The 113,979-nt window shown below is 62.5% G+C and carries 110 protein-coding genes, 1 tRNA gene and 1 pseudogene (2 of these 112 running past the window's edge); 41 read left to right on the top strand and 71 right to left on the bottom strand.

Features of this window, described 5'->3' with window-relative positions; all coding sequences use genetic code 11:
* The 5 genes from O7B34_RS08170 to O7B34_RS08150 form a co-directional block, all read right to left on the bottom strand.
* Positions 1–556 carry the 5' portion of an amidase gene (locus tag O7B34_RS08170; protein ID WP_337145572.1) on the bottom strand. It extends 1,010 nt beyond the left edge of the window, so the window shows 556 of its 1,566 coding nt (coding positions 1–556); its start codon is at positions 554–556; the stop codon falls past the left edge of the window.
* Positions 556–1,008 (bottom strand): GNAT family N-acetyltransferase, encoded by a 453-nt coding sequence (locus O7B34_RS08165; protein ID WP_337145571.1) that lies wholly within the window; start codon positions 1,006–1,008, stop codon positions 556–558. Before O7B34_RS08165 ends, O7B34_RS08170 begins: the two co-directional genes overlap by 1 nt.
* Positions 1,009–1,015: 7 nt before the next feature.
* Complete coding sequence (gatC, locus tag O7B34_RS08160; protein WP_015317757.1) at positions 1,016–1,303, bottom strand: Asp-tRNA(Asn)/Glu-tRNA(Gln) amidotransferase subunit GatC; 288 nt, start codon at positions 1,301–1,303, stop codon at positions 1,016–1,018.
* Between the two features lie 88 nt (positions 1,304–1,391).
* Positions 1,392–1,778, bottom strand: a complete 387-nt coding sequence (locus tag O7B34_RS08155) for a hypothetical protein (protein ID WP_442920955.1) — start codon at positions 1,776–1,778, stop codon at positions 1,392–1,394.
* A 54-nt stretch (positions 1,779–1,832) separates the two neighbouring features.
* The gene (locus O7B34_RS08150; RefSeq protein WP_337145569.1) at positions 1,833–2,540 is read right to left on the bottom strand and encodes a metal-dependent hydrolase; all 708 of its coding nucleotides are present in this window, start codon (positions 2,538–2,540) and stop codon (positions 1,833–1,835) included.
* A gap of 124 nt (positions 2,541–2,664) precedes the next feature.
* Between O7B34_RS08150 and ruvX the strand changes: the two genes are divergently transcribed.
* Positions 2,665–3,171 carry a Holliday junction resolvase RuvX gene (gene ruvX / locus O7B34_RS08145; RefSeq protein ID WP_140505515.1) on the top strand — a complete coding sequence of 169 codons (507 nt, stop codon included), beginning with the start codon at positions 2,665–2,667 and terminating at the stop codon, positions 3,169–3,171.
* On the opposite strand, the gene O7B34_RS08140 is transcribed toward ruvX, so the two are convergent.
* The 3 genes from O7B34_RS08140 to O7B34_RS08130 form a co-directional block, all read right to left on the bottom strand.
* The gene (locus tag O7B34_RS08140; RefSeq protein ID WP_337145568.1) at positions 3,089–3,430 is read right to left on the bottom strand and encodes a DUF6105 family protein; all 342 of its coding nucleotides are present in this window, start codon (positions 3,428–3,430) and stop codon (positions 3,089–3,091) included. The two genes, ruvX and O7B34_RS08140, sit on opposite strands and share 83 nt — an antisense overlap.
* On the bottom strand, positions 3,430–3,978 hold the full coding sequence (locus tag O7B34_RS08135) for a hypothetical protein (protein WP_337145567.1): 549 nt from the start codon (positions 3,976–3,978) through the stop codon (positions 3,430–3,432). The genes O7B34_RS08140 and O7B34_RS08135 overlap by 1 nt, the downstream gene beginning before the upstream one ends.
* A gap of 138 nt (positions 3,979–4,116) precedes the next feature.
* On the bottom strand, positions 4,117–5,799 hold the full coding sequence (locus O7B34_RS08130; protein WP_442920950.1) for a DNA alkylation response protein: 1,683 nt from the start codon (positions 5,797–5,799) through the stop codon (positions 4,117–4,119).
* A gap of 117 nt (positions 5,800–5,916) precedes the next feature.
* Between O7B34_RS08130 and O7B34_RS08125 the strand changes: the two genes are divergently transcribed.
* Genes O7B34_RS08125 through dprA form a run of 4 tightly spaced genes read left to right on the top strand, consistent with a single transcriptional unit; the run spans position 5,917 to position 9,952 of the window.
* Positions 5,917–6,897, top strand: coding sequence for an aspartate carbamoyltransferase catalytic subunit (locus tag O7B34_RS08125; RefSeq protein ID WP_337145565.1), 981 nt, complete (start codon positions 5,917–5,919; stop codon positions 6,895–6,897).
* Complete coding sequence (locus O7B34_RS08120; protein ID WP_337145564.1) at positions 6,894–8,180, top strand: dihydroorotase; 1,287 nt, start codon at positions 6,894–6,896, stop codon at positions 8,178–8,180. Before O7B34_RS08125 ends, O7B34_RS08120 begins: the two co-directional genes overlap by 4 nt.
* Before the next feature lie 54 nt (positions 8,181–8,234).
* Positions 8,235–8,822, top strand: a complete 588-nt coding sequence (plsY, locus tag O7B34_RS08115) for a glycerol-3-phosphate 1-O-acyltransferase PlsY (RefSeq protein WP_337140377.1) — start codon at positions 8,235–8,237, stop codon at positions 8,820–8,822.
* On the top strand, positions 8,819–9,952 hold the full coding sequence (gene dprA, locus O7B34_RS08110; protein WP_337145563.1) for a DNA-processing protein DprA: 1,134 nt from the start codon (positions 8,819–8,821) through the stop codon (positions 9,950–9,952). Before plsY ends, dprA begins: the two co-directional genes overlap by 4 nt.
* Before the next feature lie 6 nt (positions 9,953–9,958).
* Here dprA and O7B34_RS08105 read toward each other — a convergent pair whose 3' ends face one another.
* From O7B34_RS08105 to O7B34_RS08085, 5 genes are all read right to left on the bottom strand, one after another.
* Positions 9,959–10,171 (bottom strand): hypothetical protein, encoded by a 213-nt coding sequence (locus tag O7B34_RS08105; protein ID WP_337140379.1) that lies wholly within the window; start codon positions 10,169–10,171, stop codon positions 9,959–9,961.
* Positions 10,171–10,971, bottom strand: coding sequence for a trehalose-phosphatase (gene otsB, locus O7B34_RS08100; protein WP_337145562.1), 801 nt, complete (start codon positions 10,969–10,971; stop codon positions 10,171–10,173). The genes O7B34_RS08105 and otsB overlap by 1 nt, the downstream gene beginning before the upstream one ends.
* A complete protein-coding gene (locus tag O7B34_RS08095) occupies positions 10,971–12,791 on the bottom strand; it encodes an alpha,alpha-trehalose-phosphate synthase (UDP-forming) (RefSeq protein WP_337145644.1) in 1,821 nt (606 codons plus the stop codon). The genes otsB and O7B34_RS08095 overlap by 1 nt, the downstream gene beginning before the upstream one ends.
* 106 nt (positions 12,792–12,897) lie before the next feature.
* Positions 12,898–15,060 carry an amylo-alpha-1,6-glucosidase gene (locus O7B34_RS08090; protein ID WP_027142579.1) on the bottom strand — a complete coding sequence of 721 codons (2,163 nt, stop codon included), beginning with the start codon at positions 15,058–15,060 and terminating at the stop codon, positions 12,898–12,900.
* 45 nt (positions 15,061–15,105) lie between these two features.
* Complete coding sequence (locus tag O7B34_RS08085; RefSeq protein ID WP_337145561.1) at positions 15,106–16,167, bottom strand: glycosyltransferase family 4 protein; 1,062 nt, start codon at positions 16,165–16,167, stop codon at positions 15,106–15,108.
* A gap of 178 nt (positions 16,168–16,345) precedes the next feature.
* Here O7B34_RS08085 and O7B34_RS08080 point away from each other — a divergent pair, with 178 nt between their 5' ends.
* The gene (locus O7B34_RS08080) at positions 16,346–16,831 is read left to right on the top strand and encodes a hypothetical protein (RefSeq protein ID WP_337145560.1); all 486 of its coding nucleotides are present in this window, start codon (positions 16,346–16,348) and stop codon (positions 16,829–16,831) included.
* Between the two features lie 181 nt (positions 16,832–17,012).
* On the opposite strand, the gene O7B34_RS08075 is transcribed toward O7B34_RS08080, so the two are convergent.
* The gene (locus tag O7B34_RS08075) at positions 17,013–17,186 is read right to left on the bottom strand and encodes a hypothetical protein (protein ID WP_337145559.1); all 174 of its coding nucleotides are present in this window, start codon (positions 17,184–17,186) and stop codon (positions 17,013–17,015) included.
* A gap of 194 nt (positions 17,187–17,380) precedes the next feature.
* Here O7B34_RS08075 and O7B34_RS08070 point away from each other — a divergent pair, with 194 nt between their 5' ends.
* On the top strand, positions 17,381–17,833 hold the full coding sequence (locus tag O7B34_RS08070) for a YybH family protein (RefSeq protein ID WP_337140386.1): 453 nt from the start codon (positions 17,381–17,383) through the stop codon (positions 17,831–17,833).
* 319 nt (positions 17,834–18,152) lie between these two features.
* Here O7B34_RS08070 and O7B34_RS08065 read toward each other — a convergent pair.
* Positions 18,153–18,228: transfer RNA gene (locus O7B34_RS08065), tRNA-Lys, on the bottom strand.
* 256 nt (positions 18,229–18,484) lie between these two features.
* Here O7B34_RS08065 and O7B34_RS08060 point away from each other — a divergent pair.
* The gene (locus O7B34_RS08060) at positions 18,485–18,946 is read left to right on the top strand and encodes a BA14K family protein (protein WP_337145558.1); all 462 of its coding nucleotides are present in this window, start codon (positions 18,485–18,487) and stop codon (positions 18,944–18,946) included.
* Positions 18,947–19,017: 71 nt separating this feature from the next.
* On the opposite strand, the gene glpK is transcribed toward O7B34_RS08060, so the two are convergent.
* From glpK to O7B34_RS07980, 16 genes are all read right to left on the bottom strand, one after another.
* Positions 19,018–20,508 carry a glycerol kinase GlpK gene (glpK, locus tag O7B34_RS08055; protein ID WP_337145557.1) on the bottom strand — a complete coding sequence of 497 codons (1,491 nt, stop codon included), beginning with the start codon at positions 20,506–20,508 and terminating at the stop codon, positions 19,018–19,020.
* Between the two features lie 93 nt (positions 20,509–20,601).
* A complete protein-coding gene (locus tag O7B34_RS08050) occupies positions 20,602–22,329 on the bottom strand; it encodes an ABC transporter substrate-binding protein (protein ID WP_337140389.1) in 1,728 nt (575 codons plus the stop codon).
* Between the two features lie 79 nt (positions 22,330–22,408).
* The gene (locus O7B34_RS08045; protein ID WP_337140390.1) at positions 22,409–22,696 is read right to left on the bottom strand and encodes a DUF2160 domain-containing protein; all 288 of its coding nucleotides are present in this window, start codon (positions 22,694–22,696) and stop codon (positions 22,409–22,411) included.
* A 3-nt stretch (positions 22,697–22,699) separates the two neighbouring features.
* Positions 22,700–23,620, bottom strand: a complete 921-nt coding sequence (locus tag O7B34_RS08040; protein ID WP_442920949.1) for a carbohydrate ABC transporter permease — start codon at positions 23,618–23,620, stop codon at positions 22,700–22,702.
* Between the two features lies 1 nt (position 23,621).
* A complete protein-coding gene (locus tag O7B34_RS08035) occupies positions 23,622–24,488 on the bottom strand; it encodes a carbohydrate ABC transporter permease (RefSeq protein ID WP_337145556.1) in 867 nt (288 codons plus the stop codon).
* Positions 24,489–25,556, bottom strand: coding sequence for an ABC transporter ATP-binding protein (locus tag O7B34_RS08030; protein ID WP_337145555.1), 1,068 nt, complete (start codon positions 25,554–25,556; stop codon positions 24,489–24,491).
* Between the two features lie 9 nt (positions 25,557–25,565).
* A complete protein-coding gene (locus O7B34_RS08025) occupies positions 25,566–26,645 on the bottom strand; it encodes an ABC transporter ATP-binding protein (RefSeq protein ID WP_027144966.1) in 1,080 nt (359 codons plus the stop codon).
* 42 nt (positions 26,646–26,687) lie between these two features.
* Entirely contained in the window at positions 26,688–28,214 is a 1,527-nt protein-coding gene (gene glpD / locus O7B34_RS08020; RefSeq protein WP_337145554.1) for a glycerol-3-phosphate dehydrogenase, read from the bottom strand.
* 126 nt (positions 28,215–28,340) lie between these two features.
* Positions 28,341–29,108, bottom strand: coding sequence for a DeoR/GlpR family DNA-binding transcription regulator (locus O7B34_RS08015; RefSeq protein WP_027144964.1), 768 nt, complete (start codon positions 29,106–29,108; stop codon positions 28,341–28,343).
* 126 nt (positions 29,109–29,234) lie between these two features.
* Positions 29,235–30,647 carry a pyridoxal phosphate-dependent decarboxylase family protein gene (locus O7B34_RS08010; protein ID WP_337145553.1) on the bottom strand — a complete coding sequence of 471 codons (1,413 nt, stop codon included), beginning with the start codon at positions 30,645–30,647 and terminating at the stop codon, positions 29,235–29,237.
* Between the two features lie 69 nt (positions 30,648–30,716).
* Positions 30,717–31,448, bottom strand: a complete 732-nt coding sequence (locus O7B34_RS08005) for a peptidase (RefSeq protein WP_027144963.1) — start codon at positions 31,446–31,448, stop codon at positions 30,717–30,719.
* A gap of 31 nt (positions 31,449–31,479) precedes the next feature.
* On the bottom strand, positions 31,480–32,274 hold the full coding sequence (locus O7B34_RS08000) for a transglutaminase family protein (protein WP_027144962.1): 795 nt from the start codon (positions 32,272–32,274) through the stop codon (positions 31,480–31,482).
* 86 nt (positions 32,275–32,360) lie between these two features.
* Positions 32,361–33,302: an alpha-E domain-containing protein gene (locus O7B34_RS07995; protein WP_140503757.1), complete on the bottom strand. Its 942-nt coding sequence runs from the start codon at positions 33,300–33,302 to the stop codon at positions 32,361–32,363.
* Between the two features lie 60 nt (positions 33,303–33,362).
* A complete protein-coding gene (locus tag O7B34_RS07990; protein WP_337145642.1) occupies positions 33,363–33,722 on the bottom strand; it encodes a four helix bundle protein in 360 nt (119 codons plus the stop codon).
* Positions 33,723–33,782: 60 nt separating this feature from the next.
* On the bottom strand, positions 33,783–35,195 hold the full coding sequence (locus O7B34_RS07985) for a circularly permuted type 2 ATP-grasp protein (protein ID WP_337145552.1): 1,413 nt from the start codon (positions 35,193–35,195) through the stop codon (positions 33,783–33,785).
* 171 nt (positions 35,196–35,366) lie between these two features.
* Complete coding sequence (locus O7B34_RS07980) at positions 35,367–35,603, bottom strand: Lrp/AsnC family transcriptional regulator (RefSeq protein WP_010909609.1); 237 nt, start codon at positions 35,601–35,603, stop codon at positions 35,367–35,369.
* A gap of 301 nt (positions 35,604–35,904) precedes the next feature.
* Here O7B34_RS07980 and O7B34_RS07975 point away from each other — a divergent pair, with 301 nt between their 5' ends.
* On the top strand, positions 35,905–36,324 hold the full coding sequence (locus O7B34_RS07975) for a DUF4864 domain-containing protein (RefSeq protein WP_337140397.1): 420 nt from the start codon (positions 35,905–35,907) through the stop codon (positions 36,322–36,324).
* Positions 36,325–36,343: 19 nt separating this feature from the next.
* Here the strand turns inward: O7B34_RS07975 and tgt are convergent, their stop codons facing one another.
* From tgt to coaD, 7 genes are read right to left on the bottom strand one after another with little or no spacing between them, the layout of a single operon-like run.
* The gene (gene tgt, locus O7B34_RS07970) at positions 36,344–37,474 is read right to left on the bottom strand and encodes a tRNA guanosine(34) transglycosylase Tgt (RefSeq protein WP_337145551.1); all 1,131 of its coding nucleotides are present in this window, start codon (positions 37,472–37,474) and stop codon (positions 36,344–36,346) included.
* Positions 37,467–37,736 (bottom strand): hypothetical protein, encoded by a 270-nt coding sequence (locus O7B34_RS07965; RefSeq protein WP_337145550.1) that lies wholly within the window; start codon positions 37,734–37,736, stop codon positions 37,467–37,469. Before O7B34_RS07965 ends, tgt begins: the two co-directional genes overlap by 8 nt.
* Complete coding sequence (gene queA, locus O7B34_RS07960; protein ID WP_337145549.1) at positions 37,726–38,814, bottom strand: tRNA preQ1(34) S-adenosylmethionine ribosyltransferase-isomerase QueA; 1,089 nt, start codon at positions 38,812–38,814, stop codon at positions 37,726–37,728. The genes O7B34_RS07965 and queA overlap by 11 nt, the downstream gene beginning before the upstream one ends.
* On the bottom strand, positions 38,814–39,263 hold the full coding sequence (locus O7B34_RS07955) for a DMT family transporter (protein WP_337145548.1): 450 nt from the start codon (positions 39,261–39,263) through the stop codon (positions 38,814–38,816). The genes queA and O7B34_RS07955 overlap by 1 nt, the downstream gene beginning before the upstream one ends.
* A gap of 12 nt (positions 39,264–39,275) precedes the next feature.
* Positions 39,276–39,788, bottom strand: a complete 513-nt coding sequence (locus tag O7B34_RS07950) for a peptidylprolyl isomerase (RefSeq protein ID WP_015317720.1) — start codon at positions 39,786–39,788, stop codon at positions 39,276–39,278.
* Between the two features lie 26 nt (positions 39,789–39,814).
* Complete coding sequence (locus O7B34_RS07945; protein ID WP_337145547.1) at positions 39,815–40,402, bottom strand: peptidylprolyl isomerase; 588 nt, start codon at positions 40,400–40,402, stop codon at positions 39,815–39,817.
* Between the two features lie 17 nt (positions 40,403–40,419).
* The gene (gene coaD, locus O7B34_RS07940) at positions 40,420–40,920 is read right to left on the bottom strand and encodes a pantetheine-phosphate adenylyltransferase (RefSeq protein WP_337145546.1); all 501 of its coding nucleotides are present in this window, start codon (positions 40,918–40,920) and stop codon (positions 40,420–40,422) included.
* A gap of 195 nt (positions 40,921–41,115) precedes the next feature.
* Between coaD and O7B34_RS07935 the strand changes: the two genes are divergently transcribed.
* Positions 41,116–41,268 (top strand): hypothetical protein, encoded by a 153-nt coding sequence (locus O7B34_RS07935; RefSeq protein WP_084636784.1) that lies wholly within the window; start codon positions 41,116–41,118, stop codon positions 41,266–41,268.
* 62 nt (positions 41,269–41,330) lie between these two features.
* On the opposite strand, the gene gyrA is transcribed toward O7B34_RS07935, so the two are convergent.
* Complete coding sequence (gene gyrA, locus O7B34_RS07930) at positions 41,331–44,132, bottom strand: DNA gyrase subunit A (protein WP_337140406.1); 2,802 nt, start codon at positions 44,130–44,132, stop codon at positions 41,331–41,333.
* A 210-nt stretch (positions 44,133–44,342) separates the two neighbouring features.
* Between gyrA and O7B34_RS07925 the strand changes: the two genes are divergently transcribed.
* Entirely contained in the window at positions 44,343–46,037 is a 1,695-nt protein-coding gene (locus O7B34_RS07925) for a SulP family inorganic anion transporter (RefSeq protein ID WP_337145641.1), read from the top strand.
* Positions 46,034–46,654, top strand: coding sequence for a ParB-like protein (locus O7B34_RS07920; protein WP_337145545.1), 621 nt, complete (start codon positions 46,034–46,036; stop codon positions 46,652–46,654). Before O7B34_RS07925 ends, O7B34_RS07920 begins: the two co-directional genes overlap by 4 nt.
* A 24-nt stretch (positions 46,655–46,678) precedes the next feature.
* On the opposite strand, the gene O7B34_RS07915 is transcribed toward O7B34_RS07920, so the two are convergent.
* The gene (locus tag O7B34_RS07915) at positions 46,679–47,509 is read right to left on the bottom strand and encodes a helix-turn-helix transcriptional regulator (RefSeq protein ID WP_337145544.1); all 831 of its coding nucleotides are present in this window, start codon (positions 47,507–47,509) and stop codon (positions 46,679–46,681) included.
* A gap of 85 nt (positions 47,510–47,594) precedes the next feature.
* On the opposite strand from O7B34_RS07915, the gene O7B34_RS07910 reads away from it, so the two are divergent.
* The 3 genes from O7B34_RS07910 to O7B34_RS07900 all read left to right on the top strand — a co-directional run bounded on the left by O7B34_RS07910 (position 47,595) and on the right by O7B34_RS07900 (position 49,494).
* Positions 47,595–48,131: a hypothetical protein gene (locus O7B34_RS07910; protein ID WP_337140409.1), complete on the top strand. Its 537-nt coding sequence runs from the start codon at positions 47,595–47,597 to the stop codon at positions 48,129–48,131.
* A gap of 32 nt (positions 48,132–48,163) precedes the next feature.
* Positions 48,164–48,748, top strand: a complete 585-nt coding sequence (locus tag O7B34_RS07905) for a hypothetical protein (protein WP_337145543.1) — start codon at positions 48,164–48,166, stop codon at positions 48,746–48,748.
* A 116-nt stretch (positions 48,749–48,864) separates the two neighbouring features.
* The gene (locus tag O7B34_RS07900; RefSeq protein ID WP_337145542.1) at positions 48,865–49,494 is read left to right on the top strand and encodes a MarC family protein; all 630 of its coding nucleotides are present in this window, start codon (positions 48,865–48,867) and stop codon (positions 49,492–49,494) included.
* Between the two features lie 17 nt (positions 49,495–49,511).
* Here the strand turns inward: O7B34_RS07900 and O7B34_RS07895 are convergent, their stop codons facing one another.
* Both O7B34_RS07895 and O7B34_RS07890 read right to left on the bottom strand, forming a co-directional pair.
* Complete coding sequence (locus O7B34_RS07895; protein WP_337129207.1) at positions 49,512–49,937, bottom strand: OsmC family protein; 426 nt, start codon at positions 49,935–49,937, stop codon at positions 49,512–49,514.
* A gap of 131 nt (positions 49,938–50,068) precedes the next feature.
* Positions 50,069–50,593 carry a single-stranded DNA-binding protein gene (locus O7B34_RS07890; RefSeq protein ID WP_027144945.1) on the bottom strand — a complete coding sequence of 175 codons (525 nt, stop codon included), beginning with the start codon at positions 50,591–50,593 and terminating at the stop codon, positions 50,069–50,071.
* Positions 50,594–50,819: 226 nt separating this feature from the next.
* Between O7B34_RS07890 and O7B34_RS07885 the strand changes: the two genes are divergently transcribed.
* The 10 genes and pseudogenes from O7B34_RS07885 (at position 50,820) to O7B34_RS07840 (ending at position 59,614) form a co-directional block, all read left to right on the top strand.
* On the top strand, positions 50,820–51,134 hold the full coding sequence (locus O7B34_RS07885) for an ArsR/SmtB family transcription factor (protein WP_337106795.1): 315 nt from the start codon (positions 50,820–50,822) through the stop codon (positions 51,132–51,134).
* Entirely contained in the window at positions 51,131–51,616 is a 486-nt protein-coding gene (locus O7B34_RS07880) for an SRPBCC family protein (RefSeq protein WP_442920948.1), read from the top strand. Before O7B34_RS07885 ends, O7B34_RS07880 begins: the two co-directional genes overlap by 4 nt.
* A gap of 23 nt (positions 51,617–51,639) precedes the next feature.
* Positions 51,640–52,244, top strand: a pseudogene (locus O7B34_RS07875) (ATP-dependent Clp protease proteolytic subunit).
* Positions 52,241–52,630, top strand: a complete 390-nt coding sequence (locus O7B34_RS07870; protein ID WP_337145540.1) for a hypothetical protein — start codon at positions 52,241–52,243, stop codon at positions 52,628–52,630. Before O7B34_RS07875 ends, O7B34_RS07870 begins: the two are co-directional and overlap by 4 nt.
* Before the next feature lie 700 nt (positions 52,631–53,330).
* A complete protein-coding gene (uvrA, locus tag O7B34_RS07865; RefSeq protein ID WP_337145539.1) occupies positions 53,331–56,252 on the top strand; it encodes an excinuclease ABC subunit UvrA in 2,922 nt (973 codons plus the stop codon).
* Positions 56,252–56,662, top strand: coding sequence for a DUF302 domain-containing protein (locus O7B34_RS07860; protein WP_337145538.1), 411 nt, complete (start codon positions 56,252–56,254; stop codon positions 56,660–56,662). Before uvrA ends, O7B34_RS07860 begins: the two co-directional genes overlap by 1 nt.
* Positions 56,659–57,123: a GNAT family N-acetyltransferase gene (locus O7B34_RS07855; protein ID WP_337145537.1), complete on the top strand. Its 465-nt coding sequence runs from the start codon at positions 56,659–56,661 to the stop codon at positions 57,121–57,123. Before O7B34_RS07860 ends, O7B34_RS07855 begins: the two co-directional genes overlap by 4 nt.
* Positions 57,124–57,151: 28 nt before the next feature.
* Entirely contained in the window at positions 57,152–57,958 is an 807-nt protein-coding gene (locus O7B34_RS07850) for a DUF72 domain-containing protein (RefSeq protein ID WP_337145536.1), read from the top strand.
* 156 nt (positions 57,959–58,114) lie between these two features.
* Positions 58,115–58,348 (top strand): hypothetical protein, encoded by a 234-nt coding sequence (locus tag O7B34_RS07845; RefSeq protein WP_337140421.1) that lies wholly within the window; start codon positions 58,115–58,117, stop codon positions 58,346–58,348.
* 117 nt (positions 58,349–58,465) lie between these two features.
* On the top strand, positions 58,466–59,614 hold the full coding sequence (locus O7B34_RS07840) for a GGDEF domain-containing protein (RefSeq protein ID WP_337145535.1): 1,149 nt from the start codon (positions 58,466–58,468) through the stop codon (positions 59,612–59,614).
* A 49-nt stretch (positions 59,615–59,663) separates the two neighbouring features.
* Here O7B34_RS07840 and O7B34_RS07835 read toward each other — a convergent pair whose 3' ends face one another.
* The 6 genes from O7B34_RS07835 to urtA all read right to left on the bottom strand — a co-directional run bounded on the left by O7B34_RS07835 (position 59,664) and on the right by urtA (position 65,864).
* Entirely contained in the window at positions 59,664–59,840 is a 177-nt protein-coding gene (locus O7B34_RS07835; RefSeq protein WP_084636783.1) for a hypothetical protein, read from the bottom strand.
* Positions 59,841–60,101: 261 nt separating this feature from the next.
* Positions 60,102–60,797 carry an urea ABC transporter ATP-binding subunit UrtE gene (gene urtE / locus O7B34_RS07830; protein ID WP_140750158.1) on the bottom strand — a complete coding sequence of 232 codons (696 nt, stop codon included), beginning with the start codon at positions 60,795–60,797 and terminating at the stop codon, positions 60,102–60,104.
* Positions 60,798–60,866: 69 nt separating this feature from the next.
* Positions 60,867–61,613, bottom strand: coding sequence for an urea ABC transporter ATP-binding protein UrtD (gene urtD, locus O7B34_RS07825; RefSeq protein ID WP_027144934.1), 747 nt, complete (start codon positions 61,611–61,613; stop codon positions 60,867–60,869).
* A gap of 6 nt (positions 61,614–61,619) precedes the next feature.
* A complete protein-coding gene (gene urtC, locus O7B34_RS07820; protein ID WP_337145534.1) occupies positions 61,620–62,855 on the bottom strand; it encodes an urea ABC transporter permease subunit UrtC in 1,236 nt (411 codons plus the stop codon).
* Complete coding sequence (gene urtB / locus O7B34_RS07815) at positions 62,852–64,468, bottom strand: urea ABC transporter permease subunit UrtB (protein WP_337145533.1); 1,617 nt, start codon at positions 64,466–64,468, stop codon at positions 62,852–62,854. Before urtB ends, urtC begins: the two co-directional genes overlap by 4 nt.
* Before the next feature lie 118 nt (positions 64,469–64,586).
* Positions 64,587–65,864 carry an urea ABC transporter substrate-binding protein gene (urtA, locus tag O7B34_RS07810; protein WP_245262238.1) on the bottom strand — a complete coding sequence of 426 codons (1,278 nt, stop codon included), beginning with the start codon at positions 65,862–65,864 and terminating at the stop codon, positions 64,587–64,589.
* 344 nt (positions 65,865–66,208) lie between these two features.
* On the opposite strand from urtA, the gene O7B34_RS07805 reads away from it, so the two are divergent.
* Complete coding sequence (locus O7B34_RS07805; RefSeq protein WP_337140426.1) at positions 66,209–66,616, top strand: hypothetical protein; 408 nt, start codon at positions 66,209–66,211, stop codon at positions 66,614–66,616.
* Positions 66,617–66,703: 87 nt separating this feature from the next.
* On the opposite strand, the gene O7B34_RS07800 is transcribed toward O7B34_RS07805, so the two are convergent.
* Both O7B34_RS07800 and cckA read right to left on the bottom strand, forming a co-directional pair.
* A complete protein-coding gene (locus O7B34_RS07800; RefSeq protein WP_337145532.1) occupies positions 66,704–67,417 on the bottom strand; it encodes a DeoD-type purine-nucleoside phosphorylase in 714 nt (237 codons plus the stop codon).
* An 86-nt stretch (positions 67,418–67,503) separates the two neighbouring features.
* Positions 67,504–70,080, bottom strand: coding sequence for a cell cycle histidine kinase CckA (cckA, locus tag O7B34_RS07795; protein ID WP_337140429.1), 2,577 nt, complete (start codon positions 70,078–70,080; stop codon positions 67,504–67,506).
* A 329-nt stretch (positions 70,081–70,409) separates the two neighbouring features.
* Here cckA and O7B34_RS07790 point away from each other — a divergent pair, with 329 nt between their 5' ends.
* Positions 70,410–71,153, top strand: coding sequence for a hypothetical protein (locus O7B34_RS07790; RefSeq protein ID WP_337145531.1), 744 nt, complete (start codon positions 70,410–70,412; stop codon positions 71,151–71,153).
* A 136-nt stretch (positions 71,154–71,289) separates the two neighbouring features.
* Here the strand turns inward: O7B34_RS07790 and dksA are convergent, their stop codons facing one another.
* On the bottom strand, positions 71,290–71,706 hold the full coding sequence (dksA, locus tag O7B34_RS07785) for an RNA polymerase-binding protein DksA (RefSeq protein WP_006202025.1): 417 nt from the start codon (positions 71,704–71,706) through the stop codon (positions 71,290–71,292).
* Between the two features lie 277 nt (positions 71,707–71,983).
* On the opposite strand from dksA, the gene O7B34_RS07780 reads away from it, so the two are divergent.
* From O7B34_RS07780 to O7B34_RS07765, 4 genes are all read left to right on the top strand, one after another.
* A complete protein-coding gene (locus tag O7B34_RS07780) occupies positions 71,984–72,487 on the top strand; it encodes a SixA phosphatase family protein (RefSeq protein WP_027144925.1) in 504 nt (167 codons plus the stop codon).
* 76 nt (positions 72,488–72,563) lie between these two features.
* On the top strand, positions 72,564–74,042 hold the full coding sequence (locus O7B34_RS07775; protein WP_337145530.1) for a YcjX family protein: 1,479 nt from the start codon (positions 72,564–72,566) through the stop codon (positions 74,040–74,042).
* Positions 74,039–75,124 (top strand): YcjF family protein, encoded by a 1,086-nt coding sequence (locus O7B34_RS07770; protein ID WP_337145529.1) that lies wholly within the window; start codon positions 74,039–74,041, stop codon positions 75,122–75,124. Before O7B34_RS07775 ends, O7B34_RS07770 begins: the two co-directional genes overlap by 4 nt.
* A gap of 123 nt (positions 75,125–75,247) precedes the next feature.
* Entirely contained in the window at positions 75,248–75,799 is a 552-nt protein-coding gene (locus O7B34_RS07765; protein ID WP_337145528.1) for a hypothetical protein, read from the top strand.
* Between the two features lie 104 nt (positions 75,800–75,903).
* Here the strand turns inward: O7B34_RS07765 and O7B34_RS07760 are convergent, their stop codons facing one another.
* The 3 genes from O7B34_RS07760 to O7B34_RS07750 all read right to left on the bottom strand — a co-directional run bounded on the left by O7B34_RS07760 (position 75,904) and on the right by O7B34_RS07750 (position 78,607).
* A complete protein-coding gene (locus tag O7B34_RS07760; RefSeq protein WP_337145527.1) occupies positions 75,904–76,170 on the bottom strand; it encodes a hypothetical protein in 267 nt (88 codons plus the stop codon).
* A gap of 179 nt (positions 76,171–76,349) precedes the next feature.
* Positions 76,350–77,558 carry an MFS transporter gene (locus O7B34_RS07755; RefSeq protein WP_337145526.1) on the bottom strand — a complete coding sequence of 403 codons (1,209 nt, stop codon included), beginning with the start codon at positions 77,556–77,558 and terminating at the stop codon, positions 76,350–76,352.
* A 59-nt stretch (positions 77,559–77,617) separates the two neighbouring features.
* Entirely contained in the window at positions 77,618–78,607 is a 990-nt protein-coding gene (locus O7B34_RS07750; RefSeq protein WP_337145525.1) for an AraC family transcriptional regulator, read from the bottom strand.
* Positions 78,608–78,766: 159 nt separating this feature from the next.
* Here O7B34_RS07750 and O7B34_RS07745 point away from each other — a divergent pair, with 159 nt between their 5' ends.
* Complete coding sequence (locus O7B34_RS07745; protein WP_337145524.1) at positions 78,767–80,602, top strand: monovalent cation:proton antiporter-2 (CPA2) family protein; 1,836 nt, start codon at positions 78,767–78,769, stop codon at positions 80,600–80,602.
* Positions 80,603–80,618: 16 nt separating this feature from the next.
* Complete coding sequence (locus tag O7B34_RS07740; RefSeq protein WP_337145523.1) at positions 80,619–81,164, top strand: DUF924 family protein; 546 nt, start codon at positions 80,619–80,621, stop codon at positions 81,162–81,164.
* A 10-nt stretch (positions 81,165–81,174) separates the two neighbouring features.
* On the opposite strand, the gene folK is transcribed toward O7B34_RS07740, so the two are convergent.
* Genes folK through folP form a run of 3 tightly spaced genes read right to left on the bottom strand, consistent with a single transcriptional unit; the run spans position 81,175 to position 82,882 of the window.
* Entirely contained in the window at positions 81,175–81,687 is a 513-nt protein-coding gene (folK, locus tag O7B34_RS07735) for a 2-amino-4-hydroxy-6-hydroxymethyldihydropteridine diphosphokinase (protein WP_337145522.1), read from the bottom strand.
* The gene (gene folB, locus O7B34_RS07730) at positions 81,671–82,030 is read right to left on the bottom strand and encodes a dihydroneopterin aldolase (RefSeq protein ID WP_337145521.1); all 360 of its coding nucleotides are present in this window, start codon (positions 82,028–82,030) and stop codon (positions 81,671–81,673) included. Before folB ends, folK begins: the two co-directional genes overlap by 17 nt.
* Positions 82,031–82,033: 3 nt before the next feature.
* Positions 82,034–82,882, bottom strand: a complete 849-nt coding sequence (folP, locus tag O7B34_RS07725) for a dihydropteroate synthase (protein WP_337145520.1) — start codon at positions 82,880–82,882, stop codon at positions 82,034–82,036.
* 114 nt (positions 82,883–82,996) lie between these two features.
* Between folP and O7B34_RS07720 the strand changes: the two genes are divergently transcribed.
* Together O7B34_RS07720 and O7B34_RS07715 are read left to right on the top strand one after the other, a co-directional pair.
* Positions 82,997–83,617 carry a DUF922 domain-containing Zn-dependent protease gene (locus O7B34_RS07720; protein WP_337145519.1) on the top strand — a complete coding sequence of 207 codons (621 nt, stop codon included), beginning with the start codon at positions 82,997–82,999 and terminating at the stop codon, positions 83,615–83,617.
* Between the two features lie 221 nt (positions 83,618–83,838).
* Complete coding sequence (locus O7B34_RS07715; protein WP_337145518.1) at positions 83,839–85,320, top strand: MDR family MFS transporter; 1,482 nt, start codon at positions 83,839–83,841, stop codon at positions 85,318–85,320.
* On the opposite strand, the gene O7B34_RS07710 is transcribed toward O7B34_RS07715, so the two are convergent.
* The 3 genes from O7B34_RS07710 to O7B34_RS07700 all read right to left on the bottom strand — a co-directional run bounded on the left by O7B34_RS07710 (position 85,321) and on the right by O7B34_RS07700 (position 87,275).
* Positions 85,321–86,352 (bottom strand): NAD(P)/FAD-dependent oxidoreductase, encoded by a 1,032-nt coding sequence (locus tag O7B34_RS07710; RefSeq protein ID WP_337145517.1) that lies wholly within the window; start codon positions 86,350–86,352, stop codon positions 85,321–85,323.
* Positions 86,353–86,441: 89 nt separating this feature from the next.
* Complete coding sequence (locus O7B34_RS07705; protein WP_337140444.1) at positions 86,442–86,762, bottom strand: 2Fe-2S iron-sulfur cluster-binding protein; 321 nt, start codon at positions 86,760–86,762, stop codon at positions 86,442–86,444.
* A 144-nt stretch (positions 86,763–86,906) separates the two neighbouring features.
* Positions 86,907–87,275: an Hpt domain-containing protein gene (locus O7B34_RS07700; protein ID WP_140503663.1), complete on the bottom strand. Its 369-nt coding sequence runs from the start codon at positions 87,273–87,275 to the stop codon at positions 86,907–86,909.
* Between the two features lie 273 nt (positions 87,276–87,548).
* On the opposite strand from O7B34_RS07700, the gene O7B34_RS07695 reads away from it, so the two are divergent.
* Positions 87,549–93,818, top strand: a complete 6,270-nt coding sequence (locus tag O7B34_RS07695; RefSeq protein ID WP_337145516.1) for a kinesin — start codon at positions 87,549–87,551, stop codon at positions 93,816–93,818.
* A 123-nt stretch (positions 93,819–93,941) separates the two neighbouring features.
* Positions 93,942–94,556 carry a 3'-5' exonuclease gene (locus O7B34_RS07690; RefSeq protein ID WP_337145515.1) on the top strand — a complete coding sequence of 205 codons (615 nt, stop codon included), beginning with the start codon at positions 93,942–93,944 and terminating at the stop codon, positions 94,554–94,556.
* A gap of 36 nt (positions 94,557–94,592) precedes the next feature.
* On the opposite strand, the gene O7B34_RS07685 is transcribed toward O7B34_RS07690, so the two are convergent.
* Genes O7B34_RS07685 through O7B34_RS07670 form a run of 4 tightly spaced genes read right to left on the bottom strand, consistent with a single transcriptional unit; the run spans position 94,593 to position 98,670 of the window.
* The gene (locus O7B34_RS07685; RefSeq protein ID WP_337145514.1) at positions 94,593–95,243 is read right to left on the bottom strand and encodes an ABC-type transport auxiliary lipoprotein family protein; all 651 of its coding nucleotides are present in this window, start codon (positions 95,241–95,243) and stop codon (positions 94,593–94,595) included.
* Positions 95,244–95,280: 37 nt separating this feature from the next.
* Positions 95,281–96,654, bottom strand: a complete 1,374-nt coding sequence (locus tag O7B34_RS07680) for an MlaD family protein (protein ID WP_337145513.1) — start codon at positions 96,652–96,654, stop codon at positions 95,281–95,283.
* A gap of 14 nt (positions 96,655–96,668) precedes the next feature.
* Positions 96,669–97,478, bottom strand: a complete 810-nt coding sequence (locus O7B34_RS07675) for an ABC transporter ATP-binding protein (RefSeq protein ID WP_140503653.1) — start codon at positions 97,476–97,478, stop codon at positions 96,669–96,671.
* Between the two features lie 4 nt (positions 97,479–97,482).
* Entirely contained in the window at positions 97,483–98,670 is a 1,188-nt protein-coding gene (locus O7B34_RS07670) for an ABC transporter permease (protein ID WP_337130390.1), read from the bottom strand.
* 77 nt (positions 98,671–98,747) lie between these two features.
* On the opposite strand from O7B34_RS07670, the gene dgcA reads away from it, so the two are divergent.
* Complete coding sequence (gene dgcA, locus O7B34_RS07665; protein WP_337145512.1) at positions 98,748–99,731, top strand: N-acetyl-D-Glu racemase DgcA; 984 nt, start codon at positions 98,748–98,750, stop codon at positions 99,729–99,731.
* Here the strand turns inward: dgcA and O7B34_RS07660 are convergent.
* Positions 99,702–100,916, bottom strand: coding sequence for an MFS transporter (locus O7B34_RS07660; RefSeq protein WP_337145511.1), 1,215 nt, complete (start codon positions 100,914–100,916; stop codon positions 99,702–99,704). The genes dgcA and O7B34_RS07660 overlap by 30 nt on opposite strands.
* 130 nt (positions 100,917–101,046) lie before the next feature.
* Complete coding sequence (locus O7B34_RS07655) at positions 101,047–101,829, bottom strand: UDP-2,3-diacylglucosamine diphosphatase (protein WP_337145640.1); 783 nt, start codon at positions 101,827–101,829, stop codon at positions 101,047–101,049.
* A 152-nt stretch (positions 101,830–101,981) separates the two neighbouring features.
* On the opposite strand from O7B34_RS07655, the gene O7B34_RS07650 reads away from it, so the two are divergent.
* The 3 genes from O7B34_RS07650 (at position 101,982) to O7B34_RS07640 (ending at position 106,523) form a co-directional block, all read left to right on the top strand.
* Entirely contained in the window at positions 101,982–102,761 is a 780-nt protein-coding gene (locus O7B34_RS07650) for an SDR family oxidoreductase (protein WP_337145510.1), read from the top strand.
* A gap of 168 nt (positions 102,762–102,929) precedes the next feature.
* Positions 102,930–105,254 carry an NADP-dependent malic enzyme gene (locus O7B34_RS07645; protein ID WP_337145509.1) on the top strand — a complete coding sequence of 775 codons (2,325 nt, stop codon included), beginning with the start codon at positions 102,930–102,932 and terminating at the stop codon, positions 105,252–105,254.
* 69 nt (positions 105,255–105,323) lie between these two features.
* A complete protein-coding gene (locus O7B34_RS07640; protein WP_337145508.1) occupies positions 105,324–106,523 on the top strand; it encodes a DUF2865 domain-containing protein in 1,200 nt (399 codons plus the stop codon).
* Here O7B34_RS07640 and O7B34_RS07635 read toward each other — a convergent pair.
* The 5 genes from O7B34_RS07635 to O7B34_RS07615 all read right to left on the bottom strand — a co-directional run.
* Complete coding sequence (locus O7B34_RS07635) at positions 106,441–107,814, bottom strand: glutamate--tRNA ligase (RefSeq protein WP_337145507.1); 1,374 nt, start codon at positions 107,812–107,814, stop codon at positions 106,441–106,443. The genes O7B34_RS07640 and O7B34_RS07635 overlap by 83 nt on opposite strands.
* Positions 107,815–108,012: 198 nt before the next feature.
* The gene (locus O7B34_RS07630; RefSeq protein WP_337145506.1) at positions 108,013–109,194 is read right to left on the bottom strand and encodes a hypothetical protein; all 1,182 of its coding nucleotides are present in this window, start codon (positions 109,192–109,194) and stop codon (positions 108,013–108,015) included.
* A 193-nt stretch (positions 109,195–109,387) separates the two neighbouring features.
* Positions 109,388–111,193 (bottom strand): ABC transporter ATP-binding protein, encoded by a 1,806-nt coding sequence (locus O7B34_RS07625; RefSeq protein WP_337145505.1) that lies wholly within the window; start codon positions 111,191–111,193, stop codon positions 109,388–109,390.
* A gap of 498 nt (positions 111,194–111,691) precedes the next feature.
* Positions 111,692–113,368, bottom strand: a complete 1,677-nt coding sequence (locus O7B34_RS07620; protein ID WP_337130382.1) for an NAD+ synthase — start codon at positions 113,366–113,368, stop codon at positions 111,692–111,694.
* 63 nt (positions 113,369–113,431) lie between these two features.
* On the bottom strand, positions 113,432–113,979 hold the 3' portion of the coding sequence (locus O7B34_RS07615) for a DNA-3-methyladenine glycosylase I (protein WP_337145504.1). Its footprint extends 169 nt past the window's final position; only the last 548 of its 717 coding nucleotides appear in the window; its start codon lies beyond the right edge, outside the window; it ends in the stop codon at positions 113,432–113,434.

Genomic DNA, 113,979 nt, shown 5'->3' with positions numbered 1-113,979 from the left:
CGCCCGGCACCAGTTGCGCATTGTCGAGGCTGCGCTGGGTTTTCGTGCCACCGGCCGAAACGAAGCCGCCATCACCCTGATGTGTCGTCGGCATCACCACCGTATCGAGGCGCGAACGCCGCCACGGGTTGATGACCGGGCCGTAGTAGGAGGTCTCGTTGGACGAGCCCATGGCGAATTCGTCCATGTTGAGCTTGCCCAGCATGACCGCGCCGTCGGCCCACAGATTGGATGTGACAGTCGATTCATAGCGCGGCTTGAAGCCGTCGAGCACATGGCTGCAAGCCTGGGTATGGACGCCTTCGGTGCCAAACAGGTCCTTGATCCCGAGCGGAATGCCTTCCAGCGCACCGCCCTCGCCCTTGAGCAGCCTGGCGTCCGACGTCTTGGCCATGTCGCGCGCCTTATCGCCGGTCACCGCGACGTAAGCATTGAGCGCCGGATTGGCGCGATCGATCGCCAAGAGATAAGCCTCGGTGATCTCGGTCGCGGTGATCTCCTTGGCGCGCAGCTTGGCGCGGGCCTGCGAAATCGTCAGATGGGTCAGGTCGCTCATCAAAGGCTCTTTTCGTAAAACACCGACCACTCGGAATCGGGATAATCCAGCACCGGGCCGCAGCGCGAGAAGCCGGCACGTTCATAGACGGTCCAGGCGGCGGGGTGGCGATCGCCGGTCTCCAGCACCAGCCGCTTCAGCCCTTCATCGCGCGCCAAGGCTTCAACGCGTTCCAAAATACTGGTACCGATCCGCTGGCCGCGATGCGACGGCCTGATATACATGCGCTTGACCTCGCCAATGGCGTCATGCCGCTTCAGGGCGCCACACCCAATGGCGGTGCCGTTGTCGCGGGCGATGAAAACCGTTGTGTCCTGGCCCGCCATCTGCTCGACCGTCAGATGGTAGCAATGCTCCGGCGGCGTCAATTCGAGCAAGGTTTCGTTGAGTTCCCTGACCAGGCCGCGCACGTCATCCTGCAGCGGCGTCTCGATGGCGATCTCGATTGCCATTGGCGCCTTACTCCACGACCTTCGGCACGAGGAAGAAATTCTCGTCGGTCGCCGGTGCATTGGCGACGATGTCGGCCGCCTTGTTGCCGTCGGTGACGACATCACCGCGCTTCTTCATCTCCATCGGCGTTACCGAGGTCATTGGTTCGACGCCGGAAACATCGACCTCGTTCAACTGCTCGACGAAGCCCAGTATGGCGTTCAACTCGCCGGTCATGCGCTCGGCATCTTCCTCGCTCACTGCGATGCGGGCGAGATGCGCGACGCGCTTCACTGTCTTGACATCAACGGACATGTATTCGCCTCGGGAAAAACCAGTCCGCGCTATAGCGGCGCGGCGCGCGGCGCGCAACATGCGCCGGCCGACAATCGGGCAAACAGCTTCATGGCAGGGCAACGCCCTCGCACAGATAATAGCTGCCGCTGTTACCGCTCGCCTCGCTTTCATCGTCGATGGGCCGGACCGAGACGAGATCGAGCTGCGTCGGGCTGATCCGCGTTACCGACAGGACATCGGGAAAGACATAGCCCGGTTCCTGGCAGATCGCCGTCACCGCCCAGCTCGGCGAGCGCGTCGCCTCGCTGACCTGCACGAACTCGCAATTGTATTCCACGCCTTGCAGGCCATTCTTAGAAAGCACGATGTTGCCGGCATCGACAAGCGTCTGCAGCGTGTCCTTTTTGGCCTGCGCGCAAAGCTCCTCGGATTGGAGATAAATGCCTTCGATGAAATCATCCGCGGCGAGCGCGGGTGACGCCGCGACAAACATCGACACGCAAAGAGATCGCCCCAACACCATGGATTTGTTCCACTTTGGTTGTTTCTAGATGGTAATCGTTTCCCCGATCTTCGGCAATGCGACCTTGACGCCGGATCCTTCCATGCCGGCTTCGAACTTCTCAGGCGTCGGATCGATCATCGGAAACGTGCCGAAATGGCAAGGGATAACCGTGTCGAACTTGAAGAAGCGGCGGCAGGCAAGGGCCGCCACCGCGCCGCCCATGGTGAAGCGGTCGCCGATCGGAACTATACCGATCTTCGGCCCGTGCAGCTCGTTGATCAGCGCCATGTCGGAAAAGATGTCGGTATCGCCCATGTGGTAGAGCGTCTTGTCTTCCGGGAAATGCAGAACCAGCCCACCCGGATTGCCGAGATAGACGTTCTTGCCACCCTCTTCGCCAAACGAGGAAGAGTGCAGCGCCTGGACGAAGGTGGTGGTGAAGCCGCCGCAATCGACCGTGCCGCCGATATTGCCGGGATTGATCTTCTTGTCGCTGACGCCCTTGCCGACCAGGTACATGCAGATCTCGAAATTGGCGACCAGTTGGGCGCCGCTCTTGCCGAGCACTTCCAGCGCGCCGCTGATGTGGTCGCTATGCCCGTGTGTCAAAAGAACATGCGTGATCCCTTCGGCCGGCCCTTCCCAATCGTTTGTCCAGGATGGGTTGCCGATCAGATAAGGGTCGATCAGGATTTTCGCGGCACCGGTTTCGATGCGGAAGGCCGAGTGGCCGTACCAGGTCAGTTTCATGAATGCATTTCCTCGATTTTTGCCGAGCCAGACGATAGAACGCCGATAGCCCAGATATCAAAGTGTATAGTGTCCGCCGCGCATCCGAAAAGACGCGTGGCGCTGAAAAGACGAGGGAAAGCCGTTGGCTGTCATCACGATTGAGCAATTGCCGGCACGGCTCGCCCATGGCAAGACCCTGGCGGGGCTCGATCTCGGCGACAAGACGATCGGCGTCGCGGTTTCCGACCGGGGTTTCTCCTTCGCTCATCCCCGCCCGGTCATCCTCAGAAAGAAATTCTCGCTCGATGCCGCCGTCCTTTTGGCGTTGCTGGAGAAGGAGAATGTCGGTGCGGTGGCGATCGGACTGCCGATCAACATGGACGGGTCGGAAGGCCCGCGCGCACAGAAATCGCGCGCCTTCGTGCGCAACATGGCGCAGCTGAGTGACCTGCCCTTCGTGTTCTGGGATGAGCGGTTGTCGACGGTCGCGGCCGAACGGACGCTGATCGAAATGGACTTCTCGCGCGCCAAACGCGCCGGCAAGATCGATTCGGCGGCAGCCGCCTTTATTCTGCAGGGAGTTTTGGACCGGCTTCAGTCGCTCGATGCAGCCGATCGAAGGGAACCTGAACCACCCACCTCTGCCTGATCCAGCCGATGATCTCACCGCGGCGGCGAAACGCCCACAGCGCCATAAGCAGAAAACCGTCGAAGATGCAGGTCTTGGCCACCATACCGGGGATGATCGCTGGATCGATACCGAGTATCTGCCCATAGAGCTGGAAGAAGAAGTCGTGCATCTGCCGGCTGAGCATGACGTAGCCGAAATTCATGTCGTTGGCCGACAGATAGAACCAGCCCCAGAACAGCGCCATCGGGCCCGCCCACAATGCGAAGATGTAGCGCATCAGCGACGTCCCTTGCCGTTCGAGCCGGTCCGGCCCGATATCAGGGAAAGGAGTGAATTATGCGCCGCGGCCTTCGCCATGCTGTGCGCCGTGGCGTGGAATTCGTCCTCATCCGACGCAGCTACCGAACGCCGTTCGGCGAGCATCGCGACATAGGAAGCCAGAAGTGCGGCCAGTTGCACGGCCACCACCATGAACAGACCGTTGATGCCTTGGGCCGCGCCGCCGATCAGGATCATCGACATCACGCCGGAAGCTGAAATGAAGGCGATGCGAATGACGCTGTCGGCGCCCGGGCTGGACGCGTCGTTGATCAGCGTATCGACAAAGGCCCAGAAGAACAGCACCGCCACGACCAGCAACGCGGTCGCCAGCGGAGCGACCACGACGATATTCTCCAGATTGATCAATCGGGCGCTCTCGACGGCCACCCCGAGTACCCCAAGAGCCGCCGCCACACCTCGATTTCCATCGATACAGATCAGCGCGAGCAGGCCGAAAACGATCGCCCAGTGCACCGACAGAAAGGAGGCCAATACGTGTCGCATCGTGATTCCTGCTTCGACAGGAATGACAGTGGGCTTTGCGGTCCGCCGCCGCAATGGAAACCATTTGTTAAGGTTAACGGCGACGGCCGGGCCGGTGAAGATTGCGGCAACGCCCTCGGATGATGAGTGGCATCGCCGTCAATTCACCGGCGGATAGAGCGTATCGATGATCATGCGCGCATCGTGGCGCGAATCAAGCATACCGTAGGTGTTGCGCCATTGGCCCGCGAGCCGCGTCTCGACGAAAGCGTCGGCGATCCGCCCTGCCCCCAGCCGGCGCAACTCGGCCGCCGCCGCCGACAGCGCAAGCTGTTCCGTCAGCAGCCGGGCCGAGCCCTCGTCGGTCGAAGCGACCTGCATGGCCGCCTTCAGAACACCGACCGTGCCGCGTCCCCCGGCACCGAGGTCGCGGTCGATGCCGCCCAGCACCTCTTCGAAAAGGCTCGGGGCGCGGCCAAGCACGCGCAGCACATCGAGCGCCATGACATTGCCCGATCCTTCCCAGATCGCGTTGACAGGTGCTTCGCGGTAATAGCGGGCGAGCGGAGCTTCCTCGACATAGCCATTGCCGCCAAGGCACTCCATCGCCTCATAAAGCAGCGGCGGTGCGATCTTGCAGACCCAGTATTTGACGACCGGTGTCATGGCGCGGGCGAACGCTGCCTCGCCGCGATCGCTCGCCGCCTCGTCGAAGGAACGCGCCAACCGGAACGAGAGCGCGGTCGCCGCGGCGACATCGAGCGCCATGTCGGCCAGCACCCGCTGCATAAGCGGTTGCTCGATCAGGTTGGTCCCGAACACCTGGCGATGACGAGCATGATGGATCGCTTCGGCCAGCCCCGCCCGCATGATCGCCGAAGACGCCACCGCGCAGTCGAGCCGGGTCAGCGTCACCATGTCCATGATCGTCTTGACGCCGGCGCCGGGCTCGCCGACCATCTCGCCGATGGCGTTGACGAACTCGACCTCGGAAGACGCGTTGGAGCGGTTGCCGAGCTTGTCCTTCAGCCGCTGGAAGCGAAAGCCATTGCCCGACCCGTCGCCGAGCACGCGCGGCACCAGGAAGCACGACAACCCCTCCGGCGCCTGCGCCAGCACCAGGAAGGCATCCGACATCGGCGCCGACATGAACCATTTGTGTCCCGTCAGTCGGTAGAACCCACTTCCGACGCGTTCCGCCCTGGTCACATTGGCCCGCACATCCGTGCCGCCCTGCTTCTCGGTCATGCCCATGCCGAGCGTCAGGCCGGTCTTCTCGACCGGCGGCTTCTGGCTCTGGTCGTATTTGCGCGTCGTTACGCGCGGCGCCCATTCGCGAAACAGTTTTGGACTGGCCATCAGCGCCGCCAGCGAGGCGCTGGTCATGGTGATGGGGCAGAGGTGTCCGGTCTCGAGCTCGGCGGTCAGGTAGAAACGGGCGGCCCGCACCTGATGGCGGCGGCCAATCTCGGCGTCGCCATTTTCCCAGACTGAAGAGTGCAGGCCGTTGGCCACCGAACGGCGCATCAAGGCGTGGTAGGCGGGATGGAATTCGACCAGGTCGATGCGCCGTCCCTGGCGATCGTGGGTCCTGAGTTTCGGTGTCTCGACATTGGCGAGGCGCGCCAATTCCTGGGCTTCTTGCGTGAGCACGAAACGGCCAATCCCATCGAGATCCTTGCGCACCGGATCCGAAAAGCGTTCGGCAAGCTGGATCAGCAACGGATCGCCTCGCCAGGCGTTGCCGCCGGTCAGCGGCGGCGGCTGGTTCATCACGTCGTCGGTCACGCCCAATCCTTCTAGAAAGGCCCTGTCGTCGGAAAGCCTCGAATCCGAGGCCATCGGCTAGATATAGCCCAAGCGTTGCCGCGCGCGCGACGAAAATACCGGGGAGAACGGCGTCAATCCAAAGCGGGTGCTTGCGGGCGCGAAATCCGCACCCTATAGCAGCCCCTTGAGATGACCGACGCTTCGTCCCTGCCATTCTATCCTCACCGCCATCTTCTGGGCATCAGCGATCTTTCGCCCGCCGATATCGAGTTGTTGCTCGACAGGGCGGATCGGGCGGTCGCGATCTCGCGGCAGTCCGAGAAAAAGACCTCGACGCTGCGCGGCCGCACCCAGATCAACCTCTTCTACGAAGCCTCGACCCGCACGCAGTCGTCCTTCGAACTGGCCGGAAAACGGCTCGGCGCCGACGTCATGAACATGTCGGTGGCGAGCTCTTCCGTGAAAAAGGGCGAAACGCTCATCGACACCGCGATGACACTGAACGCCATGCGGCCCGATATATTGATCATCCGCCATCAGTCGGCGGGCGCGGCGGCCCTTCTGGCGCAGAAGGTCGGCTGCTCGGTGGTCAATGCCGGTGATGGCGCGCATGAACACCCGACACAGGCGCTGCTCGACGCGCTCACCATCCGCCGCGCCAAGGGTCCGCTGTCGAAGCTGATCGTGGCGATCTGCGGCGACATCCTGCATTCGCGCGTGGCGCGCTCCAACATCATGCTGCTCAACGCACTCGGCGCACAGGTCCGCGTGGTGGCGCCCTCGACGCTGTTGCCCTCGGGCATCGACAGGATGGGCGTCATCGTCTGCCGCTCGATGGCGGAAGGCCTCAAGGACGCGGATGTGGTGATAATGTTGCGCTTGCAGCGCGAGCGCATGGAGGGCGCCTTCGTGCCGTCGGTGCGCGAATATTTCCGCTATTTCGGCCTGGATGCCGAGAAGCTGAAGGCAGCCAAGGACGACGCGCTGGTCATGCATCCCGGCCCGATGAACCGAGGTGTCGAGATCGCCTCCGAAATCGCCGACGGCCCGCAAAGCGTCATCCACGAGCAGGTGGAAATGGGTGTCGCCGTGCGCATGGCGGTGATGGAAGCGCTGCTCGATCCCCGCCGTAATCAAGAGGGCCGCAATCAAGGGGGCCGCGGCGCATGAGCATCACGGTCTTTGAACGTGCCCGCATCGTCGACCCTTCGCGCGGCATCGACGAAGTCGGCTCGGTCATAATCGATGGCAAGAAAATCGTTGCCGCTGGCAAGGCAGCGCTGAACCAGGGCGTCCCCGACGGCGCCACGGCAATCGACTGCGCAGGCAAGGCGATCATGCCAGGTTTGATCGATGGCCGCGTCTTCATCGGAGAGCCGGGCGGCGAGCATCGCGAAACCATCGCTTCGGCGAGTGTCGCCGCTGCCGCGGGCGGGGTGACGTCGATCGTCATGATGCCCGATACCGACCCGGTGATCGACAATGTGGCCCTGGTCGAATTCGTGCTGCGCACCGCCAAGGATACGGCCGTCGTCAACATCTTTCCGGCCGCCGCCATCACCAAGGGCCTTCACGGGCGCGAGATGACGGAGTTCGGCCTGCTGCGCGAGGCGGGTGCGGTCGCCTTCACCGATGGGCGGCATACGATATCGAGCGCGCTGGTGATGCGCCGCGCGCTGACATACGCGCGCGATTTCGGCGCCACCATCGTTCATGAAACGCAGGATGCCGATCTTGGGTCATCGGGCGTCATGAATGAAGGCCTTTATGCCAGTTGGCTTGGCCTGTCCGGCATTCCGCGTGAGGCCGAATCCATCCCGCTCGAGCGTGACCTTGCGCTGGCGCGGCTGACGCGCGGTTCGTACCATGCGGCAAAGATATCGACGGCAATGGCGGCAAGCGCCGTGGCGCGGGCGAAAGCTGACGGCGCGGCCGTGACATCGGGCGTATCGATCCACAATCTGTCGCTCAATGAAAACGACGTCGGCGAGTACCGCACCTTCTTCCGCCTGACGCCGCCGCTGCGCGCCGAGGAAGACCGGCTGGCTGTGATCGAGGCGGTGAAGGACGGAACGATCGATGTCATCGTCTCTTCGCATGATCCGCAGGATGTCGACACCAAGCGGCTGCCCTTCGCCGATGCAGCAGCCGGTGCCATCGGCCTCGAAACCCTGCTTGGGGCGGCCTTGCGGCTCTACCACAATGGCGACGTGCCTTTGCTCAGGCTGATCGAAACCTTGTCCACCGCGCCGGCGAGGCTGTTTGGATTGCCCGGCGGCACACTGAAGCCGGGCGCGGTAGCCGATCTCGCGCTCGTCGATCTGGATGAACCCTGGATCGTCAGTGAAAGCGGCATCCGCTCGCGCTCGAAAAACACATGCTTCGAAGGCGCACGACTGCAAGGCAAGGTCTTGCAAACGCTGGTGGCGGGCCGCACAGTATTTCCTGCCTGAGCCGGCGGTAACCATGCCACATCGAGCATGGTTGTGGACAATGCGGGGGAAACAATGACTTACGGCCTGATCCTGGCGTTGGTGTTCGGTTATCTGCTGGGCTCAATTCCGTTTGGCCTGCTGCTCACCCGCGCGGCCGGCCTTGGTGACGTACGCAAGATCGGCTCCGGCAATATCGGCGCCACCAATGTGCTGCGCACCGGCAACAAGGGGCTTGCCGCCGCGACCTTGCTGCTCGACGCGCTGAAAGGCACGTCCGCCGTGCTGATAGCAGGCCATTTCGCGCCTGAGACGGCGGTCTGGGCTGGCTTTGGCGCCTTTCTGGGCCACCTGTTCCCGGCATGGCTGGGGTTTAAAGGGGGCAAGGGCGTCGCGACCTATCTCGGTGTGCTGGTCGGCCTTGCCTGGCAGGTGGCGCTGATCTTCGCCATTGTCTGGCTGGTGATGGCTTTTCTGTTCCGCTTCTCCTCGCTGGCAGCGCTGGCTGCGGCCGTCGTCGTTCCGGTCGCCCTGTATTTCATGAGCACACCGCGGATTGCAGCGCTGTTCGTGGTGATGAGCATCATTGTCTTCATCAAACACCGGGAAAACATTTCGCGGCTGATTGCCGGCACCGAAGGCAAGATCGGAGCCAAGGGGTGAGCGAACCGGCCGCCGGGCCGCGTCTCACCGATCGCCAGCGGCTAAGCTGGCTGCGGCTGATCCGCACCCAGAATGTCGGCCCGGCCTCCTTTCGCGACCTGATCAACCGCTTCGGTTCGGCCGAGGTCGCGTTGGAAATGCTGCCGGAACTGATGATTTCCGGTGGCGCCAACCGGATCGTGCGCATCCCTTCCGTTGCCGAAACCGAGGCCGAGATGGAGGCCGCGCGGCGGATCGGTGCACGCTTTGTCGGCATCGGCGAGGCAGACTATCCGCCGCTGCTGCGCAGCATGGACAATCCGCCGCCGTTGCTGGCGGTCAAGGGTAACGCCGCGGTGTTCCGGTTGCCGGGGGTCGCGATTGTCGGCGCCCGCAACGCGTCGCTTGCCGGCATCAAGATGGCGCGCATGCTGGCAGCCGATCTCGCAAGAGAGGGCTACGGCATCATCTCCGGCCTGGCGCGCGGCATCGACACGGCGGCACATCAGGGCAGTCTCTTGACCGGTACGGTCGGAGTGCTCGCCGGTGGCCTCGACCTGCCCTACCCGCCCGAAAATGCCGGCCTGTGCGATGACATTGCCGAGCGCGGCGCCATTATCTCGGAAATGCCGTTCGGCTGGCAACCGCGTGCCCAGGATTTCCCGCGCCGCAACCGCCTTGTCGCAGGGGCTGCCCTTGGACTGGTGGTGGTCGAGGCAGCGCAGCGCTCAGGCTCGCTGATCAGCGCCAGGCTTGCCGGCGAGATGGGCCGACTGGTCTTTGCCGTGCCCGGCTCCCCGCTCGATCCGCGCGCAGCCGGTACCAACGGCCTGCTCAAGGACGGCGCCACCCTGGTCACCGAAGCTTCGGACGTCTCCAGGGCGATCCTTCCGCTGACCGGCATGCGAGCGCCTGAGGTGCCGCCGTTTGAAGACCCGCCCGATTTTTCGGCAACACCGCCACCGGGCGAGAGCGACCGCGCCAAGGTGATCGAGGCACTGGGACCGACACCGGTGCCGGTCGACGAAATCATCCGCCACACCGGCCTGCACCCGGCCCAGGTCTTCATGGTGCTGCTGGAACTCGACCTCGCCGGCCGCCTCGAGCGCCACGCAGGTGGCAATGTTTCGTTGGTTTTCGGGGAAGGCTGACCGCCGTCAGTGACGGTTGGTCTTTTTATCCCCGGTCTCGGCGTAATCCTGCGTGTTGGTGTCAAAGAGATCTTTTTGGACAAACTGGCGCCAGACCTCGTCCGCGTCCTGCGGGCGCGACGGATCGAAACCCGGCTCGCTCTCGTGCTCGTTCGGGAGCGACCGCCGGCGTAGCCAAGCAGGCATGATCTCCAGGATGAGACTGGTGAATTGGGTCATCACCGACTCCTTCGATTCGAGGGATGGACCAGACCGGTCGATCCATCCAAGTTGCGCTGGCTCACCGCACCCAGCCAAGCCAAAGCCTCGCCAACACCGGCAAGCACATGGCGCGCCGCTGTCGGTCCGCTCGGTTTGATGCGAATCGAAATGCCGTCCATCTCATTCACGGCCTCAAAACCATTCTCGTCGGATGTGTCGTCGCCCAGAAACACCGGCCGCCTCCCCTCGAAAGCCGGCAGATCCAAAAAGCGCCTGATTGCCGCTCCCTTCGCCGCCTCCAACGGCATCAATTCAACGCCGGCATTGCCAGCCAGCACCCGATACCCCACGGGCAACCTGTCCAGCGCCTGCTCGACCAGTTGCGTCGCGCGCTGCAACAATTGCGGTGCCGCGCGTGTGTGGATTGCCAGGATCGGACCCTTGCGCTCGATATAGACGTCCGCACTGCCCAGCTCCGCTTCGATTTCCTCGGCAAGCGCCGCAATGTCGGCCGGCTCTCCCGCCGCCTCGACCGGACCATCACGCGTGAGCCTGTGTTCAAGACCGTAAAGCCCGGCGGCGCGCAATCTGAGGGGCTGGAACAGATGATCGACCGCAGCGATCGACCGTCCCGTGATGAACGCCAGAGCTCCGTCCAATTGCAATTCGAGCCCCGCCAGCAGCGTCCGCAGCTCATCGCCGACAACCACCGCATCTGGATGCGCGGCATGTTCGAGAAGCGTGCCATCGATATCGAGGAAAAGGCACCACGCACCCTGCGGGACGTTGGGTTCGGTCAAGTTTGACAATGTCGACATCACAGCGCTGCCACGCGCTTGCGGTCGAGCAGCGATATCACATTGCCAGAAGAACCGGGGCCAGAAGAACCGGGGCCACGAGAACCGGGGCCAGGAGAACCGGGGGCGCCGTTGACGGCACGATCGACCGCATCGCGCTTGCGCAGGCGCGCCGCATCGAACAGCATGCTGCCCGCCCATCGATAGACATTGTTTTCGCGTACGACCTCGCGCATTCGTCGCATGCGCTGACTTTGCTCTTCCGGTGACATGGTCAAGGCTTGCAGCAGGGCGTCGCCCATCATCGCCGCATCATAGGGATTGACGATCAACGCCTCCAGCAGCTCCTTCGACGCGCCGGCAAACATGCTGAGCAGCAGCACGCCCTGTTCATCCTCGCGCGCCGCGACAAACTCCTTTGCAACCAGGTTCATGCCGTCGTGAAGGCTGGTGACCATGCAGACGTCGGCGGCCCGGTAAATCTCGTAGACCTGTGTTTGCGAGTGATGTTCGGTCACCAGCACCACCGGGGCATAGCCTTCACGACCATGGCGCTGGTTGATATCTTCGGCATGGCGCAGACATTCCTCGTACAATTGTTGATAGGCAGGCAAGGTGCCGCGGCTTGGCGCGGCGACCTGCAGGAACGCCACCTTGCCGATCCATTCCGGATGCAGTGTGAGCAGCTCATCGAGCGCGTTGAGGCGGTCCAGGATGCCTTTGGTATAGTCGAGGCGTTCGACGCCCACGCACAGCCTGACGTGTTCGGCAAAGCCGAATTTATCGCGGATAAGCCGGCGACATTCTGCAACGGCGGGCAGTTTGCTCAGACGCGGCGGCTCCCATTCGATTGAAATCGGATAGGCGTGAACCAGGCTGATCTGACCGCCATAGGAGATGGCGGAATCCTCACGCTCGATCCTGCTCTCCAGGAAGCGGTCGACACTATCGATGAAGTTGTTGCAATGGAACTGGGTGTGAAAGCCGACGATTGAACTGCCCAGCAATCCTTCGAGAATTTTCTCGCGCCATGGGCAGATGCTGAACACCTCTGAATTCGGCCACGGAATGTGCCAGAAGGTGATGATGATCGCTTCCGGCAGGCGCTCCCGGATCATCCGCGGCAACAGCGCGAAATGGTAGTCCTGGACCAGCACGATGGGCCGCTCGTTACGTGCCTCCGCGACGACGGTATCGGCGAATTTACGGTTGACCGCCTCATAGGCCTCCCAATCGGAGGCGCGGAATATCGGCCGGGTGAAGGCTATGTGGCACAGCGGCCAGAGCCCTTCATTGGCAAAGCCCAGGTAATAGCCTTGCAGTTCTTCCTCGCTCAGCCAGACGCGGCGCAACGTATAGGAAGGATTTTCAGGCGGCACCTCGACGCGGTCATTTTCGTCGACGACAAGCGGATCGGCCGAACCGCCACCATAGGCGATCCATGTGCCGGCGCAGGCGCGCGTAATCGGCTCCAGCGCGGAGACCAATCCGCTGGCGGGCACGACCAGTTGGATTTCGTCGCCGTTGCGGTTGTGGATGTAGGGTTCGCGGTTTGAAACCACGATCACCTGCGCATCGGGAAGTTCCTTCGCCAAAATGTGACGCAACGTTTCCGGCGACCACTGGACGAGCGCGGCGGTCGCGGATTGCCCGTTCTTCTCGAATTCCGGCAACGGACCGCGAATGGGTTCTGCTTCAGACCTGGCGAGCTTCGCGCTTCTGGCCCGATTTCCTCGCGATATTACCACCACAAGCGCGACGCATGAGATACCGACAATTGCGAGAATGAAGAGCCACATTGCAGCCGAAGGGACGACCAGATACCAACTGTTGTCGGGCATTTCGAATTGACTACCTTTCAATGGGACGCGGCAAATCCACCGACAGGATCTCCGGCATCCATGACGTGGTGATCCAACGCTCCGCACTCATGATGGTTCCGATTTTTCAACTCCTGACCACCAGAGGCACCAGTCCCTCATGCGCATCAGCAAGGAAGGCGCCGACACGATCTCCCACGCGCTGGAACGTCAGATCCACCGCCACATGTCCTACCGAGAGATGGCGAATGACGAGATTGTCGATACCGATCGGCAAGCGCGGCTGGGTCACGTGAATTTCGTTCGTCCGACCGTCAATCTGAAGGCCCAGGCAGGCCTGCATGAGCATGAAGGCGGAGCCTGCGGACCAGGCCTGCGGCAGGCAAGCCACCGGATAGGCAATCGGCGCTTCGCCGGCCGCGCGCGTGAACCCGCAAAACAGTTCGGGCAGCCGCATGTTGAAGTGAACCGCGGATTCGAAGGTCCCACTCATCAACCGCACCACGTTGTCGCGGATGCCGTAGCGCGCCAGTCCGGCGGCGCAGATCGCGGTGTCGTGCGGCCAGATGGAGCCGTTGTGATAGGACATCGGGTTGAAGAAGATAGCGTCGTCCGCCAGCGTTCTCAGCCCCCAGCCGGAATGGAACGAAGCCGATAGCAGTTGGTCGGCGACAATGCGTGCGCGATCCGGATTGGGAAGGCCGACATAGAGCAGGTGGCCTGCATTGGACGTGCGCACCTTGCAGGGTTGGCCATCGCCATCGATCGCCAGCGCGTAATAGCCAAGGTCTTCGATCCAGAAATGGCGCTCGACGTGTTGGCGAATCGCATCGGCGCGCAGTTCCCAATTTTCCGACCGCTCCTCTTCGCCGCGCAGCCGTGCAAGCTTTGCCAATCCCTGGAACGCCGCAAAGACGTAACCCTGGACCTCGACCAGCGCGATCGGCCCTTTCGGAATGCGGCCATCGGCATGGAAGACGGAATCGAAACTGTCCTTCCATCCCTGGTTGGCAAGACCGGATTCCGCGGCGCGCTGGTAGGTAAGGAACCCGGTCGAACGGCTCGCCGTCTCGATCCACTCGGCGGCGGCGCACAGCGATGGCCACAGGCTATCGATGAATTCCGTGTCTCCCGTGCGGTCCGCATAGGCGCAGGCGAGGTGGATGTAGAGCGGCGTCGTGTCGACGCCGCCATAATAGCGGCCGAACGGCAACTCACTCAGCGCCACCATCTCGCCCTTGCGGGTCTCGTGCATGATCTTGCCGGGCTCGGAATCGCTGAAGGGTGAGGTTTCGGTCGCCTGGTGCTGGGCGAGAAACGCAAGCACGCCACGTGCCAAGCCGGGATTTAGCCAAAGCATCTGCAGAGCTGAAATCACGCCGTCCCGGCCGAAGGCGGTGGAGAACCACGGAATGCCGGCATAGGGGTAAGGCCCGGTCGCCAGTTCCGTCGTGAGCAACGCCACATCGGCGCGGGCGCGCTCCATCCAGTCATTGAAGACGCGGCCCGAACTGTGGAGCGTCGCCCCATGCCGGCGCTTGGCGCGCATGCCGAAACGGGCGCGGGCGGCGGCGGCCCGGAACCGATCGCTTTGCGGGCGGGCGTCTGTCTTGCTCCCCACCTCCACGTAAAGCGTCTGGCGGCTGCGCTTGGTGACTGCAATGAAGAAATCCGCCCGCTCGGAGGTCAGTTGATCGGGCGGCTGTGAAAACGAGATCGCCGATGTCCGCTCCACTTCGTCCAGGCCTTCGTAGCGAAGCACGACCGAACTCTGGTCGATCTCGGCCGTATGCGCGGTGCCGCGCTTGGAACGGGTCGAGCCCCGGACTTCGAACATGTCGCGAAAATCGACGCCAAAGCGCAGCGACACCAGGACCGTCGAATGCTCCCGGCTATAGTTGGAGAGCGTGATGCGTTCATACAGCCTTTCCTCCCACAGAAGCCTGACCCGCTCGATATGGATCGCGCCCTGCGGAATCTGGCGGCCCGCGGCACTCTCGATCGGCAGATTGGTCAGGTTGCTGGTGAACAGGACGTTGTCCTGACTAAGCGATGCGCCAAGCAACGACAGCGACCGCCCGCCAACGGTCAGGCGAAATTCGGAGAGCATGCGCGTGTCGTCACGGAAGAACCCGTCGCCGGCGCCGCGTATGTCGCCATAGGCATCGGCGACGGCAAAGCAATCGCTATGCTTGAGGGCGTAAAGCCGATGCGGTTCCCTGGGGGCGGTTTCGTCCAGGGAAGCCAGTGCTATTGCAGGGTCGAGCTTGCGCTCGTCGAGTTGGGTAATGGTCAAGAAGATTGTCCCGTGCTGATTTCTGGACGGGTGAAGGTTTTACGAGGCTCTGCTCTGCTCGTGGCGGTCGCTCAGCCGCGAATAGGCCGCGACATAATCCCTGGCCATTCTGACGGCGGAAAACCGCCTTTCGAAGGCCGTTCTTATTCGTCGCCTGTCGAGCTGCAGGAGAGCCGGCATCGAGGCGACGGCATCTTCGATGCTTTCGACGACAAAGCCGGTGGCGCCATGATCGATGATCTCGGGCATGGCGCCGCAACTCCAGGCCATGACCGGGGTTCCGCAGGCCATGGCTTCGATCACCGCAAGCCCGAAGGGTTCGGGCCAATCGATGGGAAACAGCAAAGCGGCCGCATTGCCCAGAAACCTGCTCTTCTGATCCTCGCCGATCTCGCCGACATACTCGACCTGGTCGCCATCGATCAGCGGCTGCACGACTTCCTCGAAATAGGCGCGGTCGCCATCGCCGACCTTGGCGGCGAGCTTCAGTTTCAGGCCGGTGCGGCGGGCGATCTCGATCGCCCGGTCCGGCCGCTTGTCACGCGACATTCTGCCGAGAAATGCAAGATAGGTCCCATCGGAGCCTGCCTCGAAATCGGGCTCGTAAAGCTCGAGCGGCAGCCCATGATGGATTGTAGCCAGCCAATTCGCGGATGCGAACCGCGCCCGCTGGCTGCGGGATATGGAAATCATGGGAAACCGAGGAAACCGCTCATAGGCTTGCGCGAGGTCCGCGTAATCCAGCCTGCCATGCGGGGTCGTCACCGTGCGTTGCGGCATATCGCGGAAAAACGGAAAATGCAGGAAATGGCTGAGATGGAAATGAACGACGTCAAACTCGTCGGCCCGGTTCCTCACCTCGTCGAGCATCGACAGATGCGCGGCGATCTCGGACTTCAGCGGGCGGGGATCGAGACGAAGCGCCCTTTCGCGGCATGGCACCAGTTTGGCGGAGGTCTTTGTGTCGCCGCTGGCGAACAATGTCACCTCGTGGCCGAGATCGACGAGAGCTTCGGTAAGGTATGAGATGATACGCTCGGTACCCCCGTAGAGCCTTGGTGGCACCGATTCGTAAAGTGGTGCGACATGCGCAATCTTCATGTCCCGGCGTCCCTCAATGAGCTGGTCATAGAGCCAAAATGCATCAGGGCCGGGATCGTTCCTGATTCTTTGGAAGATGCATGGAATGATTGATCCCTCCCCTGTGTGACTCGACCAGCCGCCCTATTTCCTGTCGGTAATGCCGACCTTGCGCTTACGGCAGCCGAAGGAGGTCCAGATGCAGGAACCCAGGGATATCGCAGCCCGGCGTCTGAGCATGATCGTCGAACAATATGTCGAGGCCAGAAAACGGCACTTTGGCTTTGTGTCGACGGACCAGGCCGCCCGAGTGATCCGCAGAACCCTGAAACCCGATCCTTCGGAGCCAGCGGTCTCCGATCGCCACCTCGACGACATGGTCGCCGCCCTCGCCGTGAAGAACGGCCTGGCGGTCATCTTCGACCGGGGCGTGCGGGGACCGGCCGACGGCGCCGAGGCCGACTTGAACAGAAAGGAACCGATCATGCGAGCACCGACGGAGACTCCGGATGTCGCCGGCGCGGTGGACGCTATCCTGAGCGATCGCACCGTCCAGCTTTCGATGAGCGCGGTGATCTCGTTGCTGCGCGAACGGACCGGCACCAAGCGATCCGACGCGGATCTGGAAGGACTGATTGCCAAGAAAGCCGCCGTAATGGAGGTGCATCTGTCACCAGGCGTCTGAGCGGTTGTTGCGCCCCGCACGGATTCACGGGCAAACCAAAAGCGCTGGCATGTCATTCGACAATGGTGAGCGCGATGGGATTCGAACCAATGACCTACTGATTAAAAGTTCGTGATAAATTAGAAGATTTCAAAGCCTTACAAAATCGCCACCGCTTTTTCCGCACGATCCTTGCGGACTGCTACCGCTCCGTGCGCGTCGGTCGCGGCTGCAATGTGGTCAGCACCTGATCGAGCCGTCGGTTGATTTCGCGGGTGCCCTCGCGGCCTTCCTCGCGCAGTTCCTTGACGTTCGTTTCCATGCGCGTCATGTGGCCGTCGTGGTCGACGACGCGGCGCACATATTCGTCGCGCACGCGGTTGATGCGCTCGTGCGGCGCGTCACCTTTGCGGGCTCCTGTAGCCGGCGGCGCCCGTCGCGACCACGGAGGTACTGGCGCGGCGGGTTCGCTCGCTCCTTAGTGCCGATTTTGGTCGCCTAGTTTAGAGCTTTCTAATATAAATCCCTTCTCGCGTGCCAAGTTCACACGCAGCCAAGAGGGAGGAAGAAATGAAGTTCAAACATTGTCTTCTGATCGTAGCTATCGGGGCGCTGTGCCTAGGACCAGCCAATGCCCAGTCGGCCAAAGACGCCATTGAAGCCAGCAATGCCGAGTTCATGAAATCCCTTAACAGCAAGGATGCCGCGGGTGTGGCATCGCACTACGCTGAGGATGCGAGAGTATTGCCGCCGAATGGGATGCGAGCCGACGGGCGGGAGAACATTCGCAAATTTTGGCAGGGCATAATCGATTATGGCGTTTCCGACCTCAAACTTACAACTGTTGAGGTGGTAGAGAGCGGAGATTTCGCGTTTGAGCAAGGCGCCTTTACATACAAGATGCCCGGCAAAGACTCCAAGACCGTGGACGGCGCCGGCAAGTCTATAGTGGTCTGGAAGAAGGCGCAGGACGGCAACTGGCTGCTCTATCGCGATATCTGGAACGACGATCCTGCGAAATAGGCATTGCTCCGAACTCTGGGTGTACCCCGCCCGCCCGTCGCCGAGCACGGATGTACTGCCGGCGGCGGGAAACCTATAACCCATGTAGATTGCTGGACGAACATTAGCGGTGCCTAATGCTTTTTGGATCCTGTCACTGGTTGTCCGGTGCGACGCGCCAACCGCGACGTGTCGCGAATTCTGCGCATGGCGGCATAGAACAGTCGGAGAACGGCCGTGTGGATAAATCTATCCGCACGGCCCGTTTTATCCGCACAGGTTGCGGCTCTGTTCCAGAGGCCGAATTGCCAAGTTGTTGATGTTTTTTCACGTGAAATTGTGGTGAGCGCGATGGGATTCGAACCCATGACCTACTGATTAAAAGTCAGTTGCTCTACCGGCTGAGCTACGCGCTCCCGCGGGCTCGAAAAGGCCGCCCTCGAAATTGCGCGGAACATAGGGAGAGTGCCGCGACCGGTCAACCGGAAAAGATGGGTTCCAAACCCGCTCTTTGCCCTAAATCGCTGGCCCCTGCTTGTTCCCCCGGGTTCTGGCGAGCAGCCAGGCAGTTTCGATCCCAGTCCGGCGGGGGCCGCCAGCATGGGGAACAAATCCGACGCGCTATCGTTTTTTGCCAATGGGACGCCCGACAAACGCTTGAGGAGAATACCAATGAATAGAATCGCAACGGGCCTGCTTGCCGCCACCCTGTCGGCCACATTCGTCGCGGCGGAGGTGGTGCCGGTCAACGCCCAGCCGGCCTACGTGCCATTATCCCAGGCGGCAACGCCGGATGTGCAGACAGTGCAGTACCGGGAGTGGAGGAGAAACCGCTCCTTCGACCGCAATTTCTCACGCAATCGCAGCTTTAGCCGCAACGGTGACATGTATTGGAATGGTCATCGCGGCTATCGTGAATATCGCCGCGGCTATCGCCGTCACGGCGACTACTGGTTCCCGCTCGCGGCCTTCGCGACTGGCGCCTTGATCACCGGCGCGATCGCCAACAACCGCGTCTATGAAGGCAATGCCCATGTGCAGTGGTGCTACGATCATTATCGGAGCTACCGCGCCTCGGACAACACCTTCCAGCCGAACAACGGTCCTCGTCGGGAGTGCCGTTCGCCTTACTGATGCGTGCGTAAGTATGAGTGACCTGCAAATGTGAGTGAAAGGCCTGCGGCAGAAACGGCGCGGGCCTTCCCTTATGCGCTCAGTGTCCTGCGCACGGCATCACGCCAGCCTGCTAGTTTCGCAGCACGACTGGAAGCGTCCATCTCCGGTTGAAAGCGTCGCTCAAGCGCCCAGCTTTTCGCAAACTCCCTCGCCGCGGGCCACACGCCCGCCTTCGAGCCGGCGAGCCAGGCGGCCCCCAGCGCGGTCGTCTCGAGAATGGTCGGCCGATCGACCGGTGCATCGAGAATGTCGGCCAGGCGCTGCATGGTCCAGTCCGAAGCCACCATGCCGCCATCGACCCTGAGCACGGTCTTTGCCTTGGCGCCCTTCCAATCCTTGTGCATGGCATCAAGCAGGTCGCGGGTCTGGTAGGCAACGGATTCCAAAGCCGCTCGGGCGAACTCGGCCGGACCGGAATTCCGGGTCAGCCCGAAGATGGCGCCCCGCGCCCCGGCATCCCAGTGCGGCGCGCCGAGCCCGACAAAGGCCGGCACCAGATAGACGTTCTGCGTCGGATCGGCCTCCGCCGCGAGCTTGCCGCTCTGCTCGGCCTTGCCGATGACCTTGATGCCGTCGCGCAGCCACTGCACGGCAGCTCCAGCGATGAAGATCGAGCCTTCCAGCGCATAAGTGGTCTTGCCGTTCAACCGGTAGGCGATGGTCGTCAAGAGGCGGTTCTTGGAGCGCACCAGATCGCTGCCGGTGTTGAGCAGCGCAAAACAGCCTGTGCCATAGGTGGATTTCATCATACCCGGCTCGAAACAGGCCTGGCCGATCGTGGCGGCATGCTGGTCGCCGGCAACGCCGAGGATTTTTATCCCGGCGCCAAACAGGTTTTTCTCTGTGATTCCATAATCATCGGCGCAATCCTTGACCTCCGGCAGCATCGCGGCCGGGATGCGCAGGATGGAAAGCAGTTCGTCGTCCCAGGCATTCTTCTCGATATTATAGACCAGCGTGCGCGAGGCGTTGGTGGCATCGGAGGCGTGCACCTTGCCGCCGGTCAGCCGCCAGATCAAAAAACTGTCGATGGTGCCGGCCAGCAATTCGCCCTTCTCCGCGCGTTTTCTCGCGCCCTTCACCTTGTCCAGCATCCAGGCGATCTTGGTGCCCGAGAAATAGGGGTCGAGCAGTAGCCCTGTCTTGCGTGTAAATTTCTTCTCCAGCCCCTGCTTCTTCAGCTTCTGGCACAGCGGTGCTGTGCGGCGGTCTTGCCAGACGATGGCATTGTGGATCGGTTTGCCGGTCGCCTTGTCCCAGATGACGACTGTCTCGCGCTGATTGGTGATGCCGATCGCCGCCACATCGGAAGCCTCGCGGCCAGCGGCCTTCAGTGCAGCCTTCACGGTGGTCATGACGCTCGCCCAGATCTCTTCGGGATCGTGCTCGACCCAGCCGGAGGCCGGATAGTGCTGGGCGAATTCCTTCTGCCCGCTGCCCACGACCTTCATCTGGCCGTCGAACAGGATCGCCCGGGTCGATGTCGTCCCCTGGTCGATTGCCAGCACAAAACCGCTCATTCCCACATCCTCCGCCTTGATACGAACAGGGGAGACGGCAATGTGCCGCCTCCCCAATTTTCACACGGGCGCGAACGCCCGCCTGGAACAGTCCTATTTCTGCCAGCTCTTCACCAGTTCGTCGTAGTTGATGGTGACCGGCTTTTCCTTCTCGTTCTCGATCTTGAGCTGAGGCGCGAGATTGCCTTTCTTGACCGCGTCGGCATTCCAGTAGGCGAGGTCATGCTCTTCGGCCATCTTCGGGCCGATATCGCCCTGGACGCCCGACTTCTCGATGCGGGTCATGACCTTTTCCTGCTCGCCGCAGAGCGAGTCCATCGCTTCCTGCGCGGTCTTGGCACCCGACGACGCATCGCCGATCGCCTGCCACCAGAGCTGTGCCAGCTTCGGATAGTCAGGCACGTTGGTGCCGGTCGGCGACCACTGCACGCGAGCCGGCGAGCGATAGAACTCGATCAAGCCGCCGAGCTTCGGCGCGCGCTCGGTGAAGCTCTTGTCGTGGATCGTGCTCTCGCGAATGAAGGTCAGGCCGACATGGCTCTTCTTCACGTCCACGGTCTTCGAGGTGACGAACTGCGCATAGAGCCAGGCGGCCTTGGCGCGGTCTGTCGGCGTCGACTTCATCAGCGTCCAGGAACCGACGTCCTGATAGCCGAGCTTCATGCCGTCCTTCCAATAGACGCCATGCGGCGACGGCGCCATGCGCCACTTCGGCGTGCCGTCGTCGTTCAACACTGCCTTGGCGCCGGCGTCGACCATCGAAGCGGTGAAGGCGGTGTACCAGAATATCTGCTGGGCAACCGCGCCCTGCGCCGGGACCGGTCCGGACTCGGAGAAAGTCATGCCCTGGGCTTCAGCCGGTGCATAGGCCTTCAGCCAGTCGAGATATTTCTGGATCGAGTAAACGGCGGCCGGCCCATTGGTGTCGCCGCCGCGTGCCGTGCAGGAGCCGACCGGACGAGAGTTTTCGTCGACCTTGATGCCCCATTCGTCGACCGGCAGGCCGTTCGGCAGGCCCTTGTCGCCATTGCCGGCCATCGACAGCCAGGCGTCGGTGAACCGCCAGCCGAGCGACGGATCCTTCTTGCCGTAGTCCATGTGGCCATAGACTTTCTTGCCGTCGATCTCGCGACCGGTGAAGAACGCGGCGATGTCCTCATAGGCCGACCAGTTGACCGGCACGCCGAGGTCGTAGCCGTATTTGGCCTTGAAGTCGGCCTTGTTCTTCTCGTCGTTGAACCAGTCGTAACGGAACCAGTAGAGGTTGGCGAACTGCTGGTCGGGCAGCTGATAGAGCTTCTTGTCCGGAGCTGTCGTGAACGAGGTGCCGATGAAGTCCTTCAGGTCGAGGTTCGGGTTGGTGACATCCTTGCCGTCGCCCGCCATCCAATCGGTCAGGTTGCGCACCTGCTGGTAGCGCCAGTGGGTGCCGATCAGGTCGCTGTCGTTGACCCAGCCGTCATAAAGATTCTGGCCGGTCTGCATCTGGGTCTGAATCTTCTCGACGACGTCGCCTTCCTGGATGACGTCATGCGTGATCTTGATGCCGGTGATGGCGGTGAAGGCAGGCGCCAGCACCTGCGATTCATACTGATGCGTGGCGATGGTTTCGGAGACGACCTTGATGTCCATGCCGGCGAACGGCTTGGCTGCGTCGATAAACCACTGCATTTCGGCTTCCTGGTCGGCGCGCGAAAGCGTCGAGAGCGGACCTATCTCCTTGTCCAGAAAGGCTTTTGCCTCGTCCATCCCGGCGTAGGCATTGCCCACGCCGAGCAATAGGACAAGGGCAGTCGTTGATGTTAAAAATTGCCGTCGCATGTGTTTCCTCCACTGTTTCAGGTTTCAAGTGCGATCTGGAGCGGCCGCCGGCACGCGGTCGCTCCAACAGTTTCCCCCTCTATACGTAGCGGAACACGCCGACGGCGTAGACCACGGAGAGAGCGAGAGCCCACCACAGATTGGGTCCGACAAGACCCAGCCAAGCGAGATGGATAAAGGCGCTGCCGAGCAGCGACAGGAAAAGACGGTCGCCGCGCGTCGTCTCGAAGCGCAGGATGCCGTTGCGTGGATTGCCGCCTGGCGAGGCGTATTCCCACACTGCCATGCCGCACAGCAGCAGAAGAATGGTCGCGAAGAAGGCCGCCGTCGGCCATGTCCACGCCATCCAGGAGAGGTCGAGATTCATTTGTCACACCCTCCCCAGGGCAAAGCCCTTGGCGATATAGTTGCGCACGAACCAGATGACGAGCGCGCCGGGGATCAGCGTCAGCACGCCGGCGGCGGCGAGCAGGCCCCAATCCATGCCGGCTGCGGAAACCGTGCGGGTCATGGTGGCGGCGATCGGCTTGGCATCGGTCGTCGTCAGCGTGCGGGCGATCAGCAGTTCCACCCATGAGAACATGAAGCAGAAAAAGCAGGCGACGCCGATGCCGCTGGCGATCAGTGGCATGAAGATTTTCACGAAGAACCGAGGAAAGGAATAACCGTCGATATAGGCTGTCTCGTCGATTTCCTTCGGCACGCCCGACATGAAACCTTCCAGGATCCACACCGCCAGCGGCACGTTGAACAGGCAGTGCGCCAGCGCCACCGCTATGTGCGTGTCGATGAGGCCGAAGGCCGAATAGAGCTGGAAGAACGGCAGCGCGAACACGGCCGGCGGCGCCATGCGGTTGGTCAGCAGCCAGAAGAACAGATGCTTGTCGCCAAGGAAGCGATAGCGCGAGAAAGCGTAAGCCGCCGGCAGAGCCACCGACACCGAAATCACCATGTTCATGACGACATAGGTGATCGAGTTGATGTAGCCGGAATACCAGGCCTTCTGCGTGAAGATGGTGACGTAGTTGGCGATCGTCGGTGCATGCGGGTAAAGCGTCAGCGAGTTGACGATCTCGGCATTGGTCTTGAAGCTCATGTTGATGAGCCAGTAGATCGGCAGCAGCAGAACGATGATGTAGAGCGTTGGCACGATCCACCAGCGCGACTCCTCGCCGCGCCGGCGCATCCGCCTGTCGAGTTCGCCCTGTGACAGCGAACTGGCGAGCCCCCCTTCCGCGGCGGCGGTCCGGCTCATTGCATTGCGCTCGGTGCGTTCGTTGGCGCCAGCCATATCAGCGCTCCGCGTCGTAGTTGGTCATCACGGTGTAGAATACCCATGACAACAACAGGATGATGAGGAAGTAGACCAGCGACATTGCCGCCGCCGGACCAAGGTCGAACTGGCCGAGTGCCGTCTTGACGAGGTCGATCGACAGGAACGTCGTCGAGTTGCCCGGACCGCCGCCGGTGACGACGAAGGGTTCGGTGTAGATCATGAAGCTGTCCATGAACCGCAGCAGCACGGCGATCAGAAGCACGCGCTGCATCTTCGGCAACTGAATGTAACGAAAGACCGCCCAGCGCGACGCGCCGTCGATCTTGGCCGCCTGGTAGAAAGCGTCGGGGATCGAGACCAGGCCGGCATAGCAGAGCAGCACGACAAGGCTCGTCCAGTGCCAGACGTCCATGATGATGATCGTCACCCAGGCGTCGAATGGATCCTGCACATAATTGTAGTCGATGCCGATCGCGTTGAGGTAATAGCCCATCAGGCCGATATCGCTGCGCCCGAACACCTGCCAGATGGTGCCGACCACGTTCCACGGTATCAGCAGCGGCAGCGACATCAGCACCAGGCAGACCGGCACGCCCCAGCCCTTTTTCGGCATGTTGAGCGCGATGAAGATGCCGAGCGGCACTTCGATGGCCAGGATGATGAAGGAAAAGATCAGGTTGCGAACCATCGCTTCCCAGAAGCGGCTGGACGAGAGAAGTTCCGCGAACCATTCGGTGCCTGCCCAGGTGAAGACATTGTTGCCGAACGTGTCCTGCACCGAATAGTTGACGACCGTCATCAGCGGGATGACCGCGGTGAAGGCCACCAGCACCAGCACCGGCAGCACCAGGAACCAGGCCTTGTTGTTCCAGGTCTTTTCCATCTACGCCCCCATCTCGACGCGCCAGGAATCGGCATAGATGTTGATGCCGGCCGGGTCGAACCGCACCTTTGGTTCGGCGGGTACGGTTTCGTCCTCGCCGATGACCGCCGCGATGTCGCGGCCTTCCAGCTTGGCGCGCACCACCTTGTGGCGGCCGACATCCTCGACCTTAGTGATTGAAACGGCCATTCCATCGCGGCCGAGCCGCACATATTCCGGGCGGATACCAAGCTCGACCGCGCCGCTGCCCGCCTTCGGTACTCCAGGCAATTCGATCCGCTGCGAGCCGAGCGTCGCCGTCCTGCCTTCGATTGCCACCGGCACGACATTCATGCCTGGCGAGCCGATGAAATAGCCAACAAAAGTGTGACGCGGCCGCTCGAACAGTTCCGCCGGCGTGCCGATCTGCACGATGCCGCCGTCATACATGACCACCACCTGGTCGGCGAAGGTCAGCGCCTCGGTCTGGTCGTGCGTGACATAGACCATCGTGTAACCGAAGCGGCGGTGGAGCTGTTTCAACTGCGAGCGCAGCACCCATTTCATGTGCGGATCGATGACGGTCAGCGGTTCGTCGAACAGGATGGCGTTGACGTCCGAGCGCACCAGCCCACGGCCGAGCGAGATCTTCTGCTTCTGATCGGCGGTCAGGCCCCTTGCCTTCTTTTTCGCCCACGAGGCCAGGTCGATCATGTCGAGCGTCTCGCGCACCTTGCGGTCGACATCTGGTTCCGGCACACCGCGATTGCGCAGCGGGAAGGCCAGGTTGTCGTAGACGGTCATGGTGTCGTAGATGACCGGGAACTGGAACACCTGCGCGATGTTGCGCTCCTGCGTCGACAGTGTGGTCACGTCCCTGCCATTGAACAGCAACTGGCCGTGCGAGGGGTGAAGCAGCCCCGATATGATGTTGAGCAGCGTGGTCTTGCCGCAGCCGGACGGCCCAAGCAGCGCATAGGCACCACCATCCTCGAAAATGTGGTGCACTTCGCGTAGCGCGAAATCGGCATCCGTGCGCGGGTTCGGCAGATAGGAATGCCTGACATGGTTGACGTCGATGCGCGCCATATCGCCCTCCTAAGCCGCCAGCTTCGGCGCGGTCACGGCCTGGCCGTGCTCGTCGAAGACCATGATGTGACGCGGGTCGATGAACACCTCGACCACCGCGTCCGTCTCGAAATCCCTGATGCCGTGGGTCAACATCACCCAGCGGGCATCGGCAAAGTCGAGATGGATGAAGCTCTCGGACCCGGTGATTTCGGTGATGGTGACCTTTGCCCGCACCGGCACCGCGGAGACATTGGGCCGATCGAGCGAAAGATGGTGCGGCTGGAAGCCGATCGTATAGTTCGTATCGGCGATGCCGACGAGTTCCGCCGGCACCGGCAGCTTGACGCCGCCCTCGAGCAGAAAATCCGCCCCCTTTTTGGCCAGCACGATGGTGTTGAGCGGCGGATCGGCGAAGGTCCTGGCCGTCACCAGATCGACCGGTTTGCGGAACACGTCGATGGTCGGCCCAAACTGGGTGATGCGGCCTTCCGACAGCGTTGCCGTGTTGCCGCCGAGCAGCAGTGCCTCATGCGGCTCGGTGGTGGCATATACGAAGATGGTGCCGGCGGCGGCAAATATCCTTGGCAGTTCCGCCCGCAATTCCTCGCGCAGCTTGTAGTCGAGATTGGCAAGCGGTTCGTCGAGCAGCACCAGGCTGGCATTCTTGACGATGGCACGCGCCAGCGCCGTGCGCTGCTGCTGGCCGCCCGACAGGCTGAGCGGCGTGCGGTCGAGATAGGGGGTCAGCTTGAGGAGAGCCGCCGCTTCGCGCACCTGACTGTCGATCTTGCGCTGCTCGACGCCGGCCACCCTGAGCGGCGAGGCGATATTGTCATAGACGGTCATCGCCGGATAGTTGATGAACTGCTGGTAGACCATGGCGATCTTGCGCTTCTGCACCGGCGTGCCGGTAACATTCTGGCCGTCGAACCAGACCGAGCCGGAAGTCGGCACATCGAGCCCGGCCATCAGCCGCATCAAGCTGGTCTTGCCGGAAAGCGTGGGCCCGAGCAAAACGTTGAGCGAGCCGTGCTGAAGCGTCAGCGACACATCGCGGATGTGCTCGACCGCACCCACCGTCTTGGTGACGTTCCTCAGTTCCAGCATGACGCCTCCTCCCAGGCTTTCCGCATCAGCTCAAAACCTTCTTCATTCAGCAGCCGCGACATGCCGTCGGCTTATGCCGCGCATAAACTCATCGAGCGATGCCACCTGCTCGCGGCCGAGATGCAGTCCGCGCTTGGTCCTGCGCCACAGTACATCTTCAGCTGTGATAGCCCATTCGTTTTCAACGAGGTAACGTATCTCGGCCTCGTAGAGATCGGCACCGAAATTGCGGCCCAGATCAGCATTCGATTTGGCCAGGCCCAGAAGAACCTGCGCTCGCGTGCCGTAAAGCCGGGTCAGCCGGCGGGCCAGGCGTGCGTCGAGGAACGGATAGGCCGATTTCAGCTTGTTCACCTGCGCATCGAAACCGGTGGCGGGAAAATCGCCGCCTGGCAGCGGCGCATCTGATGTCCACGGCTTGCCGCGCTTGCCGAGAAACCCTTCGATCTTCTCCAGCATCGATTCCGACAACCGGCGATAGGTGGTGATCTTGCCGCCAAACGCGTTGACCAGCGGCGCGGCACCCTCGCCGCCATCGGCCTTCAGCACATAGTCGCGTGTCGCTTCCTGCGCCTTGGAGGCGCCGTCATCATAGAGCGGACGCACGGCCGAATAGGTCCAGACGATGTCCGAGCGCCTGACCGGAACCGCGAAATACTCGCTGGCCGCGGCACAGAGATAATCGGTCTCTGTGTCGCTGATCTTCACATCATGCGGATCGCCGGGATAATCCTGATCGGTGGTGCCGATCAGCGTGAACTCGTCCTCGTAGGGAATGGCGAAGATGATGCGGCCATCCTTGTTCTGGAAGAAATAGGCGCGCGGATCGTCGAACTTCTTGGCGATGACGATGTGGCTGCCCTGCACGAGGCGAACATTGTGAACGTCATTCTGCCCGACGACGCCCGACAGCACGTGGTCGACCCAAGGACCCGCCGCATTGACCAGCAACCGGGCCTTGACCTCTTCGGTCTCGCCGGTCTGCAGGTTCTCGATCTTTATCGTCCAGATGCCGCCCTCGCGGCGGGCTCCAACCACTTTCGTGCGGGTCCGGATCGTTGCGCCCCGGTCAGCGGCGTCACGTGCATTCAGCGCCACCAGCCGCGCATCGTTGACCCAGCCGTCGGAATATTCGAAAGCCTTTTTGAACAAGGGTTTCAAAGGCTTGCCGGCCGGGTCGCTCGTCATGTCGAGCGTCCTGGTCGCCGGCAGCAATTTGCGCCCGCCAATGTGGTCGTAAAGGAAAAGGCCAAGCCGGATCAGCCAGGCGGGGCGCAGGCCCTTGGCATAGGGCAGCACGAAGCGCATCGGCCAGATGATGTGCGGCGCGTTCTTCCACAGAACCTCGCGCTCCATGAGTGCCTCGCGCACCAGGCGGAATTCGTAGAATTCGAGATAGCGCAGCCCGCCATGGATCAGCTTGGTCGAGCCGGACGAGGTTCCGCTGGCGAGATCGTTCATCTCGGCGAGAAAGACCGAAAACCCGCGCCCAACGGCATCACGGGCGATGCCGCAACCGTTGATGCCGCCGCCTATGACGAAAATGTCCCGGACTGAAGATGTGTCCACTTAGCTCCTCCACGATTTCGCATTGCACCATTTTGGGTCTTTTGCGAAACCGTTGCGGAATTATTTCGAACTCATAACGAATGTCAAACGAAATATCACACACCTGCGAGAAGACCGTGAATCATCTCAGCCAAGCGATGTCTCGATCAGCTGAACCTCGGCCTCCTGGCAGATCTTGCGTACCGAAGCGATATCGCAGCGATCGGTGATGAAGGTGTTGACTTGCGACAGGTGACCGATGCGCACAGGTGCCGTGCGTTCGAATTTGGTCTGGTCGGATACAAGGATGACATGCCTGGCATTGGCGATAATCGCTTGCGCGACCTTCACCTCGCGAAAATCGAAATCGAGCAAGGCGCCATCATGATCGATGGCCGAGGCGCCGATGACAGCATAATCGACCTTGAACTGCCTGATAAAATCGACCGCCGCCTCGCCGACGACACCTCCGTCCGAGCCGCGCACCACCCCGCCCGCAATCACCACCTCGATCGAAGGGTATATGCGCATCCTATTGGCAACATTGATGTTATTGGTGATGACCATCAGGCCGTCGTGATCGAGCAGCGCCTTGCTGACCGCCTCCGTCGTGGTGCCGATGTTGATGAACAGCGAGGCGTTGTCGGGGATCAACCTGGCCGCCGCGCGGCCAATCGCTTCCTTCTCGTCGGCCGCGATCTTGCGCCTGGCTTCATACTCCATGTTCTCGATACCAGACGGGAACAAGGCGCCGCCATGGATGCGCGAAAGCAGCCGCTGGTCGCACAAATCGTTGAGGTCCTTGCGGATGGTCTGCGGCGTCACGTTGAAATGCGTGGCCAGATCATCGACCAGCACGCGACCATGATCCTTGGCCATCTGGATGATTTCGGCATGGCGTGGCGATAGATACATGGGCGACCTCCCGTTTTCGTTTTTCTTGCTTATAATGGAAAACGAAACCGATGAAAAGGCGCAAGCCGGCTAACGAAATCCGATGATTGTACGGGTGAACCTCGGCGCGACCTTGATCCAGCCTTTTCAGGCCATGGCACGTGCGATTTCGGTGATGACGGTGAAAGCGGCGTCGACGTCCTCTGCCGTGGCATCGAACTGACCGACCTGGAAGCGGATCGCCACCCTCCCATCGACTTTCGTTTGCGTCAGGTAGATGCGGCCATCGTCGTTGATCGCATTGACCAGCCGCAGATTGTGCTCGTCGGCATCGGCGCCCGATGCAGGCTTGTGCCGGAACGAAAACAGCGACAGCATCGGCTCGCTGACGATTTCGAAATCCGCCTCCCTTGCCAGACGCAGCGCAAGGCCTTCGCTCCAGGCGACATGGTTGCGGATCATGGTTCGCAGGTTTTCCAGTCCATGGGCGCGCAGCAGAAACCAAAGCTTCAGCGCCCGGAAGCGCCGACCAAGCGGCACCGACCATTCGGAGTAGTTGATGATGCCGTCGCGGCCATGTGTCTTGAGGAATTCGGGCTTGATGGCCAGCGTGCGAACGAGGTCCTCGGGCTGCCGGATGAATTGCATCGAGCAATCGAACTGCGCGCCCAGCCATTTGTGCGGGTTGAAGACGATGGAATCAGCCAACTCGGCGCCGGCCCAGAAATGGCGAAATTCCGGGCAGATCATCGCCGATCCGGCCCAAGCGGCATCGACATGCAGGTAGAGCCCGTGCCGCCTGGCAATCTCCGCAACCGTTGCAATATCGTCCGTGCCGCCGGTGCTGGTGCCGCCGACGCTGGCGATGATACCGGCGGGCAGCATGCCGGCCTCGCGGTCGGCGACGATTGCCGCTTCGAGTGCGGCCGCTTCCATGGCGCGAAAACGGCCGGCGACCGGAATGCGCACGAGATTGTCCTCGCCTATCCCTGACACCCAGATCGCCCGATCGATCGAAGTGTGCACCTGGTCGGAGGAATAGATGCGCAACCGCCCCTGCCCAGCCAATCCTTTTTTGTTGCCTTGCCAGTCCAGCGCCCGCTCGCGCATGGTCAACACCGCGTTGAGTGTCGCCGACGAGGCCGAATCCTGGATAACGCCGGAGAAACCCTCCGGCAGGCCGAGCGCCTGGCGCATCCAGTCGACGGTCCGCGTTTCAAGCTCGGTCGCCGCCGGCGACGTCTGCCAAAGCATGCATTGCGCGGCCATCGCCGACACCAGGTATTCAGCCACCAACGAGACGGGCGCCGCGTTGGCCGGAAAATAGGCGAAGAAGCGCGGGTGCTGCCAATGCGTCATCCCCGGCACGATCTTCTCTTCGAAGTCGGCGAAAATCCTGTCCATCGGCTCCGCGTCTTCGGGCGGCGACGCCTCGATGCTCCTGAAAATGTCGCCCGGCTCGACCAGTGGCCGCACCGGTCGCTCACGCAGATTGTTGCGATAATCGGCGCCCCAATCAGCGGCACGTTGCGACCATTGCCGGAATTCATCATTGTTCATCTTGTCCTCCCGACATGATCTTTCGCCGCTGGCGATGCGCCGGCTTTCGCGAACGGCGAGGTATGTGGACTAGCCAGGAAAGTCCGGCAGGCTGGCGAACGCCGTCTTCAGGGCATTCGACCATCCGTCGGAGATCGTGCGGTAATACTGGTCGTCCTGGGCGATCCGCTTTTTCAGACCAACCTGAAAGGCGCCCTGTTCCAGGAAAAGCAGGTCGAGCGGCAAGCCGACCGACAGGTTCGACTTCAGCGTCGAATCGAACGACACCAGCAGCAGTTTCACCGTCTCGGCGAGGCTCATCGTCTTTTCGTAAGCGCGGATGATGATCGGCTTGCCGTATTTGGTTTCCCCGATCTGAAAGAACGGCGTGTCGTCAGTCGATTCGATGAAATTGCCTTCGGGATAGATCATGAACAGGCGCGGCGGGCTGCCCTTGATCTGCCCACCGAGGATGAAGGAGGCATTGAAATAGGAATCGGCTTTCTCGCCCGCTGGTGACGATTGCGCGATCACTTCCTTGACCGTGTCGCCGACCAGCCGCACCGTCTGGTACATGGATGGCGTTTCGAGCAGCTTCTCGTGGCGGTCGGTCACCGCCTTGGTGCGTTCGTCGAGCAGGCTGACCACGGCCTGCGTCGTCGCCAGATTGCCGGCCGACATCAAAACGATGACGCGCTCGCCCGGCTGCTCCCAGACGTGCATCTTCTTGAAGGTCGAGATAGAATCCATCCCGGCATTGGTGCGCGTGTCCGACATGAACACGAGCCCGCGATCGATCTTGAGGCCGACGCAATAGGTCATGGAATCTCTTGAGGCAGTAATCCCTGGGGGATTACTGCTCTACCGTGACGGTGACCGCAAGCAGTTCTTCCGCCTGTCCCAGTCGAATTCCCGACACCGGCGAAGCGTCACGGTAATCGCGGCCGGTGGCCACCTTCACATAGCGTTCGTCGGGAGAAATACCATTGGCGGGATCGAAGGCAACCCAGCCGAGGCCCGCGACATGGGCTTCGGCCCAGGCGTGGCTCGCCGCCTGCTCCACCGCCGCATCCATCATCAGATAGCCGCTGACATAGCGGGCCGGAAATCCCATGGCGCGTGCGGCGGCGGCAAAGATGTGGCTATGATCCTGGCAAACCCCGGTCTTCAGCATCAAGGCCTCTTCGGCCGGAGTCGTCGCATTGGTGGTTCCCGGCGTGTAGGCGACGCGCTCGCCGATGGCGGCCATCAGCCGGTGCAGCCTGTCAAGGTCGGTGCCCTTGCCGAGCGCCTCGGCAAGATCACGAATGCCGCCGCCTATGGTGGTCAAAGCGGTCTCCTGCGCGAACAACCAGAGTGGCGCGAAGCCTTGATGAGGCCCGCTAACACCTGATGTATCGCGCGTCACCACCTCGCCCAACGCTTCGACTGTGATGAAGTCGTGATCACCCTCGACGCTCAACAGCCTGCTATCGTTGCCGTAATGGTCGGTAAATCGCACTTCCTCGCGCGCGCCCTCGACCTTCAGCGCCCAGGACAGCACGGTCTGGGTCGGCCCGCTCATGGGAAGCAGCCGTAGCCTCTGGAGCAAATACTGCACCGGTGCATCGTAGCGGTATTCTGTCCGGTGCGTGATTTTCAGCCGCATGGCCATCTTCCGTTCGAGTGCATGATCCCTAGCGAAAGCCGGTACCCACCTTTCGCTGCCGCGGTCCTTCGGTTCGGGATCATGTTTCAATAAAACCTATAGTCTTGCGCGATCTCGTCGCCGAGCCTGGTGTTGTCGCGGATGAACCCGGCCAGGAACTCGTGCAGGCCGGCGTCGAATATATCCTTGATCGACCCTGCCCTCAGCATCGCCTGCGTTTTTTCCGCCGTTGCGTGACACGCGTGGCGCTCGCCATAGTCGTCGGAGAGAAATTTCAGATGCTCTGCCAGGAAGCGGTAGCAAAAGGTCAGCGACCGCGGCATGCGGACATTGAGGATCAGGTAGTCCGCGATGTTGGTCGGCTTGTAGTCGGCGTCATAGACCCAGCGGTAGGAGCGATGCGCCGACACCGAGCGCAGGATCGATTCCCACTGATAGTTGTCGAGCGTCGAGCCGACCCAGGAGATCGACGGCAAAAGCACGTAGTATTTCACGTCGAGGATGCGCGCGGTGTTGTCGGCGCGCTCGACGTAGGTGCCGAGCTGCGAAAAGTCGAAAATCTCGTTGCGCAGCATGGTGCCGTAGAACGAGCCGCGGATCAGTGCGGTCTCGCGCTTGATCGCGTCGAGCACGGTGGGCAGGTCGCGCTCGTCGATTGGCCTCGCCAGCATCCGTTTCAGCGCCATCCAGGCTTCGTTGATGCTCTCCCACGTCTCGCGCGTCAGCGCGGTGCGCACCATGCGCGCATTGTTGCGGGCCGTTTCGATCGACGACATCGTGCTCGATGGGTTCGACGTGTCGCGCAAAAGGAAGTCGGAGACATTGGCCGCGGTATAGTCCGGGTATTTCTGCTTGAAGGCGACATCGGAGCCGGCGCTGAGCAGCACGGAGTTCCACTCCTCCGAGGCGCTCTGGGTGCGAGTGAGCGCCATGCGCAGCCCGGCGTCGACCAGCCGCGCCATGTTTTCGGCCCGCTCGATATAGCGGTTCATCCAATAAAGTCCGTTCGCGGTACGGCCGAGAAGCATGTCAATGTGCTCCGATGAGCGAATAGCGAGTAGCGAATAGCGAATAGGGGAAAATTAGCTTCATGTTTTTTGCTGCAGGCTCCTGATCATAGAATGCAGCATCTTCCCGATCTCGTCGGCTTGTTTGAGCAAACGCGCAACCTCGACTTCGAACATCAAACCTATTTTTCCTGACACGATTAGGTGCGTTTCCAACTCTTTGAGGGATCCCTGAGCGATACGAAGAAACTGAATGAATGAGCCGGTATTTTCTCGCCCATGTCCTTCGGCAATATTCGCGGCAATCGATACGGACGACCGGCGCATTTGTGAGGTCATTCCGTAGACTTCACTGTTTGGAAAGGCCTTCGTTGCCGAATAGCAATCTACCGCCAAGTCAACGGCCGCTTTCCAAACAATCAGGTCTCTGTAAGAATTTATCGTCGTCTCGCCCCCCTTTTCTCTACCCCTACTCGCTATTCGCTACTCCCTATTCGCTCATTAATCATCCAGCACCCACGTATCCTTCGTCCCGCCGCCCTGCGACGAATTCACCACCAGCGAGCCTTCCTTCAGCGCAACGCGCGTCAGCCCCCCGGGCACGATCTGGATGCGATCGGACACCAGGACATAAGGCCGCAAGTCGACGTGGCGCGGCGCGAGGCCCTTTTCAGTCAGGATCGGACAGGTCGAGAGGGCGAGCGTCGGCTGGGCGATGTAGTTAGACGGTTTGGCCTGCAGCTTCTTGGCAAAATCCTGACATTCCTTCTTGGTCGCGGCCGGTCCGACCAGCATGCCGTAGCCACCCGAACCATGCACTTCCTTGATCACCAACTCGTGGATATGCTCGAGCACATATTTCAGGCTGTCCGGCTCCGAACAGCGCCAGGTCGGGATGTTGCCGAGGATTGCCTTGCGGCCGGTGTAGAATTCGACAATCTCGGGCATGTAGGAATAGATCGCCTTGTCGTCGGCGATGCCGGTTCCCGGTGCGTTGGCGATGGTGATGTTCCCGGCGCGGTATACATCCATGATGCCGGGGATGCCGAGAGCTGAATCCGGCCTGAAGGTCAGCGGGTCCAGGAAAGAATCGTCGACGCGGCGGTAAAGAACGTCGATCTGCTTGTAGCCTTCGGTCGTGCGCATCGCGACATGGCCATCGACGACGCGCAAATCCTGCCCCTCCACCAGCTGCACACCCATCTGGTCGGCAAGGAAGGCGTGTTCGAAATAGGCGGAATTGAAACTGCCGGGCGTCAGCACCGCGATGGTCGGCGCACCCTTGGTGTTCTGCGGCCGCACCGCCGCCAGCGACTGCCGCAGAAGCTGCGGATAATTCTCCACCGGCCGCACCTTGATCTTCTGGAACAGCTCGGGGAACAGCTGCATCATCGTTTCGCGGTTCTCCAGCATGTAGGAGACACCGGACGGCGTGCGCGCATTGTCCTCCAGCACATAGAACTCGTCCTCGCTGATACGCACGATGTCGACGCCGATGATGTGGGTATAGACCCCGGCCGGCGGCCGCACGCCGATCATTTCCGGCAGGAATGCCTCGTTCCTGGCGATCAGGTCCCTGGGAACACGGCCGGCGCGAAGGATTTCCTGGCGATGGTAGATGTCGTCGAGGAAGGCGTTCAGCGCCTGTACGCGCTGCTCGATGCCTTGCGTCAGGCGACGCCACTCATTGCCTGAAATGATGCGGGGAACGATATCGAACGGGATCAGCCGCTCGGATGCTTCCTGCTCGCCATAAACGGCAAACGTGATGCCGGTCTTGCGGAAGACGCGTTCGGCGTCCTGCATCTTTTCGGTAAGTCTGGCTGGATCCTGCTCCTTCAGCCAGCGATCGTAAGCCGAATACGGTCGTCTAAGTCCGGAAATCTCCGGAAGCATTTCATCGAACGCTGCCAATCGCATACTCCCCTGTGACGCCATTTCACTGGCGTCGTTGGAGAAAATCAAGCGCAATCGGTGATTTGGGAGTTCCGGACGATCAGTATGTTGCGGCTGCCTAAAATTGAGGCAGCTGAAATATGAGCTTGATCAGGCTCTGCCTCATGCCCGGGCAAATGCCCCGCGCTGCTAGAAGGCGCGGAAGGTGACGACGGTGAACGTGTCCTTGATGCCGGGAAGAATCTGCACCTTCTCGTTGACGAAATGACCGACATCTTCCTCATCGTCGACATAGAATTTGGCGAGCAGATCGTAATTGCCGGCGGTGGAGTAGATTTCCGAGGCGATCTCGGCGTCGGCAAGCGCGCTGGCAACCTCATAGGATTTGCCCAGCTCGCATTTGATCTGCACGAAAAACGCCTTCATGGCTTCGTCCCGCTAACTTCCAGGTCCAGCGGCCCTTCTGGCAGACTGGAGGCGGCCTTTCAAGCGTTGGAATGCGCACTTAGCCGGCGCCTGCCTTGGCCGCGGCCTCGCGCAGCATGCTCTCTCCCTCGGGGTCCACCATGAGCGCCCCGCCTTAGAGGAAGCTTACGCGTAGGAATTCGCCAAGCCGGGACGAATATTGCCGCCCGCTGAAACCGTGAAGCGCCGTCACCCGTATGTTAGGATGCCTCCCGCAACAGCTTTTCTGCAGGCGGCGTTTCGGGAACGGTGGAGACAGGCCATGCGTCGCGCCATTTTTGCATTCACGTTCGTTTCGCTCATGCTGGCTTCCCAGGCGCTTGCCGGCGACGCCGAGATCAAGGCTGGTCAGGCCGTCATCGACGGTCAATTGAAGGCCCTCATCGCCAATGACGGCGCCAAGGCCTATAGCTTCGCCGCCCCGAACGTGAAGCAGGTCTTCCCGACCGTCGATGCCTTCATGAACATGGTGACCAACGGCTACCCACCGGTGCGCCAGCCACAGTCCTATTCCTTCGGCAAGGTCGAGGAGACCGGCCCGGGTTTGATCATCCAGCAAGTGCTGATCGTCGGCCCCGACGGCAAGGACTACGAGGCGGTCTACACGCTGCAGCAACAGCCCGACGGCACGTTCCAGATCACCGGCTGCAGCCTGCGCGCGTCGAATTCGCTGAGCACCTGAACGCTGCGGCGTCGGTGCGCTACAACGCCGGGATGTCGCCTCTCGCCCAGCCTTCGCTGATCTCGGCGCCGCGAGCCTCGAAGCTGCCCGCCTCGATCGCGGCCCGGATGTCCTGCATCAGCTTCTGGTAGTAGGAAAGGTTGTTCCAGGTCAGCAGCATCGCCCCGAGCGCCTCCTGCGAGCGCACCAGATGGTGCAGATAGGCGCGCGAATAGTCGCGCGCCGCGGGGCAATCGCTCTCGTCGTCGAGCGGGCGCGGATCGTCGGCGTGGCGGGCGTTGCGCAGATTGACCTTGCCGCGCCTGGTATAGGCAAGACCATGCCGGCCAGCCCTCGTCGGCATCACGCAGTCGAACATGTCGATGCCGCGCGCCACAGATTTCAGGATATCGTCCGGCGTTCCCACGCCCATGAGATAGCGCGGCTTGTTGTCGGGCAGTTCCGGGCACGTGATGTCTAGCATGTCGAGCATCACCGTCTGCGGCTCGCCGACAGCCAGGCCGCCGACGGCATAGCCCTTCAGGTTCATCGCGCTCAGCGCCTGTGCCGAGCGCACCCTGAGCGCCGCGTTGTCACCACCCTGCACGATGCCGAACATCGCCTTGCCCGGCTGGTCGCCGAACGCCGTCTTGCAGCGCTCCGCCCAGCGCAGCGACAATTCCATGGCGCGCTCGATCTCTTTCATCGAGGCGGGCAGCGCCGTGCATTCGTCGAGCTGCATCTGGATGTCGGAATCGAGCAATCCTTGAATTTCTATGGAGCGCTCCGGTGACATTTCATAAGCCGCGCCATCGATGTGCGAACGGAAGGTGACGCCTTTCTCGGTCAGCTTCCTCAGCTTCGACAGCGACATCACCTGGAATCCGCCGCTGTCGGTCAGGATCGGCTGCGGCCAGCGGGCGAATTCGTGCAGACCGCCGAGCCGCGCCACGCGCTCGGCCCCGGGCCGCAGCATCAGGTGATAGGTGTTGCCAAGGATGATGTCGGCGCCGACGCCGCGCACCTGGTCCATGTACATGGCCTTGACCGTGCCACCGGTGCCGACCGGCATGAAGGCCGGTGTGCGGATTTCGCCGCGCGGCATGTCGATCAAGCCGCGCCGCGCCTTGCCATCGGTCGCCAGCACCTTGAAGGTGAACGTCTCAGCCATTGAATTCCTTGTCGTGGACCGGCGCATCCGGCGCCTGCCTGTCGAGCGATTGGCGATATCGGATGCAGCCGCGCATGAATTTGGGCCAGGGGGGCACAGCGATCGACGGCTCGGTCTTCTCAGGCAGCAGGTCCCACAGATCGGGGTGATGCCAGCACAGCTCGTGGCCTGTGGTGTCGCGGTGTGCGCGAATGCCGGCGCGCAGCTTTTTCACTTCCGCGATCAGGCTTTCGCGATCGAGGGTTTGCAGATCATCGTCCATCGCTCATCTCCGCTCGGTAAAGCAGGCTTGCGTCGCCATAGGAATAGAACCTGTAGCGGTTCGTTATGGCATGCGCATAGGCGGCACGCATCGTGTCGAGGCCGCTGAAGGCCGAAACCAGCATGAACAGCGTCGAACGCGGCAGATGGAAATTGGTCATCAGCATGTCGGCGGTGCGAAAGCGGTAGCCGGGCGTGATGAAGATGTCGGTCGGGCCTGACCATGGCGCCAGCGTGCCGTCTTCACGCGCCGCACTCTCGAGCAGGCGCAGCGAAGTCGTACCCACGGCAATGATGCGCCCGCCCCTTGCTTTCGCGGCATTGAGCGCCTCGGCGGTCGCCGGGCTGACGGAGCCGATCTCGGCATGCATCTTGTGGTCGGCGGTGTCATCAGCCTTCACCGGCAGGAACGTACCGGCGCCCACATGTAAGGTGACGAAGCGGCGCTCGATGCCCTTGGCGTCCAGCGCCGCAAAAAGCTCCGGCGTGAAATGCAGGCCAGCGGTAGGCGCGGCAACGGCACCTTCTTCCCGGGCATAGATGGTCTGGTAGTCGGCACGGTCGCGCTCGTCGTCATCGCGCTTCGAGGCGATGTAGGGCGGCAGCGGAATGTGGCCGACCGCGTGCAGCGCCTCGTCGAGGAAGGGACCGGATAGATCAAAGCCGAGCAGCGCTTCGCCGCCCTCGCCCTTCTCGATCACCGTGGCATCGAGCTGGCCGAGGAAACAGGAATTGCCGTCATGGCCGAAATGGATGCGGTCGCCGACGGCGATGCGCTTTCCCGGCCGCATGAACGCCAGCCAACGGTCTGGAGCCATGCGCATGTGCAGCGTGGCCTCGACCTGCGCCACCGCCTCACCGCGCCGCCTGATGCCTTTCAGCTGCGCTGGAATGACCTTGGTGTCGTTGAAAACCAGCACGTCGCCGGTGCGGAGCAAGGACGGCAGATCGCCAACCGTGCGGTCCTCCAGCCCCTTGCCCGGCTCGATGACGAGCATTTTGGCGCTGTCGCGCGGCTCTGCCGGGCGAAGCGCGATGCGCTCCTCCGGCAGGTCGAAATCAAAGAGGTCGACGCGCATCAGTACAGCCGAACGAGCAGCGCTCCGGCCAGCAGAAGCACGGCGCCGGCGATCCGGCCGAGCGAGATTTCGCGCACAGCGACACCAAGGAAGCCGACGCGGTCGATGAGCATGCCGGCGATCAACTGACCGGCCACCAGGAACGCCATCAGGGCGGCCGCACCAATGCGCGGCGTCAGGATAGTTGAAAGCGTGACGTAGAAGCCGCCGAGCATGCCGCCGACTACGAACAACCAGGGTGCCGGCGCCTTCCAGTCGAGCGAAATCTCTTGCAGCTTCACCACCGTGACGGAGATGATGCCGAGTACGATCGCGCCCGACAGGAACGAAAACGCGGCGGCCGCGACCGGGAGACCCAGGCCGCGCGCAAGCTGCGAATTGATCGGCGCCTGAATGGCAATGAAGGCGCCGGACAGGATGCCGAGAAGCGACCAGACGACGCCCATCATTGTCGTTTCGCCTTACTTGACGTCGGCCGCGACCTTCAGCGACACGATCTTGTCGGGATCCTGCACCGGCTCGCCGCGCTTGATCTTATCGACATTGTCCATGCCTTCGATGACCTGGCCCCAGACCGTGTACTGGCGGTTGAGGAACGCGGCATCGTCGAAGCAGATGAAGAACTGCGAGTTGGCCGAGTTCGGGTTCTGCGAACGGGCCATCGAGCAGGTGCCGCGGCCGTGGTTCGCGTTGGAGAATTCAGCCTTCAGGTCGGGCTTTTCAGAGCCGCCCATGCCGGCGCGCGATGGCGCAAACGAAGGCTTGCTCGAATTGCCGAACTTGACGTCGCCGGTCTGCGCCATGAAGCCTTCGATGACGCGATGGAAGACGACGCCGTCATAGGCGCCTTCGCGGGCCAGTTCCTTGATGCGGGCGACATGGCCGGGAGCCAAATCGGGAAACAGTTCGATGACGACCTTGCCCTTGGTCGTTTCCATGATGAGCGCGTTCTCGCGGTCCTTGATCTCGGCCATGTCAGATATCCTTTTGAAAAATTGAATTATTTGTCGGCGGCGATGCGCACTTTGATCATGCGGTCGGGATCGGTGACCGTGCCATTGTCCGCCTCGTCGCCCTTCTTGATCTTGTCCACCAGTTCCATGCCGCTGACGACATTGCCGACGATTGTGTACTGGCCATCGAGCGGCGGTGCCGGTGCGAACATGATGAAGAACTGCGAATTGGCGGAATTCGGATCCTGCGAACGGGCCATGCCGACCACGCCACGCTTGTAATGCTCGGTCTGCGAGAATTCGGCCGGCAGGTCGGGCAGGTCCGAGCCGCCGGTGCCGACGGCCTGGGCATTGAAACCCTTATTCATGTTGCCGAACTTGACGTCGCCGGTCTGCGCCATGAAGCCGTCGATGACACGATGAAAAGCAACATTGTCATAGGCATGATCGCGCACCAGCTTCTTGATCTGCGCGACATGCTTGGGCGCCAGGTCGGGGCGCAGGGCGACAGTCACGTCGCCATCTTTCAGGGTGATGATCATGGTGTTTTCCGGATCGGCGGCATGGGCGGAAACGGACGCGGTCAAGAGACCGGCGAGCACAACAAAGAATGAGGCGAGCCTTTTGAGCTGCATGAGGATTTTCTCCGGGCTTATTTCGCGAATTTCGCGGTGAGCGCACCGGCCACGGCCGCCGGCACGAAGGGGCGGATGTCGCCACCCATCGAGGCTATCTGGCGCACAAGTGTGGCGGTAATGGTGCGCACCGATGGGCTGGCGGGCAGGAAAACCGTCTGCAACTCAGGCGCCATGGTTTCGTTCATGCCGGCCATCTGCATTTCGTAATCGAGATCGGTGCCGTCGCGCAGACCGCGGATCATGATCGAGGCGCCTTCTCTTCTGGCGGCATCGATCACCAGCCCATCGAAAGCGACCACTTTGATGCGGGCGCCGTCGCGGCCGAATTCGGCTTTCGTGGCGGCTTCGATCAACAGCACCCGCTCTTCGAAGGAAAACAGCGGCTTCTTGCCCGGATGAATGCCGATCGCGGCATAAACGGTGTCGGCAACCGCCAGCGACGCTTTCAGCACATCGAGATGGCCGTTGGTCAGCGGGTCGAAGGAGCCGGCATAAAGGGCGATGCGTTCTGTCATGCGGGAGCTTCTAGCGAGCCTCTCTCACAAAGGCAAATCCGATTGGCAGGTGGCCCGTGAACCTTTTCCGGCACATGAACGACAGATGAATACGCTGATCACGCGGCCTTCACGCAGCGTTCACTAGGTTCCACCCTTAATAAGATGAAACCAAAGTCCCATATATCCGTTTGTAAGGCGCAGGAGAACACGCACATGCTGATCTACATGCTCGCCACCGCGATGACCGTCGCCATGCTGATCGCCACAGTATTCGGGCTGCATCAGGAGGCACAGCGCATCCGCGTCAAGGCAACCACCAAGCGCTTCGAAGGCTTTGGCTCGCGCAAGCCGTATCGTCACTACTAAGTCAGTCCCGACTTGCTGCCACGCCGGCCATCGGCCGGCGTAAGTCAAGCCTGCTCCAGGGACTATTCGGCGCTATCCGGACCGCTGTCAGTCGCCGAATCCGACTCCACGCCACCCTCGACGGCCTCTTCCGTTTCCTCGTCCGATTGCGGCTCCGAAATCCGCTCGACCGAAACCACCTTTTCACCTTCAGCCGTGTTGAAGATGGTCACGCCCTTGGTGGCGCGGCTGGCGAAACGGATGCCGTTGACGGGCACCCGAATGACGGTGCCGCCGTCCGACACCAGCATGATCTGATCGTCGTTGCCGACCGGGAAGGTTGCCACCAACTGGCCGATTTCGGCTGTTTTCGAGACGTCGGTGGCGCGGATGCCCTTGCCGCCACGACCGGTCAGGCGGAAATCGTAGGACGACGAACGCTTGCCGTAACCATATTCGGTCACCGTCAGCACGTACTGCTCGTGCGCCTTGAGGAATTCGTAGCGATCGTCTGGAAGCTCGGTCTCCTCGCCGATCTCCTCATTGGTGAGCGCGATCTCTTCTTCCTCTCCAGCCGTCTCGGCGGCAAGCCGCCGCTCCGACGCCGCCCGCTTGAGGTAAGCGGCGCGTTCCGCCGGTGAAGCATTGACATGCTCTATCACCGACATGGAGATGATGCGGTCGGTCCCGGCCATGGTTATGCCGCGCACGCCGACGGAGTTCCGGCTCTGGAAGACGCGCACGTCGCCGACCGAGAAACGAATGCACTGACCCGAATTCGCCGTCAGAAGCACGTCGTCATTGTCGGTGCAGGTCTCGACGCCGAGGATTTCGTCGCCCTCCTCCTCCAGCTTCATGGCGATCTTGCCGTTGCGGTTGACCTGTACGAAGTCGGACAGTTTGTTGCGGCGCACGGTGCCGCGCGTGGTGGCGAACATCACGTCGAGTTCGCCCCAGCTCGTCTCGTCCTCGGGCAGCGGCATGATCGTGGTGATGCGCTCGCCCTGCTCCAGCGGCAGCATATTGATCAGTGCCTTGCCGCGTGACTGCGGGTTGCCGATCGGCAGGCGCCAGACCTTTTCCTTGTAGACTATGCCCCGCGAGGAGAAGAACAGCACCGGCGTGTGGGTGTTGGCGACGAACAGCCGGGTGACGAAATCCTCTTCCTTGGTCGACATGCCGGAGCGGCCCTTGCCGCCGCGGCGCTGCGCCCGGTACAGCGAAAGCGGCACGCGCTTGATATAGCCGGAATGGCTCACCGTCACGACCATGTCCTCGCGCTGGATCAGGTCCTCGTCTTCCATGTCCGCGCCGCCGTCGGTGAGCTCGGTGCGGCGCGGCGTGCCGAACTCGTCGCGCACTGCGGCGAGTTCGTCCTTGACGATCTGCTGGATACGCGCGCGAGACGACAGGATGTCGAGGTAGTCCTTGATCTCGTCGCCGATCGTGTTCAACTCATCGGCGATTTCGTCGCGGCCGAGCGCGGTCAGGCGCTGCAGGCGCAGTTCGAGGATGGCGCGCGCCTGTTCCTCGGACAGATTGTAGGTGCCGTCCTCGTTGATGCGGTGGCGCGGATCGTCGATCAGAAGGATCAGCGATTCAACGTCACCCGAAGGCCAGCGCCGCTCCATCAACTGCTCGCGCGCCGTCTGCGGATCCGGCGCGGTGCGTATAAGCTTGATCACTTCATCGATGTTGGCAACGGCGATGGCCAGACCAACCAGCACATGGGCGCGGTCGCGCGCCTTGCGGAGCAGGAACTTTGTCCGCCGGCTGATCACCTCCTCGCGGAAGGTGACGAAGGCCGTCAGCATGTCGGTCAGGTTCAGCAGCTCCGGCTTGCCGCCGTTTAGCGCCACCATATTGGCGCCGAAAGACGTCTGCAGCGGCGTGAACCGGTAGAGCTGGTTGAGAACAACGTCGGCAACGGCGTCGCGCTTGAGCTCGATGACGACGCGATAACCCTGACGGTCGCTTTCGTCGCGGATGTCGGAAATACCCTCGACGCGCTTGTCGCGCACCAGTTCGGCCATCTTCTCGATCATCGAGGCCTTGTTCACCTGGTAGGGAACCTCGGTGATGATGATCGATTCGCGGTCGTTGCCGCGCTGTTCGATGTTGACCTTGCCGCGCATGACGATGGAGCCGCGGCCGGTGGAATAGGCGCTGTAGATGCCGGAGCGGCCAAGCACGATGCCGCCGGTCGGGAAATCGGGGCCTGGAATGATCTCCATCAGCGCCGGCAGGTCGATCGCCGGATTGTCGATGACGGCGATGGCGGCGTTGCAGACTTCACCGAGATTGTGCGGTGGGATGTTGGTGGCCATGCCGACGGCAATGCCGCCCGAGCCGTTGACCAGCAGATTGGGAAAGCGCGCCGGCAGAACCTTCGGCTCGGTGTCCGAAGCATCATAAGTGTCCTGGAAATCGACGGTGTCCTTGTCGATATCCTCCAGAAGCTCGTGCGCGACCTTGGTCAGGCGCGATTCGGTATAGCGCATCGCCGCCGGCGGATCGCCATCGATCGAGCCGAAATTGCCTTGCCCGTCGATCAGCGGCACGCGCAGCGACCAATCCTGCGCCATGCGCACCAAGGCGTCATAGATCGAGGCATCGCCATGCGGATGGTATTTACCCATCACGTCGGCGACCGGACGCGCCGACTTCACATATTTGCGGTTCCAGTGGTAGCCGCTCTCATGCGCAGCATAGAGAATGCGGCGGTGCACCGGCTTCAGGCCATCGCGCACATCGGGCAACGCACGGCTGACGATCACGCTCATGGCGTAAGAGAGGTAAGAACTCTGCATCTCCTCGATGATGGAGATGGGTTCGATGCCGGTGGGCCCGCCGTCGGCGCCGCGCGGTGTCTTTTGGTCGGTCAAATCGTATCACAATCTAATCAGGAATCACTGCCCGCTTATATAGGAAGCACGGCCGAAACTCCAACGTTCACGGCACTTTTCCAGTGTCATTTTCGGTGGTAATTTCAAAAGGATACCGCTAATTGCGACGATATGGCCATTATGCTTTTCGCCGCCACCAAGGCAAAAGCCGGCAATGGACCAACTCCCCAAGCAAAAGCCGCGATGACCATGAATTGGAGCCTATGGCTGCCTTTCCGGGCGCTGAGCGGCTGGCAGGCCCGGGATCTCAATGGTGACCTGATCGCGGGCGTGACACTGGCCGCGATCGCTATTCCCGAACAGATGGCGACAGCCAGGCTCGGCGGTTTTGCTCCTGAGCTCGGCTTTTTCGCCTTTGTCGCCGGTTCGGTGGCGTTTGCCCTGTTCGGCGCCAATCGCCACCTTTCGGCGGGCGCGGATTCGACGATCACGCCACTGTTTGCCGGCGGCCTCGCCATGCTGGCCGCATCCGGTTCGCCGCACTATCTGGCGCTGGCCGCCATGCTGGCGCTGATGGTCGGGCTGATTGTGACGTTGAGCGGCATCCTTCGCCTTGGCTGGGTTGCCGATCTTTTGTCGGTTCCGGTCACCACAGGATTTCTGGCCGGCATCGCCGTCCATATTGTCGTTTCACAGATGCCCGGACTGCTCGGCCTGCCGTCCGAGAGCGGTGAAACCTTACGACGTATCGGCGAGATTGCCGGCAGTCTCCATCTCACCAATCCCTGGAGCCTCGGGCTCGGCCTTGGCGTGTTCGCGATCGTCCTTGGCGCCGACCACATCAGCCCCCGCATTCCCGGCGCCTTGATTGGCATGGTGCTCGCCACACTGGCGGTCGCCGTCTTCGGCCTCAAGGATCATGGCGTCGAGGTGCTTGGCGCCCTGCCCAATGGACTGCCACACGCCGGCCTGCCGCTTGCCGGTCTTGACGATGTGCAAGCGCTCGTTCCGCTGGCATTGCTGATCGCCATCGTCGTCATGGTGCAGACGGCCGCCACCTCCCGTTCCTTCCCCCCGCAGGGCGGCGCGCCCGACGTCAATCGCGATTTCGTCGGTGTCGGCGCCGGCAGCATCGCGTCCAGCCTGTTCGGCGCCTTCGCCGTCAACGCCAGCCCACCACGCACGGCGATCGTCTCCGAGTCGGGCGGCCGCTCGCAATTCTCGAGCCTCATTGCCGCGGCGATCGTCCTGGCCCTTGGCGCCTTTGGCGGCGGTCTGCTCGCCGATGTTCCACAGGCTGCCCTCGCCGGGGTCCTGATGTTCGTCGCCCAGCACATTCTGCGCTGGAAGGTGTTCGCCAGCGTCTACCGGCAGGCGCCGGTCGAATTCGCATTGATCCTCATCACCATGGCGGCCATCGTCGTGCTGCCCATCGAAACTGGCGTGGCGGTCGGCATCGGCCTCTCGCTGCTGCATGGAATCTGGAGCGCGACCCGGACGCTGCCGATCGAACTGGAACAAGTGCCTGGAACCTCCGTCTGGTGGCCGCCGGCCAAGCCGAGCACTGGCGAACAACTCCCCGGCGTGCTGGTCGCGGCGTTCCAGGCGCCATTGTCCTTCGTCAACGCCGACCGTTTCAAACGCGGCTTTTGCGATCTGGTCGACGCCGGCAAGGGCGATGTGAAACTCGTCGTGCTGGAGGCCAGTAACATTGTCGAGATCGACTACACCGCCGCCCAGGCATTGATCGAAACCATCACCCATTGCCGCAATGCGGGCGCAATATTCGCCATTGCTCGGATGGAGTCGGTGCGTGCCCAGGCAGCCCTTGCGCGGTTCGGCATCATTGATCTCGTCGGCCCGCAGCGGATCTTTCATAGTGTCGATGCCGCCATCAGGGCTCTGCATTCCGGCCAGCCGGAAAACCAGGAGAGTGCGCCATGATCGTCCTGAGAGAACCGCTGGTGACCCCGGTTCCGGTCAAGGAACTGCGGCCAACGCAAATTACCGTCGGGATGCGCGAGGTGGACCTCAAACGCCAGCTGATCCGCTCTCAGAGCGCCGCCAAGACAGGCGCTTTTCTGGGCAAGCACATGATCCCGGTCGTGTTGGGCCCTAAAAAGCGCAACTACGTCACCGATCACCATCATCTTGCCCGCGCCCTGATCGAGGAAGGTGTCGAGGATGTGCTCGTGACGGTGATCAGCGACCTGTCGGCGCTGGACAAGGACGCGTTCCTTTTCATGCTCGACAACCGCGGCTGGATGCATCCGTTCGATGAAAACGGCCAGCGCCGCGACTATGCCGCCCTGCCAAAGACCGTCGGCGAACTCGTCGACGACCCCTACCGAAGCATGGCGGGCGAACTGCGGCGGCTGGGCGGTTACGCCAAGGACACCACCCCGTTCAGCGAATTCCTGTGGGCGGATTTCCTGCGCCGGCGCATCGACAAGGGCGCGGTGGCGAAAAATTTTGACAAGGCGATGAAGGACGCGCTCGTGCTGGCCAAGGGCAAGGACGCCGACTATCTGCCCGGCTGGTGCGGGCCGATCATGGACTGATGCCGGGGGGTGTGACGCGACTTTTCAGCCGCGGCCCGCGCGCCTGGCGCGATAGCGGCCCGGCGTCTCGCCCATGACACGCCGAAACCGGCGATTGAACGTCGACAGATCGTTGAAGCCTGCCTCGAGAGCAATTGCCGAGATGGCATCGTTGGACGTGCGCAATCGCACCGCCGCGCGATGCAACCGGGTCCTGAGCAGGTACTGATAGGGCGTCATGCCGGCGACCTGCCGGAAGGTGCGAAGGAAATGATAGGGACTGGTCGCGGTCTCATCCGCCAACCCCGGAAGCGAGATCGGCCCGTCGGCATCCAGTTCGATCCGCCGAACCGCCTCGGCAACCCTTTTCTGGTCGCGGCGGCTTGGATCGCACCCGCCATTCGTGTCGCCGGAGAGCGTTGCCACGGCGGCACCCGCGACGCGCAGGGCGAGTTCCTCGAATGCGTCCGTGTCGGCCAGGTCGCGCGCGGCTTCCGCCTCGGCCAGCAGCGGCGCCAAAGCCTGTAACGGCGGCAGGCGTGGCGCCGCGAAGCTGAGCGTCCTGGCGCCCGGCACGTCGGCCACAATCCGGTCCATATAGGCCGACCCGAAATGGAAGGAGAGGCACCGGTCGCCATTGCCATGCTCGTGCCCGCATTCGTAGCATGTGCCGGAATTGCCGAGCAGGAGGCTGCCTGGCGCGAGCACTGCCGTGCCTTGCTGCGCGCGGTAGCGGAACGAGCCGCTGGTGACGGCCGCAACGCAGAAATCCCGATGCGCTTCCTCGAATGGCCGATCGCCGGCGCTGGCCGTGCAGATTACATCCGCCACGTGCCAACCGGGTCCGGATGCAAGGGTATCCGCGGTCGCCGTCATCGCCAAAATATAGCAATTTTTCCCAAGCCCAGAACCCTGCCAGCACTTATTCTTGGCAGTCTCCTGACAAGAAGAGGCCGCTGCCATGATCGACCAATCCTCATTTGCCGAAGCCTTGCACAGTCCCGGACCGATGGAAGGGCTTGCCGAAAAACTGAACCTTTACGGCCGCTTCGTGGGTGCCTGGACGTTTGACGCCTCGCGCCATCTCGAGGACGGCACGGTGCTGACCGGACGTGGCGAGGTGCATTTCGGCTGGGTTCTGGAAGGCCGCGCCATCCAGGATGTCTGGATCCTGCCCGCGCGTGACGCCGGCCCCTCGCCGTCGCTCGGCAAATGGACGTTCTACGGCACGACATTGCGCCTCTACGATCCCACGGAGGACTCTTGGCACATTTTCTGGAGCGACCCGCGCAACCAGTATTTCAGCCGCCAGCTCGGCCGCGCCGACGGCGACACCATCGTGCAGGTCGGCGCCGATGACACCGGCTCCTCCGTGCGCTGGAGCTTTTCGCGGATCACGGAGAATTCCTTCCGATGGCTTGGCGAGCGCTCGCACGACAAGGGTGCGACATGGCGGCAGGAAGTCGAGTTCCTGGCACGGCGAACGACGACAAGATGAGGCTGTAATACATTGTAAGAATGGAGGAAAACATGTTCGATCATGTCTCGATCGGTGTCCGCGACGCCCAATGTGCCAGATGCGGAAAGGGCCTCGTGACTATGGCGATTTCTTCGTTTCTCACTGCTCTCGTATCCGAAGCTCCCACAGCCGAGCGAGCGAAAGACATGGACCTCTATGGATGGCTGATCGGAAGCTGGGAAATGGACACGGTCCGCCACCTTGACGACGGCACGATCCAGAAATGGACCGGAGAATGCCATTTCGGCTGGGTGCTCGAAGGCCGCGCGATTCAGGACATCTGGATCAGGCCCAGGCGCCCTGCGCGGCCCACTATGTATGGCACGACTTTGCGCATCTTCGATCCTGGGATCGGTTGCTGGCACATCATCTGGAATGATCCGCTCAACCAAGATTACTCGCGCCAGATCGGGCGGGCCGAGGGTAAGGACATTGTCCAGATCGGCGAGGACTCGCGCGGTCTGCAAACTCGATGGCGCTTCACCGAGATCACCGCCAACAGCTTCCATTGGATCGGCGAGGAAAGACCTTCCGAGAGCGACCCTTGGCAAATCACCTATGAACATTTAGCCCACCGGACAAAGCGCGTCGCCTGAATCCGTTTCGACGTGCGCCATACCGCATCGAAGTCTCCGGCCCCCTGACAGTTCCCACCGACCGGGCTTTGCTCTACCAATGCGGGTACGGGCGTGGCCCGGTGGGAGGGTCAGCGATGCCGAGTTTCGACAGCCTGTTCAATGCCTTCGTCACCATTCTCGTGACCATCGATCCGCCTGGGCTGGCGCCGCTGTTCCTCGCCGTCACACGCGGCATGAACCGCGATGAGCGCAGCCAAGTTTCCGTCCGCGCCTCGATCATCGGTTTTCTGGTGATGGCGTTGTTTGCGCTGGCCGGCGCCTCTATCCTGTCGGTGTTCGGCATCACCTTGCCGGCGTTCCGCGTCGCCGGCGGGTTCCTGCTGTTCTTCATCGCCTTCGAAATGGTCTTCGAGCGCCGGCAGGATCGCAAGGAGAAGATCGGCGACGTCGCCATCACCAAGGACATGATCCACAACATCGCCGCCTTCCCGCTGGCGATCCCACTGATTGCCGGGCCTGGCGCGATTTCAGCGACGGTGCTGCTCTCCGGCTCGTTTCAGGGTTTTGCCGCGCAGGCGGCCCTGGTCGGCATCATTTTCGTCTGCCTCGTCATAACCTATCTGGTGTTCGTGCTGTCGGAACGCATCGACCGCATCCTCGGCCAGACCGGCCGCTCGATCCTGACCCGCCTGCTCGGCGTCATCCTGGCGGCGCTGGCGGTACAGTTCGTTGCCGATGGTATCAAGGCGCTGATGGCCGGCTGAGCGGTATAACACTCATCCTACTTCGCCGCCGTATCGACGATCTCGAAGTCATGCGTAAGCGTGGCCGTCTTGGCCATCATGGCGGAAGCCGAGCAGTATTTGTCGATGGAAAGATCGATCGCGCGCTTGACCTTGTCGCGCGACAGCGCCCGGCCCTTGACGATGAAATGCATATGGATGCGAGTGAACACCTTCGGGTCAGTCTCGGCCCGGTCGGCGTCGAGTTCGACCACGCAGTCCTCGACCGCCTCGCGGCCTTTTTCGAGGATATGGACGACATCATAGGCCGAGCAGCCGCCGGTGCCGATCAGCACCAGCTCCATCGGGCTCGGTCCCGGCGTCTTGCCTTCCGGGCTGGACGCCGTGCCCAGCACGACCTTGTGGCCGCTGCCGGATTCGCCGACAAAGGTGCGTTCCTCGACCCATTTAACCCGTGCCTTCATCGCTCCGTCCTTTCAGTCGTTGATCGCGCCGACTGTCGGCTCAAAATCAACAATGCAAAACCCCGAAAGTCCGTGCAGGACCCTCGGGGCATCTCAAGCAACAAGCATTCGCCGTTTGGTATGGCTTCCGATCAGAACGGGATCTCGTCGTCCAGCTCGCGCGACGAGCCACCGCCACCGCCCCCTTTGGAACCGCCACCGCCGCCACGGCTAAAACCTTCGTTCGGGCTCGACTGGCCGAAATCCGAGCCACGGCTGCTGCCGCCACCGCTGTAGCCGCCGACCTGACCGCCCTCACCCTGGCCGCGCGCATCGAGCATCTGCAGTTCGCCACGGAATTTCTGCAGCACGACTTCAGTCGTGTATTTGTCGGCACCGGTCTGGTCCTGCCATTTGCGCGTCTGCAACTGGCCCTCGACATAGACCTTCATGCCCTTCTTCAGATATTGCTCGGCCACCTTGGCGATGCCCTCATTGAAGATGACGACATTATGCCACTCCGTCTTTTCCTTGCGCTCGCCGGAATTCTTGTCGCGCCAGCTTTCCGAGGTGGCGATGCGGATGTTGACGACCGGCTCACCCGAATTCAGGCGGCGGATTTCAGGGTCCGCGCCGAGATTGCCGACCAGAATGACCTTATTGACGCTACCCGCCATGATATTTCTCCGCGCTCATCCGAAACAAATTTTTGTCGCAGCACCTTACAGGCTACCGACGTCTGCCGCCTGCCAAGGCTGGCTTTTCCCACAAGGTTTTTGTTCCCTTTTCGTTCCTATATGCACTGCCGCTGATTGTCAAGGAATGGCAGCAATGCCCGAACGAAACATATGGGTCTCAAAACAGCGCTTGCCAAATCGATAAGTATCGACTTATGCTTTTGTCATGATCGAAGCAGAGATTTTCCGCGCCCTGGCCGACCCGACGCGCCGCGCCGTCTTCGAGCGTCTCGCCACCAGCGAGATGAGCGTGTCGGAACTGCGCAGCGGCCTGACGGTATCGCAGCCGGCCGTCTCCCAGCATCTGGCGGTGTTGCGCGGCGCTGGCCTGGTGGTGGAGCGGCGGGCCGGCCGCAACGCTTACTATCGCGCCGATCCGCAGGGGCTTGCCCCGCTGCTCTCCTGGATTGAACGCTATCGGACGTTCTGGCCGGAACGCATCGAAAAACTGAAGGCCGTTTTGAAGGACATGGACCAATGAAAAACGGTGGATCAATGAAAGACGCAAATCACCTCGAGGTCGCTCCAGATGCGCTCGAATTCGAATACGACCTTGCCGAGCCGCCGGAAAAGGTTTGGCGGGCGCTGACCGTTCCCGAATTGCTCGCCGCCTGGATGATGCCGAACGACATCAGGCCGCGGACCGGCAGCCGCTTTGCCTTCGCCGGGCCTGAGGCGCCGATCGAATGCGAGATCCTCGACGCCGAGCCCGAGCGCCTGCTGCGCTATTCCTGGCGGGAGCAGTCCGACGATGCGGCGCACCCGCTCGACAGCACCGTCACCTTCACACTCGCCCGTACCATTTCCGGCGGCACGCATCTGCGCATCGTCCATGACGGCTTTGCCCGCAAGGCGATGCCCGCTGTTGCGATGGCGGGGACCGGCTGCCGGCTTTCGCTGCGCGGGGCCGGAACGCCTATCGCCGCGAACACACCACGCCTTCTGCTGCCGCGCGCGGCCTGAACACGGAAAATCGGAGAACAGAAATGAGTGGTGTTGCCAGCCTTGTGCCGATGGTGATCGAGCAATCGAGCCGCGGCGAACGTGCCTTCGACATTTTTTCGCGGCTGCTGCGCGAGCGCATCGTCTTCATCAACGGCGAGATCAACGACGACGTCTCGGCGCTGGTCTGCGCGCAGCTTTTGTCGCTGGAATCGGACAATCCCGAGAAGGAGATCTCGCTCTACATCAACTCGCCTGGTGGCATGGTGACCAGCGGCTTCGCCATCTACGACACGATGCAATATATCAGCTGCCCGGTCTCGACCGTGTGCATGGGCTTTGCCGCATCGATGGGATCGTTCCTGCTGATGGCAGGCACGGCCGGGCGCCGCATCGCGCTGCCGAACGCCACCATCCTGCTGCATCAGCCGCTGGGCGGCTTCCAGGGCCAGGCTTCCGACATCCAGCGGCACGCCGAACGCATCGCCAGACGAAACGCCATATGACCGAACTCTACGCCCAGCATTGTGGCCGCAGCTATGAGGAGGTCGAACGCACGCTCGACCGCGACCATTTCATGACGGCCCGCGAAGCCCAGGCATGGGGCATTGTCGACCATGTCTTCGACACCCGCAAAAAGGCGGCGTGAGGAAAAGCCCAGATCAAATCCTGCTAGGTGTCGAAGATTTGAATACCGGTCTGGTTCCGGTGGCGGCAGGTCCCTATAAAAGGGGAATGATTGACACTCATCGATCCAGAACATCGCACCGTGTCAAAGCCGCCATGGTGCTCGCAATCGTCGGCCTTGCGTCCAGTTCGGCACTTGCCGACGATGTTTCGTCGTCAGCGCAAAAAAGCGCCCTGCCCGGCGTAGCTGGCGACTATCGCATCGCCAAGCCGGCCCCGGTGCCCGAACCCGACGACGCCTTCCCCAGCAGCGGCAACGGGCAGTTCAAGATCGGCAATACGGATGTCAGGATTTCCGGCAGCATCACGGTCGATGTCGGAGTTGGCGGGATCAAGCCGCCCAAGTAGGCAGGGGTCGGGGCCTGCGAACTCAAGTCCTCGCCCAAAAAACAGCCCCGCCGTGCCTTGGGCAAACGGACGGGGCTTTTTTTGGATTTTTAATCCATGCTTGCCGGGAGTGTACTGCCGGCGTTCGATTTCGGATGCTTCGCGGCATTCAGCCGACGATCCGACCAATAGTCTCTGATTTTGACGGATACGGCAGGTCACGGTTTGTCGGGTGGCGCAAACGCCTGCCTCTGGCACTTATGCCTGCCGCGGCTCCAGTGACAACTGAAGCCCTGGGGGACTATCCGGTGGCGTCATGCTCCGCTCCTGTGTCCGTTGCGACATCGTCGTGGCGAAGCGCAAATCGCAAATGCCTGCGGCGTCTCGCAGGCCGCCTTGGCGCGGCGAGGCCATCGAAAGACGGCCGGCTTCGCTGACTTGCGAAGACTGCTCCCGTGAGTTGGCCGCGTCAACCATCAATAGCCGGTTACGGAAAAATGTGATCACCGGGAGGTTACGTCCAGGTCAGTTTCCGCACAGTTTTGTCAGGAGCATGTTCGGCCTTTGTTCTTTCCGCTTGCCCCTTCGCGCGAAAGACGGTTAAACGACTTCTGTCGGGAGTTGTGGCGTCTCTCGACGTGGCGGCAAAAAGACCTACATAGGGGATGGCTGGGAAAACCCGCCAATCCCACGAATTCCAGATCTGAGGCGGCGACCGGCGATGGCCGACCATAAATTCCTTTCCATTCGCGGGGCGCGCGAACACAATCTGAAGAACGTCGATCTCGACCTGCCGCGTGACAGCCTGATCGTCATGACCGGCCTGTCGGGCTCCGGCAAATCGTCGCTGGCCTTCGACACCATCTATGCCGAAGGCCAGCGCCGCTATGTCGAGAGCCTCTCGGCCTATGCACGGCAATTCCTCGAAATGATGCAGAAGCCCGACGTCGACCAGATCGACGGCCTGTCGCCGGCCATTTCCATCGAGCAGAAGACCACGTCGAAGAACCCGCGCTCGACGGTCGGCACCGTCACCGAAATCTACGACTATATGCGGCTTCTGTTTGCCCGTGTCGGCGTACCCTATTCACCGACCACCGGCCTGCCGATCGAGAGCCAGACGGTCAGCCAGATGGTCGACCGGGTACTGGCGGCCGAGGAAGGCACGCGCCTGTTCCTGCTGGCGCCCATCGTGCGCGGCCGCAAGGGCGAGTACCGCAAGGAACTGCTGGAGTTGCAGAAGAAAGGGTTCCAGCGCGTCAAGGTCGACGGCGTCTTCTACGAAATCGCCGACGTTCCAGCGCTGGACAAGAAATACAAGCACGACATCGATGTTGTCGTCGACCGCATCGTCGTGCGCGGCGACCTTGCCACGCGTCTCGCCGACTCCATCGAGACGGCGCTGAAGCTGGCCGAAGGGCTGGCGGTGGCCGAGTTCGCCGACAAGCCGCTCGACGCCAGCCAGACCGGCGAGGATTCGGTCAACAAGTCGAAGAACGAGACGCATGAGCGCATCCTGTTCTCGGAAAAGTTCGCTTGCCCGGTGTCCGGCTTCACCATTCCGGAAATCGAGCCCAGGCTGTTCTCCTTCAACAACCCGTTCGGCGCCTGCCCGACCTGTGACGGTCTCGGCAGCCAGCGCGCCATCGACCCCAACCTCGTGGTGCCCGACGAGAACGTATCGCTGCGCGACGGCGCCGTCAGCCCGTGGGCGAAATCGACCTCGCCCTATTACTCGCAGACGCTCGAGGCACTGGGCAAGGCGTACGACTTCAAGCTCGGCGACAAGTTCAAGGATCTTTCCGCGCTAGCCCAGGAGGCGATCCTGCGCGGCACCGGCGAGCGCGAGATCACCTTCCAGTATGATGACGGCCTGCGTTCCTACAAGACCACCAAGACCTTCGAAGGCGTCATCCCCAATCTCGAGCGGCGTTGGAAAGAGACCGAATCCGCCTGGATGCGCGAAGAAATCGAGCGCTTCATGTCGGCGACGCCCTGCCCGGTCTGCAAGGGCTACCGGCTGAAGCCCGAAGCGCTGGCGGTGAAGATTGCCGGCAAGCATATTGGCGAGGTCACGGAACAGTCGATCCGCAACGCTGACAAGTGGTTCACCGACCTGCCGGCGCAGCTCAACGACAAGCAGAACGAGATCGCTGTCCGCGTCTTGAAGGAAATCCGCGAACGCCTGCGCTTCCTCAACGATGTCGGGCTCGATTATCTCACTTTGTCGCGCAATTCCGGCACGCTGTCGGGCGGCGAAAGCCAACGCATCCGGCTGGCCTCGCAGATCGGCTCTGGGCTGACCGGCGTGCTCTACGTGCTGGACGAGCCGTCGATCGGCCTGCACCAGCGCGACAACACGCGCCTGCTCGACACGCTCAAGCATCTGCGCGACATCGGCAACACGGTGATCGTCGTCGAGCATGACGAGGACGCCATCCTGCATGCCGACTATGTCGTCGATATGGGCCCCGCCGCTGGCATCCATGGCGGCGAGATCATCGCCCAGGGCACGCCGCAGCAGGTGATGGCCAACCCCAATTCGATCACCGGCAAATATCTGTCGGGCGCACTTGAAGTGGCAACGCCTGGCGTGCGCCGCGAAGCCAAGAAGAACCGGCGGCTGAAGATCGTCGGCGCGCGCGGCAACAATCTGAAGAATGTCACCGCCGAGATCCCGCTCGGCACCTTCACCGCCGTCACCGGCGTGTCGGGTGGCGGCAAGTCGACCTTCCTGATCGAGACGCTGTTCAAGGCGGCCTCGCGTCGTATCATGGGCTCGCGCGAGCATCCGGCCGAGCATGACCGCATCGAGGGGCTGGAATTCCTCGACAAGGTCATCGACATAGACCAGTCGCCGATTGGGCGGACCCCGCGTTCGAACCCCGCCACCTACACCGGCGCCTTCACGCCGATCCGTGACTGGTTCGCGGGTCTTCCCGAAGCGAAGGCGCGCGGCTATCAGCCGGGCCGTTTCTCCTTCAACGTAAAGGGCGGCCGCTGCGAGGCCTGCCAGGGCGACGGCGTCATCAAGATCGAGATGCACTTTTTGCCCGACGTCTACGTCACCTGCGACGTCTGCCACGGCAAGCGCTACAACAGAGAGACGCTCGACGTCCTGTTCAAGGGCAAGTCGATCGCCGACGTGCTCGACATGACCGTCGAGGAAGGCGTCGACTTCTTCGCCGCCGTGCCTGGCGTGCGCGACAAGCTGGAGACGCTGAAGCAGGTCGGGCTGGGCTACATCCACATCGGCCAGCAGGCGACGACGCTGTCCGGCGGCGAGGCGCAGCGCATCAAGCTGGCCAAGGAACTGTCGCGCAAGGCAACCGGCAAGACGCTCTACATCCTCGATGAGCCGACCACCGGCCTGCACTTCCACGACGTCGCCAAATTGTTGGAAGTGCTGCACGAACTGGTCGACCAAGGCAACACCGTGGTCGTCATTGAGCACAATCTCGAAGTGATAAAAACCGCCGACTGGGTGCTCGACCTCGGGCCCGAAGGCGGTGATGGCGGCGGCGAACTGGTCGCCTCGGGCACTCCGGAAGCCATCGTGCGCGAGAAGCGCAGCTACACCGGCCAGTTCCTCAAGGAGCTTCTGGAGCGGCGCCCTGGAGGCAAGCGCGAAGCGGCGGAGTGATGACAGAGGATGGTCTCATCACGGTCCAGAGCCGCTTTGGCGTGACCGAAACCATCGACCGCCTGGCTGAGGTGGTCAAGCGCGCGGGACTGCTTGTGTTCGCGCGCATCGATCACCAGGCCGGCGCGCGCGATGTCGGCACCGCGCTGCGGCCGACGGAGCTTCTGATTTTCGGCAACCCGAAGGGCGGCACACCGCTGATGCAGGACCAACAGCTTGCCGGCATCGACCTGCCGGTGAAGGCGCTGGCCTGGGAGGACGAGCATGGCAAGGTCTGGCTTTCCTACAATGACGCCCATTGGATCGCCGAACGCCACGATCTCCGTGACGCCAGTCGCGATGCCGTCGCCGCAATTGCCGCCGGCATGGAAAAGGTGATAGCGGCCGCTGCCGGAATGGATCAATCATGAGGCTCGCTGGCCCAGAAGATCTCGCCGCGATCGTGGCGCTGACGCAAGCGGCCTATGCTCCCTACAACGCCATACTCGACGCGCCACCGATCCCCGTTACCGAGGATTATGCGCCGCGTATCGAGCGCGGCGAGGTCTGGCTACTTGAGAGCAGCAATGATCCCGCCGGGCTTATTGTCCTTGAACGACACGAAGACCACGCCATGATCTTCAGCGTCGCCGTCTCCCCTGCTTTTCAGGGCAAAAAACTCGGCATGGCACTGCTCAATCACGCGGATGAACAGGCGCGTCTGTGGGGTTTGCCGGAGGTGCGGCTCTACACCAACGCCAAGATGGAACGGAACATCGCGCTCTACGCCGCCTATGGCTACCGTGAAACGGGTCGCCGGCCCAATCCCTATCGGCCAGGGTGGATACTGGTCGACATGGCCAAACCCATCGACAGGCCCACCGCGGTCTGATCGCTTTTAGAAATCCGGGAGGACGACAATGAGCACATCGGGAACAATCCGCGCCGGCATGGGTGGCTGGACCTTCGAGCCCTGGGACACGTCCTTCTATCCCGAAAAGCTGTCGAAGGCGAAGCAACTGCAATATGCCGCCCGGCAGGTGCCGAGCATCGAGGTCAACGGCACCTATTATTCGAGCTTCAAGGAGCCGACCTTCGTCAAATGGGCCAACGAGGCGCCGGACGGTTTCGTCTATTCGCTTAAAGGCAACCGGTTCGTCACCAATAGGCGCGTTCTCGGCGAAGCCGGTGAATCGATGATGCGTTTCCTGGCTTCCGGCGTTGCCGCGCTCGGCGACAAGCTCGGGCCGATCCTGTGGCAGTTCGCGCCGACGAAGAAGTTCGATCCGGACGATTTCGAAGCATTTCTGAAGCTGCTGCCGGAAAAGCAGGACGGCGTCGCGCTGCGCCACGCGCTCGAAGTCCGCAACGACAGCTTCATCGTGCCGGAATTCGCCGCGCTCGCGCGCAAATACAAGGCAGCGATCGTCTATGCCGACCATGCCAAATATCCTGACATCGCCGATATCACCGGCGACTTCGTCTACGCCCGGCTGCAGACCGGCAGCGACGACAATCCCGATTGCTACACGCCGAAGGGCCTCGACGAATGGGCAGCGCGGGCAAAGATTTGGGCGGAAGGCAAGCAGCCGGCCGATCTGCGGCGCGCCGACCCTGCCACCGACGCCCCGGTCCAGCCGCGCGACGTGTTCGTCTACTTTATCACCGAGGGCAAGGTGCGTGCGCCGTTCGGGGCGATGGCGCTGATGAGGCGTGTGGCCGACTAAAATAGCAAGCTTGCACCGCGGCCATGTCTTTTGTCGAGGCTTCGAGGTAGGGTGTTGCTGCGTGTTCGGAACCCGCGGGGCATCTTGACCGTTTTGCCTATCTAGCCGAGAGCCTGCTTCCATGGCGCCCGGGGCGTTGGGCAAAAGCGAGGAGAGATGGCTATCATCCTTATCGGAGCGTTGCTGACCATAGCCGGCCTTGTGTACATGGCGGGCGCAGCCATCAGGCGCGGCCAGTTGAGCGGCGGCTCGGCGCCTGCGGGCTCGACAGGTCCGACGCTTGAGCCACCCCGGCGTGGCCTTCGTTTCCTAGGCCTCTCGCAAGATTGGCCGGGCCTGCTGATGATGGGGGTCGGCATCCTCATGCTGTTGTCGGTGGCAATTCTCTGACACGGAGAAATCCTGGCATTCTCGGCCCGTCGTAACCTTATTGACACTTCCTTGCCGCATGAATGCGCCGACGCCAGGCTGCAGAGCTGGAACCGCCGCCGGCAGGGAAAGAGGGGCATGTCGCTCGACTACACTTCGCTTCTGCTGGCCGTCGGGTTCTCCGCTGCCTGCCTCAGCCTGACATTGTTCGGCATGTGGCTGACCGCCCGCTCGGAAAAATTCCTGCTGACATGGGCGATCAGCCTGGTGTTCGTGGTCGGCGATATTTTCATCTATGACGCCTATATCGACATGCCCGGGCGTCTGCTCGGCATCGCCACTTCAGCGTTCCTGCTGATCGGCTTTTCGGCCATGCTGGGTGCTGCCTATCAGTTCCGAACCGGCGGCTCGCCGTTGCCGCGGGCGCTGTGGGGTTGCGTTTCGTTGGCGATTGCGTTGCCTCCCATGGCTTTGGGCTATGATGGCCTCGGCTTCATGTTCGAGAACATGTTCGCCGCCTTGCTGCTGTTCGCCACGGCATTCGAATATTGGCGAGGCCGCGATGAGGCACCCGCCCTGACGATCGGCATCACCGCGCTCTATTCGGCCACGGCCACATCCTTCGCGCTCTGCGCCATGGTTCTTGCCTGGGATGGCAAACTGGTTCTGGGACACGCACCAAGCAACTGGGCCGAGGAACTCAGCCTCATCGTGGTTATCGCCAGCATGACAGGTATCGGCGCGCTTTCGCTTGCCCTTAACCAGGGGCGCCTGGCGAGGTACCACCACCGCAACGCCCTGACGGATCCCTTGACCGGCCTGCTCAACCGGCGCGCTCTGTTCGACATGCACGGCGACGTCCCGGTCGGTGCCTTTACCGCGGTGGTCGTCTTCGACCTCGACAACTTCAAGGCCATCAACGACGAATTCGGTCACGCGGCGGGCGATGAGGTGCTGAGGGTGTTCGCCAGGGAACTCGCCGGCAATCTTCGCCAGACCGACGTCGCCGCGCGCATGGGCGGCGAAGAATTCGCACTGGTTCTGAAACGCACTCTGCCGGAAACGGTCGAGCAATCGGCAGAGCGAATCCGAGCCGTATTCGCGACGCGGCTGATAGAAACCGAAAGCGGTTTGCTCACCTGCACGGTCAGCGCCGGGTTTGCCTTTGGCAGCAAGGAAGGGCTCAGCTTCGACAAGGTGCTCAACGCCGCCGACAAGGCGCTCTACGATGCCAAGCGCGGAGGCCGCAACCGCGTGACCGCCTCTCCCTTCCGACGCGTGAGCTGATCACGCGTATCATGGAGAGGCTGTGATTGTTGGATGGCGAAGGCTGCCCTTAGGCCGCCATGACGATTTCATTGAAGGCATCGAGGTCGACATAGAAGACCTTGGTGATCTCCTCGATCAGATCGTCGTAATCGCAGCCTTGTGACCTCAAGATGTTGATGGCGGCGATGATATCGACGCGTTCGGTAAGCCGCCGCTTCTGGTAGTCCTCGACGTAACGTTCCATGGCTGTCCCTTAGCCTGTGTGCCCAAACGGGTTTGAACGACAATCAGATCGGGAAGCTAGGAAGCCTTGCTTGCGTGGAACTTGCAGAACCTTCGCCGCGCCTCGATCTGCGATACCAGACTGATACGGAAGCGGCCGACTCACAAAGCCTAGAAAAGACTAGCATGCGATATTGCGTGTGCCAGAGACGCAGATGATGGACGGAAGAAATATTGGACTTGCCAAGGACTTCAAATCTTCAAATGAAGTTCAGCGCCGATTCTAGACCGTAAGGAATTTGCGAACATCAGCCCGGTCCAAATCTTCCGCTGGGCCGGTGTGGACGATCTGGCCGCGGTCCATGATGTTGACCTCGTCGGCGAGTTCTCGGCAGAAGTCCAGATACTGTTCGACCAGAAGCACCGCGATGCCGGCCTGGTCGCGCAGGTAGCGTATGGCGCGGCCGATATCCTTGATAACAGAGGGCTGGATGCCTTCGGTCGGCTCGTCGAGCACTAGCAGCTTCGGCCGCATCACCAGCGCCCTGCCGATGGCCAACTGCTGCTGTTGACCGCCGGAAAGATCGCCGCCACGACGGCCAAGCATCTGCTTCAGCACCGGAAACAGTTCGAAGACGTGCGCCGGCACGTTGCGGTCGGCGCGCCTCAAGGGCGCGAAACCGGATTCGAGATTTTCCCGCACGCTGAGCAGCGGAAAGATCTCCCTGCCCTGCGGCACGAATGCGATGCCCGACCGGGCGCGGTCATACGCCGCGCTCCGGTCGAGCGCCTTCCCCTCGAAGGCAACGCTTCCGCTCGTCAGCCGGTGATGGCCGACGATCGATCTCATTAAACTTGTCTTGCCGACGCCGTTGCGGCCCAGCACGCAGGTGATCTTGCCCGCACCCGCCTTCAGCGACACGCCGCGCAGCGCCTGGGCGGCGCCGTAATGGAGCGTGGCATTGGAAACCTCGAGCATGTCAGCGCCTTCTCCAGAACCGAAGAAACGACATGTCGAAGTGATGGAATTGCACCCGCCAGACCATGTTCATCTCCCCAGATAGACTTCGACGACGCGCTCATCGGCCGAGACGAAATCGAGCGTCCCTTCGGAGAGCACCGAGCCTTCATGCAGGCAGGTGACCTTCACGCCGAGCTCGCGCACGAAATGCATGTCGTGCTCGACGACAATGACCGAGTGGTCGCGGGCGATATCCCTGAGCAGCCGTGCGGTTTCCTCGGTTTCCGCATCGGTCATGCCGGCGACCGGCTCGTCGACCAGAAGCAGTTTCGGGTCTTGCGCCAGCAGCATGCCGATCTCGAGCCACTGCTTCTGGCCGTGGCTGAGATTGGCGGCGAGCTCGCGGCGCTTGTCGCCTAACCGAATGATGCCAAGGATGTCATCGATCTGCCGCGCCTCGGCGGCCGATTGGCGGTGGAACAGCGCCGGGAAGATCGAACGCGGCCCCTTCAGCGCCAGCATCAGGTTTTCTTCGATCGTGTGGCTTTCGAAGACGGTCGGCTTCTGGAATTTGCGGCCGATGCCCATCATGGCGATCTCGGCTTCGTCATGCCTGGTGAGGTCCACCTGGCCGTCGAAGAACACTTCGCCTTCATCCGGCCTCGTCTTGCCGGTGACGATGTCCATCATCGTCGTCTTTCCGGCGCCGTTGGGGCCGATGATGGCGCGCATCTCGCCCTTGTCGAGCACCAGCGACAGATTGTTGATGGCGCGAAAGCCGTCGAAGGACACCGAGACGCCGTCGAGATAGAGGATGGTGTTGGATTTGCTCATGGTCGCTTACTCCGCCGCCTGCGGTTCGGGGTCGGACCAGGACCATTCGCCCGGATTTCGCGCTGGCGAGCGAGCGGGCTTCGACGTCGCGGACGCGATCCCAACCTCGGTGCCGGCTTCTTCAGCGAGGGAAGCCGCGCGCAACGCCCTGGCATTGCCGCGCCAACTGTCCCACATGCCGATGATGCCCTTGGGCAAGAGCAAGGTGACGGCGACGAACAGGCCGCCGAGCGCGAACAGCCAGAATTCCGGCAGCACGCCGGTGAACCAGGATTTCCCGGCATTGACCAGCAGCGCGCCGATGATCGGCCCGACAATTGTGCCGCGCCCGCCGACGGCCGCCCAGATTACGACCTCGATCGAATTGGACGGCTCGAACTCGCCGGGATTGATGATGCCTACCTGCGGCACATAGAGCGCGCCGGCAATGCCGGCCATGACGGCCGAGACGGTGAAGGCAAACAGTTTTACGTTCTCCGCCCGCCAGCCGAGGAAGCGCGTGCGGCTTTCAGCGTCGCGCACGGCCATCAGGAGCTTGCCGTATTTGGAGCCGACGATCGCCCAGGTGATGAAGACGGCGAGTGCGAGCATGATGGCGCTGGCCGCGAACAGTGCCGAACGGGTCGCATCGGCTTGCACGTTGAAGCCGAGAATATCCTTGAAATCGGTCAGGCCGTTGTTGCCGCCGAAACCCATATCATTGCGGAAGAAGGCGAGCAGCAGCGCATAGGTCATCGCCTGGGTGATGATCGAGAGGTAGACACCGGTGACACGGCTTCGGAAGGCGAACCAACCGAAGATGAAGGCAAGCAGACCGGGCACTGCCAGGACCATGAGGCCGGCGAACCAGAATTGGTCGAAGCCAGTCCAGAACCAGGGCAGCTCCTTGTAGTTCAGGAACACCATGAAATCGGGCAGGATCGGATTGCCGTAGACGCCGCGCGAGCCGATTTGACGCATCAGATACATCCCCATCGCATAGCCGCCGAGCGCGAAGAAGGCGCCATGGCCGAGCGAAAGGATGCCGCAATAGCCCCAGACCAGGTCGAGCGAGAGCGCCAGCAGCGCGTAGCAGAGATATTTGCCGGTCAGCGCTACGATGTAGGACGGCACGTAGAAGGCGCTGGTCGGCGAAACAGCCAGATTGAGCAGCGGCACGATAACGGCCACCGCCAGCAGGACGAAAATGGTGATGGCGATGCGGCGGTCGGCACCCGCGGCGAAGAAGCGTCCTGACATCATGCTTCCACCGCCCTGCCCTTGAGCGCGAACAGGCCGCGCGGGCGCTTCTGGATGAACAGGATGATCAGCACCAGCACGACAATCTTGCCGAGCACGGCGCCGGCATAAGGCTCGAGAACCTTGTTGACGATGCCGAGCGAAAAGGCGCCGACCAGCGTGCCCCAGAGATTGCCGACACCGCCGAAGACGACGACCATGAAGCTGTCGATGATGTAGCCGCGGCCGAGATTGGGCGAGACATTGTCGATCTGGCTGAGCGCGACGCCGGCAATGCCGGCAATTCCCGATCCTAGCGCGAAAGTCAAAGCGTCTACCCACGGCGTCCTGATTCCCATCGACGCGGCCATGCGCCGGTTGGCGGTGACGGCGCGCATCTGCAGGCCCCAGGGCGTGCGCTTCATCACGTAGAGCAACATGCCGAACACCGTGAGCGCGAACACCAGAATCCACAGACGGTTCCAGGTGATGGCCAGTTGCCCGATGTCGAAGGAGCCGGACATCCAGGACGGATTGCCGACCTCCTGGTTGGTCGGCCCGAAGATCGAGCGCACCGCCTGCTGCAGGATAAGCGAGACGCCCCAGGTCGCCAGCAGCGTCTCCAGCGGCCGGCCGTAGAGGAAGCGGATCACCCCGCGCTCGATGATGAGACCGACGAACGCCGCGACCAGGAAGGCAAGCGGCAGCGCGATCACCAGCGACCAGTCGAACAATCCGGGAAAGGATGTCCGGATCACCTGCTGGACGACGAAGGTCGTGTAGGCGCCAAGCATCACCATCTCGCCATGCGCCATGTTGATGACACCCATGACTCCGAAGGTGATGGCAAGCCCGATCGCCGCCAGCAGCAGGACCGAACCCAGCGAAATCCCGTACCAGATGTTCTGGCCGGCATCCCACAAGGCCAGCGTCGAATTGATGCTGGCGATCGCCGCCGTCGCCGCGTCCCTGATCGCGCCCGACGCACTGGCTTCGACCGAGGTGAGCAGCGAAACCGCATCGCGGTCACCACGCGTTCCGATCAAGGCGACCGCGGCGAGTTTGTCGGCCTCAGGCCTATCGGAGACAAGCACCGAGGCCGCACGAGCCTGTTCGAGCAGGGCCTTGACGCCGGCCACGGTCTCTTTGGCCATCGCCGTGTCGAGTGGCTCTATGTTCGAGGCATCGGGTGTTTTGAACATTGTGTCGGCCGCGGCCAGTCGTGCGGCCGGGTCCTTGGCGCCAAGCGTCAACGTGCCCAGCGCGTCGCGGATGACGCGTCGCAGCGTGTTGTTGACCTTGATCTTGGTGACGTCGTCCTTGGCAGCCTCGCCTGATGCTTCGCTGCCGAGCGGGTCGAAAAGCTGGACGCCTTCGCCGGCTTCCTTGCCGACGAAAACCAGGGAATCGGCCTTGCGGATATAGAGGTTGCCGTCGGCGAGTGCCGAGAGCGGCCTTTCGACCGTTGGATCGTCTGTGGCGGTTAGTTCATGCACCACTGCTCCGATGTCCGAAAAACCCTTGGCAGTAGCGAACTTGGCGATGGTGGCGCGCAGATCGGCTTCGCCTGCCCCCGACGACGACAGCGTCGCCAGCAGGAACAACAGTGTCAGGCCAATCGTGCGGATCAAGGTCATCGGCTTCTGTGGACCCTTGGAGGCTTGAAATTGGGCGTCCGGACTGTGGAGGAAACTGCCCGGACGCGAGCGGTCTTGGGGATGGGCCTGAAGGCCCAGCCCGGTAGACCTGGGAGGATCAGTTTGTGCCCTTGCCGCCGCACTTGCCCGTGGCAACGTTGAAGTTGCCGCAGGACAGAGGCTTGCGCCAATCGGAGATCAGGTCCTTGGAGTCCGGCAGGTAGTCCGACCACTCGTCGCCCATCACCAGGCCCGGTGTGCGCGAAACCGTTTCGAACTGGCCGTCGGCCTGGATTTCGCCGATCAGCACCGGCTTGGTGATGTGGTGGTTCGGCATCATCGTCGCATAGCCGCCGGTCAGGTTGGGCACCGAAACGCCGACCATGGCGTCGATCACCTTGTCCGGATCGGTGGTGCCGGCCTTCTCGACCGCCTTCACCCACATGTTGAAGCCGATATAATGGGCTTCCATCGGGTCGTTGGTGGTGCGCTTGTCGTTCTTGATGAACTTGTGCCAGTCGGCGATGAACTTCTTGTTCTCGGGCGTATCGATGCTCTCGAAGTAGTTCCAGGCGGCGAGATGGCCGACCAGGGGTGCGGTGTCGAGACCGGCCAGCTCTTCCTCGCCGACCGAGAAGGCCATGACCGGGATGTCCTCGGCCTTGATGCCCTGGTTACCGAGCTCCTTGTAGAATGGCACGTTGGCGTCGCCATTGACGGTCGAGACAACCGCCGTCTTCTTACCGGCCGAGCCGAACTTCTTGATCGCCGAAACCTCGGTCTGCCAGTCGGCGAAGCCGAACGGCGTATAGTTGACCATGATGTCCTCGGCAGCGACGCCCTTCGACTTCAGGTAGGCTTCGAGGATCTTGTTGGTGGTGCGTGGATAGACGTAGTCGGTTCCTTCGAGCACCCAGCGCTTCACCGAGCCGCCATCCTCGCTCATCAGGTAGTCGACAGCTGGAATCGCCTGCTGGTTCGGCGCGGCACCCGTGTAGAACACGTTGCGCTCGCTCTCCTCGCCCTCATACTGGACGGGATAGAACAGGATGTTGTCCAGTTCCGAGAACACTGGCAGCACCGATTTGCGCGACACCGAGGTCCAGCAGCCAAACACCGCCGCGACCTTGTCCTTCGAGATGAGCTCGCGCGCCTTTTCGGCGAACAGGGGCCAGTTGGATGCCGGATCGACCACGACAGCTTCGAGCTTCTTGCCGAGCAGGCCGCCCTTGGCGTTCTGCTCGTCGATGAGCATCAGCATGGCGTCCTTCAGCGTCGTTTCCGAGATTGCCATCGTGCCCGACAGCGAATGGAGAATGCCGACCTTGATCGTGTCGTCGGCAGCCCTGGCCGGAGCGGCCATCAGACCGGCGGCAACCACGCTCGCCGAGAACATTTTTATTATTGTCGAGAAATTACCCCACATTACGGAAGACTCCCAAGCTGGTTGATTGCACCGCGACAATGCAATGCAACCCCCATGCCAACCGCTGACGGTATGCCGAAAATAGGAAAATATCACAACATTATCAGATGGTTGTTATATTAGAATGAACAGATAGAAGAGAACCGGTTAAAAATTGATTGAGGGAAAATTGCGCAGTGTAGAGCGCGTTTGCCTAATTTTAGCCCATTTTCTCCAAATGCCTATATTTTGGCCGTAGCACACGCGTCGTGGGCAACAAATGTTGCGGCGCGGCGCAAAAATAGGGCAAGCTTGTCGTTCAAGCGGACGGCATCATGACATCAGGCATCTCACGCATATTCATCGGCATATTGTCTCTGGCGGCGGCAACCGGAGCGGCGCGGGCCGACTTCAGCGATGGCAAGATGCCCGATGGCACCTATCACTGCGAAGTCTACCTGCTCGGCCTGTTCCTCAATCTCGGCGACATCACCATCAAGGGAAATGTCTACACGGGTCCTGTCACCTTCGGTGCCGCCAAACAGGCTTACAATTACCAGATGGACGCAAACGGTGTGATCACGTGGCTGGGCCCGCTGGGCGGCTACACCACTGGCGGCAACGCGCTCTCGATGACCCAGGCAACGCTCGACGGCCAGAGCCCGCCCTCCTTCGACATCATCATGAAGCAGCCCGATGGCGCCTTCACAGCCTCGACCTGCACCCGGGGAGGCAACCAGTAGGCCCTCGCCGCCATTGGGGCCCCAGCGGTCTGCACGTCTTCGCGGCCACCGGCCATCCATGGCGGAGGTGCTGAAGCGCGAGGCCGCCTAGCGCCCTTGCGTGGCAATTTCGAGCGCCAGGCGGCTCATGTCGGTGAAAAGCTCCTGGCGTTCGGAATGGTCGGCCTGTTCGCCTGTGACAAGATTGTCGACGACGGTCAGCAGCGACAATGCCCTCGCGCCGAAATGCGCCGAGATGCGATAGAGAGCGCTGGTTTCCATGTCTACGGCAAGCGCTCCGAGCGCCTTTGCATCGGCATAGCGGGCGGGCGCTTCAGGATGGTAGAAAATGTCGGTGCAGGCTGTCAGGCCGGCGTGGTGGTCGATGCCGAGTTCGGTTGCCTTGGCCAATGCGCAGGCGAGCAGCGCTGGGTCCGGGCCGGCATCAGCTTCGTAAAGACCAAAGACCCTACCGCTCTCGGCGTCTTCAGGCCGTGCCGATTGCGAGATCACAAGGCTGCGCAGCTTTGCCTCGGCGCTCAGGGTACCGCAGGTACCGGTACGGATCAGTGTTCGGGCACCATAATAGTCAAGCAATTCATGCGCATAGATCAGGAACGACGAAACACCGATACCCGTCGCCTGAATGCTGACGGGCTTGCCGCGAAACAGGCCGGTAAAACCAAGCGCGCCGCGTCGATGATTGACGCAGCGCGGCGCGTCCAGGAAAGTCTGCGCCATCCACTCCGCGCGCTGCGGGTCGCCCGGCAACAAAACCGTGTCGGCGTAGTCGCCCTTGCCTGCCTCGATGTGTGGCGTCAACAGCTGCTCCCCCAAGCCCGCCTGCCATATTGTCAATAATCATGGCGTTGTTACGGCGTTGCGCAAGGGCGCGGCATCAGAAATACCTAGGATTCAAGCATATCCTTCACGATCGTGGCCAGTTGCTTGAGCGAGAACGGCTTTGGCAGGAAGCCGAAATGCGCCTCCGCCGGCAGGTTCCTGGCGAATGCGTCCTCGGCATAGCCGGAGACGAAGACGAACTTGATGTCCGGCTGGCGTTTGCGCAATTCACCGAGCAGCGTCGGCCCGTCCATTTCCGGCATCACCACGTCGGAAACGACGATGTCGACCTTGCCGCCGAGCGCTTCGAACACTTCCAGCGCCTCGACGCCCGAGGACGCCTCGTGAACGGTGTAGCCGCGCGAGGTCAGTGCCCGCATGCCACCCATGCGCACCGCGTCCTCGTCCTCGACCAGCAGCACCGTGGCCGACCCGGACAGGTCCTTGGCATTGTCGACCGGTTTGGCCGGTGCCGTGGCCGGCGCTTCGCCGGGTTCGGCTGCGTTTTTCGCTTCAGCGATGTGACGTGGCAGGAAGATGCGGAAAGTCGACCCCTTGCCGAGTTCGGAATCACAGAAAATGAAGCCGCCGGTCTGCTTGATGATGCCGTAGACCATGGACAGGCCAAGGCCCGTGCCCTTGCCGACCTCCTTGGTGGTGAAGAACGGCTCGAAGATCTTCTTCAGCACGTCGGGCGCGATGCCGCTGCCGGTATCCTGGACTTCGACCACCACATAGTCGGCCGCGGTGAGTTCGCGATAGGCAAAGGTCTTGCACTCCTCGGCGGTCACGTTGCGGGTGCGCACCGTGAGATCGCCGCCGGCCGGCATCGCGTCGCGCGCGTTGACCGCCAGGTTAACCACCACTTGCTCGAACTGGCCGATATCGACCTTGACCGGCCACAGGTCGCGGCCGTGGTCGACCTTGAGCTTGATGTCGTTGCCGACCAGCCGGGCAAGCAGCATCCTGAGATCGGCGAGTACGTCGGTGAGGTTCAGCACTTCCGGCCGCAGCGTCTGCTTGCGCGAGAAGGCCAGCAACTGTCTCACCAGGGAGGCCGCGCGATTGGCGTTCTGCTTGATGTTCATGATGTCCGGGAAGGACGGATCCGACGGCCGGTGATTGGTCAACAGCAGGTCCGACGCCATGATGATGGCGGTCAGCACATTGTTGAAGTCGTGTGCGATGCCACCGGCGAGCTGGCCGACGGCCTGCATCTTCTGGCTTTGCGCCATCTGCCCTTCGAGCGCCTTCTGCTCGGTCGTCTCGACGGCGTAGACGATGGCCGATTCCTCGGCTCCTTCGCCGCCGGTGCCGTCGGCGACGGCGTTGACGTAGAAACGGATGTGCCGCTCTTCATTGCCGGGCAGCACGGTGTCGATCGGTTCGATGTCGGCCTGTCGCTGCCGGGCTTTCTCGAACGCGGCGGCGAAGGCCGGCCGGTCGCGGTCATGGATCACCGTGTCGAGCCGCACGCGGCGATCCACGGCATCACGGTCGACGACCGAGGAAAACAACGACAGGAATGGTGCGTTGGTGCGCAGGATGCGCCCGCTGGCATCGACACCGGCGATCGCCATCGGTGTCGAATTGAAGAAGCGGGTGAAGCGCACTTCCGAAGCGCGCAGATCGGCCGAGGCATCCTCGCCTTGCGTGCGGTTGAGCACGATGGTGCGTGTCGGGCCGCCGACGCCCTCCCGGCTGGCCGAAACGCGATGCATGAAGCGTACCGGCAGCGCCTCGCCGGTCATCGTCGTCAAGTCGAGATCGATGACCGCATTGCGCGTCGTGCCGGGATCCGCCTTGACGGAGCGCACCAGCGCCATGCCGTCGCCGGCAACGATATCTGGCAAGGTGACGGCGCCGGGCGTGAAGCTGGCAAGGTCGATGCCCAGCCATCCGGCGAGCGTGGCGTTGATGTAGGTGACGCGGCCGTCCTGGTCGGCCGAAAAGAAACCGGCCGGTGCGTGATCGAGGTGATCGATGGCCTTCTGCAGATCGAGGAAGAAACGCTCCTGCTCGGCCCGCTCCTGCGAAATATCGGCGAGCTGCCAGGCCAGCATCGGCAGCCGCTGGCCCGGAACGCTGAACGTGCGGGCGCGTGCCCGGTACCAGCGGGCGCCCGGTTCAGCGCCGGGCCGGATCGATTGCGCGAGCCGGAACTCGCCGTCGCCCGGCTGCCCGTCACGCAGGCCGGACGCCAGCCGGTAGATGGTCACCGAGGCTTCGGGGATATCGGAGAGCAATCCTTCGACCGTCTTCAGGTCTGCGGCCGAGGAGGCCCCGGTCATATCGGCATAGGCCCGGTTGGCGTAGACGACGCGGCCCTTGGTGTCCGTGACCAGCAGGCCCTGTGACATCGAGTCGACGAAAGCCTTGGACAGTTCGTCGCCCGTCGAACGCGGTGTGATCTGCACGAAGCCGATCGCGGTCGCGAACAGGAAGCCGACGCCGATCATCGCCAGCACGCCGAGCATGCCGAGCAGGAAGGGATCGCCGAGGCGCTCGCGGAAAAGGCCGAAGACGATGGCCGCTCCCGTCAGAACGACGATGAAGATGATAAGCCGGGTGACCGCGCCCGGACGCGTATTCTGGTCGACGATCGGTACCGGATAGAAATCGCCGCGCGCTTCCTTGGCCATATGCCCCCTGCTCGTGAAATCCGAGTTTCCGACACCCGCCCCTAATGCATGTCGCCCAAAAGTGACTTCGGTTTCGGGAAAACGACATGCATGAAAAACAAGGGCCTAAAGCGCGTCGCATGAATCCGCTTCAGCGCGACGCGCATTAGCCGGTTGAATCACATTCTCCTAGTCCGGAAAAGGCCCGGGCGGCAAATGTCAGATAAAAATGATGCCGGCCGGCCTTCCCTGTGTTTCAAGCTGTTCACGATGCGTGAAAGGCAACTTGCGGTGGCCAGTCGCAACGGTCTAGTGTCGCGTCACTTTCCAAAACCGATCAGGGGAAACCAATGCAGTGGCTGGATAGCGTGGCGGGTCCCGGTTATGCGGCGGCACTCCTGTGGACCTTCGCGGCGCTGATCCTGCTGGTCATCGTTCTCATCATCGTCAGGCTCGTGCGCAACCTGACCTTCGGTACGTTTGTCGCGGGGGGCCGCAACCGCAAGACGCGGCTCGCTGTCATGGACGCCACCGCCGTCGACAGCCATCGCCGACTGGTGCTGGTGCGACGCGACGACATCGAACATCTGCTCCTGATCGGCGGCCCGACCGACGTTGTTGTCGAACGCGACATCCGCCTCGCCGCGCCGCGTCGTCCTGCGTTGACCGGAGATGGCGGCCTGCAGCCTGTCCCGGCGGCCGCGAAGCCGCGGCCGCCGCAGCCCGCTCCCGCGCCTCCCAGACAAGCACCCGCTCCGCAGCCGGCGGCAGGACCTGCCCGCCAGCGCCTGGCAGCGCCGCCACCGGCCCCGGCCCCGGCTCCTGCACCGAAACCAGCGGCGCAACCCTATCAGTCGACCAATGTCACGCCGCTGCCTGCCTATGGCTCCGCCAACGCCAATGCTGTCAGGCAGGCGCCACCGCCGCCGCCGAGGCAGGACAGCATCGACGATACGCTGATGAAGGAACTCGAAGTTTCGCTGGACCAGCCCCAGTCCGGCGGGCCGGCCGACAAACCGGCAGCCAAGGCACCGCCGTCGCTCGACGATGAAATGACCAGGCTTTTGGGCGAACTCTCGAGCCAGAAGAGATGATTTGCGCCCGGGCCGCCTGCCAATGAATTGAACCAGTCGACGTTCAAGCGCGCTTGGCCAGTTGAAGTGCGCGCCGACATCGAACAAAAATGGCCGGAGAACCGGCCATTTTGGCAATCAATGCATAGGCGATCCATCAGTCGTCGCGATAGACTTTTTCACGGCGCTCATGCCGCTCCTGCGCTTCGATCGACAAGGTAGCGATCGGGCGCGCGTCGAGCCGCTTCAACGCGATCGGCTCACCGGTCTCCTCGCAATAGCCATAAGTGCCTTCGTCGATGCGCTGCAGCGCCGAATCGATCTTTGAGATGAGCTTCCGCTGACGGTCGCGGGCCCTGAGCTCGATGGCGCGGTCGGTTTCCGAAGAGGCGCGGTCGGCGAGGTCGGGATGGTTGGCGTTTTCCTGCTGCAGGATTTCGAGTGTTTCGCGCGCTTCGCGCAAGATATCATTTTTCCAAGTGACGAGCTTTAGGCGGAAGTAGGATTTCTGCCGTTCGTTCATGAACGGCTCGTCTTCGGAGGGTACGTAATCGGCGGTAACGATGTCGTTCATTCGACTCACCCAAACAGCCCCAATTTTGGCGCCTATATATTCGCCGCCAGACGCCTGCACAAGCGCAATCAGCCACCGACTCACGCAAATGTTAAAGTGTGTCTCCGGCCTTCGCCGGAGCGGGATAAATCTGTTTTGATGGCGAAAGTACGACGATCCTCGCCGATCGCCCCGCAGGTGATTCGCCGCGCTGAAGAACGCGCACCATTGTGCGCGAAGCTTTTCTCGTGGCTAATCGCGGCAGGACTTCGGCTTTTCGGGCGTCATTGGAGGTTGTGTGAGCAGGCTTTATCTGTTGCGACACGCCAAGGCCGGCTGGGCCTTGCCAGGCATGCGTGATTTCGATCGTCCACTCGACGCATCCGGCCGCGCCGATGCCGAAAAGATGGGGACCGCGATGCGATCCCGCTCCTATGTTCCGGACCTGACGCTGTGCTCCAACGCCAAACGCGCCAGGGAAACGCTCGAGGGACTGGCTGGCCAGACCGACACAGGCAAGGTGCTGTTTTTCGACACGCTCTACAGCGAGGACGCGGCCGGCTATCTCCGGCTCGTCCGGGATCATGGCGGACCCGGGTCATTGCTGGTCATAGGCCACAACCCGATGACTGAGGATCTCGCCATGGCGGTTTCGGGCGATGGTGGCGAGACGGAGCGGGCAATGCTCAATCATGGCTTTCCGACCTCGGGTCTCGCCGTCGTCCGTTTCCCCGGCAATCTGGCGAAAGCGGCCCAGGGAGCGGGATATCTCGAAGCGTTCCTGACACCTGCCGATCTCTGATGCCAATTTCCAACACCATTTCAAAGCCTGGTTCCAGCGCCTATATCGGACGGACGCAAGTCCGAGAGAGCACATTTTGGCATCATCGCTGACGACCTTCACCGACGAGGCAAGAATTGCCCTCGACACATTTTCGGGACGCGCCACCGGACTTTTTTCTCCATCGCTGCGTCTGGGTGTCACGGGCCTCTCCCGCGCGGGCAAGACCGTCTTCATCTCGGCCTTCGTCCACAATCTGATCCACGGCGGACGCCTGCCGCTCTTCGAGGCGCAGAAATCGGGGCGTATCGCGCGCGCCTTCCTCGAACAGCAGCCCGACGATGCCGTGCCGCGTTTTCAGTACGAGGACCACATCGCCGCTCTGGTCAACGATCGCGTCTGGCCGGACTCGACCCGCGCCATTTCGGAACTGCGGCTGACGATCGAATATGAATCGGCCTCCGGCTGGAACCGCATGTTTTCGTCGGGCAAACTGTCGGTCGACATTGTCGATTACCCCGGCGAATGGCTGCTCGACCTGCCGCTGCTCGGCAAATCCTTCGCCGATTTTTCGCGCGAAGCCCTCGAAATGGCCACGCTGCCGGTGCGCGAGGACCTTTCGCGGGCCTGGCGAGCGATCTCGGCGGAAATCGACCCGAATGCCGACGCCGACGAAATGACGGCACGCCGGCTGGCTGAAAGCTTCGCCGCCTATCTCAAGGCATGCAAGCTCGACGAGCGGGCGCTTTCGACCTTGCCGCCCGGCCGTTTCCTGATGCCTGGCGATCTCGAAGGCTCACCCGCGCTGACCTTCGCGCCGCTGGCAGGCCTCGGCGACAGGCGCGCGCGCAACGGCTCGCTGCACGCCATGATGGAACGGCGCTACGAGGCCTACAAGACGCATGTCGTCAAACCGTTCTTCCGCGAGCATATCACGCGTCTGGACCGCCAGATCGTGCTCATCGACGCCATGCAGGCGCTGAACGCCGGGCCTGGTGCCATGGCCGACCTGGAGCGCGCCGTCACCGAGATCCTGAGCTGTTTCCGTCCTGGCCGGGGCAGCTTCCTCACCGACCTTTTTTCCCGGCGTATCGACCGCATCCTGGTCGCAGCGACCAAGGCCGATCATCTGCACCACGAAAGTCACGACCGGCTGCAGGCGATCGTGCGGCGCCTGGCTGACCGCGCCGTGGCGCGGGCGAATTTCACCGGCGCCGATGTCGACGTGGTCGCCATCGCGGCGGTGCGCGCGACCCGCGAAGGCACCGTAAAGCAGAGCCGCGAGACATTGCCTGTTATTATCGGCACGCCGATCGCCGGCGAGAAGATCAATGGCGAAACATTCGATGGAAAGACGGAAACAGCTATATTTCCTGGTGATTTACCGGAAAACATTGATGCTGTTTTCGACCTTTCGGGGTCGGACCACAGGCAGGACTCCACGGACCCGGCAATCCGCTTCGTCCGGTTCCGTCCGCCGAAACTCGAACGCACAGCCGAAGGTGTCACGCTGTCGCTGCCGCATATCAGGCTCGACCGCGCCTTGCAGTTCCTGATCGGAGACCATCTGGCATGACCGCGCCCCGCAAACCGGCGGCATTCCGTATCGAGCCGGAAGCCGCGCCGAAACAAGACGCGCCACAAGCGCGCCAGGCCGAACCGCCGCGCAAACCGCGTCCGATGAAGGCCGATGTGGCGCTGGTCATCCCGGCGGAGGTCGACGTTTTCGACGAACCGGACATTATTGCCGCCGAGCCACCGCCGGCGGTCGCCCCCAGAAAGCGCTCGGTTCTCGGCAGCATCTTTTTCGGCGCCTTCGGCGTGCTGGTTTCGCTGGCTGTCGGCCTGTGGACCGACCAGTTGATACGCGATCTCTTCGCCCGCGCCGAATGGCTGGGCTGGCTGGCCGCCGGCATGGCGGCGATTGCGCTGCTGGCGCTTCTGGTGATCCTGATTCGCGAATTCCTGGCGATCGCCCGCCTCGCCGAGGTCGAAAAGCTGCAGAAGCGCGCGCTCGATGCCATCGCGCGCGACGATCCGAAGGCGGCACGCGCGGTGGTGGATGAACTGTCGGCCTTTGTCGCGGCCAAACCCGAGACCGCGGCCGGCCGGCGCGCGCTGGCCGAATTGCGCGGCGAGATCATTGACGGCGCCAATCTGGTGCGCCTGGCGGAAGCGGAAATCCTCGGTCCCCTCGATGTCAGGGCAAAGGTGATGATTCTCGAGGCCGCCAAGCGGGTCTCGCTGGTGACGGCGGTGAGCCCGCGCGCGCTCGTCGACGTCGCCTATGTCGTCTTCGAGGCCGGGCGCCTCATCCGCCGGCTGTCGGAACTCTATGGCGGACGGCCCGGAACGTTGGGTTTCTTCCACCTGGCGCGCAGCGTGCTGGCGCATCTGGCGGTCACCGGCTCGATTGCCGTCGGCGACAGCTTTGTCCAACAGATCGTCGGCCACGGCCTGGCGGCGCGCCTCTCGGCAAAGCTCGGCGAGGGCGTCGTCAACGGCATGATGACGGCGCGCATCGGCATCGCGGCGATGGAGACGGCGCGCCCCCTGCCCTTCAGCACCGCCAAGCGCCCGGGACTGGGCGATTTTCTTGCCGCCCTGACATCGTTCGCGACCAAGAAAGACGCCGAAACAGCCGGCTCCGGCAAATAGCGTCCAGCTCTTTGGGACGCTGCTCGGATTACGGCTTCGAAGGCTCCCGGTGACGAAGCATTAACCAATCTTCTTCATGGTCAAACCGGTTTCAAACAGTCTCGTTGTTGCCGGGTGTCGTCGATGAAAAGCGTAATTCTGTCCAGCATCCTGCCCCTGGCGGCGGCGATCACAGCGGTCGCCGGTATTGCCTCCGGGGCCTGCGCCGGAGAGCCGGACAAGCAGTTTTTCCAGTCGGCCGAAGGCAAGTGGATCGGCCCCGGCGAAATCGTCGCCGGCAAGTACAAGGGCACGAAATTCAACTGCAGCTTCACCGGCGCCACCCCCGACGGCAAGACGGGCATGACGCTTGACGGCGGTTGCCGGGTCGGCATGTTCACCCAGCCGATGTCGGCCAAGATCGAGCGCAAGGGCCGCGACTACAAGGGTTCCTTCATGGGTGGCGCGGCCGGCGCCGGCCTCGATATCATCGGCGGCAATGTCGTCGACGCCCGCAAGGTCGTCTTCACCATCAACCGCAACCAACTGCGCGGCGTCATGCAGGCACGCATTCCCGACGACAATTCGATGACGGTGACGATCGCCGTGCGCGTTCAGGACCAGTTGGTGCCGGTCATCGGCATGAGTCTTAAGCGGGTCGATGCCGTCGAAGTCGGCTCCATCGCGCCGAACTGAGCGACGAAAATCGCTTCACACTTTCCTGGAATTGCTCGAATACACCCCAAAAAACCAAAGAGGCGGCAGCCCATCGCCACCGCCTCCTTTGAAACAGTCGGGCGTCAGCCCTTGATCGCGGCGGTCACCTCGTCATACGCCTTGCAGGCGTCGGCCAGGGTCGTGGAGCCCTGATATTTGGTCGTCACCGCCTGGACCTTGGCGGTCAGGTTAGCCGCCTTGGAGGGATCCTTGGTGATCGCCTCCTGCAGCGCGGCGGCCATGTCCTGCGCCTTCTTGGTCGCCATCTCGGTCGTGCACTCCGGAGCCTTCGAACAGGCGGAACCGGCAAGCACCGCCAGCCCGACGGCAACGAGCAAAAACTTCTTCATGTCAGTCATCTCCTCAAAAGGGTGGGACATGATCGCCGCTCACCCCCAATGGCCGAAGCCGAGCGTGCTTAGCCTTCGATTGTGGCAACAAGCAACGCGTTACCGACGTCAACTTGTGTAACGCGCCTGCAACATTGCCAACGGCCGGATTCAGGCTACCGTGTCGGTGGCGGCGAAGTTCAGCTGCGCGGTTGTAGCAGCGCCAAGACGGCCGTCGATGCGGCAAGGATGGCAGTCGCAGTCAAAGGCGCTGTCGGGCCATAAGTGTCCACAACATAACCGCCGACAACCGCGCCGATGGTGATGGCGACCTGAAAGGACGCGACCATCAGGCTGCCCGCTGCTTCCAGCGCGTCCGGCGCCGCGCGAGACAGATTTGTCGGCAGCACCACCGGCGCCATGCCGAAGGCGAAGCCCCATAGCGTGGCGAAGCCAAAGGCAACGCCGATGTGCACGCCCCAAAGCACCAATGCCAGCGCCGCGAACGCCATCAATGCGGCCGTAACCACGAGAGCCACGTGGATATTGGCGTCGGCCATGCGGCCACCGGCAATATTGCCGATCACAGCCGCGATGCCAAATCCGAGCAACGCCAGGGCAATTGGCCCGGTCGCAAGGAGCGTCACGTGTTCGAGAAACGGACGTACATACACCGAGCCGGCAAAATGCCCCATCATCAGCAAAAGGATAGCAAGCATACCGAGTTGAATGCCACGCCGCCGTGTCAGCCGAAGGACGTCTGCAAGACTATTGCTTGCCGTTGCAGGCAAGGTCGGCAGGCTGAGTAACTGCAGCAACATGGCAAGCAAGGCCAACCCCGCCGTCATGGCCATGGCGCTGCGCCAACCCAGCCAGTCGCTGATCAACGCGCCCATCGACGGTGCGGCGATTGTTGCGAGCGAGACGCCGAGGGTGACGATAGCCATGCCCCGCCCCGTCGCATTGGCGCCAACCAGCCTCGCCACGACGGCTACCGAAAGTGCCCAGAAAGCGCTGAGAGCGATCCCCAGCCCGGCCCGGCCCAACAATAACAGCCAGAAATTGGGCGCTAGCGCCGCAAGAATGTTGGAACCGACCGCCAAGGCCATGAGGCCGACAAGCACCGTCTTGCGGTTCAATCGGCCGATGAGGACATTGCTCAATATGGCCGTCACCGCGCCGACGGAAGCGGTGGCGGTGACCACCTGCCCGGCCGTCCCCTCGCTGATGCCGAGATCGCGCGCCATCGGCGTCAACAGACCTGCCGGGAGGAATTCGGCGGACACCAGCGCAAAGCTGGTGGCCGCCAACGAAAGGACCGCGAACCATGTGGTTGCGCTCCACGTGGCCGGCGCGGCGGCATCAAGGTCAATCGCCGCGTCTTCAAGTTGTAATGTTGTGTCAGTCACGGAAGGATCTCCAAAGTTTGGAGATCTTCATAAACGAGTCTTTTCGGATGATATGTATCTCAAAATCCGAAATTCATGCCTATTCGTCCGGGAATTGTGCGACGCACAACGCCCGGTGAGACATTGGTGATGCGCTTGAAGGCGCGAGCGAAGGATGCCTCGGAATCATAGCCCAAGCGGGTAGCAACCTCGGCCACCGACAAGCCGTTTTGCCCCAACAACTCGCGGGCAAGCTGCATGCGCAGACGGGCGAGATAGCGTGCCGCGCCTTCTCCCAATACCGCACTGAAGCGCTTCGCGAAAATCGAGCGCGATTGGCCTGCCAGGCTGGCGAGGCTTTCGAGCGTCCAGTTATGGCCGGGGTCTCTGTGCATGGCTGCCAGAGCGCGGCCAATATGGGGATCGCGGATGGCCGCGAGCCAACCGGTGGTCGAAGCGCCCGTGCAATTGACCCAGCAGCGAATGAGCCGGGCCGTCAGCAAGTCCGCCATCCGAGACAAGATGGTGGCGCTGCCCATCTGCGGTTGCGCGGCTTCGGCAGTCATAGCCGCCAGCAAAGGACCAACGACCGGGTCATTGCCGGCCACGTCGCAACCCTTGATGATAGGCGGCATCAACGTAATCAATGGGTTTAGCGCACAGGCACCCAAGGCCATGGAGCCGCAGAAAAGGGTGCTTGTCGCGCCCGTTCCTTCCCGCACCACTTCGCAGACGTTGCCCCCCAACTTGGTCACCTGGCAACCCTCGAGCGAGTCGCCCACGACGTCCGGCGCACTCGCCAGCCGATGGGCGATACCTTGTGGCAGCAACACCAGATCGCCATCGCGCAACTCCTGCCAGCCTTGCGCTTCGGTATGAATCCAGCATGGACCCTGACCAACAAAGTGAAAACGCAGCAGCGACTGTTGCGGAAATTCTATGCTCCAAGGATGTCGGAGTTCGCAGCGGCCATAATTGACTCCACTCAAGCGAAAGTCCTGTAGAACTTCGCTGAGCGCATCCATCGGGATGTGAGGCGGAGAACCCGGCCGGGACGAATAGTGAAGCATCGGGCGTATATAGACACCAATCGTCCGACAGGCAAGCGGAGACCGTTGTTCCACCAGGGGAATCGCTTCAACGGCACCCTACCCGTCCTGGCAGGCTCCCCGCCCTTGCCTCCCGCTCCAACTGCATGCAAGGAGTGATCGGACACAGGGACAAGAGGCATGGCAGCGGAAGCATCAGGCAGCGATCTCATTCAGGTGGTGGCTCTGCTGGCGGCGGGTGTGGTGGCCGTCCCGATCTTCAAGCGCATGGGTCTCGGTTCGATTCTCGGTTACCTGGCCGCCGGCGTGGTGATCGGCCCATTCGGCATCGGTGTCTTTTCTGAATCGGGAGCCATCCTCCATGTCGCCGAACTCGGCGTCGTCATGTTCCTGTTCATCATCGGCCTGGAAATGCAGCCGTCGCGGCTCTGGGGCCTGCGCCGCGAGATCTTTGGGCTTGGCGCGCTTCAAGTCGGGGTATGCGCCGTGCTGCTGACCGGTGTCGGCATGGCCGGAGGGTTTCCGATCGCGCAATCCTTCGTCGCCGGCGCCGGTTTCGTGCTGACCTCGACGGCCATCGTCATGCAGCTTCTGGAGGAACGCGGCGAAATCGCCTCGCCCAAGGGCCAACGCATCGTTTCCATCCTGCTGCTGGAGGATCTGGCGATCGTGCCTCTGCTCGCCCTGATCGCTTTCCTGGCGCCCGGCGGTGCCGGTACCAGCCTGTCGGAGCGGCTGACCGAGGTCGGCATCGGCCTCGCCGCGATCGTGGGACTGGTGGTGGCGGGACGCTACCTGCTCAACCCCTTCTTCCGCATCCTGGCGGATGCCCGTGCGCGCGAAGTGATGACGGCCGCGGCTCTTCTGGTCGTACTCGGGTCGGCGCTCGCCATGCAGCTCAGCGGCCTGTCGATGGCGATGGGCGCGTTCCTGGCCGGCGTGCTGCTCTCGGAATCGACCTTCCGCCATCAACTCGAAGCCGACATCGAACCGTTCCGCGGCATCCTGCTCGGCCTGTTCTTCCTTGCGGTCGGCATGTCGCTCGATCTGCATGTGGTGGCCGCGAACTGGAAGCTGATCGCCATTTATGTCGTCGCCTACATGGTGATGAAGGCTTTCGGCATCTACATCGTCGCCCGCATCCTGAAATCAGGCCACCGCGAGGCGCTGGAACGCGCGGTCTTCATGACGCAAGGCGGTGAATTCGCTTTCGTGCTCTATTCCGCGGCCGCCGCCGTCGGCATCATCGATGGCCAGGCAAACGCGACGCTGACGGCGATCGTCATCATCTCCATGGTGCTGACGCCGCTGGCGATCATTGCCTTGCGCTATTTCACGCCGCGCGACGAGCAGTCGCTGGACGGCGTCGAAGTCGCCGACGGCCTGACCGGCAGCGTGCTGGTCATCGGCTTCGGCCGCTTCGGCCAAATCGCCAGCCAACCCCTGCTCTTGCGCGGCATCGACGTCTCGATCATCGACAACGATGTCGAGATGATCCAGGCGGCCGCCGATTTCGGCTTCAAGGTCTATTATGGCGACGGCACGCGGCTGGACATCCTGCACGCGGCCGGGGCCGGCCGCGCGCGGGCCGTGCTCATCTGTGTCGACAAGCCCGACGCCGCCATCCGGATCGCCGAACTCGTCAAGGCGGAGTTCCCCTTGCTTACGGTGCTGGCACGTGCGTTCGACCGCGGCACGGCACTGCAGCTCATCCGCGCCGGCGTCGACTATCAGCTGCGCGAAACCTTCGAATCGGCGCTCGTCTTTGGTGGCTCGACCCTAGAGGCGCTGGGCGTCGATCCCGAAGACGTCGCCGAAACGATCGAGGACGTCAGGCGCCGCGACACGGGCCGGTTCGAGACCCAGCTCGCCGAAGGCATCCGCTCGGGACAGCGTTTCCTGAAAGGCAATATCGGCACGCCGATCCCGGCCCCGCTTTCCACGCCCCGCCGTCCCGGCCAGGCGCTCAACGAGGAAACGGCCGGCGTCCTGCATAAATCCGAACCGGCGAACTGAATTGGGGAATCAGGCAATGGAACTGGACAGCAGAGCCCTGTCGGTCACCAAATTCTGGCGCGACGCCGGCGAGGATGCGTGGTTCGGGAAGAACAACGCTTTCGATGCCGATTTCCGCGACGGCTTCCTCGATCTCCATTACGCTGCCGCGCGCCGTGAATACGACGACTGGTCAGGATGTGCCGACGGCTCGCTGGCGCTGATGATCCTGCTCGATCAGTTTCCGCGCAATTGCTTTCGCGGCACCGGCCACATGTTCGCGACCGACCCGTTGGCGAAACACTTCGCGCAAAAGGCGATCGCTGCCGGCCATGATATCGTGCTGGAGCCGGAAGTCCGCGTGTTCCTTTATTTGCCGTTCGAACATTCGGAAAACCTTGCCGACCAGGAACTGTCCGTCGAACTTCACACCGCCAGGGCCGAGTTCAATCTGAAATACGCGCTGGAACATCGTGACATCATCCAGCGCTTCGGCCGTTTCCCGCACCGCAACAGAATGCTCGGCCGCGAGACGACGGCTGAGGAAAAAGCGTTCCTGGATGACGGTGGTTTCTCCGGCTGATTTCTGCGGTCTAGCGCAGCCACCAGTCGCGGCCGGATGGCAGCCGCTCGATGCCGGCCGCGTCGACCGCGCCCAAGCGATCGACAACGCGTTTGCCGTCTACGGTAAGGTCCGGCGCGATCTCGGCCAGCGGCGCCAGCACGAAGGCGCGCTCCAGCATGCGCGGGTGCGGCACTTCAAGGCCCGTTTCATGGATGATGCGGTCGCCGAACACCAGGATGTCGATGTCGATCAGGCGCGGCCCCCACCTCTCTTCACGCACGCGTTTGAGCTTTCGCTCGGCATCAAGGCAGAGGTCGAGCAATGTCCGCGGCGACAGCCGAGTCGACAGTTCGGCGGCCGCGTTGAGGAAATCCGGCTGGTCGAGCTTGCCCCAGGGCGGCGTCCGGTAGAGCGAAGAAACGGCAGCCACGTCAGTATCGGAATCGGCGTCGAGCAGGCGTAACGCGGCCCCCATCGACTTGGCCGGATCGCCGAGATTGCCGCCGAGGCTCAGATAGACGGTATTACTCGGGCCAGACAACGGTCACCTCGACGTAATCGAGCACGCCAGGCACCGGGGCATTCGGCTTGCGAACGGTAACCTCGGCTTTGCGGATCTGGGGAAAGCGCCCGGCGAGAGCCTTTGCGACCTCCAGGGCCAAAGCCTCGATCAGGAAACGCCTGTGTCCAGTGATGATTTCCTCAATGACGGCGAAGGCGACGCCGTAATTGACGGTTTCCCCGATGGCGTCATCGACGAGCGCGCGGCCGGGCTCGACAGTGAGCGAGGCATCGACATAGAAGCGCTGACCGAGCGCTTCTTCCTCATCCAGCACGCCGTGCCGGGCAAAGAAGGCGCAATTCTTCATGCGGATGACATACATGGCTCAGCGTTCCGATCCGGTTTCCCGCGCCAGCATAGCATCCACCACGGCCAGCGCGTCCACGTTGATTGCGACATCATGGACGCGAAACAGATGCGCGCCCTTGAGCCGGAGAATGACGCTGGTCGCCGCCGTCCCGGCTGCCCGGTCGGCTGCGTCGCGGCCGGTGACGGTGCCGATGAAGCGCTTCCGCGACGTACCGGCCATCAGTGGGAAGCCGAGTGCATCAAGCTCGGAAAACCGTGCCATCAGGTCGAGGTTTTCCTCCGCCGTCTCCTTGGCGAAACCAAAGCCGGGGTCGAGCACGATCTGGTCGTCTGCGACACCTTGCCCGCGCCCGATCTCCAGCGATTTCCCCAGGAACGCCAGCTGGTCCGCGATCACGTCGGGAAGCTTCTCGCGATCCCGGCCGGTATGCATGATGACGAGCCCGGCGCCGGTTTCGGCCGCCACTCGCGCAATGTCGGGCTCGCGCTGCAGACCCCAGACATCATTGACGATGTGCGCGCCGGCGGCCACGGCGAGCCGCGCTGTCTCCGCACGATAGGTATCCACCGAGATCAGCACGTCGCCCGCACGCGCCAGCGCCTCGATCACCGGCAGGATACGGGCCTGCTCCTCGGTGGCCGAGATCGCGGCGGCGCCCGGCCGGGTGGATTCTCCGCCGACATCGATGATTGCGGCGCCTTCCCCGATCATGCGGCGCGCCTGGACCAGCGCGCTTTCGGGAGCATCAAACAGGCCGCCATCGGAGAAGCTGTCGGGCGTGATATTGAGGATGCCGACCACCACGGCCTTGCCGCCAAGCTCGAGATGGCGCTCATGCGCCAGCTGCCATCGCCCCGCCGTCATTGCGCATCAACCATGGGCTCATCAACCAAGAGGTCATCAACGATGTGTGATCCGCATCGGACCAGTTCCGTTGCGCCGGCAAAGGCCGTAAAGCAAGGTGACCGAAGAGGCAACATGATGACACGATCCCTGCTCTGCGCACTGCTGCTTACCGCCGCCGTTCCGGCGGATGCGGCCAATCTGGTGAAGACATACAGCTATTTCGCCATCGGCGGCAGAACGCTGGAGGATATCGAGCAGCAACTCGCCAAACACGGGCCGCAGGTCAAAAGCACGGGATCGCGCCACCCTGGCGCCACCCAGATGGCTTTCACGACACGCATCAGCTACGCCAGCCAGTCCGGCTCCTGCCGGATCGCCGACGCGGTCGTGACCGTCAAGGTCAAGGTGATCCTCCCCGAATGGCGCCGGCCGCGCAAAGCCGATGCCGACGTGCGGCTGTTCTGGGATACATTGTCGGCCGACATCAAGCGCCATGAAGACCGCCATGTCGAGATCGCCAAGAACCACGGCCGTGCACTCGAAGACGCGTTGAAGGCAACCTATCCGCAGAAGGACTGCGATGCGGCAAAGGCCAAGGCCGCCGAGATCACGGCGGTTCAGCTAGCCAGACACGATCAGGATCAGGTGCGGTTTGACCTTGTCGAAGGCGCCAATTTCGAAAGCCGCATCCTGCGGCTGATGCGCTACAGGATGGAGCGCATCGGAAGTGGCCGATTGCCGCCGCCGACCTGAATTTCCTCACCGCTTCCGTTGGCCTGGATGCAAGCCAACCGGGCGGAAGCGTAGTGCCAGTCTCGATTTTTTTTCGAGCACTAGTCGAAATAGGCCTATACGGAACGACATATCCAGGGTTGCTACAGCCACAAGCTGGAAGCACGAGCATCACAACCGATCGCGCCGCGGACGCACCAGACAGACCCGATGCGGCAGCGCAAAGCGCATGGACGAGAAGTATGGACCAGGCTGTCGACAAGCAGGCCGTGGCGGCGGCAAGCGCGCCGCTGAGCGAAAGCGAAAAGAACGCCATTATCGGCGGCGTCCTCCTGTCGATGCTGCTGGCAGCCCTCGACCAGACCATCGTCGCGCCCGCCATGCCGACCATCGGGCGCTCACTCGGCCATGCCGAATATCTGCCATGGATCGTCACCGGCTACCTGTTGACCGCGACCGCCGTGGCACCGCTCTACGGCAAGATTTCCGACGTCCATGGACGGCGGCCGACCGTCTATGCGGCAATCCTCATCTTTCTCGCCGGATCGCTGGTCAGCGCAATGGCCCCCAACATGTTCGTCCTTATCCTGGGGCGCGCGATCCAGGGGGCCGGTGGCGGCGGCCTTTTCGCGTTGACGCAGACCGTGGTCGGAGACCTTGTCCCGCCGCGCGAGCGGGCACGCTATGCGGCGTGGTTTTCCGGCACGTGGGCCGTTGCCAGCGTCGCCGGGCCGCTGCTGGGCGGCACTTTTGCTGAACATCTGCACTGGTCCCTCATCTTCTGGATCAACATCCCGCTGGGCATTGTTGCGATGGCGATCATCAACAAGCCGCTCAAGAAGCTGCCGATCGCGGCCAAGAATCACAGCATCGATGGTCTCGGCGCATTGCTGCTCATCGTCGCCACGGCGCTGTTGCTGCTGGCGCTGAACTGGGGCGGCAGCGCCTACCCCTGGTTTTCGCCGGAAGTCATTGGCGTCCTGGCGTGCTCCGCGCTTTTCTGGGGCGCCTTTGCCCTGCGGCTGACGCGGGCGGCCGAACCGCTCATTTCGCTCGAGGTGCTGGGCAACCCGATCGTCCTGGCCGGCACTCTGTCGATGTTCCTGCTCCAGGCCTCCAGCGTCGGCCTTGCCGTCTATCTGCCCGTCTATCTGCAATCGATACTTGGCCTGACGGCGAGCGAGTCGGGCATTGCAATGCTTGGCCTACTGCTTGGAACCGTGGGCGGCGCCGCTTCCAGCGGCCGCCTGATACCGCGCTTCACCCACTACAAGCGCATCGCCATGGTCGGCGTCATCTTCGCCACCCTATGCATGGGCCTGCTGGCCTTTGTCGCCGGCCATGCATCGCTGCTTGTCGTCGAGGTCCTGACCATCTGTATCGGGCTGGGAACCGGGACGACATTTCCGGTAACCACCGTCTCCGTGCAGAACGCCGTCGACCGAATGCATCTTGGCGTAGCGACTGGGGTGCTTACCTTTCTACGTTCGCTGGGCAGTGCATTGGGGGTCGCGATGCTCGGCGCCGTCGCTCTGGGCTTCGGATTGCCGCTGGCCGGTGAAGGCGTTGAGGTGGCGGGACATGTCGTATCGGCCGAACCCTTCGCGATGATCTTCCTCGTCGCGGCCGGCACTCTGGGACTGGGCCTCATCGCGCTGACCCTGATGCCCGAGAAAGAACTTCGAGGCCACGTCGACGATCCGGCGCCGATCCTGGCGGAATAATTAGCCCGAGACGCCGAGCTTCTTCTGCAGGCTGGTCGACGAAGTCGTATACTGGAACACGATGCGTTCGCCGGGGCTGATGACGCGCTTGGCGGCCTGCGCCATCAGCGCCACCTCGTGGAAACCCGACAGGATCAGCTTCAGCTTGCCCGGATACGAGTTGATGTCGCCCACCGCGAAAATGCCGGGCACCGATGTCTGGAACTTCTCGGTGTCGACCGGGATCAGGTTCTCGTGGAGATTGAGCCCCCATTCCGCGATCGGACCGAGCTTCATGGTCAGTCCGAAGAACGGCAACATGCGCGTACAAGGCACCTCGATGTCGCCATCCGGGCCGCCCTTGATCGTGGCCGATGCCAGCTGGCCATCGGCCCCGGTGAGCCCGGCCACCTGGCCGACCCTGAATTCCAGCTGCTTCATCTCCTGCATGGCGTACATCTTGTTGACGCTGTCGGGCGCCGCGCGAAACTCTGGCCGCCGATGAACGAGCGTCACGCTCTTTGCCACCGGCTGCAGGTTCAGCGTCCAGTCAAGCGCCGAATCGCCGCCGCCCACGATGACCAGGTCATGGCCGCGAAAATCCTCCATCCGGCGGACCGAATAGAAGACGCTCGCGCCTTCAAAGGCTTCGATGCCGGGAATTGGCGGGCGCTTCGGCTGGAATGAGCCGCCGCCGGCGGCAATCACCACCACCTTGGCCTCGAACACCTCGTTCTCGTCCGTGGTCACGCGAAAGCCGGCGTCGTCCAACTTTTCGAGACTGGAGACCATGCGGTTGTAGGTGAAGTCGGGCTTGAACGGCGCAACCTGCTCGAGCAGCTTGTCAACGAGCCCTTGCGCCGAGATCGAGGGCCAGCCGGGAATGTCGTAGATCGGCTTTTCCGGATAGAGTTCCGCGCATTGGCCGCCGGGCTTGTCGAGAATGTCGATCAGATGGCACTTCAGGTCCAACAGGCCGAGCTCGAACACGGCGAACAGGCCGACCGGCCCGGCCCCGACAATGAGGACGTCTGTGCTGATGATGCCGGTCATGATGCGCCTCGCTGCGAAAGTCCAGGCGAGACTGCATGACCGTTGGCCCGCTGCCAAGCGTCAGCGGGAAAAATCGCCGATGCTGGATTTCAGCCCTGACGTTCGGGAACCCGCACGATCAGGCCGTCGAGAGCGTCGCGCACCTTGATCTGGCACGACAGGCGCGAGTTCGGCTGGACCTCATAGGCGAAGTCCAGCATGTCTTCTTCCATCGTCTCGGGCTCGCCGACTTCGGCCGTCCATGCCTCGTCGACATAGACATGGCAGGTCGCACAGGCGCAGGCGCCGCCGCACTCCGCCTCGATGCCCGGCACGGCGTTGCGGATGGCGTTTTCCATGACCGTCGAACCGTTTTCGGCATCCACGTCGAAATGTGTGCCGTCATGGGCGATGAAGGTCAGCTTGGTCATTTGTCACCTGAAGGGAGTTTCGCCCGGGACGAAGGGAGGTTCGCCCGGGACGAAAGGGAATTTCGCCCGAGATAATCACTCCGGCAAACAAGTCAACTGCCGCGCGAAAGCGGCGCTCCGTGACGTTTTTGTCGCAAACCGGAATCAGCGACTGATGGCGGCTATGAAGTCGCGCACTTCATCGATCAGCCCGCCGAGCCGCTTGAGGGTCTGGACGTCCTCCGGCCGGTGCTCGATATCGGTGGCGCAGTCGGCGATGGCAAAGGCGCCCACGCCGCGGGCCGACCCTTTCAAGCCGTGAGCCAGCAGAAGCCGGTCCTTGATGTCGGCATCGACTATTTTGTCGCGCACCGATAATGCCTGCTGTACAAATAGCGCCAGCACCTCTTGCTCGAGGGCGCGGTCGCCCATCGTTTGCCGGGCAAGGTGTGCCAAATCGACCGGCCGGGACTGCCTCGTTCCCGATACGTCGCCCCCCGGCATTGAGAAGGCAATGCCGCTTTCGCCACGCATGAACTCGAACTCCATTTTCTTCGGCCGCCAGAAAACTAGGCGATTCCAGTGGACAACGGGTTAATGAATGGCCGGGAAAAATGTTGCGAAAGCGGCGCCCAAATCACGGTTGCGTTAACCTTATATTTAAAGTTTTACGTATCCCGCGGAATGCATGTTTTCTTTACCCCCCTGTGTCATTACGATACGAGGGTCCATTTTCAGCCTCCTGCGCGGGGGTAAGACAAACAGAATTATAAGCCCCCGCGGCAGCTAGTACAGGGTAGCGAAGGCATGGCGAAGAAACCAACGACGACCAGAAATCTCGACAGCGACGTAGCCAGGGAACTCGAAAAAGCACTCGATCTCGACTTGAGCGGCGATGCCGACAGCGGCGACCTCGATATCGCGGCTTCGATGGAAGATCTGGAAGCGCAGATATCCCAGGCCGCCGACGAGCTGGCACGCGAGGGACGCAATCAGCAGCCGGCGGCGCCCGTCGTCAATCAGGCTCAGGGCGCCAAGCCCGCGCCAATGGCCAAGCCGGCCGAACTTCGCCCGGTGGAGACGCGCAATGGTGGCCAGCCCGCCGGCTTCGCCCCAGCCAACGATGATCGCCAGAAAGATTACAAGACCCTTCTGCACAGCCTGAACAGGCGCGCCTCCAACACCATCTACTGGGTCATCGCCTTTGTCTCGCTCGCCTGGATCGCCGGCGCCGGCGGACTGGCCAACCTGCTTTTTGGACCGAGCATCTGGCGGATACGCACGCTGGACCAGTTCTTTGCCCGCCCCGAACTGATCGGCCTCGCCGTCGCGGCAATCGTGCCCGTCATCCTGTTCTGGGCCTTCGCGGCGATGATTCGCCGCGCCCAGGACATGCGCATCGCCGCGCAATCGATGACGGAAGTGGCCTTCCGTCTGACCGAGCCGGAAAACATGGCTCAGGATCGCGTCATGATGATCGGCCAGGCCGTCCGCCGCGAGGTGGCCGCAATGGGCGAAGGCATCGAACGCACCCTTGCCCGTGCCGTCGAACTGGAAACGCTGGTCCACAGCGAGGTCAACCAGATCGAGCGCTCCTATTCGGAAAACGAAACCCGGATCAGGTCGCTGGTCGACGGACTGGGCAGCGAACGCGAAGCGGTGGTCACCCATGCCGAACGCGTCCGCGCCTCGATCTCCGGCGCGCACGAGACGTTGCGCGATGAAATCGGCGCGGCAAGCGACATCATCCGCGACAGCATCCTCAATGCGTCGACCAAACTGTCGATGACGATCACCAATTCCGGCGACACGCTGATCGACCGCATCAACGAAAGCTCGATGTCGATCTTCGACTCCGTGGAGGGCCGCCTCGACAACATCACCGACCGGCTTTCGACCTCCGGTGAGGCTTTCGCCAGTCTGCTTGACACCCGTATCGCCAAGCTGACGGACACCACGGACGGCTTGACCCGTTCCTTGACCGACCTGCTCGACGACCGCACCACCGGCATGGTGTCGCTGCTCGGCGGCGCCGCACGCACCCTCAATTCCGAGTTCGAAGCCAGCCTCAACGGCATCGAGCGCACCTTGGCCGAACGCGGCCAGGCGCTGATCAGCGAGTTCCAGACCCGCGCAGAAGCGCTGGATACCGGCACCCAGAAGCTCAATGCCGCGCTTGAGGCCCGTGCCCGCCAGATCAACGAAACGCTGGTCGAGCGTGCGCGTGAAATCGCCCACACCTTCGCCGAGAGCAAGGACACGCTGTCGGCCATGATCGATCAGGGCAAGACCCAGATCGGCGCCGATATGGCCGACATCGTCACCTCGACCTCATCCATGCTCGAAGCGCGCGCCAGCGATTTCGCCGGCCGCATGGAGGCAGCCCGCCACGTCGTGTCGCGCTCCTTCGACGCCGACATCCAGCGGCTTGCCGATGCGCGCGTCGGTATCGAGGAAGCCGTCGAAAACCACAGCCGCAAGCTCTCCGAGAGCCGCGAGCGCATGGCGGCCGCCATGCAGGCGGACCTGGAGAAATTCGCCGAGGGCCGCGCCGGCATCGATGCCGCCGTGACCAACCAGGTGCAGAAGCTGGCTGAAGGCCGCGGCCTGATAGCGCGTGCGCTCGAAGAAGACCTGCGCAAGGTCAACGAATCGCGCGCCGCAATCGATGCGTCGCTCGGCAGTCATCTCGAACGATTGGAAGAAGGCCGCAACCGGCTCTCTCTGGCTCTCAACGAAGACTCTGGTAAATTGGTGCAAGCTCGCACGATCATTGATGAAATGGTCGCCGGACATGTCGGAAAGCTGGCCGAAGGCCGCAACATCCTGTCGCGCGCCCTGGAAGCTGATCTCGGCAAACTGTCCGACAGCCGCGCCGACATAGACGGCCTTGTCGCCGGCCAGGTCGAGAAGATCGCCGAGGGCCGCGCGGTACTCGCCAAGGCGCTGGAAAACGATATTGCCGGCATCAAGAACCTCATCGAGGCGCATTCGGCAAAACTGGCCGAAGACCGCTCGCAGCTCGGCCGTTCGCTCGAAAGCGACCTTTCGGGCATACGCGGCCTGATCGACAGCCATTCCGGGCGCCTGGCGGAAGACCGCGGCCTGCTGTCGCAAACGCTTGAAGCCGACCTCGCCAAGCTGGCCGAAAGCCGCTCCAGCATCGACGGGCTGGTCGCCGGCCAGGTCGAGAAGCTGGCCGAGGGCCGCGACATCCTCAAGCGTGCGCTGGAATCCGACCTCAACACGATCAAGAGCGTCATATCGAGCCAGTCGGACAAACTGGCCGAGGATCGCGGACAGCTCTCGCGCGTTCTGGAAGCCGATCTGCAGAATGTGAACAGCGTTATCGCCGATCACATGAACAGGCTGGTTCAGGATCGCTCGACCTTGTCGAAAGCGCTGGAGGACGATCTCGCCAAGCTGGCCGAAAGCCGCTCCAGCATCGACGGGCTGGTCGCCGGCCAGGTCGAGAAGCTGGCCGAAGGTCGCGACATCCTGCGCCGCGCATTGGAGGCCGACCTCAACACGGTCAGAAACACCGTTGCCGACCAGTCCCAGAAACTGGTCGACGATCGCTCCCAGTTCGCCCGTGCACTGGAGGCCGATCTCGAAACCGTCAACAGCCTTGTCAACAGCCATTCGGACCGGCTTGCCCAGGAGCGTTCGACACTGTCGAAGGCGCTTGAGGCCGACCTGCTGACCGTTAGCGGGCACGTCAACAATCACGCGGAACGGCTTGTCGAGGAGCGTTCGACCTTGTCGAAGGCGCTGGAGGACGATCTCGCCAAGCTGGCCGAGAGCCGATCCAGCATCGACGGTCTGGTCGCCGGCCAGGTCGAGAAGCTCGCTGAAGGCCGCGATGTCCTCAAGCGCGCGCTGGAGGCCGACCTTGCCAAGCTGGCCGAGAGCCGATCCAGCATCGACGGTCTGGTCGCCGGCCAGGTCGAGAAGCTCGCCGAGGGCCGCGACATTCTCAAGCGCGCTCTCGAAGCCGACCTGCAGAGGCTGGCCGAAAGCCGCGGCGATGTCGACGACATCATCGCTGGACATGTCGGCAAGTTGTCCGAAGGCCGCAATATGCTCAGCCGCGCGCTGGAAGACGATCTTGGCAAGCTCGCCGAGACCCGCAGGGACGTCGATCGCTCGCTGTCCGGCCACATCGACCAGATCGCGGCCAGGAGCACGGACATTTCCGCCGCGATTGCTGCCGATGTCGACAAGATCGAGCAGGCGTTCAGCCGCCAGACCGGCATCATCGAGGAACGCGCCGGCACCATGGAGCGCGCGCTGTCGACTGGTGTCGATAACGTCCGCAGCGTGCTCGAGAAGAGCGCGGTCTTCGTCGCCGGCGCCTTGCGCGAAAAGGTCCTCGAAGTCACCAGCACGCTGCACGAGCAGGCCGGTGCCGCCTTCAGTGACGCCGATCGCAAGATCGCCGAGCGCGCCGAACAGACGTCCGCCGCCCTGCTGGCACGGGCCGAAGACATCGCCCGCACCTTCGAGGAGGCCGACCGTCGCCTGCACGCCCGTGCGGAAGATACGTCGAACGCCTTGCTCGCCCGCGCCGACGACACCTCCAGCTCGCTGCTGGCCCGCGCCCATGAAACCGCCGACCAGCTCGCCGCCCGCGCTGGCGAGATCGCCGGGACCTTCGACATGGCGGACCAGAAGCTCGCCGCCCGTGCCCAGGAGACCGCCGATCAGCTGGCCGCCCGCGCAAGCGAGATTGCCGGCACATTCGACGCGGCCGACCAGAAGCTCGTCGCCCGGGCCGTGGAGACGGCGCAGTCGCTGGCCGCCCGCGCCGGCGACATCCTGCGCAACTTCGAAAGCGCCGACCAGCGGCTCGGCATGCGCATCGGCGAATCCGCCGAGGCGCTCGCCGCCCGCGCGTCGGACCTCGGCCGCATCTTCGACGCCGCCGACCAGCATTTGGTCTCGCGCATCGCCGAGGGTTCGGGCGCGCTGTCCAGCCGGGCATCCGAAATCGCCCGCATCTTCGACGACGCCGACCAGCGCCTGGTTTCGCGCATCGCCGACAGCACCTCGACGATCGGCGAGCATGCGCAGACCATCGTCGGCGCCTTCGCAAGCACCGAACAGCGGGTCGCCGATCGCGCGCGCCAGACCGGCCAGGAACTTGCCGTGCATGCCCGCGAAATCGAGCAGGCGCTTGCCGGTGCCGACGAGCGTCTCGCGTCGAGCGCGGCGGCCGCCGCCGCCCGTGTCGAAGAGCAGATCGCCGGCGTCGAAAACCGGCTCGCCAACACTGCCGAGACGATGGGCCAGAGGCTCAACGAGCAGGTATCGACCGCCGAGGCGCAACTCGTATCGCGTGCCAACGTGATCGCGGAGACCTTCACCGCGGTCGGCCAGCATATCGGCCAGAGCACCAACGACGCCGCCAAGACGATCGGTGCCAACACCCGCGAGCTCAACACCATGCTCGCGGCGCGGTCCGCCGAGATGTCGAAGATCCTCGACGAAACCGCGCGGCCTTTGGTCGAGCGCTTCGCCCAAGGCGGCTCGGAACTGCAAAAGAGCATGGAGGAGGTCACCGAACGCGCGACCGAGAAGCTGCGTAGCGAGAATGCGACCCTGGTCAATGCGCTCGCCAACCGTACCGCCGAAACCTTGTCGGCGGTCGAAGGCGCCCGTTCTTCGCTGTCCGACAGTGTCGCCGATCTCATCGGCCGCATGACCAAATCCAGCTCGCAGCTCGGTCAGCTGATCGAGCAGGCCGCGGTCAATCTCGGCGAGGTCGACCAACGCCTGACCGGCAGCACGCAAAGCTTCGCTGCGACCACCGAAAAGGCGGCACAGACCTTTGCCAGCTCGGCGCGTCTGGTCGATTCGAACACGACAAGACTGACGGAACTGTCGTCGTCGACCTTGCGCGAAGTCGCCTCGATCGCCACCAAGTTCGACGAACACAGCCGTCTGCTCGCCGGCGCTTCCGACCTCCTGAGCTCGGCCCAGAGCAACCTCGAACACACGCTGGAAAGACAGTCGTCGCTCGAGGATCTCGCCGTCGGCCTGGTCAAGAAGTCGGAAGATCTCGAAAGGGTCATGCGTTCTTTCGAAAACCTCGTGGGCCAGACGCTGCAGAACGCCGAAGGCAAGACGCTGGAATCGGCCGACAAGATCCGCAACGCCATCACCGATGTCGTCGAGTCGGCAACCAAGCGCTTCGCCGATGCGACCGAGGAAATGCGGCGCACGGCGGGCTCGATCAAGAGCGAACTCGACCTCACCCGCGCCGAGCTCAAGAAAGGCGTCATCGAGATGCCGGAAGAGGCCAAGGAATCGACCTCGGCCATCCGCCGCGCCGTTTCCGAGCAGATCAACGCCTTGAAGGAGCTTTCGGATATCGTTGCGAAATCCGGTCGTGGTGGCGACTCCTCGGAACCACGCCCTTTGCGCGCGCCGCAGGCACCAGCCCCACGCGCCGCCGAGCCGCCCCGTCGTGCCCCGGCACAGCCGCAGGCGGATCTGCGCCCGCCACAGGCACCGCTGGGTGGCGCGGGACTGCGTGGCACGCTCGATCTGGAGCGTCCGGCGGAGGCGGCACCGCGCCCGCGTGCCGCCGACGCCACTGCCCGCGCGCCGCAAGGCGGTTGGGTGCGCGATCTGCTGACCGCCGCGTCGAACGATGCCGAGCTCAGGCCGGCGGCCCCCCAGGCGCCCGCGGAAGCACCGCGCCCGGCCCCGGCCCAGCGTTCGCCGCTGCATGTCGTGGAATCGCTGAACTCGCTGTCCGTCGATATCGCCCGGGCTATCGACCACGATGCCTCGATCGAGCTATGGAACCGCTATCGGCGTGGCGAGCGTGACGTGTTCACGCGCAGGCTTTACACGCTGAAAGGCCAGCAGACGTTCGACGAAATCCGCCGCAAATACCAGGCGGAGGCCGAATTCCGCGCCGCCGTCGACCGCTATTGCGACGATTTCGAGAAGCTGCTCAAGGATGTCTCGCGCAACGACCGCGACAACATCATGGCGCAGACCTATCTCACGTCGGACACCGGCAAGGTCTACACCATGCTGGCCCATGCCAGCGGCCGCCTGCACTAAGCGGTCGACAAGCCGAAACGAAAAAGGCGGGGAACTCTCGCCTTTTTCCTTGAAGGGACTGACGTCGCCATGCGGAAGACGCATCCGGGTTTTATCTCGTTTTCCGGAACCGGATCCTGAGTTGTGAAGACGGCAATCATCTTCGACTGCGAGTTTCTCTGCCTTGAGGGCTCGCAACGCAGATTCTGGTGCGCGGCCGATGACCCCGATCCGGTCATTGCCCAGATCGGCGCGGCAAGGCTCGGCCTCGAAGGCGACTTCCCCGTGCTGGGCACGCACAACGCCTATATCAGGCCGATCGACCGATTTGGCGAGAGATACGGGCTCGATCCGTTCTTCACCCGACTGACCGGCATCACAGAAGAAATCATCGAGGCCGAGGGCGTTGCGCTGGAAGATGCCCTTGCAGGCGTCGATCGTTTCTCAGATGGGGCTCGGTTCTGGTCCTGGGGCAAGGACGAACTGAACATGATCGCCATCAGTTGCTACGTCGCGGGCATCAAGCCGCCCATCCCGGCCACCCGGTTCGATAACGCCGTCAAGCTGCTGATCGCGGCCGGCATGCCGATCGAGGATTTGGCAAGGACGCCGAGCAACAAGCTTGCGGATTACTACGGCGTCGAACACCCGCCATTGCAGGGGCACGACGCGCTGGACGACGCGCTGTCCGTGACCTACACCCTGCAGCACCTGATGAAGACTGGAAAGCTGCGGCCGGACGCCTTCGAACATCGGTAGCCCGAAAGAGCTCGGTTGGATCCCTACGCCGGGCGTTCAGATCACCGAATCGGTCCAGCGGACGATCTGCTTGGCCGCATCGCCGAAGGCTGCGTCGAGAGCGCGGACATAGGCGGGGTTGCCGCTGCCCGATACGGGCGCGGATGCGGTGAAGCTCTTGGAAGCCTTCACTTCGCCGTTGCGATCGTTGAGCAAGCGCACGAACAGGTCGACCTCGGCATGTTCGCCGCCATCGACGCGCACCTCGAAGGACCGAACCTCGACGATCACCTGATAGTCGATCGCCAGCCCCTCGCCCGGTTTTCCCACCCCGGCAAAGCTGCCCGAGCGCTGGAACGTCTCGGCCAACCGCGCCTGCACGACCAGCGGCAGGCGGTCAGCCCATTGCGCACCCTTCAGATATTGGATCGAGCGGTCGGAGGGTTTGATGACGATGTTCTGGCTGTCCAGCGCCTTCAGCGCAGAGGGCTGGGCGATCAGAATCTGCCGGCGGCTATGGCCATGCACGTCGACCATTGGCGCCGACAGTTCGAACGTGTCGAGCGGTGCCGGCTTGCCGCCCAGCACCGCACAACCGGCAACCGTCAGGACAAGCAGCGCCGCGGCTGATTTCAACCCGCCCGTTCCAAGCCTACTCAACGTCACGCGTGATCCCCGTTGTCCCCGGATCGTAAGATCAACCCGCATTCACGAGCTATGTTCTTGCTGCGGGCCGGCGCCGAAGTCAACGCCGCGCCCTGCCGTCGAACTGCCGAACCTCGCCTTCGCCACCCGAAAGGATGCGCTGCGGATTGCGGCTGAGATCCGTCACCGCCTCCTCGATGCGGTTGATCGAGCGACGGCTGTCCTGCACCAGCGCCTCGACATTCTGCAGCCCCTGGCCGGAGAAGCGCGCCAGATTGTCGGTAATGACCCCAAGGCGGGCGTTCAGTGTATCGGCGACCTGCTTGAAGGATTTCAGCGTATCCCTTGCGTCGGCCATCACGCCGTCGGCCTGGCCCGAGCCGAGCAGCTTGTCGACCTTGGCGAGGATACCGTCGACCCGCACCGAGGCGTCGTTAAGCCGTTGCGCCAGGTGCCTGGCGCTCTTGATTGTCTGGTCGATGTCGTCAGCCCGATTGGCTATCTTGCCGGTCACCTCCGCGATGTCGGCCGCCGCCTTGTTGGCGCTGTCGCTGGCCTTCTGGATGTTGGCCAGCGCTTGGCGCACTTGTGCCGGGTCGATGCCGTCGAGCACGCCATCGACCTTGGCCAACGTGCCTTGCGTCTGCTTGGCGAAGTCGTTGACCGATCCCACCGCCGTATCGACGTTCTTGATCACGCCGTCGAGCTGCCGCGAGGTTTCCTTGAGGTTGCCTGTCACCGTATCGACGTTGGAAACGATGCTCTTGATCTTGTCCTTATCGACGGCATTGAGCAGGCCTTCCGCCGCCTTCAGCGTGCCGTCGAGCTTTCCTGAAACGCCTTTCAGCTCGTCGGACAGCGCGCTGACGGCGGACAGGAATTTGTCGATGCCCTCGGAATTCCTGGCCAGTGCATCGGAAAATGTCTGCACGTTGTGCACGGTCTGCGTCAGCGGCCCGCGAACATCCTTGGTGAAGCCTTCCAGCTCCGTCAGCACCTTGTCGGCGCGGGTGAAGATGTTCTGCGCCGTCTGCAGCAGGTTGGTCACGGCCGAAGGGTTGGCGACGATCTCGGCGACCTTGCCTTCCTTTTCGGCCTGGTCGAGCAGCTTCACTTCCTTGGGGTCGGCGCCCTTGAGCTCGATATTGGCCTGCCCGGTGAGGCCGGCGAGGCCGATATCGGCCTGCGTCGACTTGGTGATCGGCGTCATCCGGTCGATCTCGGTGTCGGCGATGGCGACAGTTGGATTGTCGACGTCGATATAGACGCGCTTGACGTCGCCAACCTTGACGCCGTTGAACAGCACGAAGCTGCCGCGGCCGAGACCGGAAGCCGAGCCCGGAATGCGCACCCGCAGCAGCGTCGTCTCGCCCCTGTCGCCGATCGCGGCCGTCCAATAGACGAAGCCGAAAGCCGCCAGGATCGCAACCAGCGTGAAAATGCCGACAATGACGTAGTTGGCTCTGGTTTCCATTGCTTCACTTATGGCTATGCACGTGCGGCAAGATCAAGTTGCCGGGCGCGTTTTCCGCGGAAATAGGATTTCACCCACGGTTCCTCGCTCTTCAGCATGTCGTCGATACTGCCTTCGACCAGCACCTTTTTCTTGCCGAGCACCGCCACGTGGTCGCATGCGGTAAACAGCGTGTCGAGATCGTGGGTCACCATGTAAACGGTCAGATCCATGGTGTCGCGCAGCTTGACGACGAGCTCGTCGAACTCGGCCGCGCTGATCGGATCGAGGCCCGACGTCGGCTCGTCGAGAAAGACGATGTCCGGATCAAGCGCCAGCGCCCTGGCAAGCGCGGCACGCTTGATCATGCCGCCGGAGAGCTCGGAGGGAAATTTCTGCGCCGCGTCCGGCGGCAGGCCGACCAGCTCGATCTTCAGCAGCGCCAGCTCGTCCATCAGCTTCCTGGGCAGGTCGAGATATTCGCGCATCGGCACCTGCACGTTCTCCATCACGGTCAGCGCCGAAAACAGCGCACCATGCTGGAACAGCACGCCAAGACGCATGTCGATGCGTAGCCGCTCGATATCGCTCGCCTTGTCGACGTCGACGCCGAACAGTTTGATTGTTCCCGACTGCTTGGGCATCAGCCCGAGAATGGTGCGCAACAGCACGGACTTGCCGGCGCCCGACGCTCCGACGAACCCCAGTATCTCGCCGCGCGTGATGTCGAGCGACAGCTTGTCGAGGATCAGCTTGTCGTCAATGGCAACGGTGACGTCGTGCACCGAGAGGACGATTTCACTGTCGTCCTCGCCCTTCACCTCTATCCCGTTGCCCTTCGCCATCTTGTCAGAACTCGATCGCTGCGTAGAACATGGCGAAAAGCCCGTCGAGGATGATGACGACGAAGATCGACTTCACCACCGAAGCGGTCACGTGCTGGCCGAGCGATTCGGCACTGCCGCCGACCTTCATGCCCTCGACGGAGGCGATCGTGCCGATGATCATGGCCATGAAAGGCGCCTTGATCAGCCCGGCGAAAATCGTGCTGAGATCGATTGCGACACGCAACCGGTCGATGAAGGCAGCGGGTGGGATATCGGAGTAAAGCCAGGCAGCGACAATGCCGCCGCCGAGTGCGGCGAAATTGGCGATGATCGTCAGGCAGGGCAAGGCGATCACCAGCGCCACAAGGCGCGGAAAGACGAGGACGCCGATCGGATTGAGGCCGATGACCTTCAGCGCGTCGACCTCCTCGCGCATCTTCATCGAGCCGATTTCGGCGGTGATCGCGCTGCCGGAGCGGCCGGCGATCATGATTGCCGTCATCAGCACGCCGAGTTCGCGCAGGATCAGCACGCCGACGAGATCGACGACGAAGATATCGGCGCCGAAATAGCTGAGCTGATAAGCCCCCTGCTGGGCAACGATGGCGCCGACGATCGCCGACATCAGCACCACCACGGGGATTGCGCCGACGCCCATGCGATCGATCTGGTTGAAGATGGCCGCCGGATTGACGGCATGGCCGCGGCCGAGCTTCATCTGCGCGCCGCGGATGGTGGCGCCCAATATATTCATCGAAGCGAGGAAATCGTCGCGCATCTCGTAGACGCGCCGGCCAACCGCCTCCAGTGCCCGAATGACAATGTTGGGCGGCCGCGCCGGTCCGGATTCGGGTTCGCGCCGGACAGCTTCGCCGACCGCGTCGAGCAGGATGGAGGCGATCTCGCTTTGGCCTTGCAGCCGGACCTCGACGTTCTTCTTCTCGAAGGCGCTGACCAGCCGGTCAATCAGCCAGGCGCCGGCGGTATCGATCTTCTCGATTTTTGAAAGATCAAGCGCCAGGGTCTTGAAACCGCTTCGTTTCTCGATTTTGCGCATGTCGGCGTCGATCAGCGCCACGGTGCGTGTCGTCCAGATTCCGGAGAATGCGCAGCCGAGAACGCCATCTTCCTCGCCGACCGCCACGCGCGGGTCGTGGTCCCCCCCCGAGGCGGTCGTGCCGCTTGCGTCGCGCTTGCCTATGGTCAACATGGCGTCCTGTTTAGCCTGATGGGTCCGACCTTGTCGATTTGCCGACAACCCTTCTCGCATAGCCGGAGCAGAAAAATATGGCGCGTGTCATTTCGGTCGAGGCCGAGCGGTTTCCGATCGCCGGAACCTTCACCATTTCGCGCGGCTCCAAGACCGAGGCCGAGGTCATCACCTGCACGATCAGCCAGGGCGGTCATAGCGGGCGCGGCGAATGTGTTCCTTATAAGCGCTATGGCGAGACCATGGAGGGTGTTCGCGATGCGATCGAGGCGATGCGCGACCGGATCGCCGGCGGGATGGACCGCACCGCCCTGCTCGACGCAATGCCGGCGGGGGCGGGGCGTAACGCCATAGACTGTGCCCTTTGGGACCTTGAAGCCAAGATCAGCGGCAATCCGGTGGCGAACGCAATCTGGCCGGCCCCGTTGCATCAGCTCGAAACCGCCTACACGCTGTCGCTCGGCGAACCGGAAGCGATGGCGGCACAGGCTCGCGCCAATGCCGGCAGGCCGCTGCTCAAGGTCAAGATCGGCGGGGACAACGACATCGCCCGCATCCGGGCGGTGAGACAGGCAGCACCCAAGAGCCGACTGATCCTTGATGCCAATGAAGGTTGGACCGACGACAACATTGTCGCGAACTTCGCCTTTGCCGCCGAACAGGACATCGCCCTGATCGAACAGCCGCTGCCGGCGGGCCGGGACGGCATCCTGCGCCACATCGCGCATCCGGTGCCGGTCTGCGCCGACGAAAGCGTTCATGAAGCGGGGAATCTCGAAGCGCTTGTCGGTCTCTACGACGCCGTCAACATCAAGCTAGACAAGTCCGGCGGGCTGACGGCGGCGCTCACCTTGCGCGACCGCGCCCGTGAACTGGGCTTTGGCGTCATGGTCGGCTGCATGGTCGGCACGTCGCTGGCAATGGCGCCGGCTGTGCTGCTCGCGCAAGGAGCCGATTTCGTCGACCTTGACGGGCCGCTGCTGCTTGCCCGGGACCGTGTGCCGGGTCTCGTTTACCAGGGATCGCTCGTCTCACCGCCGGACCGGGCGCTGTGGGGCTGAGCGCGCGGCTAGCCCGATCAGCACGAGGCCAATGATCGCGATCGGAATCATCGCAAGGAACCCGTCGACGCCCAGACGGTCATAGAGCGGACCGGACGCAAGCGTGACGGCGGCCATGAAGAAACCGTTGAAGAAATAGGCGATGCCTTGCGCGGCACCCGTGCGCTCTTCGGAAACGGTCTCGGCGATCATCTTCTGCAGGCCGATCAGCACCATCGCGACAGACACCGAATGCAGCGACTGCACGGCGAAGAAGCCGCCGACGCCAAGGCCGAGCGGCCACACCAGTGGAAAGACGATCCAACGCACGATCGAACCGATGCCGGCAATGAGCATTACCCGGACGACGGATACGGAGGCGAAAATGCGATTGAACAACAAAAACATGCAGACTTCGGAGATGACGCCCCAAGCCCACAGCAGGCCGACGACGGAATCGCTGATGCCGATCGATTTCCAGTAGATCGAGACGAAGCCGTAAAGGAAGGCATGGCTGGCGGTGATGATGCCGACGCCAAGCGTGAAATAGAGGAAATAAGCATTAAATAGCCCCGGCGCCGCGTGCTGGATTTCCGCCGCCGACAGTGGCGAAGCTTTGCGCGGCCGCCCCATGCGCGGCGCCAGCAGGCCTGCGGCGAGTGCCGCGCCAAGGGCAAGGAATATGATCACCGGAACGGCTTGAGGGCCGCTGGCCGCCAGAATGAAGCCGCCCGCGACATTGGCCAGGAGATAGCAGACCGACCCCCATTTACGCATGCTCGCATAATTGGAACCGAAGCGGCGCACGCCCGAAAGCGCGAGCGAATCGGCGATCGGCGAATGCGGCGTCCAGACAATGGTCAGCAACAACGACACCGCCAGCACCGTCGCGTAGGTCGGTGTCAGGAAGTACCCCGCGGAGAGCAGCAGCGAGGCCGCGACCAGTACGACATAGACGTCGGCGCGGTCCCTGGCTCGATCGGCAAGTGTCGTCAGCAGCGGCGTCGTCAGCACGCGCAGGAACATCGGCGCTGCCAGGATGACGGCGATCTGTTCGGCGTGAAATCCCTTGGCCTGCAACCAAAGTGGGAAATAGGGCAAATGGGTGCCAAGCGATATGAACAGCGTGCCGAAGATCAGGCTCATGCGCAGCTCAAAACGGCTCGGCTTCACGAGTTGTTCGGGCGAAAGCGGCGGCAGCAGCATGAATCGATCCAATGACGCTGCGCCCAACGACCGGCGAGCAGCGAGAACCGATCCTTAACATGAGGAAAAACCGGGCGAAACCGGCTGGACCAGCCGATTAACACCAGAAAGTGCAGGTCCGGCTTCCGCCTCAGGCGGCCTGCACCACCCTGTCCTCGATGAGCATCGGGATGAAGGGTTCGTCAGGCGCTTCAGGCAGGATATGCGCCCAGGTCAGGATTTCCATGCGGCCGTCGAAATGCTCGACCACGGCGGTGCAACTCTCCACCCAGTCACCGGTGTTGATATACTGCACGTCGCCACAGCTTTCGATGGCGGCATGGTGGATGTGCCCGCAGATGACGCCGTCGACATGCGAGCGTCGCGCTTCCTCGCTGAGCACCGTCTGGAACGAGCCGATGAAGTTCACCGCCTTCTTGACCTTGACCTTGGCCCAGGACGAAAACGACCAGTAAGGCAGGCCGAGCAGTTGGCGCAACCGCGTGATCACCCGGTTAACCTGCATGGCGGCGTCATAGGCATGGTCGCCGAGATAGGCGAGCCAACGCTGGTTGTGGACGACGGTATCGAACTGGTCGCCATGGATGACCAGCAGCCGCCGGCCATCGGCGGTTTCGTGGATGGCGCGGTCGGCAACGACGATGCCGCCGAAATGCACGCCCTGGAACTGGCGGGCGAATTCGTCGTGATTGCCGGCGATATAGGTGATCGAGGCGCCCTTGCGCGCCTTACGCAGCAGTTTCTGCACGACGTCATTGTGGCTTTGCGGCCAGTGCCAGCTGCGCCTCAGGCGCCAGCCGTCGACGATATCGCCGACCAGATAGATGATGTCGGCATCGTGGTAGCGAAGGAAATCGATCAGGAAATCGGCCTTCGCCGCCTTCGACCCGAGATGGACGTCGGAAATGAACATGCTGCGGAAAGTGCGGGGCTCTTGGCCTGGCATCGCGGATTCACCCTTGCTTTCGAGCAGCCTATGCCCCGATTCATGCAACAACCGTATGACGGTTGCGATTGGTCCAGCGCTGGCGCTAGCCTGCCGGGCAAATCAAGGAGAAAATCATCATGGATCTCGGTATCCGCGGAAAGAAGGCCATCATCTGCGCTTCGAGCAAGGGGCTTGGTCGTGGCTGCGCCATGGCGCTGGCCGAGGCAGGCTGCGACATCGTCGTCAATGGGCGCAATGCGGAGCTGGTCGCCAAAACCGCCGCGGAGCTGCGCCAGCGCCATGGCGTGACGGTGACGGAGGTCGTCGGCGACGTTTCGAAGCCGGAGGTACAGAAAGCGTTGCTCGCCGCCTGTCCGGAACCCGACATCCTCGTCAACAACAATGGCGGGCCGCCGCTTCGCGATTTCCGCGAACTCGATCGTGGAAAGATCCTCGAAGGCGTTACCCAGAACATGGTGACACCGATCGAACTGGTGCAGGCGGTCATCGACGGCATGGCGGCGCGCGGCTTCGGGCGCATCGTCAACATCACCTCGCTGTCGGTCTATGTCCCCATCCCCGGCCTTGACTTGTCATCTGGTGCGCGCGCCGGCCTGACGTCGTTTCTCGCCGGCGTGGCGCGCACAGTGATCGAGCGCAACGTGACTATCAACAGCCTGCTGCCGGGCAAGCTCGATACCGACCGGCTGCGCGGCCCGCATGAGGCCGGCACGCCAGAGGATCCCAAGGCAGCCGCGGCGCGCAAGACCCGCATCAGTGCCGACGTACCGGCCAAGCGGCTCGGCACTCCGGAGGAATTCGGCCAGATCTGCGCCTTCCTGTGCTCTGTCCACGCCGGCTATCTGACCGGGCAGAACATACCCGTCGACGGCGGTCTCTACGTCAGCGCCTTTTGACCCGCGAAGCAGGGCAACCTGATTTCGCATGAAACAACCGTAACCAACTGATAATTATTTGATTTTGCCGCGCCGGCATTTAAAGCTGCCGGCGCGTCAATTAGCGTCGCGAAAAATCTTGGCCTCATGCTAAAAGGACTCCCGAAGCAGGTTTGGAGGAGCGGCCGCATGGAAGGCGAGAACAAGAAAACGGCACGTTCGGACCTCGACGAAGCCGCCCTCTACTTCCATAAGCACCCGACGCCGGGAAAGCTCGAGATCCAGGCCACCAAGCCACTCGGCAACCAGCGCGACCTGGCGCTCGCTTATTCGCCCGGCGTCGCCGCCCCTTGCCTGGAGATTCGCGACGATCCGGCGACTGCCGCCGACTACACCGCGCGCGCCAACCTAGTCGGCGTCGTGTCGAACGGCTCGGCCGTGCTCGGCCTCGGCAATATCGGGCCGCTGGCCTCCAAGCCGGTGATGGAGGGCAAGGCGGTCCTGTTCAAGAAGTTCGCCGGCATCGACGTCTTCGACATCGAGATCGACGCGCCGGAAATCGAGCGCATGGTCGAAACCGTCGCCGCGCTGGAACCGACTTTTGGTGGCATCAACCTCGAGGACATCAAGGCGCCGGAGTGTTTTGAAGTCGAAGAACGCCTGAAAGCTCGCATGAGCATACCGGTGTTCCATGACGACCAGCACGGCACCGCCATCATCGTCGCCGCCGCCGTGCTCAATGGGCTGGAATTCGCCGGCAAGACCATTTCGGACATCAAGGTCGTCACTTCCGGCGCAGGTGCCGCCGCCCTTGCCTGCCTCAATCTGCTCGTTTCGCTCGGCGTGCGCGTCGAGAACATCTGGGTCACCGACCGTTTCGGCGTCGCCTACAAGGGTCGTGTCGACGAGATGGACCGCTGGAAAGACCCTTATGTAAAAGACACCGAGGCGCGCACGCTCGCCGACGTCATAGCGGGCGCCGATGTCTTTCTCGGCCTCTCGGCCGCCGGTGTGCTGAAGCCGGAGCTGCTGCAACACATGGCGCCGAAGCCGTTGATCCTGGCGCTTGCCAATCCCAATCCGGAGATCATGCCGGAAGTGGCGCGCGCGGCGCGTCCGGACGCCATGATCTGCACGGGCCGGTCCGATTTTCCCAATCAGGTCAACAACGTGCTTTGCTTCCCCTATATCTTCAGGGGAGCGCTCGACTGCGGCGCCAGCGCCATCAATGAGGAGATGAAGATGGCGGCGGTGCGGGCGATCGCCGCCCTTGCCCGCGAAGAACCTTCCGATGTCGCCGCGCGCGCCTATTCGGGCGAAACGCCGATCTTCGGACCCGAATTCCTGATCCCCTCGCCCTTCGACCCGCGCCTCATCCTGCGCATCGCGCCGGCCGTCGCCAAGGCAGCTTGCGACACCGGTGTGGCGACACGGCCGATCACGGACTTCGCCGCCTATATCGACAAGCTCAATCGCTTCGTCTTCCGCTCCGGTCTGGTGATGAAGCCGGTGTTCTCCTCCGCCAAGTCCTCGAGCGCCAAACGCGTCATCTACGCCGACGGCGAGGACGAGCGTGTCCTGCGTGCCGCCCAGGTTGTGCTTGAGGAAGGTATCGCCGAGCCGATCCTGATCGGCCGCCCGCACGTCATCGAGGTCAGGCTGAAGCGTTATGGCCTGCGCATCAAGCCCGGTGTCGATTTCGGCCTGATCAACCCGGAGGACGATCCGCGCTACCGCCACTATGTCGACCTCCTGATCGAACTCGCCGGCCGCCGCGGCGTGACGACGGAGGCCGCGCGTACCATGGTGCGCACCGACAACACGGTGATCGCCGCGTTGGCGCTGAAGCGCGGCGACGCCGACGCCATGGTCTGTGGCCTCGAAGGCCGTTTCGAGCGGCATCTGCGCAACGTGACGCTGATCATTGGGCCGCGCACCGGCATCAAGGACCGGGACCTGTCGACCCTTTCCATGCTGATCTCGCAGCGAGGCATCATCTTCCTCACCGACACTCACGTCTCCGTCGACCCCACGGCCGACGAAATCGCCGAGATGACCGTGCTGGCGGCGGAAGAAATCCAGCGTTTCGGCATCGAGCCGAAGGCGGCACTGCTGTCGCATTCGGATTTCGGCTCGCGTGATTCGCCGAGCGCGCTGAAGATGCGTCAGGCCGCGGCCATTCTGGCGCGCATCGCGCCGGAGCTGCAGTGCGACGGCGAAATGCATGCCGATTCCGCTTTGTCGGAGCATCTGCGCCAGCGCGTCTATCCGCATTCGCGTCTGAAGGGCGAAGCCAATCTCCTGGTGTTCCCGAACCTCGATTCGGCCAACATCACGCTGACGGCGCTGCGGGCCATGATGGATGCCCTGCATGTCGGCCCCATCCTTCTCGGCACCGACAAGCCGGCGCACATATTGACGCCCTCGGTGACCTCGCGCGGCGTCGTCAACATGACGGCGCTGGCGGTGGTCGAAGCCGCGCACAAGGCGCAGGCGATCGCCAATCTGGACTGACTTCCGAAATGGACGATTAACCGCGAACGGGTTAGCCTTGGCGACCAGAGGCAAGCGGGATCGAGGCGGATGGCAAGCGGAGGTTTGAAGCAGGCGCATGCTGCCGTGCTGCTTGGCCTTCTGCTGTCCGGCGCAGCGGTCGGCGAGCCGCAGGCCGCTTCACGGGTCTGCCGTCAACTGGAGGCCGACCTCGCCGCGGCCTCACGCGGCGGTGGCGGCGGCCCGGCACTGGTCCGGAAATACGAGGCCGCGATCGAAAGGCAGCGCGAACAGATCTCGAAGGCTCGCGGCCAGGCGAACAATGCCGGCTGTGGGTTCTCGCTGTTTTCGCGCAACATCAACCAGTGTGCCGGGCTGAACGCCACCATCGACCGCATGAACGCCAATCTCGACAGTCTGCAGGCCAAGCGTGCCCAACTGGCCGGCGGCGGCGGTTCACGCCGCGACCGGGGCCGTATCCTGGCGGCGCTCGATGCCAATGACTGCCGTGACGATGCGGTGGCACCCCGCCGCGCGCCTCCGCAGGAAGCCAATCGTGAAGACGGGGCCAATGCCAACCTCTTCGATCAGCTTTTCGGCGGCGGCAACCGGCAGATCGATACGTTGGACCAGCCTGACGATTCCGGCGAGGAACGCGACGTCAGCCGCGTCCTCAACCAGCCCGGCATTCCGGACGTTGCGAGCAGCGGCGGCGAATTCCACACCAGTTGCGTCCGCACCTGCGATGGCTATTTCTTCCCCATGTCGAACGCCGCCTCGGCCGGCGATTTCGAGCGCGACCAGAAGAATTGCGAATCGGCCTGCCCCGGCACCGAGATGCAGGTCTTCTATTCGCGCGGCATGGACGACGATTCGGCATCGATGACGTCATCGGTCACCGGCAGGCCCTATGGCGAATTGCCAACCGCCTATCTCTACAAACAGCCCAACATGTCGCGGCCGCCCGCTTGCGGCTGCAATGCCGCGCAGAATTTCCAGATCATTGGCGGCAACCCGCCAAGTCAGCAACAATCACAGCCCGAACCGGATGCGGCGCCGACTATTCCGGCCTCGAAGCCTGATCCGGGTGCCGACCCCGAGACCCTGGCCAATAGAGACGGCGGACTCGACCGTGAAGCCATCAAGCGCCTTTCGGCCAAGCCGGTGGCATCGCCGGTTTCGGCCCTGCCTCCGGAACAGCGCAAGGTCAGGGTCGTCGGGCCATCGTTCCTTCCCGACCCATCAGCGGCAATAGATCTGCAAGCTCCGGCCCCGAAGGCAGTCCAGTAAGGGCAAGCCTGAGCGGCATGAACAGCGCCTTGCCCTTGCGGCCGGTCGCTTCCCTGATCTTGCCGGTCCAATCCTTCCAGACCGTCCCGTTCCACGGTTCCTCAGGCAGGAGATCGAGTGCCTGATGCAGAAAATCGCGGTCGTCATCGGAAAACTCGGGCTTCTCCTGCGGCCCTTCGCGCAGGACACGCCACCAGGCAACCGCATCGGCCAACCGGTCGATATTGCCGCGCACCGCCAGCCAGAACGGTTCGGCGTGTTCGCCTGAAATACCCAGCACCATCAGCCGGTCCCGCGCCTCGTCGAACGGCATACGCTGCAGCAGCACCCGGTTGAGCACGAACAGTTCGGCCGGATCGAACTTGGACGACGATTTCGAGGTCGCGGCCGGGTCGAAATGGCCGGCAAGTTCGGCCAGGTCATGCGCGGCCGCGACATTCTCCGACGTGCCGACCAGCACGGCCAGCGAAGCGACGGCCATCGGCTCGATGCCGTCTTCGCGCAGGCTCTCGATGGAAAGTGCGCCGGTGCGCTTCGACAGCCCCTCGCCCGAGACGGTGGTCAGGAGATTGTGGTGGCCGAAGACCGGCGGCTCGGCACCCAGCGCCTTGAACAGGGCAATCTGCACGCCGGTGTTCGTGACATGATCGTCGCCGCGGATGACGTGGCTGACGCCCATCTCGATGTCGTCGACAACGGAGGGCAGCGTGTAGAGATAGGTGCCGTCCTCACGCACCAGCACCGGATCGGACAACGAAGCCAGATCCACCGTCTCCTCGCCACGCACCAGATCGTCCCAGTGGATCTCGGTGCGCTCCGGCTGCCGCGGATCGCTGGAGAAATTGGGCAGCAGGAAACGCCAATGGGGCCGGCGCCCGTCGGCCTGATATTCGACCACCTGCTCTGTCGTCAGCGCCAATGCCTCGCGGCCATAGACCGGCGGCAGGCCTCGCGTGCGGCGCACCTTGCGCCTGAGGTCGAGTTCTTCCGGCGTTTCGTAGCAGGCGTAGAGAACACCCGCCGCCTTCAGCCGCTCGACCGCAGCGTCATAGACTTCGAAGCGCCGCGACTGATAATCGGTGACATCCGGGAAGATGCCAAGCCAATGCAGGTCATAAAGGATGGCGTCGGCGAATTCCTGCTTCGAGCGGGCGATGTCGGTGTCGTCGAAGCGCTGGATGAAGCGGCCCTTGTTGTTGAGGGCAAACAGCCAGTTGAACAGAGCGGTGCGCGCATTGCCGATATGGATGCGGCCGGTCGGTGACGGGGCGAAACGAACGGTAACTGTCATGAGCGGGGCGTACCGGATGCCTTTGTGATTGACAAGATGCGCCCCCGCGCCGTGCCGCAGACATAGAACATGGCGGCTGGAATGAAAAGACCGGGCCGGGCACGCCTCAAGCGGCGGATGGCGGCGGCCAGCCTGGCGGCACCGCCATGAGAGGGTGCAGCCAACCGGCGGAGTCGACGAAGAGGTCGTTGAAGACGATCAGCGGCCGAAGTCGTCGGAACTGAGGCGGGTCCAGCGGTCGCCCATCAACCCGCCGATAGCGATGTCGCCGGAGCGGACCGCTTCCGTGACCTCGGGGATTCGCGAGCGGACCATCGTCCCCCCGGCATAACGGAAGAAGAGATTCCTGTAGCCGAAGAGGTGAGGCATGAACCTGCTCTGGGTCTGTCCGGTGATGCCCACGCAGCCCATATCCCGCGCAGCCGCGACAAGGCCATCCAGCGTCGCGCCCCAGTGGTGTCCGGAAGCTTGGATCTGCAACAGGATCGCCATGTCGCCGGCTTGACCGTAGAAGGCGTAGCAACCGAGCATTTTGCCTGTCGCGTCGTAAGTCCCGCCGAAATGAAGGGGGCCGTTGGCCCGCTTCTCAGTCGCCAGTGCGAGCAGCCGGGGCAGTTCGCCATCCCTCCAACTCGGTCGAAGGGCGTAATCGGACAGGAGGGTCGGCAGCCGCTCGGCAAATTGCGCGGCATTGATCGGCTCGGCATGGACCCGTTGCGACGATGAATGCTGGACGGGCGGTTCGAACCTTCGTTTCGCGAGAACGTCGAATGCTCTCGCGCAGGGATCGAGTGCCAGGCGAGGCAGGCGGGGCCATTTGCGGTGCAATGCGGCGGCGGCCATCGCGGCCGGCCGGAAAACATAGGTCCATCCCAGACAATGGACCGGCAGGAGCTGGTATTTCATCGGACGCGCGAAGGCCAGAGACACCCGGTTGGCCGAATCGGTCAGCTGCAGATCGAATTCGCCTTGATGCAAGGCACGCAGCAATTGCGGTCCGGCCGAGCCGTGATCGGCGCCGGGGTCGGCCATGAACGGACCGATGATCGCCGCATTCAATGCCGCTCCGTTGAGCTCGTAACGGGCTTTCAGGACGCCAAGGAACCCACCTAGATCGCCCTGCGGGTTGATCTGGACAAGAGCGTTGCTCTCGCCGGACTGGCCGGCAGGGTCAAGATAGATCTTCCCCATATACTCCGCCGTTTCCGCGATCGCGCGATCGAGGCGGTGACGCCGACGCCGGCGAAACTTCGTCAGGAAGAGTGCGGCGACGCGCTCGAGATCTTCGGCGGCAAGCGGCCGAACCGAGCCGTGCTGGGATTCCAGCACCGATGGCGCAGCCACCTTTTCCACACCGGTAGTTTCGGAATCAAGACGCATTGTGAGACCGCTTAGATTGCTTCTTTGGTATACAACAACCAAAAGTAGAGAAACGAATTTCGGTCGGTAACGTAAACAGACGTCGCAAATCGATGTCTGGAAAAGGGCTTCACTGGCGGGTTCGCTCAGCCAGCATACGCCAAGTGAGAGGCACTCCGGATGGCCTCCGGCCAAAGCCGGAGGTCATCTCAGGTCAATCGACGAGGCCCTTGGTCAGCTCCAGCGCCTGGCGCTCGAACAGGCGGCGGTAGATGCCGCCCTTCAGGCGGATCAACTCGTCATGCGAGCCTTCCTCGACGATCTTGCCGCGATCGAAGACCAGCAGCCTGTCGAGTGCCCTCACCGTCGAAAGCCGATGCGCGATGACCAGCGTCGTGCGGCCGACCATCAGCCGTTCCATCGCCTGCTGGATCAGCGCCTCGGATTCCGAATCGAGGCTCGACGTCGCCTCGTCCAGGATCAGGATGCGCGCATCGGCCAGGAAAGCGCGGGCGATCGCCACGCGCTGGCGCTCGCCGCCCGACAGTTTCACGCCACGCTCGCCGACCAGCGTGCCATAGCCCTTCGGCAGGTTGGCGATGAAGTCGTGCGCGCTCGCCAGCCTGGCGGCATGCTCGATCTCCTCCTGGCTGGCGCTTGGCCTGCTATAGGCGATGTTTTCGGCCAGCGAACGGTGGAACAGGATCGGTTCCTGCTGGACGATGGCGATCTGGCCGCGCAGCGACGCCTGGGCGACCTGTGAGATATCCTGGCCATCGATCACGATCTTTCCCGCGCTAACGTCATAGAGCCGCTGGATGAGCTTGACGAATGTCGTCTTGCCCGAACCCGAGTGACCGACGAGCCCGACACGTTCGCCTGGCGCGATATCGACCGAAAAGTCGCGGTAGAGCGGCGACCGGTGATTGCCGTAGTGGAAGGTGACATTATCGAAGGCAATGTGACCCTGCGTGATGGCAATCGGTCCGGCGCCGGGCCGATCTTCGATACCCAGCGGTTCCGACTGGAAATCGACCAGTTCCTCCATGTCGTTGATCGAACGCTGCAAATTGCGGATATGCGTGCCGATATCGCGCAAATAGCCTTGCAGCACGAAGAACGAGGTCAGCACAAAGGCGACATCGCCGGCGCTCGCCTGCCCCCACGACCATAGCATCAGCGCCAGGCCGATCACCGCGGCGCGCATGACCAGCAGCAGCGCCCCTTGCGTGGTGCCGTTGATGGTGCCGCGCACCCAGGTGCGCCGTGTGCGGGCGCGCCATTTGGCAACCACCCTGGCGAGGCGGCGCTCCTCGCGCTCCTCGGCGCCAAAGCCCTTGACCACGGCGTTGCAGCTCACCGCGTCGGCCAGCGAACCACCGAGACGCGTGTCCCAGGTGTTGGCGAGCCTTGCCGCCGGCGCGACATAGCCGAGCGACAGCATCGCCGTCACCATGATGAACAGCACCGAGCCGGCTGCGACGACCACGCCCATCAGCGGCCAGAACCAGCCGAGCAGCAGCGTCGAGCCGGCGAGCATGATCACCGACGGCAACAGCGCGATCAGGATGGTGTCGTTGAGCAGGTCGAGTGCCCACATGCCGCGCGTCACCTTGCGCACGGTCGAGCCGGCAAAACTGTTGGCATGCCAATCGGTCGAAAAGCGCTGAACGCGATGGAAGGCATCGGCCGCGATGTCGGCCATCATCTTGAGTGTCAACTCGACGATGCCCATGAAAGCAAGGTTGCGCAGCACGACCCCGGTGAGCGCCAGCGCCATCAGAATCAAGAATGCCGTCATCGCTGCATTCCAGGCAATGGCGTCCGCGCCGGCGCTGCTGGCGACGGCGTCGACCAGCCGGCCGGAATAGAGCGGTGTCAGCACGTCGGCCAGCGTCGACAGCAGGAAACCGCCCATGATCAGCGAAAGCCGCCAGGGCTGACGCGGCCAATGGATGAGTGTGAAACCAAGAACGCTGCGAAAGGCGCTGGCGCGCAAATCGATCTTGAAACGAGCCATGATGTCATTCGGGCGCAAACGAGCCCGATCCCAGTAAGGTCGAAAATTGAAAAACCGCGCCGGGCGAATGGCCCTTGAATGCGGAGGTTCGGCTATGGTTGGTCGCCTGCCCTTGGGCGGCGACCGGCAGCGGCAAATGCCTTTGCTGCGTCCGGTGTGGTTCCGATACTTCGGAACACCGGCGCAGACCTAGGCCTCGCTGCCTCGCATAACGATGTCAAATCTGGGCATTCGGTCCTCCCTGAAGGGAATCGCGGAGACGCCGTTATACGGACGCTTGGATCGTTCGCCAAGGCAAGCCATGGCCAAAAGCACTTCTGGTCCAGCCGATGAGGCGATTTTGCAACAGTCGGACCTGTGCCTATCGTGGCCGCATGGTTTTCACCCGGCAGGCCATCAACGGGTCGGAGGTCGCTCGGAAATCGATCCGCGACAGTCGCCATGCTTGCACTCTCGCCCGCGGCATCGCGCACTCTCGCTCAGCAAGCGAAAAGACGCCTATCCACGATCCCTGAAACGGTTGGTGATGGGATAGCGGCGGTCGCGGCCAAAATTCTTCCTGGTGATCTTCACACCCGGTGCCGCCTGCCGGCGCTTGTATTCGGCGATGTAGAGCAGATGTTCGATGCGCGTCACCGTCGCCCGGTCGTGGCCACGCGCGACGATGTCGTCGACGCCCATCTCGTTCTCGACCAGACATTCCAGAATATCGTCCAGCACCGGATAGGGCGGCAGCGAATCCTGGTCTGTCTGGTTCTCGCGCAATTCGGCCGACGGCGCCTTGTCGATGATGTTCTTCGGGATCACCTCGCCCGAAGGCCCGAGCGCGCCCGGCGGCACATGACTGTTGCGCCAGCGCGACAGCGCATAGACCTGCATCTTGTAAAGGTCCTTGATCGGATTGAAGCCGCCGTTCATGTCGCCATAGAGCGTGGCGTAGCCGACCGACATCTCGCTCTTGTTGCCCGTGGTCACAACCATCGAGCCGAATTTGTTGGAGATCGCCATCAGGATCGTGCCGCGCGCGCGGCTCTGCAAATTCTCCTCGGTGATGCCTTCCTTGGTGCCTTCGAACAACTGCGTCAGCGTGTGCAAAAATCCTTCGACCGGCTCGAAGATCGGCACGATGTCATAGCGGCAGCCGAGCGCACGGGCGCAGTCCTCGGCATCCTTGAGCGAGTCCTTCGAGGTGTAGCGATAAGGCATCATGACGGCACGCAGCCGCTCCTCGCCGAGCGCATCGACCGCAAGGGCGGCACAGATCGCCGAATCGATACCGCCGGACAGGCCGAGCACGACATTCTTGAAGCCGTTCTTGTTGACGTAGTCGCGCAGGCCGAGCATGCAGGCGCGGTAGTCGGCCTCCTCCTTGTCCGGGATTTTCGACATCGGTCCTTGCGAACAGACCCAGCCGTTGTCCGTGCGTTTCCAGATGGTGACGTCGACCGCGTCCTCGAACTGGCTCATCTGGAAGGCGAGCGTCTTGTCGGCCCCGATGGCGAAGGAGGCGCCGTCGAAGATCAGCTCGTCCTGGCCGCCGAGCTGGTTGGCATAAATCATCGGCAATCCGCATTCGATGACCTGCTTGATGACGACCTGGTGGCGAACGTCGATCTTGGCGCGATAGTAGGGCGAACCGTTCGGCACCAGCAGGATTTCCGCGCCGCTTTCGGCCAGCGTCTCGCAGATGCCGACCTCGCCCCAGATGTCCTCGCAGATCGGTATGCCTATGCGCACGCCGCGGAAGTTGACCGGTCCCTGGATCTCGGGCCCTGCCTGGAAGACGCGCTTCTCGTCGAACTCGCCGTAATTCGGCAGGTCGAGCTTGTAGCGTTCGGCGATGATCTTGCCGCCATCGGCGAAGACGATGGAATTATGCGTGCCGCTCTTGCGCTTCAGCGGCGTGCCGATGATGACGCCCGGACCGCCGTCGGCGGTATCGGCGGCAAAGTCCTCGGCGGCGCGCTCGCATGCCCTGAGGAAGGCCGGCTTCAGCACCAGATCCTCCGGCGGATAGCCAGCAAGGAAAAGCTCGGTATAGAGCACGAGATCGGCGCCCTGGCGGGCGGCATCCGCCCTCGCCTCGCGCGCCTTGGCGAGGTTGCCGGCGACGTCACCGACGGTCGGGTTGAGCTGAGCGATGGCGATACGCAGTATGTCGAGCTTCTTGGTCATGCTGCTGACTTAGCGCGGCGGAATTCACCTCGCAATGGCGTTCGTTTGGACCAATTCAGACCGTCAATCATCGCCCATATAGTCGCGCAACGATTGCGGAGAGTGGTTTTCGCCGATCGACATCGCCAGGATGCGCGAGATGTGCCGGCGCGGCAGGCCTGTCTCGTCAGCCCATCGGTTGATCTGGATCTGGACCTTGTCGAGGTCCTTCTTCGATGTCGGATTTTCGGCGATGTCGAGGCCCGCGTCGCGAAGTGCGGCTGCCATGTCGGCCGAAATGACGAAAGCATCCCAGCCCAGCCAGCGCAGGAAATACTGGCCGGTGTTGCCGCCGAGCCGGCTGCCATGCTTGCCCAGATATGCCATCAGCCCGATCTGGTCGTCGGCGGGCCACTCGGCGAGAAAATTGCCGAAGCCGCCATGTTCCCTGGACACGCGTTCGACGAAGGCGGCGTTGTCGCGAACGGATTTGATCTTCTGCGGATTGCGCACGATGCGTTGATCCGAAGCCAGGTCGTGCCAGAAATCGTCAGGCTGGAACAACAGCCGCTTGGGCTCGAAGCGCAGGAACGCCTCTTCGAATCCAGGCCATTTCTGCTCGATGACCCGCC

Source organism: Mesorhizobium sp. Cs1299R1N3 (genome assembly GCF_037179625.1).
Classification (GTDB): domain Bacteria; phylum Pseudomonadota; class Alphaproteobacteria; order Rhizobiales; family Rhizobiaceae; genus Mesorhizobium; species Mesorhizobium salmacidum.
Note: the sequence above shows the minus strand (reverse complement) of the source record. Positions and strands in the feature narration are given on the sequence as shown.

Coding starts and splice junctions, on each gene's coding strand:
- O7B34_RS08080 (WP_337145560.1), top strand. CDS start 16,346: ATGCAGGAACCCAGGGATATCGCAGCCCGGCGTCTGAGCATGATCGTC.
- O7B34_RS07910 (WP_337140409.1), top strand. CDS start 47,595: ATGATCGACCAATCCTCATTTGCCGAAGCCTTGCACAGTCCCGGACCG.
- O7B34_RS07890 (WP_027144945.1), bottom strand. CDS start 50,593: ATGGCGGGTAGCGTCAATAAGGTCATTCTGGTCGGCAATCTCGGCGCG.
- O7B34_RS07670 (WP_337130390.1), bottom strand. CDS start 98,670: ATGTTGACCATAGGCAAGCGCGACGCAAGCGGCACGACCGCCTCGGGG.
- O7B34_RS07925 (WP_337145641.1), top strand. CDS start 44,343: ATGAATTGGAGCCTATGGCTGCCTTTCCGGGCGCTGAGCGGCTGGCAG.
- plsY (WP_337140377.1), top strand. CDS start 8,235: ATGACTTACGGCCTGATCCTGGCGTTGGTGTTCGGTTATCTGCTGGGC.
- O7B34_RS07805 (WP_337140426.1), top strand. CDS start 66,209: ATGACATCAGGCATCTCACGCATATTCATCGGCATATTGTCTCTGGCG.
- O7B34_RS07840 (WP_337145535.1), top strand. CDS start 58,466: ATGTCGCTCGACTACACTTCGCTTCTGCTGGCCGTCGGGTTCTCCGCT.
- O7B34_RS07655 (WP_337145640.1), bottom strand. CDS start 101,829: ATGTTCATTTCCGACGTCCATCTCGGGTCGAAGGCGGCGAAGGCCGAT.
- O7B34_RS08050 (WP_337140389.1), bottom strand. CDS start 22,329: ATGCGACGGCAATTTTTAACATCAACGACTGCCCTTGTCCTATTGCTC.
- O7B34_RS08025 (WP_027144966.1), bottom strand. CDS start 26,645: ATGCTGGAACTGAGGAACGTCACCAAGACGGTGGGTGCGGTCGAGCAC.
- O7B34_RS08085 (WP_337145561.1), bottom strand. CDS start 16,167: ATGAAGATTGCGCATGTCGCACCACTTTACGAATCGGTGCCACCAAGG.
- O7B34_RS07675 (WP_140503653.1), bottom strand. CDS start 97,478: ATGGCGAAGGGCAACGGGATAGAGGTGAAGGGCGAGGACGACAGTGAA.
- dgcA (WP_337145512.1), top strand. CDS start 98,748: ATGGCGCGTGTCATTTCGGTCGAGGCCGAGCGGTTTCCGATCGCCGGA.
- O7B34_RS07955 (WP_337145548.1), bottom strand. CDS start 39,263: ATGATGGGCGTCGTCTGGTCGCTTCTCGGCATCCTGTCCGGCGCCTTC.
- O7B34_RS08155 (WP_442920955.1), bottom strand. CDS start 1,778: ATGTTTGTCGCGGCGTCACCCGCGCTCGCCGCGGATGATTTCATCGAA.
- O7B34_RS08010 (WP_337145553.1), bottom strand. CDS start 30,647: ATGAACAATGATGAATTCCGGCAATGGTCGCAACGTGCCGCTGATTGG.
- O7B34_RS07980 (WP_010909609.1), bottom strand. CDS start 35,603: ATGAAGGCGTTTTTCGTGCAGATCAAATGCGAGCTGGGCAAATCCTAT.
- coaD (WP_337145546.1), bottom strand. CDS start 40,920: ATGACAGAACGCATCGCCCTTTATGCCGGCTCCTTCGACCCGCTGACC.
- O7B34_RS07765 (WP_337145528.1), top strand. CDS start 75,248: ATGAAAAGCGTAATTCTGTCCAGCATCCTGCCCCTGGCGGCGGCGATC.
- O7B34_RS08005 (WP_027144963.1), bottom strand. CDS start 31,448: ATGACCTATTGCGTCGGCCTCAAGATCGATCGCGGGCTCGTGTTCATG.
- O7B34_RS07650 (WP_337145510.1), top strand. CDS start 101,982: ATGGATCTCGGTATCCGCGGAAAGAAGGCCATCATCTGCGCTTCGAGC.
- O7B34_RS08000 (WP_027144962.1), bottom strand. CDS start 32,274: ATGCGGCTGAAAATCACGCACCGGACAGAATACCGCTACGATGCACCG.
- O7B34_RS07850 (WP_337145536.1), top strand. CDS start 57,152: ATGAGCACATCGGGAACAATCCGCGCCGGCATGGGTGGCTGGACCTTC.
- O7B34_RS08135 (WP_337145567.1), bottom strand. CDS start 3,978: ATGCGACACGTATTGGCCTCCTTTCTGTCGGTGCACTGGGCGATCGTT.
- O7B34_RS07760 (WP_337145527.1), bottom strand. CDS start 76,170: ATGAAGAAGTTTTTGCTCGTTGCCGTCGGGCTGGCGGTGCTTGCCGGT.
- O7B34_RS07885 (WP_337106795.1), top strand. CDS start 50,820: ATGATCGAAGCAGAGATTTTCCGCGCCCTGGCCGACCCGACGCGCCGC.
- O7B34_RS07855 (WP_337145537.1), top strand. CDS start 56,659: ATGAGGCTCGCTGGCCCAGAAGATCTCGCCGCGATCGTGGCGCTGACG.
- O7B34_RS07620 (WP_337130382.1), bottom strand. CDS start 113,368: ATGACCAAGAAGCTCGACATACTGCGTATCGCCATCGCTCAGCTCAAC.
- O7B34_RS07835 (WP_084636783.1), bottom strand. CDS start 59,840: ATGGAACGTTACGTCGAGGACTACCAGAAGCGGCGGCTTACCGAACGC.
- O7B34_RS07945 (WP_337145547.1), bottom strand. CDS start 40,402: ATGCAGCTCAAAAGGCTCGCCTCATTCTTTGTTGTGCTCGCCGGTCTC.
- O7B34_RS07790 (WP_337145531.1), top strand. CDS start 70,410: ATGCAGTGGCTGGATAGCGTGGCGGGTCCCGGTTATGCGGCGGCACTC.
- O7B34_RS07950 (WP_015317720.1), bottom strand. CDS start 39,788: ATGGCCGAGATCAAGGACCGCGAGAACGCGCTCATCATGGAAACGACC.
- O7B34_RS08140 (WP_337145568.1), bottom strand. CDS start 3,430: ATGCGCTACATCTTCGCATTGTGGGCGGGCCCGATGGCGCTGTTCTGG.
- O7B34_RS07745 (WP_337145524.1), top strand. CDS start 78,767: ATGGCAGCGGAAGCATCAGGCAGCGATCTCATTCAGGTGGTGGCTCTG.
- O7B34_RS08165 (WP_337145571.1), bottom strand. CDS start 1,008: ATGGCAATCGAGATCGCCATCGAGACGCCGCTGCAGGATGACGTGCGC.
- O7B34_RS07920 (WP_337145545.1), top strand. CDS start 46,034: ATGATCGTCCTGAGAGAACCGCTGGTGACCCCGGTTCCGGTCAAGGAA.
- uvrA (WP_337145539.1), top strand. CDS start 53,331: ATGGCCGACCATAAATTCCTTTCCATTCGCGGGGCGCGCGAACACAAT.
- O7B34_RS07900 (WP_337145542.1), top strand. CDS start 48,865: ATGCCGAGTTTCGACAGCCTGTTCAATGCCTTCGTCACCATTCTCGTG.
- O7B34_RS08095 (WP_337145644.1), bottom strand. CDS start 12,791: ATGCCCGACAACAGTTGGTATCTGGTCGTCCCTTCGGCTGCAATGTGG.
- O7B34_RS08030 (WP_337145555.1), bottom strand. CDS start 25,556: ATGGCGCGCATCGACGTCAACCATGTCAGGCATTCCTATCTGCCGAAC.
- glpK (WP_337145557.1), bottom strand. CDS start 20,508: ATGAGCGGTTTTGTGCTGGCAATCGACCAGGGGACGACATCGACCCGG.
- O7B34_RS07710 (WP_337145517.1), bottom strand. CDS start 86,352: ATGACCGGCATCATCAGCACAGACGTCCTCATTGTCGGGGCCGGGCCG.
- urtA (WP_245262238.1), bottom strand. CDS start 65,864: ATGTTCTCGGCGAGCGTGGTTGCCGCCGGTCTGATGGCCGCTCCGGCC.
- urtC (WP_337145534.1), bottom strand. CDS start 62,855: ATGATGTCAGGACGCTTCTTCGCCGCGGGTGCCGACCGCCGCATCGCC.
- otsB (WP_337145562.1), bottom strand. CDS start 10,971: ATGTCGACATTGTCAAACTTGACCGAACCCAACGTCCCGCAGGGTGCG.
- cckA (WP_337140429.1), bottom strand. CDS start 70,080: ATGGCCAAGGAAGCGCGCGGCGATTTCTATCCGGTACCGATCGTCGAC.
- O7B34_RS08070 (WP_337140386.1), top strand. CDS start 17,381: ATGAAGTTCAAACATTGTCTTCTGATCGTAGCTATCGGGGCGCTGTGC.
- O7B34_RS07740 (WP_337145523.1), top strand. CDS start 80,619: ATGGAACTGGACAGCAGAGCCCTGTCGGTCACCAAATTCTGGCGCGAC.
- O7B34_RS07880 (WP_442920948.1), top strand. CDS start 51,131: ATGAAAAACGGTGGATCAATGAAAGACGCAAATCACCTCGAGGTCGCT.
- O7B34_RS07935 (WP_084636784.1), top strand. CDS start 41,116: ATGCTGATCTACATGCTCGCCACCGCGATGACCGTCGCCATGCTGATC.
- O7B34_RS07915 (WP_337145544.1), bottom strand. CDS start 47,509: ATGACGGCGACCGCGGATACCCTTGCATCCGGACCCGGTTGGCACGTG.
- O7B34_RS07860 (WP_337145538.1), top strand. CDS start 56,252: ATGACAGAGGATGGTCTCATCACGGTCCAGAGCCGCTTTGGCGTGACC.
- queA (WP_337145549.1), bottom strand. CDS start 38,814: ATGCGCGTCGACCTCTTTGATTTCGACCTGCCGGAGGAGCGCATCGCG.
- O7B34_RS08045 (WP_337140390.1), bottom strand. CDS start 22,696: ATGAATCTCGACCTCTCCTGGATGGCGTGGACATGGCCGACGGCGGCC.
- O7B34_RS08105 (WP_337140379.1), bottom strand. CDS start 10,171: ATGACCCAATTCACCAGTCTCATCCTGGAGATCATGCCTGCTTGGCTA.
- gatC (WP_015317757.1), bottom strand. CDS start 1,303: ATGTCCGTTGATGTCAAGACAGTGAAGCGCGTCGCGCATCTCGCCCGC.
- O7B34_RS07640 (WP_337145508.1), top strand. CDS start 105,324: ATGGCAAGCGGAGGTTTGAAGCAGGCGCATGCTGCCGTGCTGCTTGGC.
- urtE (WP_140750158.1), bottom strand. CDS start 60,797: ATGCTCGAGGTTTCCAATGCCACGCTCCATTACGGCGCCGCCCAGGCG.
- O7B34_RS07625 (WP_337145505.1), bottom strand. CDS start 111,193: ATGGCTCGTTTCAAGATCGATTTGCGCGCCAGCGCCTTTCGCAGCGTT.
- O7B34_RS07905 (WP_337145543.1), top strand. CDS start 48,164: ATGTTCGATCATGTCTCGATCGGTGTCCGCGACGCCCAATGTGCCAGA.
- O7B34_RS07700 (WP_140503663.1), bottom strand. CDS start 87,275: ATGCGTGGCGAAAGCGGCATTGCCTTCTCAATGCCGGGGGGCGACGTA.
- O7B34_RS07630 (WP_337145506.1), bottom strand. CDS start 109,194: ATGCGTCTTGATTCCGAAACTACCGGTGTGGAAAAGGTGGCTGCGCCA.
- O7B34_RS07705 (WP_337140444.1), bottom strand. CDS start 86,762: ATGACCAAGCTGACCTTCATCGCCCATGACGGCACACATTTCGACGTG.
- O7B34_RS07995 (WP_140503757.1), bottom strand. CDS start 33,302: ATGCTTCTCGGCCGTACCGCGAACGGACTTTATTGGATGAACCGCTAT.
- tgt (WP_337145551.1), bottom strand. CDS start 37,474: ATGGCTGAGACGTTCACCTTCAAGGTGCTGGCGACCGATGGCAAGGCG.
- O7B34_RS07645 (WP_337145509.1), top strand. CDS start 102,930: ATGGAAGGCGAGAACAAGAAAACGGCACGTTCGGACCTCGACGAAGCC.
- O7B34_RS08150 (WP_337145569.1), bottom strand. CDS start 2,540: ATGAAACTGACCTGGTACGGCCACTCGGCCTTCCGCATCGAAACCGGT.
- O7B34_RS08015 (WP_027144964.1), bottom strand. CDS start 29,108: ATGTATCTATCGCCACGCCATGCCGAAATCATCCAGATGGCCAAGGAT.
- O7B34_RS07680 (WP_337145513.1), bottom strand. CDS start 96,654: ATGGAAACCAGAGCCAACTACGTCATTGTCGGCATTTTCACGCTGGTT.
- O7B34_RS07635 (WP_337145507.1), bottom strand. CDS start 107,814: ATGACAGTTACCGTTCGTTTCGCCCCGTCACCGACCGGCCGCATCCAT.
- O7B34_RS07715 (WP_337145518.1), top strand. CDS start 83,839: ATGGACCAGGCTGTCGACAAGCAGGCCGTGGCGGCGGCAAGCGCGCCG.
- O7B34_RS08060 (WP_337145558.1), top strand. CDS start 18,485: ATGAATAGAATCGCAACGGGCCTGCTTGCCGCCACCCTGTCGGCCACA.
- O7B34_RS08040 (WP_442920949.1), bottom strand. CDS start 23,620: ATGGCTGGCGCCAACGAACGCACCGAGCGCAATGCAATGAGCCGGACC.
- O7B34_RS07695 (WP_337145516.1), top strand. CDS start 87,549: ATGGCGAAGAAACCAACGACGACCAGAAATCTCGACAGCGACGTAGCC.
- O7B34_RS08130 (WP_442920950.1), bottom strand. CDS start 5,799: ATGGCCTCGGATTCGAGGCTTTCCGACGACAGGGCCTTTCTAGAAGGA.
- O7B34_RS08120 (WP_337145564.1), top strand. CDS start 6,894: ATGAGCATCACGGTCTTTGAACGTGCCCGCATCGTCGACCCTTCGCGC.
- O7B34_RS07685 (WP_337145514.1), bottom strand. CDS start 95,243: ATGCGGGTTGATCTTACGATCCGGGGACAACGGGGATCACGCGTGACG.
- O7B34_RS07660 (WP_337145511.1), bottom strand. CDS start 100,916: ATGCTGCTGCCGCCGCTTTCGCCCGAACAACTCGTGAAGCCGAGCCGT.
- O7B34_RS07895 (WP_337129207.1), bottom strand. CDS start 49,937: ATGAAGGCACGGGTTAAATGGGTCGAGGAACGCACCTTTGTCGGCGAA.
- urtB (WP_337145533.1), bottom strand. CDS start 64,468: ATGACCTTGATCCGCACGATTGGCCTGACACTGTTGTTCCTGCTGGCG.
- urtD (WP_027144934.1), bottom strand. CDS start 61,613: ATGAGCAAATCCAACACCATCCTCTATCTCGACGGCGTCTCGGTGTCC.
- O7B34_RS07750 (WP_337145525.1), bottom strand. CDS start 78,607: ATGCTTCACTATTCGTCCCGGCCGGGTTCTCCGCCTCACATCCCGATG.
- O7B34_RS07770 (WP_337145529.1), top strand. CDS start 74,039: ATGACCGCGCCCCGCAAACCGGCGGCATTCCGTATCGAGCCGGAAGCC.
- O7B34_RS07965 (WP_337145550.1), bottom strand. CDS start 37,736: ATGGACGATGATCTGCAAACCCTCGATCGCGAAAGCCTGATCGCGGAA.
- folB (WP_337145521.1), bottom strand. CDS start 82,030: ATGTATGTCATCCGCATGAAGAATTGCGCCTTCTTTGCCCGGCACGGC.
- O7B34_RS07975 (WP_337140397.1), top strand. CDS start 35,905: ATGCGTCGCGCCATTTTTGCATTCACGTTCGTTTCGCTCATGCTGGCT.
- O7B34_RS08125 (WP_337145565.1), top strand. CDS start 5,917: ATGACCGACGCTTCGTCCCTGCCATTCTATCCTCACCGCCATCTTCTG.
- folP (WP_337145520.1), bottom strand. CDS start 82,882: ATGACGGCGGGGCGATGGCAGCTGGCGCATGAGCGCCATCTCGAGCTT.
- dksA (WP_006202025.1), bottom strand. CDS start 71,706: ATGAACGACATCGTTACCGCCGATTACGTACCCTCCGAAGACGAGCCG.
- O7B34_RS07720 (WP_337145519.1), top strand. CDS start 82,997: ATGATGACACGATCCCTGCTCTGCGCACTGCTGCTTACCGCCGCCGTT.
- O7B34_RS07845 (WP_337140421.1), top strand. CDS start 58,115: ATGGCTATCATCCTTATCGGAGCGTTGCTGACCATAGCCGGCCTTGTG.
- O7B34_RS08035 (WP_337145556.1), bottom strand. CDS start 24,488: ATGGAAAAGACCTGGAACAACAAGGCCTGGTTCCTGGTGCTGCCGGTG.